General features: G+C 70.3%; 98 protein-coding genes, 4 tRNA genes, 2 pseudogenes and 1 other annotated feature. Of the genes and pseudogenes, 44 read left to right on the forward strand and 60 right to left on the reverse strand.

Annotated elements, in window-relative coordinates; all coding sequences use genetic code 11:
* Nucleotides 1-47: 47 nt before the first annotated feature.
* The 4 genes from M4D54_RS01155 to gatC all read right to left on the reverse strand — a co-directional run bounded on the left by M4D54_RS01155 (nt 48) and on the right by gatC (nt 5,564).
* Nucleotides 48-1,823: a sodium:alanine symporter family protein gene (locus M4D54_RS01155; RefSeq protein ID WP_193864829.1), complete on the reverse strand. Its 1,776-nt coding sequence runs from the start codon at nt 1,821-1,823 to the stop codon at nt 48-50.
* Nucleotides 1,824-2,246: 423 nt separating this feature from the next.
* The gene (gatB, locus tag M4D54_RS01160) at nt 2,247-3,752 is read right to left on the reverse strand and encodes an Asp-tRNA(Asn)/Glu-tRNA(Gln) amidotransferase subunit GatB (RefSeq protein WP_193864828.1); all 1,506 of its coding nucleotides are present in this window, start codon (nt 3,750-3,752) and stop codon (nt 2,247-2,249) included.
* Nucleotides 3,752-5,260 (reverse strand): Asp-tRNA(Asn)/Glu-tRNA(Gln) amidotransferase subunit GatA, encoded by a 1,509-nt coding sequence (gene gatA, locus M4D54_RS01165; RefSeq protein WP_193864827.1) that lies wholly within the window; start codon nt 5,258-5,260, stop codon nt 3,752-3,754. The genes gatB and gatA overlap by 1 nt, the downstream gene beginning before the upstream one ends.
* Before the next feature lie 7 nt (nt 5,261-5,267).
* A complete protein-coding gene (gatC, locus tag M4D54_RS01170) occupies nt 5,268-5,564 on the reverse strand; it encodes an Asp-tRNA(Asn)/Glu-tRNA(Gln) amidotransferase subunit GatC (protein WP_193864826.1) in 297 nt (98 codons plus the stop codon).
* A gap of 255 nt (nt 5,565-5,819) precedes the next feature.
* Between gatC and M4D54_RS01175 the strand changes: the two genes are divergently transcribed.
* Nucleotides 5,820-6,032: a hypothetical protein gene (locus M4D54_RS01175; RefSeq protein ID WP_193864825.1), complete on the forward strand. Its 213-nt coding sequence runs from the start codon at nt 5,820-5,822 to the stop codon at nt 6,030-6,032.
* A gap of 144 nt (nt 6,033-6,176) precedes the next feature.
* Nucleotides 6,177-8,390: an ATP-dependent DNA helicase RecQ gene (locus M4D54_RS01180; protein ID WP_259889753.1), complete on the forward strand. Its 2,214-nt coding sequence runs from the start codon at nt 6,177-6,179 to the stop codon at nt 8,388-8,390.
* A gap of 32 nt (nt 8,391-8,422) precedes the next feature.
* Here the strand turns inward: M4D54_RS01180 and ligA are convergent, their stop codons facing one another.
* Together ligA and M4D54_RS01190 are read right to left on the reverse strand one after the other, a co-directional pair.
* Nucleotides 8,423-10,861: an NAD-dependent DNA ligase LigA gene (ligA, locus tag M4D54_RS01185; RefSeq protein ID WP_396121459.1), complete on the reverse strand. Its 2,439-nt coding sequence runs from the start codon at nt 10,859-10,861 to the stop codon at nt 8,423-8,425.
* Nucleotides 10,862-10,883: 22 nt separating this feature from the next.
* Complete coding sequence (locus M4D54_RS01190; RefSeq protein WP_193864823.1) at nt 10,884-11,774, reverse strand: LysR family transcriptional regulator; 891 nt, start codon at nt 11,772-11,774, stop codon at nt 10,884-10,886.
* Nucleotides 11,775-11,845: 71 nt separating this feature from the next.
* Here M4D54_RS01190 and M4D54_RS01195 point away from each other — a divergent pair, with 71 nt between their 5' ends.
* Nucleotides 11,846-12,973, forward strand: a complete 1,128-nt coding sequence (locus tag M4D54_RS01195) for a YeiH family protein (protein WP_228018495.1) — start codon at nt 11,846-11,848, stop codon at nt 12,971-12,973.
* A 13-nt stretch (nt 12,974-12,986) separates the two neighbouring features.
* Here M4D54_RS01195 and M4D54_RS01200 read toward each other — a convergent pair whose 3' ends face one another.
* The 9 genes from M4D54_RS01200 to M4D54_RS01240 form a co-directional block, all read right to left on the reverse strand.
* Nucleotides 12,987-14,111: a hypothetical protein gene (locus M4D54_RS01200; RefSeq protein WP_193864822.1), complete on the reverse strand. Its 1,125-nt coding sequence runs from the start codon at nt 14,109-14,111 to the stop codon at nt 12,987-12,989.
* The gene (mnmA, locus tag M4D54_RS01205; RefSeq protein WP_193864821.1) at nt 14,108-15,196 is read right to left on the reverse strand and encodes a tRNA 2-thiouridine(34) synthase MnmA; all 1,089 of its coding nucleotides are present in this window, start codon (nt 15,194-15,196) and stop codon (nt 14,108-14,110) included. The genes M4D54_RS01200 and mnmA overlap by 4 nt, the downstream gene beginning before the upstream one ends.
* A 142-nt stretch (nt 15,197-15,338) precedes the next feature.
* A complete protein-coding gene (locus M4D54_RS01210) occupies nt 15,339-16,541 on the reverse strand; it encodes a cysteine desulfurase family protein (RefSeq protein WP_193864820.1) in 1,203 nt (400 codons plus the stop codon).
* Nucleotides 16,538-17,497: a hypothetical protein gene (locus M4D54_RS01215; protein ID WP_193864819.1), complete on the reverse strand. Its 960-nt coding sequence runs from the start codon at nt 17,495-17,497 to the stop codon at nt 16,538-16,540. Before M4D54_RS01215 ends, M4D54_RS01210 begins: the two co-directional genes overlap by 4 nt.
* Nucleotides 17,494-18,492 carry a VWA domain-containing protein gene (locus M4D54_RS01220; protein WP_193864818.1) on the reverse strand — a complete coding sequence of 333 codons (999 nt, stop codon included), beginning with the start codon at nt 18,490-18,492 and terminating at the stop codon, nt 17,494-17,496. Before M4D54_RS01220 ends, M4D54_RS01215 begins: the two co-directional genes overlap by 4 nt.
* Nucleotides 18,489-19,511, reverse strand: a complete 1,023-nt coding sequence (locus tag M4D54_RS01225; RefSeq protein ID WP_193864817.1) for a vWA domain-containing protein — start codon at nt 19,509-19,511, stop codon at nt 18,489-18,491. The genes M4D54_RS01220 and M4D54_RS01225 overlap by 4 nt, the downstream gene beginning before the upstream one ends.
* Entirely contained in the window at nt 19,502-19,990 is a 489-nt protein-coding gene (locus M4D54_RS01230) for a hypothetical protein (protein ID WP_193864816.1), read from the reverse strand. The genes M4D54_RS01225 and M4D54_RS01230 overlap by 10 nt, the downstream gene beginning before the upstream one ends.
* Nucleotides 19,977-20,873, reverse strand: coding sequence for a DUF58 domain-containing protein (locus tag M4D54_RS01235; protein ID WP_193864815.1), 897 nt, complete (start codon nt 20,871-20,873; stop codon nt 19,977-19,979). The genes M4D54_RS01230 and M4D54_RS01235 overlap by 14 nt, the downstream gene beginning before the upstream one ends.
* Before the next feature lie 20 nt (nt 20,874-20,893).
* Entirely contained in the window at nt 20,894-22,003 is a 1,110-nt protein-coding gene (locus M4D54_RS01240; protein ID WP_396121460.1) for an AAA family ATPase, read from the reverse strand.
* 180 nt (nt 22,004-22,183) lie between these two features.
* On the opposite strand from M4D54_RS01240, the gene glgX reads away from it, so the two are divergent.
* The 3 genes from glgX to glgB all read left to right on the forward strand — a co-directional run bounded on the left by glgX (nt 22,184) and on the right by glgB (nt 28,900).
* A complete protein-coding gene (gene glgX / locus M4D54_RS01245) occupies nt 22,184-24,409 on the forward strand; it encodes a glycogen debranching protein GlgX (RefSeq protein WP_259889761.1) in 2,226 nt (741 codons plus the stop codon).
* A gap of 197 nt (nt 24,410-24,606) precedes the next feature.
* On the forward strand, nt 24,607-26,589 hold the full coding sequence (locus M4D54_RS01250) for an alpha-1,4-glucan--maltose-1-phosphate maltosyltransferase (RefSeq protein WP_396121462.1): 1,983 nt from the start codon (nt 24,607-24,609) through the stop codon (nt 26,587-26,589).
* The gene (glgB, locus tag M4D54_RS01255) at nt 26,582-28,900 is read left to right on the forward strand and encodes a 1,4-alpha-glucan branching protein GlgB (protein ID WP_259889765.1); all 2,319 of its coding nucleotides are present in this window, start codon (nt 26,582-26,584) and stop codon (nt 28,898-28,900) included. Before M4D54_RS01250 ends, glgB begins: the two co-directional genes overlap by 8 nt.
* Before the next feature lie 99 nt (nt 28,901-28,999).
* On the opposite strand, the gene M4D54_RS01260 is transcribed toward glgB, so the two are convergent.
* From M4D54_RS01260 to M4D54_RS01270, 3 genes are read right to left on the reverse strand one after another with little or no spacing between them, the layout of a single operon-like run.
* On the reverse strand, nt 29,000-29,911 hold the full coding sequence (locus M4D54_RS01260) for a co-chaperone YbbN (protein ID WP_193864812.1): 912 nt from the start codon (nt 29,909-29,911) through the stop codon (nt 29,000-29,002).
* A 52-nt stretch (nt 29,912-29,963) separates the two neighbouring features.
* Nucleotides 29,964-31,088 (reverse strand): hypothetical protein, encoded by a 1,125-nt coding sequence (locus M4D54_RS01265; RefSeq protein WP_228018491.1) that lies wholly within the window; start codon nt 31,086-31,088, stop codon nt 29,964-29,966.
* Nucleotides 31,088-31,921, reverse strand: coding sequence for a hypothetical protein (locus M4D54_RS01270; protein ID WP_259889769.1), 834 nt, complete (start codon nt 31,919-31,921; stop codon nt 31,088-31,090). The genes M4D54_RS01265 and M4D54_RS01270 overlap by 1 nt, the downstream gene beginning before the upstream one ends.
* Nucleotides 31,922-32,055: 134 nt before the next feature.
* Between M4D54_RS01270 and nucS the strand changes: the two genes are divergently transcribed.
* Nucleotides 32,056-32,763 carry an endonuclease NucS gene (gene nucS / locus M4D54_RS01275; protein ID WP_193864810.1) on the forward strand — a complete coding sequence of 236 codons (708 nt, stop codon included), beginning with the start codon at nt 32,056-32,058 and terminating at the stop codon, nt 32,761-32,763.
* Between the two features lie 38 nt (nt 32,764-32,801).
* Nucleotides 32,802-34,058: an N-acetylglucosamine-6-phosphate deacetylase gene (locus M4D54_RS01280; RefSeq protein ID WP_259889771.1), complete on the forward strand. Its 1,257-nt coding sequence runs from the start codon at nt 32,802-32,804 to the stop codon at nt 34,056-34,058.
* 8 nt (nt 34,059-34,066) lie between these two features.
* On the opposite strand, the gene M4D54_RS01285 is transcribed toward M4D54_RS01280, so the two are convergent.
* The 22 genes from M4D54_RS01285 to lysA all read right to left on the reverse strand — a co-directional run bounded on the left by M4D54_RS01285 (nt 34,067) and on the right by lysA (nt 55,387).
* Nucleotides 34,067-34,507, reverse strand: coding sequence for a DUF2550 domain-containing protein (locus M4D54_RS01285; protein WP_193864808.1), 441 nt, complete (start codon nt 34,505-34,507; stop codon nt 34,067-34,069).
* A 16-nt stretch (nt 34,508-34,523) separates the two neighbouring features.
* Nucleotides 34,524-34,799, reverse strand: a complete 276-nt coding sequence (locus M4D54_RS01290; RefSeq protein WP_193864807.1) for a F0F1 ATP synthase subunit epsilon — start codon at nt 34,797-34,799, stop codon at nt 34,524-34,526.
* Nucleotides 34,796-36,265 (reverse strand): F0F1 ATP synthase subunit beta, encoded by a 1,470-nt coding sequence (gene atpD, locus M4D54_RS01295; RefSeq protein ID WP_259889775.1) that lies wholly within the window; start codon nt 36,263-36,265, stop codon nt 34,796-34,798. Before atpD ends, M4D54_RS01290 begins: the two co-directional genes overlap by 4 nt.
* A 67-nt stretch (nt 36,266-36,332) precedes the next feature.
* Complete coding sequence (locus tag M4D54_RS01300; RefSeq protein WP_193864805.1) at nt 36,333-37,247, reverse strand: F0F1 ATP synthase subunit gamma; 915 nt, start codon at nt 37,245-37,247, stop codon at nt 36,333-36,335.
* A 71-nt stretch (nt 37,248-37,318) separates the two neighbouring features.
* Nucleotides 37,319-38,950: a F0F1 ATP synthase subunit alpha gene (gene atpA, locus M4D54_RS01305; protein ID WP_193864804.1), complete on the reverse strand. Its 1,632-nt coding sequence runs from the start codon at nt 38,948-38,950 to the stop codon at nt 37,319-37,321.
* Nucleotides 38,951-39,042: 92 nt separating this feature from the next.
* The gene (locus M4D54_RS01310) at nt 39,043-39,858 is read right to left on the reverse strand and encodes a F0F1 ATP synthase subunit delta (protein ID WP_193864803.1); all 816 of its coding nucleotides are present in this window, start codon (nt 39,856-39,858) and stop codon (nt 39,043-39,045) included.
* A 9-nt stretch (nt 39,859-39,867) separates the two neighbouring features.
* The gene (locus M4D54_RS01315) at nt 39,868-40,413 is read right to left on the reverse strand and encodes a F0F1 ATP synthase subunit B (RefSeq protein ID WP_193864802.1); all 546 of its coding nucleotides are present in this window, start codon (nt 40,411-40,413) and stop codon (nt 39,868-39,870) included.
* 10 nt (nt 40,414-40,423) lie between these two features.
* Nucleotides 40,424-40,660, reverse strand: a complete 237-nt coding sequence (atpE, locus tag M4D54_RS01320) for an ATP synthase F0 subunit C (RefSeq protein ID WP_193864801.1) — start codon at nt 40,658-40,660, stop codon at nt 40,424-40,426.
* A gap of 83 nt (nt 40,661-40,743) precedes the next feature.
* A complete protein-coding gene (atpB, locus tag M4D54_RS01325) occupies nt 40,744-41,559 on the reverse strand; it encodes a F0F1 ATP synthase subunit A (protein WP_311199656.1) in 816 nt (271 codons plus the stop codon).
* A 184-nt stretch (nt 41,560-41,743) separates the two neighbouring features.
* Nucleotides 41,744-42,208 carry a hypothetical protein gene (locus tag M4D54_RS01330; RefSeq protein ID WP_193864800.1) on the reverse strand — a complete coding sequence of 155 codons (465 nt, stop codon included), beginning with the start codon at nt 42,206-42,208 and terminating at the stop codon, nt 41,744-41,746.
* The gene (locus M4D54_RS01335) at nt 42,192-43,316 is read right to left on the reverse strand and encodes an MraY family glycosyltransferase (RefSeq protein ID WP_193864799.1); all 1,125 of its coding nucleotides are present in this window, start codon (nt 43,314-43,316) and stop codon (nt 42,192-42,194) included. Before M4D54_RS01335 ends, M4D54_RS01330 begins: the two co-directional genes overlap by 17 nt.
* The gene (locus M4D54_RS01340; RefSeq protein ID WP_193864798.1) at nt 43,313-44,293 is read right to left on the reverse strand and encodes an L-threonylcarbamoyladenylate synthase; all 981 of its coding nucleotides are present in this window, start codon (nt 44,291-44,293) and stop codon (nt 43,313-43,315) included. Before M4D54_RS01340 ends, M4D54_RS01335 begins: the two co-directional genes overlap by 4 nt.
* A 12-nt stretch (nt 44,294-44,305) precedes the next feature.
* Nucleotides 44,306-45,271, reverse strand: coding sequence for a peptide chain release factor N(5)-glutamine methyltransferase (prmC, locus tag M4D54_RS01345; protein WP_193864797.1), 966 nt, complete (start codon nt 45,269-45,271; stop codon nt 44,306-44,308).
* Nucleotides 45,268-46,386, reverse strand: coding sequence for a peptide chain release factor 1 (gene prfA, locus M4D54_RS01350; RefSeq protein WP_193864796.1), 1,119 nt, complete (start codon nt 46,384-46,386; stop codon nt 45,268-45,270). Before prfA ends, prmC begins: the two co-directional genes overlap by 4 nt.
* Nucleotides 46,387-46,483: 97 nt before the next feature.
* Nucleotides 46,484-46,696, reverse strand: a complete 213-nt coding sequence (gene rpmE, locus M4D54_RS01355) for a 50S ribosomal protein L31 (protein WP_193864795.1) — start codon at nt 46,694-46,696, stop codon at nt 46,484-46,486.
* Between the two features lie 142 nt (nt 46,697-46,838).
* Complete coding sequence (locus M4D54_RS01360; protein WP_228018487.1) at nt 46,839-47,879, reverse strand: LacI family DNA-binding transcriptional regulator; 1,041 nt, start codon at nt 47,877-47,879, stop codon at nt 46,839-46,841.
* The gene (locus M4D54_RS01365; protein WP_193864794.1) at nt 47,849-48,004 is read right to left on the reverse strand and encodes a hypothetical protein; all 156 of its coding nucleotides are present in this window, start codon (nt 48,002-48,004) and stop codon (nt 47,849-47,851) included. Before M4D54_RS01365 ends, M4D54_RS01360 begins: the two co-directional genes overlap by 31 nt.
* Nucleotides 48,005-48,156: 152 nt before the next feature.
* Nucleotides 48,157-50,190 (reverse strand): transcription termination factor Rho, encoded by a 2,034-nt coding sequence (gene rho, locus M4D54_RS01370; protein ID WP_193864793.1) that lies wholly within the window; start codon nt 50,188-50,190, stop codon nt 48,157-48,159.
* Nucleotides 50,191-50,502: 312 nt separating this feature from the next.
* Nucleotides 50,503-51,420 carry a homoserine kinase gene (thrB, locus tag M4D54_RS01375; RefSeq protein ID WP_193864792.1) on the reverse strand — a complete coding sequence of 306 codons (918 nt, stop codon included), beginning with the start codon at nt 51,418-51,420 and terminating at the stop codon, nt 50,503-50,505.
* Nucleotides 51,417-52,475: a threonine synthase gene (gene thrC / locus M4D54_RS01380; RefSeq protein ID WP_193864791.1), complete on the reverse strand. Its 1,059-nt coding sequence runs from the start codon at nt 52,473-52,475 to the stop codon at nt 51,417-51,419. Before thrC ends, thrB begins: the two co-directional genes overlap by 4 nt.
* Nucleotides 52,476-52,479: 4 nt before the next feature.
* A complete protein-coding gene (locus tag M4D54_RS01385; protein WP_259889786.1) occupies nt 52,480-53,844 on the reverse strand; it encodes a homoserine dehydrogenase in 1,365 nt (454 codons plus the stop codon).
* A gap of 127 nt (nt 53,845-53,971) precedes the next feature.
* On the reverse strand, nt 53,972-55,387 hold the full coding sequence (gene lysA / locus M4D54_RS01390) for a diaminopimelate decarboxylase (RefSeq protein ID WP_193864789.1): 1,416 nt from the start codon (nt 55,385-55,387) through the stop codon (nt 53,972-53,974).
* 203 nt (nt 55,388-55,590) lie between these two features.
* Here lysA and M4D54_RS01395 point away from each other — a divergent pair, with 203 nt between their 5' ends.
* Nucleotides 55,591-57,867 (forward strand): bifunctional alpha,alpha-trehalose-phosphate synthase (UDP-forming)/trehalose-phosphatase, encoded by a 2,277-nt coding sequence (locus M4D54_RS01395; protein ID WP_193864788.1) that lies wholly within the window; start codon nt 55,591-55,593, stop codon nt 57,865-57,867.
* A 194-nt stretch (nt 57,868-58,061) separates the two neighbouring features.
* Here the strand turns inward: M4D54_RS01395 and M4D54_RS01400 are convergent.
* From M4D54_RS01400 to M4D54_RS01410, 3 genes are all read right to left on the reverse strand, one after another.
* A tRNA-Arg gene (locus M4D54_RS01400) sits at nt 58,062-58,134 on the reverse strand.
* Nucleotides 58,135-58,269: 135 nt separating this feature from the next.
* Nucleotides 58,270-59,322, reverse strand: coding sequence for a tRNA (adenosine(37)-N6)-threonylcarbamoyltransferase complex transferase subunit TsaD (gene tsaD / locus M4D54_RS01405; protein WP_193864787.1), 1,053 nt, complete (start codon nt 59,320-59,322; stop codon nt 58,270-58,272).
* Complete coding sequence (locus tag M4D54_RS01410) at nt 59,319-60,119, reverse strand: M23 family metallopeptidase (RefSeq protein ID WP_259889798.1); 801 nt, start codon at nt 60,117-60,119, stop codon at nt 59,319-59,321. The genes tsaD and M4D54_RS01410 overlap by 4 nt, the downstream gene beginning before the upstream one ends.
* A gap of 379 nt (nt 60,120-60,498) precedes the next feature.
* On the opposite strand from M4D54_RS01410, the gene M4D54_RS01415 reads away from it, so the two are divergent.
* From M4D54_RS01415 to M4D54_RS13845, 5 genes are all read left to right on the forward strand, one after another.
* On the forward strand, nt 60,499-61,275 hold the full coding sequence (locus tag M4D54_RS01415; RefSeq protein ID WP_193864785.1) for a response regulator transcription factor: 777 nt from the start codon (nt 60,499-60,501) through the stop codon (nt 61,273-61,275).
* Complete coding sequence (locus M4D54_RS01420; protein ID WP_259889800.1) at nt 61,272-62,396, forward strand: cell wall metabolism sensor histidine kinase WalK; 1,125 nt, start codon at nt 61,272-61,274, stop codon at nt 62,394-62,396. Before M4D54_RS01415 ends, M4D54_RS01420 begins: the two co-directional genes overlap by 4 nt.
* A gap of 139 nt (nt 62,397-62,535) precedes the next feature.
* Nucleotides 62,536-66,453, forward strand: a complete 3,918-nt coding sequence (locus M4D54_RS01425; protein ID WP_259889802.1) for a multifunctional oxoglutarate decarboxylase/oxoglutarate dehydrogenase thiamine pyrophosphate-binding subunit/dihydrolipoyllysine-residue succinyltransferase subunit — start codon at nt 62,536-62,538, stop codon at nt 66,451-66,453.
* 49 nt (nt 66,454-66,502) lie between these two features.
* Nucleotides 66,503-67,147 (forward strand): GDSL-type esterase/lipase family protein, encoded by a 645-nt coding sequence (locus M4D54_RS01430; RefSeq protein ID WP_193864783.1) that lies wholly within the window; start codon nt 66,503-66,505, stop codon nt 67,145-67,147.
* A 105-nt stretch (nt 67,148-67,252) separates the two neighbouring features.
* Nucleotides 67,253-67,327, forward strand: a complete 75-nt coding sequence (locus M4D54_RS13845) for a 50S ribosomal protein bL37 (RefSeq protein ID WP_369832988.1) — start codon at nt 67,253-67,255, stop codon at nt 67,325-67,327.
* Nucleotides 67,328-67,406: 79 nt separating this feature from the next.
* Here the strand turns inward: M4D54_RS13845 and M4D54_RS01435 are convergent, their stop codons facing one another.
* The gene (locus M4D54_RS01435; RefSeq protein ID WP_193864782.1) at nt 67,407-67,754 is read right to left on the reverse strand and encodes an anti-sigma factor; all 348 of its coding nucleotides are present in this window, start codon (nt 67,752-67,754) and stop codon (nt 67,407-67,409) included.
* Nucleotides 67,751-68,404 (reverse strand): sigma-70 family RNA polymerase sigma factor, encoded by a 654-nt coding sequence (locus M4D54_RS01440; protein ID WP_193864781.1) that lies wholly within the window; start codon nt 68,402-68,404, stop codon nt 67,751-67,753. The genes M4D54_RS01435 and M4D54_RS01440 overlap by 4 nt, the downstream gene beginning before the upstream one ends.
* A gap of 313 nt (nt 68,405-68,717) precedes the next feature.
* On the opposite strand from M4D54_RS01440, the gene M4D54_RS01445 reads away from it, so the two are divergent.
* From M4D54_RS01445 to M4D54_RS01470, 6 genes are all read left to right on the forward strand, one after another.
* Nucleotides 68,718-69,284 (forward strand): hypothetical protein, encoded by a 567-nt coding sequence (locus M4D54_RS01445; protein WP_193864780.1) that lies wholly within the window; start codon nt 68,718-68,720, stop codon nt 69,282-69,284.
* A 4-nt stretch (nt 69,285-69,288) separates the two neighbouring features.
* The gene (gene aroA / locus M4D54_RS01450; protein WP_193864779.1) at nt 69,289-70,617 is read left to right on the forward strand and encodes a 3-phosphoshikimate 1-carboxyvinyltransferase; all 1,329 of its coding nucleotides are present in this window, start codon (nt 69,289-69,291) and stop codon (nt 70,615-70,617) included.
* Complete coding sequence (gene rsgA, locus M4D54_RS01455) at nt 70,611-71,657, forward strand: ribosome small subunit-dependent GTPase A (protein ID WP_193864913.1); 1,047 nt, start codon at nt 70,611-70,613, stop codon at nt 71,655-71,657. Before aroA ends, rsgA begins: the two co-directional genes overlap by 7 nt.
* Nucleotides 71,658-71,757: 100 nt before the next feature.
* A complete protein-coding gene (gene hisN / locus M4D54_RS01460; protein WP_193864778.1) occupies nt 71,758-72,558 on the forward strand; it encodes a histidinol-phosphatase in 801 nt (266 codons plus the stop codon).
* Nucleotides 72,559-72,653: 95 nt separating this feature from the next.
* Entirely contained in the window at nt 72,654-73,874 is a 1,221-nt protein-coding gene (locus M4D54_RS01465) for a pyrophosphate--fructose-6-phosphate 1-phosphotransferase (protein WP_193864777.1), read from the forward strand.
* A gap of 46 nt (nt 73,875-73,920) precedes the next feature.
* A complete protein-coding gene (locus M4D54_RS01470; RefSeq protein WP_193864776.1) occupies nt 73,921-74,763 on the forward strand; it encodes a C2 family cysteine protease in 843 nt (280 codons plus the stop codon).
* A 27-nt stretch (nt 74,764-74,790) separates the two neighbouring features.
* Here M4D54_RS01470 and M4D54_RS01475 read toward each other — a convergent pair whose 3' ends face one another.
* The 3 genes from M4D54_RS01475 to M4D54_RS01485 all read right to left on the reverse strand — a co-directional run bounded on the left by M4D54_RS01475 (nt 74,791) and on the right by M4D54_RS01485 (nt 78,840).
* The gene (locus M4D54_RS01475) at nt 74,791-75,444 is read right to left on the reverse strand and encodes an SGNH/GDSL hydrolase family protein (RefSeq protein ID WP_193864775.1); all 654 of its coding nucleotides are present in this window, start codon (nt 75,442-75,444) and stop codon (nt 74,791-74,793) included.
* A 104-nt stretch (nt 75,445-75,548) separates the two neighbouring features.
* Nucleotides 75,549-75,622 (reverse strand) — tRNA-Met (locus M4D54_RS01480).
* 110 nt (nt 75,623-75,732) lie between these two features.
* Entirely contained in the window at nt 75,733-78,840 is a 3,108-nt protein-coding gene (locus M4D54_RS01485; protein WP_193864774.1) for a UPF0182 family protein, read from the reverse strand.
* Nucleotides 78,841-78,975: 135 nt separating this feature from the next.
* Between M4D54_RS01485 and M4D54_RS01490 the strand changes: the two genes are divergently transcribed.
* Nucleotides 78,976-79,542 (forward strand): PPA1309 family protein, encoded by a 567-nt coding sequence (locus M4D54_RS01490; RefSeq protein WP_193864773.1) that lies wholly within the window; start codon nt 78,976-78,978, stop codon nt 79,540-79,542.
* Between the two features lie 73 nt (nt 79,543-79,615).
* Here the strand turns inward: M4D54_RS01490 and M4D54_RS01495 are convergent, their stop codons facing one another.
* Complete coding sequence (locus M4D54_RS01495; RefSeq protein ID WP_228018485.1) at nt 79,616-80,128, reverse strand: single-stranded DNA-binding protein; 513 nt, start codon at nt 80,126-80,128, stop codon at nt 79,616-79,618.
* A 216-nt stretch (nt 80,129-80,344) separates the two neighbouring features.
* On the reverse strand, nt 80,345-80,974 hold the full coding sequence (locus M4D54_RS01500) for a superoxide dismutase (protein ID WP_259788930.1): 630 nt from the start codon (nt 80,972-80,974) through the stop codon (nt 80,345-80,347).
* Nucleotides 80,975-81,197: 223 nt separating this feature from the next.
* On the opposite strand from M4D54_RS01500, the gene M4D54_RS01505 reads away from it, so the two are divergent.
* The 3 genes from M4D54_RS01505 (at nt 81,198) to M4D54_RS01515 (ending at nt 86,999) form a co-directional block, all read left to right on the forward strand.
* Nucleotides 81,198-85,925 (forward strand): DEAD/DEAH box helicase, encoded by a 4,728-nt coding sequence (locus M4D54_RS01505; RefSeq protein WP_396121461.1) that lies wholly within the window; start codon nt 81,198-81,200, stop codon nt 85,923-85,925.
* 54 nt (nt 85,926-85,979) lie between these two features.
* Entirely contained in the window at nt 85,980-86,879 is a 900-nt protein-coding gene (locus M4D54_RS01510) for a DNA-formamidopyrimidine glycosylase family protein (protein WP_193864770.1), read from the forward strand.
* A gap of 47 nt (nt 86,880-86,926) precedes the next feature.
* Nucleotides 86,927-86,999: transfer RNA gene (locus tag M4D54_RS01515), tRNA-Arg, on the forward strand.
* Between the two features lie 727 nt (nt 87,000-87,726).
* Here M4D54_RS01515 and M4D54_RS01520 read toward each other — a convergent pair.
* A complete protein-coding gene (locus M4D54_RS01520) occupies nt 87,727-88,254 on the reverse strand; it encodes a thioesterase family protein (RefSeq protein ID WP_193864769.1) in 528 nt (175 codons plus the stop codon).
* A gap of 67 nt (nt 88,255-88,321) precedes the next feature.
* Between M4D54_RS01520 and orn the strand changes: the two genes are divergently transcribed.
* Nucleotides 88,322-90,328, forward strand: a complete 2,007-nt coding sequence (gene orn, locus M4D54_RS01525) for an oligoribonuclease (RefSeq protein WP_193864768.1) — start codon at nt 88,322-88,324, stop codon at nt 90,326-90,328.
* A 61-nt stretch (nt 90,329-90,389) separates the two neighbouring features.
* Here orn and M4D54_RS01530 read toward each other — a convergent pair whose 3' ends face one another.
* A complete protein-coding gene (locus M4D54_RS01530) occupies nt 90,390-90,734 on the reverse strand; it encodes a thiamine-binding protein (protein ID WP_193864767.1) in 345 nt (114 codons plus the stop codon).
* A gap of 236 nt (nt 90,735-90,970) precedes the next feature.
* Here M4D54_RS01530 and M4D54_RS01535 point away from each other — a divergent pair, with 236 nt between their 5' ends.
* The 12 genes from M4D54_RS01535 to M4D54_RS01590 all read left to right on the forward strand — a co-directional run bounded on the left by M4D54_RS01535 (nt 90,971) and on the right by M4D54_RS01590 (nt 100,517).
* The gene (locus M4D54_RS01535; protein ID WP_193864766.1) at nt 90,971-91,222 is read left to right on the forward strand and encodes a hypothetical protein; all 252 of its coding nucleotides are present in this window, start codon (nt 90,971-90,973) and stop codon (nt 91,220-91,222) included.
* 155 nt (nt 91,223-91,377) lie between these two features.
* Nucleotides 91,378-91,453 (forward strand) — tRNA-His (locus M4D54_RS01540).
* A gap of 159 nt (nt 91,454-91,612) precedes the next feature.
* Nucleotides 91,613-92,314, forward strand: a complete 702-nt coding sequence (locus tag M4D54_RS01545) for a TVP38/TMEM64 family protein (RefSeq protein ID WP_193864765.1) — start codon at nt 91,613-91,615, stop codon at nt 92,312-92,314.
* A gap of 308 nt (nt 92,315-92,622) precedes the next feature.
* Nucleotides 92,623-93,411 (forward strand): NAD(P)-dependent oxidoreductase, encoded by a 789-nt coding sequence (locus tag M4D54_RS01550; protein WP_193864764.1) that lies wholly within the window; start codon nt 92,623-92,625, stop codon nt 93,409-93,411.
* Nucleotides 93,408-94,094 (forward strand): Pr6Pr family membrane protein, encoded by a 687-nt coding sequence (locus tag M4D54_RS01555; RefSeq protein WP_259889824.1) that lies wholly within the window; start codon nt 93,408-93,410, stop codon nt 94,092-94,094. The genes M4D54_RS01550 and M4D54_RS01555 overlap by 4 nt, the downstream gene beginning before the upstream one ends.
* A 10-nt stretch (nt 94,095-94,104) precedes the next feature.
* Nucleotides 94,105-95,289: a cytochrome P450 gene (locus M4D54_RS01560; RefSeq protein WP_193864911.1), complete on the forward strand. Its 1,185-nt coding sequence runs from the start codon at nt 94,105-94,107 to the stop codon at nt 95,287-95,289.
* Between the two features lie 228 nt (nt 95,290-95,517).
* Complete coding sequence (locus M4D54_RS01565) at nt 95,518-96,417, forward strand: SDR family oxidoreductase (protein ID WP_228018481.1); 900 nt, start codon at nt 95,518-95,520, stop codon at nt 96,415-96,417.
* Between the two features lie 255 nt (nt 96,418-96,672).
* Nucleotides 96,673-97,011, forward strand: coding sequence for a metalloregulator ArsR/SmtB family transcription factor (locus tag M4D54_RS01570; RefSeq protein WP_259889826.1), 339 nt, complete (start codon nt 96,673-96,675; stop codon nt 97,009-97,011).
* 220 nt (nt 97,012-97,231) lie between these two features.
* Entirely contained in the window at nt 97,232-97,642 is a 411-nt protein-coding gene (locus M4D54_RS01575) for an ABC transporter substrate-binding protein (RefSeq protein ID WP_259889828.1), read from the forward strand.
* Nucleotides 97,642-98,661, forward strand: coding sequence for a cation transporter (locus M4D54_RS01580; protein WP_193864762.1), 1,020 nt, complete (start codon nt 97,642-97,644; stop codon nt 98,659-98,661). Before M4D54_RS01575 ends, M4D54_RS01580 begins: the two co-directional genes overlap by 1 nt.
* 89 nt (nt 98,662-98,750) lie before the next feature.
* Entirely contained in the window at nt 98,751-99,935 is a 1,185-nt protein-coding gene (locus tag M4D54_RS01585; protein WP_193864761.1) for a zinc-dependent alcohol dehydrogenase, read from the forward strand.
* A 6-nt stretch (nt 99,936-99,941) separates the two neighbouring features.
* Nucleotides 99,942-100,517, forward strand: coding sequence for a cysteine hydrolase family protein (locus M4D54_RS01590; protein WP_193864760.1), 576 nt, complete (start codon nt 99,942-99,944; stop codon nt 100,515-100,517).
* 162 nt (nt 100,518-100,679) lie between these two features.
* Here the strand turns inward: M4D54_RS01590 and M4D54_RS01595 are convergent, their stop codons facing one another.
* The 3 genes from M4D54_RS01595 to M4D54_RS01605 all read right to left on the reverse strand — a co-directional run bounded on the left by M4D54_RS01595 (nt 100,680) and on the right by M4D54_RS01605 (nt 103,595).
* A complete protein-coding gene (locus tag M4D54_RS01595) occupies nt 100,680-101,636 on the reverse strand; it encodes an NYN domain-containing protein (protein WP_193864759.1) in 957 nt (318 codons plus the stop codon).
* A 14-nt stretch (nt 101,637-101,650) separates the two neighbouring features.
* Nucleotides 101,651-102,289 (reverse strand): biotin transporter BioY, encoded by a 639-nt coding sequence (locus M4D54_RS01600; protein WP_193864758.1) that lies wholly within the window; start codon nt 102,287-102,289, stop codon nt 101,651-101,653.
* An 83-nt stretch (nt 102,290-102,372) separates the two neighbouring features.
* A protein-coding gene (locus M4D54_RS01605; protein WP_259889832.1) for an IS3 family transposase occupies nt 102,373-103,595 on the reverse strand; the annotation gives its coding sequence in 2 pieces (ribosomal slippage) (nt 102,373-103,316 and nt 103,316-103,595; 1,224 coding nt in all).
* Nucleotides 103,224-103,326 (reverse strand) — a sequence feature (AL1L pseudoknot). Its footprint overlaps the gene before it by 103 nt.
* Nucleotides 103,596-104,527: 932 nt before the next feature.
* Between M4D54_RS01605 and M4D54_RS01610 the strand changes: the two genes are divergently transcribed.
* Nucleotides 104,528-105,085, forward strand: coding sequence for an NlpC/P60 family protein (locus tag M4D54_RS01610; protein WP_311199655.1), 558 nt, complete (start codon nt 104,528-104,530; stop codon nt 105,083-105,085).
* Nucleotides 105,086-105,161: 76 nt separating this feature from the next.
* Here M4D54_RS01610 and M4D54_RS01615 read toward each other — a convergent pair whose 3' ends face one another.
* Nucleotides 105,162-105,572 carry a four-helix bundle copper-binding protein gene (locus tag M4D54_RS01615; RefSeq protein WP_193864755.1) on the reverse strand — a complete coding sequence of 137 codons (411 nt, stop codon included), beginning with the start codon at nt 105,570-105,572 and terminating at the stop codon, nt 105,162-105,164.
* 221 nt (nt 105,573-105,793) lie between these two features.
* Between M4D54_RS01615 and M4D54_RS01620 the strand changes: the two genes are divergently transcribed.
* The 4 genes from M4D54_RS01620 (at nt 105,794) to M4D54_RS01635 (ending at nt 108,454) form a co-directional block, all read left to right on the forward strand.
* Nucleotides 105,794-106,378 (forward strand): YdhK family protein, encoded by a 585-nt coding sequence (locus M4D54_RS01620; RefSeq protein ID WP_126988720.1) that lies wholly within the window; start codon nt 105,794-105,796, stop codon nt 106,376-106,378.
* Nucleotides 106,379-106,554: 176 nt separating this feature from the next.
* On the forward strand, nt 106,555-107,031 hold the full coding sequence (locus M4D54_RS01625; RefSeq protein WP_259889844.1) for a CueP family metal-binding protein: 477 nt from the start codon (nt 106,555-106,557) through the stop codon (nt 107,029-107,031).
* Between the two features lie 59 nt (nt 107,032-107,090).
* Nucleotides 107,091-107,687: a TlpA disulfide reductase family protein gene (locus tag M4D54_RS01630; protein ID WP_259792588.1), complete on the forward strand. Its 597-nt coding sequence runs from the start codon at nt 107,091-107,093 to the stop codon at nt 107,685-107,687.
* Nucleotides 107,687-108,454: a cytochrome c biogenesis CcdA family protein gene (locus M4D54_RS01635; protein ID WP_259889846.1), complete on the forward strand. Its 768-nt coding sequence runs from the start codon at nt 107,687-107,689 to the stop codon at nt 108,452-108,454. Before M4D54_RS01630 ends, M4D54_RS01635 begins: the two co-directional genes overlap by 1 nt.
* Before the next feature lie 18 nt (nt 108,455-108,472).
* Here the strand turns inward: M4D54_RS01635 and M4D54_RS01640 are convergent, their stop codons facing one another.
* The 4 genes from M4D54_RS01640 to M4D54_RS01655 form a co-directional block, all read right to left on the reverse strand.
* Nucleotides 108,473-109,549: a cell wall metabolism sensor histidine kinase WalK gene (locus tag M4D54_RS01640; RefSeq protein WP_193864753.1), complete on the reverse strand. Its 1,077-nt coding sequence runs from the start codon at nt 109,547-109,549 to the stop codon at nt 108,473-108,475.
* Between the two features lie 67 nt (nt 109,550-109,616).
* Nucleotides 109,617-110,330: a response regulator transcription factor gene (locus tag M4D54_RS01645; protein WP_259889855.1), complete on the reverse strand. Its 714-nt coding sequence runs from the start codon at nt 110,328-110,330 to the stop codon at nt 109,617-109,619.
* Complete coding sequence (locus M4D54_RS01650) at nt 110,320-112,737, reverse strand: heavy metal translocating P-type ATPase (protein WP_259889858.1); 2,418 nt, start codon at nt 112,735-112,737, stop codon at nt 110,320-110,322. The genes M4D54_RS01645 and M4D54_RS01650 overlap by 11 nt, the downstream gene beginning before the upstream one ends.
* Nucleotides 112,738-112,787: 50 nt before the next feature.
* Entirely contained in the window at nt 112,788-113,111 is a 324-nt protein-coding gene (locus M4D54_RS01655) for a cation transporter (protein WP_017824292.1), read from the reverse strand.
* Nucleotides 113,112-113,538: 427 nt separating this feature from the next.
* Here M4D54_RS01655 and M4D54_RS01660 point away from each other — a divergent pair.
* Together M4D54_RS01660 and M4D54_RS01665 are read left to right on the forward strand one after the other, a co-directional pair.
* Nucleotides 113,539-114,480, forward strand: a pseudogene (locus tag M4D54_RS01660) (IS481 family transposase); the annotation flags it as partial.
* Nucleotides 114,481-114,776: 296 nt separating this feature from the next.
* Nucleotides 114,777-114,970, forward strand: a pseudogene (locus tag M4D54_RS01665) (IS110 family transposase); the annotation flags it as partial.

Here is a 114,970-nt window from a genome sequence, read left to right on the forward strand (position 1 = left end):
ATGCGGTCAGGACGGGCCGGACCTGCACAAAGATCCGGACTCTGGGCTCAGGCGTCCCGCGAGGGGGTGCCGTCGATGTCCTGGGGTGCACCGGGGATGCGGTCCCCGGCCGTGGCCGTCGCCGTGGCAGCGCCACCGGCGACATGCGAACCGCCCTCCTCCGCGCCGACCGGGAACTGGCCGGTCTCCGGGATCGGCTCGGCCGGCGCCCCCATCGGGGAGGTCAGGTCCTCGCCGTGATGATCGGCGCGCACCGGGAACTCCGGATCGTCGGAGAGGGTGCGGCGCACCTCGGTGATGCGCTGCTGCTCCTCGCGTTCGGCGAGCTCGGCCTGGGCGACCTGCTCCTCGGTGGGCTCGTGGTCGCGCATGCCCACCTGCAGGTCCTCGTCCACCTCGCCCAGGGCGCCGGTGGTGACACGGTACTTGTGGCGCAGGATCTCCAGGCGCAGCACCTTGGACAGGAAGTAGATGCCCAGCAGGTTGGGGATCGCCATCAGGAAGAACATGGCATCGGAGAACGCGATCACCGAGTCCAGGGAGATGGCGGCACCGACCACGACGGCAACGACCCAGACCACGCGGAAGACGGTCTGCACGGACTTCTTGGAGCCGAACAGGTACATGGCGTTCAGCTCACCGTAGTAGGCGTAGGCCAGCACGGTGGAGAAGCCGAACAGGGCCACCGCCACCAGCAGCAGCATCGGGAACCACGGGGCCACGGTGCCGAAGGCCTGCGCGGTCAGCTGCACGCCGTCCGCACCACCGGTGGTGTACACGCCGGTCACCACGATCGCGATCGCGGTGAGCATGCAGACCACCACGGAGTCGATCAGCGGCTCCCACATGGCGGTGAAGCCCTCGGTGGCGGGCTCCTTGGTCTTGGAGGCGCTGTGCGCCATGGCGGCCGAGCCCACGCCGGCGGCGTTGGAGAACAGGGCACGCTGGATGCCGATGACGGCCACGCCGATGACGCCGCCGGTGACGCCCTCGGCCGTGAACGCGCCGGTGATGATCAAACCGATGGCCTGCGGGACGGCGCTGAGGTTCGAGACCACGATCAGCAGCACGCACAGCACATAGACCACGGCCATCGCGGGGGTCAGGGCGGAGGTCCAGCGGGCGATGGACTTCACGCCGCCCAGGACCACCACGGCCACCATGATTGCCATGACCAGGCCGATCAGCCACTGGTTGGACTGCAGGAACTCGCTGCCGGTGCCGGAGGAGATGATGGCGGCGACCTGGTTGGCCTGGAAGAGGTTGCCGGCGCCGAACACGCCCACCAGTGCGAAGATCGCGTACATGGTGGCGAGGACCCCGCCCAGCTTGCGCTTCCCGATGGAGGCCAGGCCGTCGCGCAGGAAGTACATGGGACCGCCCTCGGTGGTGCCGTCGGCGTTCACCTTGCGGAACATGACGCCCAGGGTGGCCTCGGCCATCTTCACGCTCATGCCGAAGATGCCGAAGATCGCGATCCACAGGGCCGCGCCGGGGCCGCCGGCCACGATGGCCACGGCCACGCCGGCGATGTTGCCCAGGCCCACGGTTCCGGAGAGCTCGGTGGCCAGGGCCTGGAAGCTGGAGACCTCACCGGGGTCCGTCTTGGCGGTGTACTTGCCGCGGATCACCTGGATGGAGTGCTTCAGACCGGTGATGGGCTGGAAACGCAGCCACACGGTGAGGAACACCGCGGCGGCCATCAGCCACACCACGATGATGGGGATGCCCCCGGCGACCGGTATCGCGTAGAACACGATGGCGCTCAGCGCCTCGGCGAAAGGCCCGAAGATCCTCTCGATCAGGGCATCGATTCCGTTCATGGGCAGGCTGCTCCTCTGGCGGGTTCTCCGCCGCTTGGTCTCGTCTGCACGCCGGGTTCGGGATCGCTCCCCGACCCGCTGCGGCCGGGCCCGGCTCGGGCTCGGCCCGGGCCGTCGGCACGGGGCCGAGGACGCGCCGCAGCGACCGCCGACCCACTGATCGACGGCTGCTGCGTTCTGGGCTCCTTCACTGTAGGGAGGCCCTGTGTCCGCTGGGCAACCGCTGTGCGGGGACCCTCGCGCTCCCGTCCTACCAGGTCAGATACTGTTCCCGGTCGTTTCGCCCCGTCCCTGCTGTGATGTGGTCGTGACCCCTTCTTCACAGGTCGTTCACAATGGGGGTGACCGAGGGCACACGAACGGCCCGGCCCCCGAGGGGACCGGGCCGTTCACGAGGGCCGATCCGGCCCGCGCCTGGTCACATCAGCTCAAGCCGAGGCGCTCCATGATGATCTCCCGCACGCGGCCGGCATCGGCCTGGCCGCGGGTGGCCTTCATGATGGGGCCGATCAGGGCGCCGATGGCCTGCACCTTGCCGCCCTTGATCTTCTCGACCACGTCGGGGTTCTCGGCGATGGCCTGGTCCACCGCGCCGGTGAGGACCGAGTCGTCCGAGACCACGGCCAGGCCCTCCTGCTCGACGATCGCGGCGGGATCGCCCTTGCCCTCGAGCACCTTGCCGAGGACCTGCTTGGCGATCTTGTCGTTGATCTTCCTGCCGTCCACCAGGCCCTGCAGCTCGGCGATCTGGGCCGGGGTGACGGCCAGCTGCTCGAGCTCGGTCTCGTGCTCCTTGGCGGTGCGGGCCAGCTCGCCCATCCACCACTTGCGGGCGGCCTGGGGGCTGGCACCGGCCGCCACGGTGGACTCGATGAGGTCCAGCGCACCGGCGTTGATGACGTCGCGCATCTCCAGATCGGAGTAGCCCCACTCCCCCAGCAGCCGGCGGCGGCGGGCAGCGGGCAGCTCAGGGAGGGCAGCGCGGAGCTCCTCGACCCATGCGCGGCTGGGGGCCACGGGGACCAGGTCCGGCTCGGGGAAGTAGCGGTAGTCCTCCGCATCGGACTTCACCCGCCCGGAGGAGGTCTCGCCGGTGTCCTCGTGGAAGTGGCGGGTCTCCTGGACCACGGTGCCGCCGGCGTCGAGGATCCCCGCCTGGCGGGAGATCTCGAAGCGCACGGAGCGCTCGATCGAGCGGAAGGAGTTGACGTTCTTGGTCTCGGTGCGGGTGCCCAGCGGCGACTCGGGAGAAGGCCGCAGCGAGACGTTGACGTCGGCGCGCACGTTGCCGCGCTCCATGCGGGCCTCGGAGACCTGCAGGGTGCGGAAGATGTCCCGCAGGGTGCGCACGTACGCGGCGGCGACCTCGGGGGCGCGCTCGCCCACGCCCTCGATGGGACGGGTGACGATCTCCACCAGCGGCACGCCCGCGCGGTTGTAGTCCACCAGGGAGCGGGTGGCGCCCTGGATGCGCCCGGTGGCGCCGCCGAGGTGGGTGTTCTTCCCGGCGTCCTCTTCCATGTGGGCGCGCTCGATCTCCACCCGCACCGTCTCGCCGTCCTCCAGCTCCACGTCGATCCAGCCGTCGAAGGCGATCGGCTCGTCGTACTGGGAGGTCTGGAAGTTCTTGGTGAGGTCCGGGTAGAAGTACTGCTTGCGAGCGAAGCGGCAGTGCTCGGCGATCTGGCAGTTCAGGGCCAGACCGATCTTGATCGCGTACTCGATGGCCTTCCCGTTGACCACCGGCAGTGTGCCGGGCAGGCCCAGGGAGACCGGGGTGATCGCGGTGTTGGGATCGGCGGCGAACACGTTGGGGGCGCCATCGAACATCTTGGTGTCGGTGCCCAGCTCGACGTGCACCTCGATGCCGAGCACGGGGTCGTAGCGGTCCACCGCCTCGTCGTAGTCCACCAGGGGATCGGTACGCATCAGTTCACTCCTCCAGCGAGCTCGGGGGCCTTGTCCAGCAGCGGGCCACCCCAGGCGTCCTCGAGCAGGGCCTCGAGGGCCCCGCCCACGCGGTACAGGCGCTCGTCGGCCCGCGCGGGTGCCAGAAACTGAATGCCCGCGGGCAGGCCGTCCTCGGCCAGGCCGCTGGGCACGGAGATGCCCGGGGTGCCGGCGAGGTTGGCGGGGATGGTGGCGATGTCGTTGAGGTACATGGCCATCGGGTCGTCGAGCTTCTCGCCCAGGTGGAAGGCGACCGTGGGTGCCGTGGGCGAGGCCAGCACGTCGACCTTCTCGAAGGCGGCGGAGAAGTCGCGCTGCACCAGGGTGCGCACCTTCTGGGCGCTGCCGTAGTAGGCGTCGTAGTAGCCGGCCGAGAGCGCGTAGGTGCCCAGCAGGATGCGGCGCTTGACCTCGGCGCCGAAGCCGGCACCGCGGGTGGCTGCCATGACCTGCTCGGCGGTGGCGCCGCCCTCGGGGACGACCCGCAGGCCGAAGCGCATGCCGTCGAACTTGGCGAGGTTCGAGGATGCCTCAGACGGCATGATCAGGTAGTACGCGCCGAGCGCGTAGCGGAAGTTGGGGCAGGAGACCCGCACGATCTCGGCGCCGGCCTGCTCCAGCTGCTCCAGGGACTCCTGGAATCGGGCCCGCACCTCGGCAGCGAAGCCCTCGCCCTTGAGCTCCTCGATCACGCCGATGCGCAGCCCCTTCACGTCCCGCCTGCGGGCGGCCTCGACGTAGGAGCCGACCGGGTCCGGCAGGGACGTCGAGTCGCGCACGTCGTGGCCGGCGATCAGCTCGTGCAGCAGCGCGGAGTCCTCGACGGTGCGGGTGACCGGCCCTGCCTGGTCCAGGGAGCTGGCCATGGCGATCAGGCCGTAGCGGGAGACGGAGCCGTAGGTGGGCTTCACACCGACAGTGCCGGTGACGGCGCCGGGCTGGCGGATCGAGCCGCCGGTGTCGGTGCCGATCGCCAGCGGCGCCTCGTAGGCCGCGACCGCGGCGGAGCTGCCACCGCCGGAGCCGCCGGGGATGCGCTCGCGGTCCCAGGGGTTGCGGGTGGGGCCGTAGGCGCTGGTCTCGGTGGAGGAGCCCATGGCGAACTCGTCCATGTTGGTCTTGCCCAGGATGGGCAGGCCGGCCTCGCGCAGGCGCTCGACCAGGGTGGCGTCGTACGGCGGCACCCAGCCCTCGAGGATCTTCGAACCTGCGGTGGTGGGCATCCCCTTGGTGACCACGACGTCCTTGACGGCGATCGGCACGCCGGCCAGGGGGTGCAGCTGCTCACCGGCGGTGCGACGGGAGTCGACGTCCCGCGCGGTGGCCAGGGCGTCCTCCTGGTTCAGGTGCAGGAAGGCGTTCAGCTCGCCGTCCACGGCCTCGATGCGGTCGAGGTGGGCACGGGTGAGCTCCTCGGCGGAGACCTCCCCGGCCTGCAGAGCGGCGGCCTGGGCGGCGGCGCTGCGGCGGATGATGTCGTTGCTCATGTGGTCCTCACTCCTCGCCCAGGATCTGCGGGACGGCGAAGCGTCCGTCCTCGGCCTCGGGAGCACCGGCGAGCGCCTGCTCCTGGGTGAGGGTCTCGGTGACGACGTCCTCGCGGAACACGTTCGTCATGGCGATGGGATGGGAGGTTGCGGGGACGTCGGCCGTGGCGACCTCGGACACGGAGGCGACAGCGTCCATGATGGCGTCGAACTCGCCGGGAAGGCGGTCGATCTCCTCATCGGTGAGCTGGATCCGTGCGAGGTCGGCGAGGCGTGCGACGTCGTCTCGTCCGATAGAAGGCATGAGGACAGTCTAGGTCGCGGGTCGATGGGAGCCGAATGCCCGGTTCGTCCACCATCCCGTGCAGGGGGCGGCTGACGGAGCCGCCCCGGAATCAGGGGGATGCCGTGAGAATGCAGTCGTCGTCCGGGACCAGCATGGCCCTGTACGTCGCAGCGCTCACGCTGGATCGGGCCCGAGGTCGCTGACCCGGCCCCGAGCACCGGTAGTCTCGTCCTCATCGTCCTGCGAGACAGAGCAAGGAAAGAGGACCGCGCCATGTCCGTCGACCCGAACATCGACTACTCCTCCCACGACCCCGAGGACAACGAGGAGCTCTCGGACGACCCGCGCATCCGTGAGGCCCAGGAGTACGAAGCGAAGATGCGCCGCGCACTGGCGACCAAGGAGGATCCCCTGCGGGACTCCGAGACCACCTCCGAGCGCCTGAAGCGCCTGGACCGCGAGGAACGGGAGAAGGGCAAGGCCTGAGCCTGCCACCGGTTCATCGATCCGCGGGGCCGGGTGGTGGCATCAGCATCAGCGGCGGGCAGAGGAGCCCGGTCCCCACGCCGGCGTCGTCCACAACATTGAAGACGGATTCGTACTGTCACAGCGCCTTGCCACACTGGGGGCATGCAGACAACCCCCGCATCGCCCGGCAGCCCGCTCCATGAGGAGGCGCTGCTGGCGCTGCGCGCACTCACCGGCCGTGGGGACGCCCAGTTCCACGATGGCCAGTTCGAGGCCATCGCCGCTCTGGTGGAGCAGCAGCGGCGGGTGCTCGTGGTGCAGCGAACGGGCTGGGGCAAGTCCGCCGTGTACTTCCTGGCAGCGCTGCTGCAACGCAGGCGGGGCACCGGCCCGGCGCTGATCATCTCTCCGCTGATCGCACTGATGCGCGACCAGGTGGCTGCAGCGCGACGCGCGGGGGTGCGGGCCGCCGCGATCAGCTCGGCCAATCCCACCGAGTGGGGGGACATCGAGCAGGGCCTCGCGGCCGATTCCCTGGACGTGCTGCTGGTCTCTCCGGAGCGCCTGGTCAATCCCCGGTTCCGCGAGCAGCAGCTGCCGCACCTGGTGGAGCACTGCGGCCTGCTGGTGATCGACGAGGCGCACTGCATCTCGGACTGGGGCCACGACTTCCGCCCCGACTACCGCCGCCTGCGGGATCTGGTGGCCGAGCTGGACCCGGCAGTGCCGGTGCTCGCCACCACCGCCACCGCCAACTCCCGCGTGGTGGCCGATGTCGAGGAGCAGCTCGGCGTCACCGCCGCCGACGGCTCCCCGGTGCTGACCCTGCGCGGCCCCCTCACCCGGGACTCGCTGCGGCTGGGGTGCCTGACGCTGCCGGATGACCGCGCACGGCTGGAGTACCTGGTGGAGCACCTGGATGCATTGCCCGGATCCGGGATCATCTACACGCTCACCGTCTCCGCAGCGGAGGACCTCGCCGATCTGCTGGACCGCCCGGGCCGCCGCGTACGGGCGTACACCGGCCGCACCGATGCCGAGGAGCGCGCCGCACTGGAGCAGGCGCTCAAGGACAACCAGGTCAAGGCCCTCGCGGCCACCAGTGCCCTGGGCATGGGCTTCGACAAGCCGGATCTGGGCTTCGTGGTGCACCTGGGGGCGCCCAGCTCCCCGGTGGCGTACTACCAGCAGGTGGGCCGTGCGGGCCGCGCCACCGACACGGCCGACGTCCTGCTCCTGCCCGGGCGTGAGGACCGCGCCATCTGGGAGTACTTCGCCACCGCCTCGATGCCCTCCCAGGAGGCGGCCGACGCCGTGCTCGCCGAGCTGGGCCGTTCGGAGGGCCCGCTGTCCACCCCCGCTCTGGAGGCCCGTGTGGATGTGAAGCGCGGCGCGCTGGAGCTGCTGCTGAAGGTGCTGGCCGTGGAGGGCGCGGTGGAGAACGTCAAGGGCGGCTGGGTGTCCACCGGCCGGCCATGGACGTATGACGCTCCCCGCTACCAGAACGTGGCCCGCGCGCGCCGAGCCGAGCAGCAGGCGATGCTGGACTACGAGCGCCTCGAGCTCGGCGATGCCACTGGCTGCCGGATGGTGTTCTTGGCCAGCCAGCTGGACGACACCACCGCGCGGGCCTGCGGCCGCTGTGACGTGTGCGCGGGCCCCTGGTACCCGGGCCCCGGTGCTGCATCTGCGTCCGCCGGTTCCGATGCCGCCTCCCAGCAGGCCGTCTCCCGCCTGCTGGACCGGGTGGGCGTACCGGTGGATGCGCGCAAGCAATGGCCCCAGGGGCTGGACCGCCTGGATGTGCGCTCCGAATCCGGCTCGCCGCCGCGGGGGAACATCCCCGCCGGTGAGCGCGTCGAGGAGGGCCGGGTGCTGGCACGCATGTCCGACCTGGGCTGGGCCGTGCCCCTGCGGGACCTGCTGGGCGTGGACCAGGGCGGGCATCCCCTCGATGCCGAGATCTCCCCGCGCATCGCACAGCGGGTGATCGAGGTGCTGGCGGGCTGGGACTGGGAGCAGCGCCCGGTCGGCGTGGTCGCGGTGCCCTCGCTCAGCCGGCCCCGGCTCGTGCGCTCCCTGGCCGGCGGCATCGCCCGGGTGGGCCGCTTGCAGGACCTGGGGGACCTGGGCCTCTCCCCCGCCGCGGCGCCCCTGCACGGGGCACGCAACAGCGCCTTCCGGGTGGCGGCACTGTGGGACCGCTTCACCATCACCCCGACGCTCGCGGAGTCGATCCGGACACTGGACGGTGCGCCGATCCTGCTGGTGGACGACGAGATCGACACCCGTTGGACCATGACCATCGCGGGCCGCCTGCTGCGCCGCGCCGGCTCCGGGCCGGTGCTGCCGCTGGCACTGGCCCAGCGGGCCTGACCCGAGCCGAGTCGGTCAGTCGGCCTCCGCGCTCACGACTCCTCCGCGCTCTTGCCCTCGGGCTCATCCCCCACGCCTGCGGGTCCCTCGGTCAGCAGCGCGACGAAACCGGCCTCGTCGAGGATCCGCAGGCCCAGCTCCTCGGCCTTGGCGGCCTTGGAGCCGGCGTTCTCACCGACCACGACGTAGTGGGTCTTCTTCGACACCGAACCGGAGGCCTTGCCGCCGCGGGAGATGATCGCCTCCTTGGCGCCGTCGCGGGTGAAGCCCTCCAAGCCGCCGGTGACCACCACGGTGAGGCCCTCGAGGGTCTTCACGAAGCCCTCCTCGACCTCGTCGGCCATGCGAACACCGCTGGCCTCCCAGGCGCGCACCAGGGCGTCGTGCCAGTCCACAGCGAACCACTCGGTGACCGCTTCGGCGATGATCGGGCCCACCCCGTCGGTGCCGGCCAGCTCCTCGACGCTCGCCGCGCGGATCGCGTCCATCGAGCCGTAGGCGGTGGCCAGGGAGCGGGCGGCGGTGGGCCCCACGTGCCGGATGGACAGGGCCACCAGCACCCGCCACAGCGGCTGGTCCTTGGCCTTCTCCAGCTCCTCGATCAGCTTCACGGTGTTCGCGGCGGGGCGCTCCTGGCCCACCTGCCGCCACTGCGCATCGCGCTTGTAGTAGCGCCACGCGGGGCGGGACCAGAACGCGGGGGTGATGCGCCAGTCACCCGTCGGCTCACCGTCGCGCCGCTCGGGCTGCCACACCACCACCTCGTGGAGATCCTCCGCGGTGAGGTCGAAGAGGTTCTCCCCGGTGCGCACCACGGGCTGCTGGGGGGCGGGCAGGGCGGGATCGTCCTCGCGGGTGATGCGCAGCTGAGGTACCCCGTCGGTGCCGCCCGTGACCTGGCCGCCCTGGATCACCGCGAAGGACTCCGACGCCAGCGCCTCCGCGGTGCGGATCGGCACGTGCACGGCATGGCCGGCACGCAGGGCGGCGAGGGCCTGCTCGCGGCGCTTGTCCGGGTCGGTCAGCGCGATCGCGGACTCCTCACCGAGGGACTCGATGTCGAAGGCCCCGCGGGAGGCGGCGTGCTCGATACGCCCGGTGACCTGGGCGGGGCAGTCCTTCGCATTGGGACAGCGCCAGTCCTTGTCGCCCTCCTTCTCCGGCTTGATCGCCGTGCCGCAGGAGGGGCAGTGGGAGGGCATCACGAAGGGCTTCTCGGAGCCGTCGCGCAGCGCCTCCACGGGGCCCAGGATCTCGGGGATCACGTCCCCCGCCTTGCGCAGCACGATGGTGTCGCCGATCAGCACGCCCTTGCGCTCCACCTCGAACTGGTTGTGCAGGGTGGCCATCTCCACCGTGGAGCCGGCCACCTTCACCGGCTCCATCACGCCGTAGGGCGTCACCCGCCCGGTACGGCCCACGTTGACCTGGATGTCCAGGAGCTTCGTGGTGACCTCCTCGGGCGGGTACTTGAAGGCGATCGCCCAGCGAGGTGCTCGGGAGGTGGAGCCCAGGGCGCGCTGCTGCGCGAAGGAGTCGATCTTGATCACGATGCCGTCGATCTCGTGCTCGACGTCGTGCCGCTTCTCGCCCCGCTCGGTGATGAACTCCCGCACCTGCTCCAGGCCCTTCAGCACACGTGTGTGGGGGGAGGTGGGCAGCCCCCAGGAGGCCAGCAGCTCGTACACCTCGGACTGCGAACCGACGCTGACCCCTTCATGGGTGCCGATCCCGTGCACGTACATGGCGAGCGCCCGCGAGGCGGTCACGGAGGAGTCCTTCTGCCGCAGGGACCCCGCTGCGGTGTTGCGGGGATTGGCGAACTCGGCCAGCCCCGACTCGCGGCGCTGCTCGTTGAGCTCCTCGAACGCGGCGGTGGGGTAGAACACTTCTCCGCGCACCTCCAGCAGCGCGGGCGGGTCCTCGGTGTGCAGGCGGTGGGGCACCGACTCGATGGTGCGCACATTGGCGGTGACGTCCTCCCCCACGCGGCCGTCACCCCGGGTCACGCCCCGCACCAGCGCGCCGTTCTCGTACACCAGGGAGATGGCGAGGCCGTCGATCTTCAGCTCGGTCAGGTAGCGCACCTCGGAGGCACCGGCACCCAGGCCTTCCGCGGCCCGGGCGGCCCAGGCATCGATCTCCTCGAGCTCGAAGGCGTTGTCCAGGCTCATCATCCGCTCGATGTGGGCGACAGGGGCGAAACCTACCGCGACTGCGCCGCCGACGGTCTGCGTGGGCGAATCAGCGGCCGCCAGCTGCGGGTTCGCCTCCTCGAGGGTGCGCAGCTCCCGTTCGAGCTGGTCGTACTCGGCGTCCGAGAGCGTCGGGGCGTCGTGCTCGTAGTACTCCACGCGCGCCTGCTCGATCCTCGCGGTGAGCTCGGCGATGCGCTCCTGCGCCGGCCGGGCGTCGCTGTGCTCGGCGGGGGCGTCGGTCTGATCTTTCGGCGTTCTGCTCACGGGGCACATTCTGTCAGGCCCCACCGACGCCTCACCCCTGCTGATCGATCAGTGCGTGCAGAGCACCGTCGAGCCTCGCGGGCCAGGGGCCGTCCCACACCACTCTCAGGGATCTGCGCAGGTCCAGCCCGTGCACCGGGACGCGCACCAGTCGGCCCTCGCGGATATCGGCGGCGACCACCAGCTCGCTCAGCAGCGCGCAACCGGCACCACCCGCCGCCGCCGTGCGCACGGCCGCGTTGGAGTGCAGGACGAGAGCGGGCTCGGCGGTGGGGAGCGGCGCAAGAGCACGGGCAAGCACCTCACGGGTGCCGGACCCCTCCTCCCGCACGATCAGCGGGGTGTCGGCCAGCGCACGGGCCGCGATGCCGGTGCCGTGCGCCCACGGGTGGGTGGGGGCGACCACCGCTACCAGCCGGTCGTGCCCGATCACGCGACTGTGGAGCCCGACGGGGTCCTCGGCCCCTTCCACGAAGCCAAGATCGGCCCGCCCGCGTCGGACGGCGGCGAGCACGCCGGCGGTGTTCTCCACCTCGAAGGAGGCGGGCACCCCGGGCAGGTCCGCCGCGAGGGCTGCCAGGAATGTGGGCATCAGGTGCTCGGCGATGGTCTGGGAGGCCACGATGCGCACCCGCCCGCTGCCGGCCGCGGCCCGTACCTGGTCCACGAGGCCGTCGGCCGCATCGAGCACTCGGCGGGCGTGCTCGACGGCGACCCGGCCGGCCGGTGTGGGCTCGGTGCCGCGGGTGCCCCGATCGAACAGTCTCACCCCCAGGAGCCGCTCGAGGCGGGAGAGCTGCCGGGAGGCATTGGGCTGGGCGATGTCCAGGGCCGCCGCGGCCGCGGAGAGGCTGCCTCGCTCTGCGATGGTGACGAGCAGCTCGAGGGAGCCGATGTCCGAGCGTGCACGCGACCTCTCCATATCACTGATGATATGGGGTGGGCCGATCGCGGGGGTTCCGCCGCAGCGCGGGCAGGCGGAGGCTGATCTCCATGCCGCGAACTGCTGTGCCCACCACGTCCACCCCTGCAGACCGCCCCGGCCCCACCCTCATGACGGACAGCGGGTCCGGAGGTTCGGTGCAGCACCGTGCGCGCGGCGTGCTGCCCGGGCTCCTGCTGAGCCTGAAGGTCGGCGCGGCCACGGTGGCGCTGAGCCGCATGGTCCCGGCCGCCTCCCCCGCACTGGTCGCGATCCTGCTGGGTGCGGCGCTGGCGAACTCCCCTCTGGTACACCCCGCGCTCCAGCCCGGCCTGGACGTCGCGGCCCGTACCGTGCTGCGCGCAGGCATCGTGCTGCTGGGACTGCAGCTGGCACTCGGCGACGTGCTGGCGCTGGGGCCGGTGGTGATCGCTGCGATCGTGACGGTGGTGGCGGTCGGCGTGGGCAGCGGGCTGCTGATCGGTCGCCTGCTGCGCCTCCCCGCGGACCTGACCGCGCTGATCAGCTGCGGCTTCTCGATCTGCGGGGCCGCGGCCGTGGCCGGTATCAGCGGTGTGCTCGCCGGGGCCCACCGGGATCGCGACCCGGAACGTGCGGCCCAGCACGAGACACGCACGGCCACGGCGGTGGCGCTGGTGGTGGTGTTCGGAACCCTGATGATCCCCCTGATGCCCGTGCTCGCCCACCTGCTGGAACTGCCGCAGGAGACCGCGGGGATCTGGACGGGGCTGTCCGTGCTGGAGGTGGCCCAGGTGGTCGCCGCCGGCAGCCTGATCGGGGATCCGGCGCTGAGCGCCGCGGTGGTGGTGAAGCTGGGCAGGGTGCTGATGCTGGCCCCGGTGGCGGCGGTGGTCACGCTGAGCCTGCGCCGCGCCGCGGCCGAGTCCGTGGAGGGCGATGACGGCGGCGGCGCTGCTGGCGTGCCACTGATCCCGGGCTTCATCCTGGGGTTCCTGGTGGCAGTGGCGGTGCGCTCCACGGGGATCCTGCCCGAGCCGGTGCTGGGCCTCGCGCAGCCGGCCCAGGCGCTGCTGCTGGCCGCGGCGATGTTCGCGCTCGGAACGGGGGTGCGGATCTCCCTGCTGCGCGGAGTGGGCGGCCGGCCCGTCGTCCTGGCAGCACTGGTGCTGGTGGTGGTCACGGGCACCGGGCTGGCAGGCGCGCTGCTCGCGGCCTGACGGCGTCGGGCTATCAGCTCTCCACGCGCTCGGCCCACGCGGGGGCCGCCCGCAGGAGCGCCTCGATCGTCGACTCGTCCAGCAGGGACGAGCGATCGGGCTGCTCGGACGGGTCCGGTCGCGAACCGCGCACGGCGTGTGAGGCCCCGGTGTGCGCGATCAGGGTGAACCCGGCCGCATCCCGCGGGCCGTACCCCAGCTTCTGCCAGGTCTCCAGCACACGGTCCAGCACGGCGCTCATGCCGCCGGTACGGGGGTCGACGGCCAGCTCGAGCCGGCAGCCCGCGTCATGGGCCGCGGCCAGCTCCTCCCACAGCTCGCGCCCGTCGGCCGATTCGAGCGCGGGCAGGCGGGCCGGTGAGACAGCGAGACGCCGCACCCCGATCTCGCGGGCCGTGCGCAGCACGGTGACATGCGTGCCGAGGCCCAGGGTGATCGCCTCGAGGTCCAGCTCGCAGGCGGAGGCGAGGCCCGCGATCAGGCACCGCCACAGGGTGCCCACCTGCGGCCCGTGCACGGCCGGGTAGCGTCGCCTGCCCGAAGGGGTGGGGATACGGCCCGCGACCACGGCGTCCACGGCGTCCTCCCGCAGCAGCAGGTGGGGACGCGCCCCGGGGACGCGCTCGCGGAGCGCGGCCACATGCTCGCCGATCCCCTCGGCCAGCAGCATCGGCAGGTCCCTCACCGCGCCTCGGTCGGCCAGGGTGCGCTCGCCCGAGGGAAGATAGGTGGCGGCCGCCAGTGTGGCCGGCCCCATCGTGGTGACGGTGAGCGGTCCCTGGTAGCCCAGCAGTGCGATCCGGGCGGCATCGAGGGTGCGGTCGCGCAGGTCCTGCGCGCGCTGCCAGGCGCGACCGATGCCCGGCCCCAGGCGCCAGCCGTAGCTGGTGAGGTCGCCGCTGGTGCCGGTCAGCAGGGCCAAGGAGGCGGGCAGCAGGTGGTCGATGTCGTCGACGCCGAGGGCCGAGGGCAGGTAGAGCCTGGTGGCGATCTGGTCCTCGGGGTCGTCCCCGAGCAGGGACCGCAGCCGCAGCAGAGCGGCCAGCACGGGGTCCTCCAGCTCGCCGACGGTCCCCTGGGCCGTATCGAGGGGGGCCCGGAAGGTGCCGTCGCCGGTGACGGTGACCAGGGGGTTCATGCGCGGCGCTCCAGGGTTGCGGCGGCCAGCACACGGTCACCGTCGTACAGCACAAGGGTCTGCCCGGGGGCCACGCCCCGCACAGGTGAGTCCAGGCGCACCCGCAGCTGACGGTCGGCGCCGTCGGGGGCATGCTCGATCGTCCCGGGCACGGCCTCGCCGTGGGCCCTGATCTGGGCGTGGACGGGCCTGCCGGCCTCGAGCGGCTCGAAGCCGATCACGTCGGCGGCGATCAGCTCACGGGTGCTGAGCAGCTCGGCGGCACCGACGACCACCTGGCGGCGGCCGGGGTCGATGTCCACCACGTAGCGGGGTCGACCATCGGCCGCGGGGTGCTGGATCCCCAGCCCCTTGCGCTGGCCGATGGTGTAGCCGTGGGTGCCGCTGTGCTCCCCCAGCACGGCACCCTCGGTGTCCACCACCTCACCGGGCACCTCCCCCAGGCTGCGCTCGAGGAATCCGCGGGTGTCGCCATCGGCGATGAAGCAGATGTCGTAGCTGTCGGGCTTGGTGGAGACCCCGAGGCCGCGGGTGCGGGCCTCCTCACGCACGGCCTGCTTGTCCTCGAACTCGCCCAGGGGGAACAGGGAGCGCTCCAGGGCCTCGGGCCCCATCACCGCGAGCACGTAGCTCTGGTCCTTGGCACTGTTGCGCGAGCGGTGCAGGGACCGCGCACCATCCGGGCCGTTGCGGCCGATGGTCGCGTAGTGGCCGGTGCACACCGCATCGAACCCCAGCAAGGTGGCCCGTTCCAGCAGGGACGCGAACTTGATGCGCTCATTGCAGCGCACGCACGGGTTGGGAGTGCGCCCGGCGGCGTACTCGGACAGGAAGTCCTCGACCACCAGGTCGTGGAAGTCGTCGGAGAGATCCCACACGTAGTACGGGATGCCGATGCGGTCGGCGGCGCGACGGGCGTCGGAGGCGTCCTCCACGGTGCAGCAGCCCCGTGACCCGGTGCGGCGCTGGTCGCGGTTCTTGGACAGCGCCATGTGCACGCCCACGACCTCGTGCCCGGCCTCGACGGCGCGAGCGGCAGCCACAGCGGAGTCCACCCCGCCGCTCATCGCCGCCAGTACCTTCACGCCACTGGTCCCCTCTGATCATGCGTGCCGTCCGGGCCCCCGGGGGCTGCGCCCGCCCGGATCGAACCCGATGTCGGTGCTCGAGTCTACGGACCCCCGCGGCCGGCGGGCGGCACACAGGACGTGAGATGCGTCCTCTCCCTCAGCCGAACAGGGAGCCCACGGCCCGTGCCCTCGTCAGTGCTTCGGGCAGAGCCCGCAGCAGCATGTCGACCTCGCGCTCGGTGCTGTTCCAGCCCAGGGACAGGCGCAGTGCACCCCGGGCATCCGCATCGCTGATGCCCATCGCCGCCAGCACCGGGCTGGCCTGGGTGACCCCCGCCGAGCAGGCGGATCCGGCCGAGCAGTCCACGCCGCGCTCGTCCAACAGGAACAGCAGGGAGTCGGGGTCGGCGCCCGGGAACACCACGTGGACGATGTGCCCGGCCTGGGGCGCGGACTCCTCCAGCGTGAGGCGGGCGGTGGGGTCCACGGCACGGATCCCCTCCCGCAGCCGTGAGGCGAGCGCGCGGCAGTGCGCGTTCTCCTGCTCGCGCTGCCCCATCAGCTCCCCCAGGGCCGCCGCGAAGGAGGCGGCATGGGCGGCGTCCAGGGTGCCCGAGCGCACACCGCGCTGCTGGCCGCCCCCGGTGCTGGTCACCGCCATCGGCACCTCGGGCTTCGCGACCAGGGCGCCCACTCCCACCGGTGCACCGATCTTGTGCCCCGACAGTGACATCAGGTCGACGTCCTCCCACGAAGGCAAGGGCACGTGCCCGATGCCCTGGACGGCATCGGTGTGCACCAGCGTGCCGCGCTCATGGGCGAGCGCGGCGAGGGCCGCGATGTCCTGCACGGCACCGGTCTCGTTGTTCGCCAGGGCCGCGCTGGCCACGCTCACCGTGCCGTCGGCGAGGGCCTCGGCCACTGCCTCGGGCACCAGGCGCCCGTTCCCGTCCACCGGCAGCAGCCTCAGGTCGGTGTCCTCCAGGGAGCGCGCGGTCGCCAGCACCGCCGGGTGGTCGGTCGCGGCGACAGCCACGGCCCGGCGCTTTCCCTCGGCTGCCCGTGCGCCCAGCGCCACCGCGCGGATGGCGAGGTTGTCGGCCTCCGTGCCGCCGGAGGTGAGGATCAGCCAGCTGCGGGGCACGCCCAGCAGTCCGGCGATGCGCTCCAGGGACTCATCGAGCACCGCACGCGCGCGGCGCCCCGAGGTGTGCACCGAGGAAGGGTTCCCTCGCACCAGCGAGGCTTCGAGGTAGGCCTCCCGCGCCGCGGGACGCAGTACCGTGGTCGCCGCATGGTCGAGGTAGGCGCGGTCGTCGAGCCTCGCGCGATCACCCTGCTGGGCCTCGCCCGGTCTCACCACGGCTTGGTCTCCTCCTGGTCGCCACCGGTGTCGTCCTCGCCCTCGCCGCCCTGGGCGTCGCGGTTGCGCTCCTCCAGCTCGTCCTGCTTCTTCTGCTCCTCGCTGCCGCCGTCGGTGGGGGCCTCCTCCTCGGGGCCGTCCCCCTCGGGGTCCTCGCGCTTGGGGTCGCCAACCGGGGGCGGGGAGTCCCCGCCGGGCTGGTCGCCTTGCCCGCCCTGCTCGGTGCCGCGGTCGTCGGGGTCGTTGCCGGCCTCCTCATCGGCCTCGCGGCGCTTCTCGCGGATGCGCTCGCCGTTCTCCTCGGTGGTCTCGGAGTCCTCGTTGCCGGAGCCTCCCTGGCCCTCGCCCTCGCCACCGCCGCCCTGCCCCTCGCCTTCGCCACCGCCGCCTCCGCCGCCGCACACGGCCATCAGCTCCTCGGCCTCGTACAGCCGGTCGGCGCGCTGGGCGGGGTCCTCGATCTGCTCGGCCTGGCGCTCGATCGCGATGGCGAGGTTGTTGATGATCTTGCACTGGGCGTGCAGCGGCTGGTTGAGGTCCTTGCCGTTGTTCCACTTCTCCAGGGCCTGGCGCAGCTCCTCCTCGGCGGCGGCGTTCTCGCCCTGCTGCAGCAGGTCCGTGCCGCGGGTCAGGTGCGGGAGGTACGGCTCGAACCAGTTGGCCACCCACACCGGCTGCAGGCGCTCGATCGCCGTGGGGTAGGCACCGTCCTCGTAGGCCGACTGATGCCATGCCTGGGTGATCGGCATCGACACGAACTTCACCATCAGCAGTCCCAGCGCCAGGATCGGCAGGGCCAGGATCGCGAACACGATGGCCCGGGTGCGCCGCAGGCGCGTGACGTCCAGGCCGAAGTTCTCCGGGCGCCCCTTGGGGCGGGAGGCCCGCTCCAGCGGGGCATCCCCCTGCTCTGCATGCTGCTCGGCGCGCGGGGCATCGGTCGAGGTGCTCATCGCTGGGCTCCTGAGATGTCGTAGCGGTCCAGCCGTCGCGGCAGCCGGTAGGTCATCTCCCCCAGCTCCCAGATGAACAGGGCCGCCAGGGGGATCGCGGCGATCCAGTACCAGTCCTCGAAGCTGGCGACGCTGCGCGAGGACTCCATCGGCACCGGCCGCAGGGTGATCCCCTCCATGGTGCCCTCGATGGGTGCCTCCGGATCGGTGCGGTGCAGGTAGGGCACACCCAGGTCCGCGGCGATCTTCTCCAGCTGGGCCTGGTCGATCGAGGAGATGCCCTGGCCGCCGTCGCCATCGGGGATGTACTCCCCGTCGTTCTCCCCGCCACGCGCCTTCATCGGCCCGCCCTCGGCCGTGCCGTAGCCGAGCACCGCTCCGCCGTCGACCATGGGGTTGGCCTGCCCGAAGGACTCCGACTCCCGCTCATCGGTGTTCTCCCCGTCGGAGAGGAAGTACACCAGGATGTGCGAGTCAGGGTCCTGCTGCCGGGTCTCCGAGAGGGCCGTGAGCAGGGAGTTCAGTGGACGATCGACATTGGAGCCCTGGGAGTAGGCGGTGGGCTCGGTGGTGAGGGTGTCGATCCACGCCCGCGCCGCGCCGGCGTCGGTGGTCAGCGGCAGCTGCTCGGTGGCGGTGGAGTCGAAGGCGATGATCCCGTAGCGGGCCCCTTCGGTCATGCCCATGATGCGGTCCATGTCGGCCTTGACGCCCTCCATGCGGGGCCGGCCCTCCGCATAGTCCTCGGCGTTCATCGAGCCGGTGCGGTCCACCACGAAGAACACGTTGGCGTTCATGCGCTGGGTCTGCTCGCCCTCCAGGGGGGTGACCGGTCGCAGCGCCACCACCAGCAGCAGCATCACCATCAGGGCGCGGCGCAGCCACGCCACCCGCTGGCGGGGCCGCAGCACCAGCAGTGTCACGCACGCGATCAGCAGCAGACCGAACAGCGGGATCGAGGCCCACAGCGGCATCAGCGGCTCGAGGCGGATCATCGGGCCCTCCATCCGATGGCGATGACCCCGATCAGGGACAGGAACGTCAGCACGAAGCCCAGCCCCGGATGGTCGGTGCGCACCACCGTGGGAGTGGCCCCCATGGCAGCGGCCTGGGTGCGCTGGATGTCCTGGATGATCGAGGGGATCGCGTCCGGGTCCGTGGACTGGTACAGCACGCCGTCGTTGTCCTCGGTGGCCGTCCTCAGCTCCGCGAGGCACTCCTCACCGCACTCGTAGGCACCGGGGTAGAAGGTGTACAGGGTGATGTCACGGCGTGCGACCGAGTCGGCGGCCTCCTCGAGCGTGAAGATCGGGGAGCCGTTGACCTCGTTGTCGGTGGCGAAGATGATCGAGCGGGAGCGGTCCTCCTCGGCCCGGTCGAAGAGCATCCCGCAGGAGGCCAGGCCGTCCGGGACGATCGAGGCCTCATCGGCGATGCCCCGCGTGCCCTCCACGAAGTCGACGTACTTGCGCACCTTCTCGTCGTCGTAGTCGCGGGTGCCCAGTCGGTACCCGAACTCGTCGAAGTCGATCGCCTCCGCACCTTCGGTGAGCTCGCGGTGGATCAGGTCGTAGTCGTTGGTCAGCGGGAACACCGTGCGGCTGGTGGAGTTGAAGATCGACAGTGCGACCCGCTCTCCTTCGAAGCCGTCCACCATCTCGGCGAAGGTCTGCAGGATCTCGGTGTCGTACTCGTACATCGATCCGGACACGTCCAGGCACAGCACGATGTCGCGGGAGGCGAAGTCAGGGGTCTCGATCCGCTCACTGGCGATCCGCCCGGAGAGCAGGGATGCGGCGACCACGCCGATCACCGCGATCGCGACCTGGAGCACCCGCACCACGCGGGCGGTGCGCTGGGCGCGCACGAAGCTCGGGATGTGGTCCATGTACGAGGAGTTCGCCACCAGCACGGGCGACTTCCGCATCGCCCGACGGTTCCAGAAGGTGATCGCCCAGACGGCCAGGGCGGCCAGCAGCAGCAGGGCGGTGACCCACCAGAAGATCATGACCATCGCCGGATCACCTCCCGTGCGCGACGCACGGAGTCGTGCAGCTGGGCGTCCGAGGCCGGAGCGAAGTCCGGCTCGTACAGCGCTGCGATCAGCTCACCCACCGGTCGGGTGCGCGGCTCCGCCAGCAGGGTGGAGACGTCCTGGCTGGTCACGTCGTGCCCGGTGGTGCGGCGTACGAACCGCCGCATCACACCGGTGAGCTCGAGGTGCCCGGCCCGTGCCTCCAGCTGCCCGGCCTCGTGACGGTCGGCGATGTCGTTGACCGAGCGCAGGAACTCGGCCTTGAGGTTCTCCACGTCGCTGGGCCGGCGGCGATAGGCGGCACGCTTCTCGACCCCCCGGGTGATCCGCAGCGTGCCCCACACCAGTGCCGTGATGGTCAGGGCGCACAGGATCGCGAGGATCGCCCAGGCCACCGAGTACTGGGGCGGGTCGATGATCTCCGGCGGGGCGGCGAGGATCCGTTCAGGCACGGGCATGGCGGAACTCCCTCGACCTCAGCATCGTCACCATGTCGTCGATCACGGTGGTCTCCCCCGTGGACAGCACGTGGGACAGGTGCAGCCGATCCAGCATTTCGTCGATGCCCTGCCGACGTGCCTGGCGGTACGCCTGGACGTCCTGCGCCACCCGCTTGGAGGTGCGGGCTATGGAGGCGATCTCCCGGGGGGAGTCCACATCCACCACGTCGAAGTCGAGGGAGGCGGGCTGCAGGGGGTCGGCATCGGCGATGCGCACCACCATCACGTCGTGGCGGGTGGTCAGGCGGCGCAGCAGCGAGAAGTCCTCGACGTCGGGCCCGGCCTCGTCAGTGATGATCGTCATCAGGGTGGAGCGGCTGGTGACGCGGAAGGCCCGCTCGAGCAGCCAGGCCGTGTCCTTCGGGGGCGAGGCGGTGGTGGTGGCCTGTTGGATGGTCCGCAGCAGCAGCTCGAGGTGGCCGTCGCTGGAGCGGGCCGGAAGCTGGATAGGGTGGGAGTCGTCCCCGGCGACCAGGCCCACCAGGTCCCCGCTCTTCTGGGCCAGGTAGCAGATCATCCCGGCGGCCATCACCATCGTGTCGCGCTTGGAGCTGCCGTCGGCGGCGGTCGCGGCCATCGCCGAGGAGGTGTCGGCCACGATCGAGAGGTGCCGCACCCGCTCCTCGTTGAACTGACGGATCAGCGGCTCGCCCGAGCGCGCCGTGGCCTTCCAGTCGATGTCGGAGATCTTGTCGCCGGGCTGGTAGTACTTCAGGTCGTCGAAGTCCTCGCCGCTGCCCTTGAACAGGGACCGGCCGCGGCCCTGGATCAGGCCGCGCGCCCGGTTCGAGGTGTGCAGGTCCACCCGGGCCTTGACCCGGGTGAGCAGCGAGGTCGCCATCGGTGCGCTCCGCGCCCGCGTCAGGGCATCGGCACGGCGTGGAACACCGCGTCGATGATCTGCTCGGGCTTGATCCCGCTGGCCAGGGCGTCGAAGGTGAGCACCAGGCGGTGTCGCAGCACGCCGTAGCGCATGGCGCGGACGTCGTCCGGGGTGACGTAGTCCCGCCCGTGCAGGAGGGCATGGGCCTGCCCCACCCGCATCAGGGCGAGGGAGCCTCGGGGACTGGCGCCCACCCGCACCGACTGGGTGAGGTTGGGCACCGGTCGGGGCCCGGAACCGCGGGTGGTGAAGACCACGTCGATGATGTACCGCTTGACCGCGGGGTCCACGTAGACGGTGTCCACCATCTCCTGGAGGAAGCGGATGTCCTCGAGGCTCACCGCCTTCACCGCCTTGCGGGGCCCCGTGAGACTGCCCGCGGTGGAGCGGTCCAGGATCTCGTGCTCCTCGGCGGGGCGCGGGTAGGTGAGCACCTCCTTCATCAGGAAGCGGTCCATCTGGGCCTCGGGCAGCACGTAGGTGCCCTCCTCCTCGATGGGGTTCTGGGTGGCCAGCACCATGAACGGCTCGGGCAGCCTGTGGATCTCGCCGCCGATGGAGGTCTGGCGCTCCTGCATCGCCTCGAGCATCGCCGACTGGGTCTTGGCCGAGGAGCGGTTGATCTCGTCCAGCAGCACCACGTTGGCGTGCACCGGCCCCAGCTGGGTGGTGAACGTGCCGGAGCCGTAGTTGAAGATCTGCGTGCCGATGATGTCGTTCGGCATGAGGTCCGGGGTGCACTGGATACGGGAGAAGGAGCCGGTGATCGCCGAGGCCAGCGCGCTGGCGGCCGTGGTCTTGGCCAGACCGGGCACGGACTCCAGCAGCACGTGGCCACCGGCGGCGAGCGAGGTGAGCAGGCTCAGCCGCAGGTTCTCCTGCCCCACCACGCGGGACTGGAACACCTCGGTGATGGTGCGCACGATGTCGGCGGAGCGCTCCATGTCGGCCGGGGCGATCGAGGCGGCCGACGGTGCGAAGGAGCCGGCACCGCGCTGGGGCCCGCCGCTGTGGCCCCGACCGGGCTGATCGGAGGGCGCGCCAGGCGCACCGGGGCGGGCGGGCTGCTGGTTCGGTGGCTGGCTCATCTGCTGCGGCTCCCCCGTCGGCGGACTGTTCGGTGAACGGTGCCCGTTCCTCCCCCGAGGACGGTCGGCGTCCGGCACCGGGACGGAGCACGGGGCACCGAGGCGATACTAGCCGCTGTCGCACCACGGGGCGGGCAGGATGCGGTCTGTACCTGGCGACGACGATGAAACAATGCCGAGGTGCATGCCGATCGTTTCGACCGCCCCACCCCGCCGGTGGCTCCCACCGCCCCCGGTCTCAGCGTGGACGAGCTCGGTCGTGGGACCTTCGCGGTGGCCGCACCTCGGGCCGGCCACGTGGACCTCTGCATCCAGAGCGGGAGCACCGAGGTGCGCCGACGCCTGCGCCACTACGACGGCGGTCTGCGCTGGGACCACGTCACGGGGATGACGCCCGGCACCCGCTACGGCCTGCGGGTGCACGGGCCGTGGAACCCCGAGGCCGGGCTCTACGGGAACCCTCGCAAGCTGCTGGTGGATCCCTACGCCCGCGGCATCTCCCACACCTCTCCCCTGCTGAGCTCCTTCTTCGCCCATGAGGTCGACGCGATGCTCGACCCGGTGGGCGAGCAGCTGGTCCCCAGCGGCCAGGACGACGCGGAGACGGCGGTGTGGTCGGTGGTCACCAGCGACCGCTTCGACTGGCAGGGCGATCTGCGCCCCCTGGTGGACTGGGACGAGACCGTGCTGTACGAGCTGCACGTCAAGGGCTTCACCCGGCTGCATCCGGACGTCCCGGCCGAGCAGCGCGGCACCTACGCCGGGCTGGGCCATCCCGCCGTGACCGGCTACCTGCGGGACCTGGGTGTGACCACCGTCGAACTGCTGCCGATCCACGCGGCGATGGACGAGCCGCACCTGACCCGGTTGGGCCTGACCAACTACTGGGGCTACTCGAGCCTGTCGTTCCTGGCGCCGGAGCCGGGCCTGGCCACGGCGGCCGCCCAGCGTGCGGGCGCCCAGGCCGTGCTGGACGAGGTCAAGACCTTGGTGCGCAGCCTCCACGCGGCAGGCCTGGAGGTGGTGCTGGACGTGGTGTACAACCACACCGCCGAGGGCGGGGCGGGCGGGCCGTCCCTGTCCCTGCGGGGGCTGGACAACCGCGAGTACTACTGGATGGACCACGGATCCTTCCTGGACGTCACCGGGACCGGCGGCACCCTCGACCCGCGCTCGGTGCACGTGATGGACCTGATCCTCAGCTCCCTGCGGTACTGGGTGGAGGAGGTCCACGTCGACGGGTTCCGCTTCGACCTGGCCGCCACCCTGGGCCGCGACGAGCGCGGCTTCCGTCCCGACCACCCGTTGTTGCGCGCCATCGCCACCGATCCCGTGCTGCGACGGGTCAAGCTGATCGCCGAGCCGTGGGACGTGGGCACCGGCGGCTGGCAGACCGGCAGCTTCCCCGCCCCGTTCGCGGAGTGGAACGACTCCTTCCGGGACGACATCCGTGCCTTCTGGCTCTCCGACCGTGCGGTGCGACGGCGCCACGGCACCGATGCCGTGGGCGGGGTGCGCGATCTGGCCACCCGCCTGACCGCCTCCAGCGACCTGTTCACAGCGCGCGATCCCGAGAACCTCCCGGTCGGCCGCTCCCTGCGCTCCCCGTGGGCCTCGGTCAACTTCGTCACCGCCCACGACGGTTTCACCCTCCACGACCTCACCACCTACGAGGTCAAGCGCAACGAGGCCAACGGCGAGGACAACCGCGACGGCACCGATGACAACCGCTCCTGGAACCACGGATTCGAAGGGGAGCCAGAGGGCCACGACGACGAGGCCGGCGCCCTGCGGGCGGCCCGCCGGCGCACGGCCCGCGGGATGCTGGCCACCCTGCTGCTGGCCTCGGGCACCCCGATGCTCACCGCGGGCGACGAGTTCGGCCGCAGCCAGCGCGGCAACAACAACGCCTACTGCCAGGACAACGAGATCTCGTGGGTCCACTGGGACCTGCGCCCGGAGGACCGCGCCCTGCGGGACTCGGTCAAGGCACTGCTGCGGCTGCGTGCCGAGCACCCGCAGCTGCGCAGCCCCCACTTCCTGCGCCCGGCCGATCCCCACGCCCTGGATGCGGGGCAGGTGGCCTGGTTCGGGGCCGACGGCATCGGCATGGAGCACGCCGACTGGATGGACCCCTCCCAGCACCTGCTGGCGATGCTCCGCCCCGGGGTCCCGGGCCCGGGCGGCACCGAGCACCTGCTGATCGTGATCTCCACCGAGGCCCAGCGGGTGGAGCTCACGCTGCCGTCGGCGCCCTGGCCCGAGGGCCCCACGCGCGTGCTGTTCGACAGCGCGCTGGAGGACCAGGGGGACCTGCCCACCGGGCCGGTCCAGGGCGGGCGCGTGCCGATCGGTCCCGGAAGCGTGATCGTGCTCGGGATCACCCCGGTCGAGCGGCTATCGTGAGAACCGCCAGGACGACCTCACCGCAGGCAGGAGCAGACATGCCCGAGCCCATCGCCCCCGGACGCCGGCCCGTCCCCTCCCGGACGCCGCAGCAGCGCGCCACGCCATCCCGGCCCGAGACTTCCCGACCCGAGACTTCCCGGCCCGAGACCACCCGGCCCGCGGGACTCGACGCCGGCATCGGCCGCATCCCGATCATGGATGTCTCCCCGGTCGTGGACGGCGGGCGCTTCCCCGCCTCCTGCGTCGAGGGCGAGACGGTCCCCGTCCGCGTCAACGCCTTCCGCGAGGGGCACGACGCGATGGGTGTGCAGGTGGTGCTCACCGCTCCTGACGGCAGCGAGCAGGTGCGCCGCCTGGAGAGCGTGAACCCGGGCCTGGACCTGTGGGAGACCACCGTGCGGCCGGGGTCCACCGGCCACTGGTCCTTCCGCGTGGAGGCCTTCTCCTCCCCCTACGACACCTGGGTGCACACCGCCGAGGTGAAGATCCCCGCCGGTATCGACACCGCGCTGGTGGCTGCGGAGGGCGTCCAGGTGCTGGAGCGCGCCCTGGCGGAGATCACCGAGGGCACCCGCCCCGAGGCCGACGGCCCCCGCCTGCGAGCCGCGATCGGCAGCCTGCGCGACACCTCGCTGTCACCCTCCGGCCGTGTGAGTCCGGCCCTGGCGGCGGATCTGCGCGGCGTCATGCATGAGCGACCGCTGCGGGAGGGAGTCACCGTCGCGGGCCCGTACCCGCTGGTCGTGCACCGGAAGCTGGCCCTGTTCGGCTCCTGGTACGAGTGCTTCCCCCGCTCCGAGGGTGCCCGTTTCGACCCCGAGCAGGGCGGGTGGGTCTCCGGCACGCTGGCCACGGCCGCGGAGTCCCTGGACCGCATCGCCGACATGGGCTTCGACGTGGCCTACCTGACCCCGATCCATCCGATCGGCACCACCTTCCGCAAGGGCCGCAACAACACGCTGGACCCGCGCGAGGGCGATCCCGGCTCGCCCTATGCGATCGGCTCCCCCGACGGCGGGCACGACGCGATCCATCCCGACCTGGGCACCATGGAGGACTTCGATGCCTTCGTGGCCCGCGCCAAGGAGCTCGGGCTCGAGGTGGCGATGGACATCGCCCTGCAGTGCTCCCCGGACCACCCGTGGGTCACCGAGCACCCCGAGTGGTTCGTGATCCGTCCCGACGGGACCATCGCCTACGCCGAGAACCCCCCGAAGAAGTACCAGGACATCTACCCGCTGAGCTTCGAGGCCGACTACGAGGGCCTGTACACCGCGATCCGGGACATGCTCGAGCTGTGGGTGGAGCACGGGGTGACCCTGTTCCGGGTGGACAACCCGCACACCAAGCCCGTGCGCTTCTGGCAGGAGCTGCTCGAGGAGTTCGACCGCACCCACCCCGAGGTGATCTTCCTGGCCGAGGCCTTCACCCGGCCCACCATGATGCACACCCTCGGCAAGGTCGGCTTCCACCAGTCCTACACCTACTTCACCTGGCGCCACTCCCCCGTCGAGCTGAGGGAGTACCTCGAGGAGCTCGCCGCCTCGGCGCACTACATGCGCCCGAGCTTCTGGCCCACCACCCACGACATCCTCACCCCGTTCATGACCGGGGGCGGACACCGCGCCTTCGTGCTGCGGGCGATCCTGGCGGCCACCCTGGTGCCCACCTGGGGCATCTACTCCGGCTACGAACTGGTGGAGGACGTGCCGCGGCCCGGCGCCCAGGAGCAGATCGACAACGAGAAGTACGAGTACAAGCCGCGCGACTACGCCGGGGCCCTGGCTCGGGGCGAGAGCCTCGAACCGCTGCTGCGGGACCTGAACCGGATCCGCCGCGAGCACCCCGCCCTGCAGTCCCTCACCTCCATCCGCTTCCACACTGCGGACGACCCGCAGGTGCTGGTGTTCTCCAAGCACCTGGAGGCGGAGGAGACCGGCACCGGCACGGCGGACACCGTGCTGGTGGTCTCGCTGACCGAGCACGACCGCGACGCATGGACCACCCTCCACCTGGATCCTGCGGCGCTGGGCGTCGGTGAGGAGTTCGAGGTCGAGGATCTGCTCACCGGTGAGCGCTTCACCTGGAACCGCGACCCGTATGTGATCCTGAGCGCCGCCGACCGGCCCGCCCATGTCCTGCGCGTGATCCATCCCGAGGAGGAACGAGATGCCTGAGACCCCCGACCCCACCACCCCGAGGGACCCGCAGCGTCCCTCCGCACCCGCGGGCCCGGTTCAGTCCGCCCCCCAGGCGCACTCCGCACCCCAGGCACCGTCGGTCGACGAGCCCGTCGGCTCCCTCAGCGGTCCCCGGGTGATGCCGCTCGGCGAGCACGAACTGGGCTCGGCCGCCACCGGAAGCTACCACGACCCCCACTCGGTGCTGGGCGCCCACCAGTACGAGGGAGGCGTCACCGTGCGCACCCTCAAGCCCTTCGCCCATGCCGTTGAGGTGCTCACGGCCGACGGCGCCGCGCACCCGATGCAGCACGAGTACGACGGGGTGTGGGTGGCCGCGATCAACCTCGCCGCCCTGACCTCCTACCAGCTGCGCGTCGTGTGGGAGGAGGGCGCGGACCCGGTCGTCCTCGAGGAGCCGTACCGCTTCTGGCCCACCCTGGGCGAGCTGGACCTCCATCTGATCCGTGAGGGCCGCCACGAGGAGCTGTGGCGCGCCCTGGGCGCCCACGTGCGCACGGTGGAGGACGTCGAGGGCACCAGCTTCGCGGTGTGGGCCCCGAGCGCCCGCGCCGTGCAGGTGGTGGGCTCCTTCAACGGCTGGGAGGGGCGCAGCCACTCCCTGCGCTCCCTCGGCGGCTCCGGCGTGTGGGAGCTGTTCGTCCCCGGCATCGGAGACGGCGAGGTGTACAAGTTCCGCATCCTGGGCTCCGACGGCGTGTGGCGCGACAAGGCCGATCCGATGGCCCGTCTGGCCGAAGTGCCCCCGGCCACCGGCTCCGTCGTCACCACCAGCGACTACGAATGGAAGGACGACGCCTGGCTGGCCGCCCGCGCCGAGAGCGACGCGGTCGCCTCGCGGATGTCGATCTACGAGGTGCACCTGGCCAGCTGGCGCCCGGGGCTCGGCTACCGGGAGCTGGCCACCGAGCTGGTGGACTACGTGACCGACATGGGCTTCACCCACGTGGAGTTCATGCCGCTGGCGGAGCACCCCTTCGGCGGCTCCTGGGGCTACCAGGTCACCGGCTACTACGCACCCACCTCGCGCCTGGGCTCGCCGGATGAGCTGCGGCACCTCATCGACACCCTTCACGCCGCCGGCATCGGCGTGATCATGGACTGGGTGCCCGCGCACTTCCCGAAGGACGAATGGGCACTGGCGCGATTCGACGGCGGCCCGCTGTACGAGCACGCCGATCCGCGCAAGGGTGAGCACCCCGACTGGGGCACCTACATCTTCGACCTGGGCCGCAAGGAGGTGCGCAACTTCCTGGTCGCCAACGCCTGCTACTGGCTGGAGGAGTTCCACGTGGACGGCCTGCGGGTCGACGCGGTGGCCTCCATGCTGTACCTGGACTACTCCCGCAAGGAGGGCGAGTGGATCCCCAACCGCCACGGCGGGAGGGAGAACCTCGAGGCGATCGACTTCCTGCAGGAGGCCAACGCCACCGCCTACAAGCGCGCGCCCGGCATCGTGATGATCGCCGAGGAGTCCACCTCCTTCCCCGGCGTCACCCGTCCCACGGACGTGGGCGGGCTGGGCTTCGGCTTCAAGTGGAACATGGGTTGGATGCACGACTCCCTGGTGTATCTGGGCGAGGACCCGATCAACCGCCAGTACCACCACGGCGAGCTCACCTTCTCGATGGTCTACCAGTACTCCGAGAACTTCGTGCTACCCATCAGCCATGACGAGGTGGTCCACGGCAAGGGCTCCCTGCTGCGCAAGGCCCCCGGGGACGACTGGCAGCAGGCGGCCTCGCTGCGCACCTTCCTGGCCTACCAGTGGACCCATCCGGGCAAGCAGCTGCTGTTCATGGGCTCCGAGTTCGGCCAGGGCACCGAATGGTCCGAGCAGGCGGGCCTGCCCTGGTGGCTGCTGGAGTACCCGCTGCACCGCGGTGCCCAGCAGCTGGTCAAGGACCTCAACGCCCTCCAGGTGGAGTTCGATGCCCTGCACCAGCTGGACCAGGACCCGCAGGGATTCGAGTGGCTGATCGGGGACGACGCCGGCCACAACACGCTCTGCTTCGTTCGCCGCAACCGCGCCGGGGACCCGGTGGTGGTGGTGCTGAACTTCTCCACCGAGCCGTGGCACGACTACCGCGTGCCGATGCCGGAGGGCGGGGCCTGGCTCGAGGTGCTCAACTCCGATGCCCCCGTCTACGGCGGCAGCGGCGTGGGCAACCTCGGCAAGGTGCACGTCGAGCAGGTGCCGATGCACGGCCGGGAGCATTCGGTGCGGCTCACCGTTCCGCCGCTGGGTGCGGTGGTGCTGGCACCGGAGCGCCTGCGCCGCGGCTGAGGGCGCATTCACGGAACCGAGCGCAACGGCCCGGATCCCCTCGCGGGGTCCGGGCCGTTGCCTGTGCTGCGCAGTCCGCCGCGCGGCGGTAAAGGCGCGTCAGTACAGCAGGTTCGCCAGGCGCTTGCGGGCGGCGGCCACGCGAGGATCGCCCGAGCCGGCGATCTCGAACAGCTCCAGCAGGCGGGCGCGCACCGCGTCCTTGGTCTCCTGATCGGCGCCGCGCAGCAGGTCCAGCAGGCGCCCGAACGCGTCGTCGACGTGACCGCCCAGCATGTCGACATCGGCGGCCAGCAGCTGCGCCTGGAGGTCCCGCGGGGAGTTCGCGGCGTCCGTGCGCACGCTCTCGAGGTCCACGCCCTGGGTGCGCCGCATCAGCTGCACGGTGGCCAGCCCGGCCTTCGCCTCCGCATCGGCCGGGGCCTGGTCGAGCTGCTTCTCGAAGGCGGTGACGGCCGCATCGAAGTTCCCGGCCTCGATGGCCTCGTAGGCCTCGGCCACCAGGGGCGGCAGCGGCTCCTCGGCGGGCATCTGCGCGGCGTCCTGCCCCTCGGCCTCGGGCAGCTCCATCCCCTGCTGACGGGCCACGTCGAGGATCTGGGTGAGCAGCGGCTCGATCTCGCTCAGGGGGAGCACGGCCTCGGCGATCGGCTGCACCTGCCCCATCAGCAGCAGCATCAGGGTGGGCAGCTGCTGCACGCGCAGTGCTGCGGCGACCCGCTGCTGGGTGTCGGCGTCCACCGTGGCCAGGCGCAGGGCACCGCCCTTGGCGTCCACCGCGCGGCGCATCGCGTCCAGGTACGCCTGGCCTTCCGGCACGCGGGAGCTGGTCACCAGCAGCAGGGTGGGGATGCGCTGGGAGTCTGCCACCAGCTGCTCGAGGCCCTGCTCGGTGACCGCCACCTCATGGGTACCGGGCGCCGAGCTACCCGCGGCGCCACCGCTGCCGGCGGCCGCCCCGGTGGGCTTCTTGAGGGAGGCGAGGTCGATGATGCCGTAGGGATCGGTCACGTGTGTGCTCCTTGAACGGTCGGTGATGGCACCAGTCTAGAGAGAAGCGGGCTCAGCTCCCGCTCGCACCGAGCGCGGACTGGGTGCCTCCGATGGGCTGGATCTGGGTGCCCGCATCCGCCGGCGGGATGTACATCGCCACCGTGGTGCCGTACTGACGCACGTAGGTGTCGGTGAACTCCTTCTTCCCGATCAGCTTGGTGTACTTGTTGTCCTCGGCGTAGCTCATGGTGGCGCCGTCCTTCACGTTCACCTTGCGGGTGGACATCAGGGTTCCCATCACGATGGCGCCGCCGTCGTCGGTGCGCAGGCCGGCGAACTCTCCGTCCTTGACCGTGTACACCTCCTTGATGGTGGCGGCCTCGTCCCACTCCACGCCGGCGTTGAGCTCGGCACGCTCGGCCTGGATGCGCTCATGGGTGGCGGTCTGGAAGGGGTTGGGGGCCAGCAGGTCGTCGGGATCGGCGCCGTCGCCGTCGCTGAGCACCTTGGCGTACAGCGCGAGGGCCTCGGCCGGGGTCCTCAGCAGCCCCGACTCGTCCGCGGCCACGGGCTCTGCGCCCACTCGCTGGTCGGGGACCATCGGCATGTCGACGCCCACGGCCTGCTGTGCCCATCCCCAGGTGGTGTACGGGGACCGGGCGTCGTTCTGCTGCAGCACCATGAAGTAGGGCACGCCCTCGTCGACCGAGTCGGCGACCAGCGCGATCGCCACCCGCGGGAATGCCTCGCCCACAGAGGTCATGGGGACGATCAGCTCCTTGCCGGGGTGCTTGAGATCCGCGGCCCACTCCTCGGCCTTGGCGATCATGCCGTAGGCCGCGGTGCGGAACTCCGCCGCGGAGCCGGTCACGCGCGGCGCCAGCAGTGCCGCATCACGGGCCTCGTCGGCCGCTGCCACAGCGTCATGGATCTCGGCCACGAAGGTCTCGAACTGCCCCTCCCCCGTCACCGGGGTGGGCTCGGCCAGGGTGGGGCCCGTGGGCGGAGCCGCAGGGGGCTCCGGCTCGGATGCGCAGGCGGCCAGCACGGCACCGGCCACCAGGGTGCCGGTACCGAGCAGCAGGCCTCGGCGGCCCAGCGGCGATGGCGTCGCCTCGGGAGCGGGGGACACGGGCGGCTCGGCAGCGTGCATGGGGCAGTCCTTGCTCGGTGAGTGGTCAGCGGTCGGGGTCATCAGCGCACCTCCGCCGGGTGCGAGCCGCCCTCGTCGGTCCCGTTGGTGCCGTCGTCCCCCGGGGCGGCCTGCGGGTCGATGCGCTCGGTCTGCGGCTCGGTGCGCTCCGCCCTCGGGAACCGGCGCGGGTCCGCACCGGCGGCAGCAGCGGGTGCCACCGCGGCCGCGGGCTCGTCGGCCTCCTCGACCGGCTCGTCCTCGTCCTCACGGCGACGGGTGCCGGCGGAGACCACCAGCAGGACCAGTCCGATCACGGCGAGGGTCGCACCGCCCGCGTACGCGTAGGGGACCCACTCGTTCTTGGCCTCCACCGGCCAGGTGATCGAGATGGACTCCGCGCCGGGGGCGGTGCCGTCGGTCACCACCAGGATCGCGCGGTACATCTGCTCGTTGGGCGCGTGCTCCTGTGCGGCGAACTCGGCCACGTCGAGGGTCACCGGGCTGGGGGAGGTGTCCACGGTGCGCCACAGGTCGGACTCGGTGGGGGCGGGCAGCTCGGCCGGCCCCTCGGGGTTCACCTCTTCGGTGGTGATGGTCTGCCAGTCGGACAGGCCCGTCACCCGCGTGTAGCGGGAGTCGCCCAGCCAGGCCTCGATGTCGCCGTTCGGAGCGGTGATCAGGGAGACATCGGAGGCGCCGGTGATGGCGACCTCGCCCTCCCGCCCTCCGACGTACAGCACACCGGGGTCGATCAGCACAGCGGGACCGGGATCGCTCAGCTCGACGGTGGCGGTGCGCTCCGTGGCGGGAGCCCAGACGGTCTCCCCCAGCCTGCCGAGCACCAGTCCCGCCACACCGAGCAGCACCAGCAGGACGGCAAGGACGCGTTGCACGATGGTTCTTCTCCTTGGGAGCGTGCCGGGTTCCTTCCCCGACGGCGGACCTTCCCACGATACGATCGGCCCCCGCCACCGAACAGGGGGACGTGAGCAGGTGCACCCGCCCACGGATGCCGTACTCTGGCCGGGTGCGTCTCGTGGTTGCCCGTTGCTCTGTCGACTACACCGGTCGGCTCACCGCTCATCTGCCCCTGGCACCGCGACTGCTGATCCTCAAGGCCGACGGCAGCGTCCTGGTCCACTCCGACGGCGGCAGCTACAAGCCGCTGAACTGGATGACCCCGCCGTGCACCCTCACCACCACCCGCCGCAGCGACGACGAGATCGCCGATGATCCCGAGGGCGAGTGGATCGAGCAGTGGGACGTGGTGCACGACAAGAGCGGCGATCGGCTGCGGGTGCGCCTGCACGAGGTCTTCGAGGACTCCAGTCATGAGCTGGGCGTGGACCCGGGGCTGCGCAAGGACGGCGTCGAGGCGCACCTGCAGGCCCTGCTGGCCGAGAACATCGACACCCTGGGCGCCGGCTGGACCCTGGTGCGACGCGAGTACGCGACCGCCATCGGGCCGGTGGACATCCTCGCTCGCGATCCGGAGGGACAGACGGTGGCCATCGAGATCAAGCGGCGCGGCGAGATCGACGGCGTCGAGCAGCTGACCCGCTACCTCGACCTGCTCAACCGCGATCCCCTGCTCGCGCCCGTGCGCGGCGTGTTCGCGGCGCAGGCGATCAAGCCCCAGGCGAAGGTCCTGGCCGGCGACCGCGACATCGACTGCGTGACCCTCGACTACGACGCCCTGCGGGGCATCGACGACGTGGAGTCCCGCCTGTTCTGACCCCCTCACAACCCCCGCAGCACCGTCACAGGAGAGCCATGGCCCCCGCTGAGCCCACCGACGCCGACCACTCCGTGCCCGAGCTCGGCCCGGAGGGCGCCTCCCTGCAGGCGGAGCTGGCACTGCACGGCACCGCCGTCCTGGAACGGGGCGTGGTCCCGGGAGCACTGGTGCTGCTGGGCGACGGCGAGATCCTCTGGTCGGGACCTGCGGTCCAGGCGCCGCAGTACAACGCCCAGCGCACCGTCCGGCACGACGGGCTGATCCTTCCGGGTCTGGTGGACATCCACTGCCACGGTGGCGGTGGGGCGTCCTTCCCTGACGCCTCCGGGCCCGAGCAGATGATGGACGCCGTGCGTGAGCACCGCCGCCACGGCACCACCTCCCTGGTCGCCTCCTTGGTCACCGCCTCCCCCGACACGCTGCGGCAGCGGGTGGCGGACCTGGCGCAGCTCGCGGCCGACGGGGAGATCGCGGCCATCCACCTGGAGGGTCCGTTCATCTCCGAGGCCCGCAAGGGCGCCCAGAACCCCGAGCACATCACCGGCGGCGACGCCGAGCTGGTGCGCGAGCTGGCGGCCATCGCCGGTGGTTCTCTGGCCACCATGACCGTCGCGCCCGAGGCGGAGGACGCGGGTGCGGTGATCACGGCGCTGGCGGAGTCCGGGGCGATCCCGTCGCTCGGCCACACCGACTGCACCAGCGCCGAGATGACCCAAGGCGTCGAGCGCTCGCTGCAGGCCCTGCAGCGCGCACGCGGCCGCTCCGCGCTGCCCACCGCCACTCACCTGTTCAACGGCATGCGCCCCATCCACCACCGTGACCCCGGCCCCGCGCTGGCCTGCCTGGACGCCGCCGCGCGCGGACAGATGGTGGTCGAGCTGGTGGCTGACGGCGTGCACCTGGACCACCGCACCGTCGCGCACGTGTTCGCGGTGGCCGCGGAGGACCACGTGATGCTGGTGACCGACGCGATGGCCGCCGCCGGCATGGCGGATGGTCAGTACAGCTTGGGCGCGCAGGACGTCACGGTGGCTGGCGGTGTCGCCACCCTCACCCACGGCGGCTCCGTCGCGGGCGGAACCGCTCACCTGCTGGACGTGCTGCGCCACACGGTGCTGGGCTCGGGAGTGGACCTGGTGCGGGCCGTCCGTGCCGCCACCGCGGTCCCCGCCCGGGTGCTCGGGCTGCAGGAGCGCATCGGGTCCCTCACCTCGGGGTGCCGTGCGGATGTGCTGCTGGTGGACGCGCAGTTCCACCCGGTGACGGTGCTGCGCGCCGGCGAGGAGATCTGAGCCGCGGCTCAGTCCGCGTCCCCGATGACCATCCCGGTCGGTGCCGCTTCCAGCCAGGAGTTCAGAGCCGCCCCGGCAGAGAGGTCCACAATCGCCTGGAGCTCCTGCCCGCTGCGCAGGTGGAACACCACCAGGCAGGCGTCCTCGTCACCATCGACCTGCGCCGGCAGGCGCCTACGGGTCATTTCCGCGATGTCCGCCCGGCGGATCACCGCCGAGGGCGACAGCCGCATCGAGAAGGCCCGGAACCACCGCACCCGATCCGTGCCGAAGCGCATCAGGCCGCGCTGCCAGCTCTCGGGTCCCGTCAGTCCGCGCCTGCGCAGCGTGCAGTCGAAGGCTCCGCGCTGACGGGAGACGAACAGCTGCCGCCCGATCACGGCCGCCGCCAGCACGACGAAGAGCACCCCGATCCCCACCAGGAGGACCGGGATGCTCAGCTCGGGCATGGATGAGCGGTGCGGGTCAGCGCCCGGAGCCGCCGACGCGCACCGCCTCGTCCACGGCGATGGTGACCACGTCGCTGTCGACGGAGACGAAGCCGCCGACCACGTCGCGCTCGGTGACCTCACCGCTCTCGGCGATGATGCGCACCAGACCGCGGTCCAATACCGCCAGCGTGGGCTGCATCTGCGGCAGGATGCCCATCGAGCCGTCGGCGGCGGGCACCACCACCTGGGCGGCGCGACCGGACCACACGGTGCGGTCGGCCGTCACGAAGGTGACCTCGAGGGTGCTCACTGACCGAGCTCCTTCTGGATCCGGTGGTGGGCCTCCATCACCATGTCGATGCCGCCCACGTTGAAGAACGCCTGCTCGGGGATGTGGTCGAACTCGCCGTCGCAGATCCCCTTGAAGCCCTCGATGGTGTCGCGCAGCGGCACGTCGGAGCCGTCCACACCGGTGAACTGCTTGGCGATGTGGGTGTTCTGGGACAGGAACTGCTGGATGCGGCGGGCCCGCGAGACGGTGACCTTGTCCTCCTCGGACAGCTCGTCCACGCCCAGCATCGCGATGATGTCCTGCAGCTCCTTGTTGCGCTGGAGGACCTGCTTGACGCGCACCGCGGTGTCGTAGTGGTCCTGGCCGATGTACCGGGGGTCTAGGATCCGCGAGGTCGAGGACAGCGGGTCGATGGCCGGGTACAGGCCGCGCGAGGCGATCTCACGGGAGAGCTCGGTGGTGGCGTCGAGGTGGGCGAACGTGGTGGCCGGGGCCGGGTCGGTGTAGTCGTCGGCCGGCACGTAGATCGCCTGCATCGAGGTGATGGAGTGGCCGCGGGTGGAGGTGATCCGCTCCTGCAGCACGCCCATCTCGTCAGCCAGGTTGGGCTGGTAGCCCACCGCGGAGGGCATGCGGCCCAGCAGGGTGGAGACCTCGGAGCCCGCCTGGGTGAAGCGGAAGATGTTGTCGATGAACAGCAGCACGTCCTGGCTCTGCACGTCGCGGAAGTACTCCGCCATGGTCAGGGCCGAGAGCGCCACGCGCAGGCGGGTGCCCGGCGGCTCGTCCATCTGGCCGAAGACCAGGGCGGTCTTCTCGATCACGCCGGACTCAGTCATCTCCTCGATGAGGTCCCAGCCCTCGCGGGTGCGCTCACCCACGCCGGCGAACACGGAGACGCCGTCGTGGTTGTTGGCCACGCGGTAGATCATCTCCTGGATCAGCACCGTCTTGCCCACACCGGCGCCGCCGAACAGGCCGATCTTGCCGCCCTGCACGTACGGGGTGAGCAAGTCGATCGACTTGATGCCGGTCTCGAACATCTGGGTCTTGGACTCGAGGTCGTCGAAGTTCGGGGCCTTGCGGTGGATCGGCCAGCGCTCCTCCACCTGGAAGGTGGCGGCGTCCCTGTTCAAGGGCGCGCCGGTCACGTCGAACACGGTGCCCAGGGTCACGTCGCCCACGGGCACGGAGATCGGGGCGCCGGTGTCGTTCACGGACTGGCCGCGCACCAGGCCGTCGGTGGGCTTGAGCGCGATCGCGCGCACCATGCCGTCACCCAGGTGCTGCGCGGTCTCGAGCCACAGGGTGCGCGCGTCCTCGCCCTCACCGCTGAAGCCGATCTCGGTGTTCAGCGCGCTGTAGAGGTCGGGGATCTGACCCGGGGGGAACTCGATGTCGACGACGGCACCGGTGACGCGGGCGACGCGGCCGGTGCCACCGGGCGTGGTGGTCTCGGTGGTGGCGGGGGCGGTGGTGGTCATGTCCGTACTCTCCGTGGGTATGGCGGGCGAGAGCGCTCGCGGCGGGATCTCGGGTGGTCCGTGGTTCTCAGCGTTCGCTGCGTCCGGAGCCCGACAATGCGTCGGCACCGCCGACGATCTCGGTGATCTCCTGGGTGATCTCCGCCTGACGGGCGGAGTTCGCCAGTCGGGTGAACTTGTTGATCTGGGTCTCGGCGTTGTCCGTGGCGGTCTTCATGGCTCGCTGGCGGGAGGCGTGCTCGGAGGCCATCGACTGCAGCAGGATGTTGATGATCCGCGCCTCGACGTAGCGCGGGATCAGCTGCTCCATCACGGTGTCCGGATCCGGCGTGAAGGCGTACAGCGGGTAGCTGGGCCGCACCTGGCCCGGATCCGCGTCGACCACGCCCATGGGCACCAGGCGCACGGACTTGGTGCGCTGCTGGAAGCGGCTCTCGAACTGCGTGCCTACCACGTACAGCTCGTCGATGTGCTGCTCGAGGTCCTCGCTCAGGAGGTCCTCGGTGACGACCTTGGCGATCTCGCGGCCCAGTTCCGGCAGCTCGGCCTCCTTGTAGGGCGTCCAGGAGCGGTGCGGCTCGCGGTTGCGGAAGCGGTAGTAGCTGTCGCCCTTGCGCCCCACCACGTACATCACCGGGGTCTTGCCCTGGTCGCGCAGCAGGTTGGCGAGCTGCTCGGCTCCGCGGATGGCATTGGGCGAGTAGGCCCCGGCCATGCCGCGGTCCGAGGTGATCAGCAGGATCCCCACGCGGCCATTGACATCGCGCTTGGACTGCAGGAACGGGTGGTCGATCTCATCGGAGTTCGTGGCGACCGATCCGATGGCCGTGGTGATCGCCTCGGCGTACGGGGTGGTGGCCCGCACACGGGCATGGGCCTTGGAGATGCGCGCTGCCGCGATCATCTCCTGGGCCTTGAAGATCTTCTTCATGCCCTGCGCGGACCTGATCCGCTGCTTGTAGACCCTCTGCTGGGCTCCCATGTCTCTCCTCGTGCGCCCTGGATGCATCCGTGGCCCGTGCGCCGCCCGCCGGCGCGGGCGGCGGCGACGGATCAACCGCGGACGATGTTCTCCTGCTCGATGTCCTCAGCGGACATGCGCCTGCTCTCGTCGGCCCGCTGGACACGGTCCTGCTCGTCCTTGCCGACGAGGTAGTCGCGCTTGACGTCCTCGAGGATGCGGGTGAGCTCCTCCTCCGTGTCCTTCTCGAACTTGGAGGTCTCCCGGATGCTCGAGAGCACTGAGCCGTTGTGCCGCAGGTGCTCCAACAGCTGCGCCTCGAACTCGCGGACGTCCTCCACCTCGATGTCGTCGAACTTGCCGGTGGTGCCGGCCCAGATCGAGACGACCTGCTCCTCGACGGGGAACGGCGAGTACTGCGCCTGCTTGAGCAGCTCCATCAGACGCGCACCGCGGCCCAGCTGCTGCTTGGACGCGGCGTCCAGATCCGAGGCGAACATGGCGAAGGACTCCAGGTCCCGGTACTGCGCCAGGGAGATCTTCAGCGTGCCCGAGACGGACTTCATCGCCTTGATCTGGGCCGAGCCACCCACGCGGGAGACCGAGATGCCCACGTCGACCGCGGGGCGCTGGTTCGCGTTGAACAGGTCCGACTGCAGGAAGCACTGGCCGTCGGTGATGGAGATGACGTTGGTGGGGATGTACGCCGAGACGTCGTTGGCCTTGGTCTCGATGATCGGCAGGCCGGTCATCGAGCCGCCGCCCATCTCGTCGGAGAGCTTCGCGCAGCGCTCCAGCAAACGGGAGTGCAGGTAGAAGACGTCACCGGGGTACGCCTCACGGCCCGGGGGCCGACGCAGCAGCAGGGACACGGCGCGGTAGGCCTCGGCCTGCTTGGAGAGGTCGTCGAAGACGATCAGGACGTGCTTGCCCTCGTACATCCAGTGCTGACCGATGGCCGAGCCGGTGTAGGGGGCCAGGTACTTGAAGCCGGCCGGGTCCGATGCCGGGGCCGCCACGATGGTGGTGTACTCCAGTGCACCGTTCTCCTCGAGCGCGGCGCGCACCGAGGCGATGGTGGAGCCCTTCTGGCCGACCGCCACGTAGATGCAGCGCACCTGCTTGGCCGGGTCGCCGGACTCCCAATTGGCCTTCTGGTTCAGGATGGTGTCGATCGCGATGGCGGTCTTGCCGGTCTGACGATCGCCGATGATCAGCTGACGCTGGCCGCGGCCGATCGGGGTCATCGCGTCGATGGCCTTCAGGCCCGTCTGCATGGGCTCCTTGACGGCCTTGCGCTGCATCACCGTGGGTGCCTGCAGCTCGAGCGCGCGGCGGCCCACGGAGTCGATCGCGCCCAGACCGTCGATGGGGTTGCCGACCGGGTCGACCACGCGACCCAGGTAGCCCTCGCCGACGGGCACGGAGAGCACCTCACCGGTGCGACGGACCTCCTGGCCCTCCTCGATGCCGGTGAACTCGCCCAGCACCACCACGCCGACCTCGCGCAGATCGAGGTTCAGGGCCAGGCCCTGGGTGCCGTCCTCGAAGACCACGAGCTCGTTGGCCATGACGTCGGGCAGGCCCTCGACGCGGGCGATGCCGTCGGCGGCCTCGGTGACGCGGCCGATCTCCTCGCGCTCGGTGGCGCCGGTCTGGTAGGTGGACACCGCGGTGTCCAGTGCGTTCCGGATCTCCTCCGGGCTGATCGTGAGCTCGGCCATCGCTGTGCTTCGCTTCCTCTCGGTCTCCCCGTGTGCGGGGAATGTGCTGGTGATGCTGCGACGCCTGGGCGTCTGAGCGGGGTCGGGGCTGGTCAGGACACCAGCTGTCGCTTGGCGCGGGCGAGCCGTGCCAGGACGGTGGCGTCGTAGAGGTCGTCTCCGACCTGGATCCGCAGGCCGCCCACGACCTCAGGGTCGACCTGGACGTTCATGTGGATGTCACGGCCGTAGATGCCGGTGAGGATCGCGCCGAGCCGGGCCTTCTGGGCCTCGCTCAGCTCGATCGCACTGGTGACGCTGGCGAAGCTGCGCCGACGCCGGTCGGAGGCGAAGCGTGCGAACTCCGAGATCCGCCGGGCGGGCTTGACGTCGCTGCGGCGGGTCACGGCCCGGGTCACCAGCTGGAGGGTGATCTGATGCACCCGGCCCTGCAGGACGGCCTGGACGATGCGGGCGCGCTGCTCGGGGCGCTCGCGGGCGTCGTCCAGAGCTGCGTGCAGCTCGCCGTTGCGGTCGATCATCCGCGACACCTGGAACATCTCGTCCTCCACCGCGCCCAGGACGTCCTCCCGCTCGGCCTGGCCGAGCAGGACGGACACGCCTGCCAGCTCGAGCGCATCGAGGATGTCCTCCTGCTCGGACCAGCGTCGGCGCACGACCTCGTGGGTGACCTCGAGGGCCTGCGGGCTGACCTTGTCGGCGAACAGGGAGCTGACCGCGGACTCCTTGACCTCGGCCGGGCGGCCAGCGTCGGAGAGCAGCCTGACGAGCTGGTTGCTGGAGTCGATGGCATCGGCCACCGAGAACAGCTGCTCGGCACCGGACTCCAACGAATCCGTCGGGACCGCCTGGGCGGAATCGACGTGTCGGAGCACCTCACCGAGGGAGGTGGAGGACGTTCCTCGCATCACTGGTCCTTATCGGGTGGCGGCCTGGGACGACTCCAGGTCGTCCAGGAAGCGGTCGATCACGCGGCGGGAGCGCTCGTCGTCGGTGAGGGACTCGCCGACGATCTTCGAGGCGAGATCGCTGGCGAGCGTCCCGACCTCGCCGCGCAGCTCGTGCGAGGCGGCGATCCGCTCCGCGGTGAGCTGCTGGCGTCCCGAGGCGAGCACGCGCTCGTTCTCGGCCTCGGCGCGGGCCTTGGCCTCCTCGACGATGCGCTGCCCGTCCTGGCGTGCCTTCTCGCGGATGGCAGCGGCCTCCTGGCGGGCGGCGGCGAGCTCGGACTCCTGGTCGGCCTTGAGCTGGTCGGCCTGCTCCTGGACCTCTTCGGCCCGGCGGATGCCGCCCTCGATCTTCTCGGCGCGCTCATCGAGCACCGCATTGAGGCGGGGCAGGACGAAGCGCATGAAGACCACGGCGAAGATCGCGATGAAGATCGCCGACCAGATGATCTCCGGCACGTACGGGATGAACAGACGCCAGCCCGGGGTGGGGGAATCTCCTGCGCTGAGGATCATGGGGTGATCCTCAGATGAACGCGAGGACGAAGCCGAAGACGATCGCCAGCAGGGCCAGGAACTCGACGAAGCCGGCGCCGATCAGCATGGTGGTCTGCAGCTGCGAGCGCATCTCGGGCTGGCGGGCCTGCGCCTCGGCGGTCTTGCCGACGAGGATGCCCAGGCCGATGCCGGGGCCGAGGGCTGCGAGACCGAAGCCGACGGAGGCGATGTTGCCCTCGATGGCGGACAGGAGCATCGGATCCACGGGGGTTTCCTTTCGTTGGGCCGTCCGGGCGGACGGCAGATCAGGGGTTCCAGCGCGCTGGAAGGTTGGGGGGGGTACTGCGGTCAGTGCTCGTCGGTGACAGCCATCTGGATGTACACCGCCGAGAGGATGGTGAAGATGAAGGCCTGCAGGGCGGCGACGAAGATCTTGAAGGCGAAGACGCCCAGGCTGAGGGCACCGGCGAAAGGTGCTGCCGCGGTGAGCCAGCTCAGGGAGACCACCAGGCCGTGGGTGAGGCCGATGAGCACCACGATGATCATGTGACCGCCCACCATGTTGGCCAGCAGACGGATGGTGAGCGAGGCCCAGCGGACCACGAACACCTGGATCAGCTCGATCGGGACCAGCAGGAGGTACACCACGCCCGGCACACCAGGGGGCATGGTGGCGTGCTTGAGGTAGCCGCCCACGCCGTGCGCCTTGATGCCCGAGGCGACGTAGATCACGAAGGTGGCCAGGGCCAGCAGCAGCGGGATGCCGATGACGGCGGTGCCGGACATGTTCAGCCCCGGCACCATGAACCCCAGGTTCAGCGCCAGGATCAGCACGAACACGGTGACCAGCCAGGGGCCGAAGCGCCGACCGTCCTTCTCGCCGAGCACATTGACCACGATGTTCTTGTGCACAAACTCGACCAGCAGCTCGACGATGCTCTGGACGCGGCCGGGCACCAGCTTGGAGCGGGAGGCCACCACGCACATGAAGATCAGCACGGCGGCCAGGATGATCAGCCGCACCAGCTGGATGCGGTTGAACTCGAAGGGGGTGCCCGCGAACAGGATGGGGTCGGGGAAGAACTCCTCCAGCGAGGGGATGTGGAGGATGGAGTCACCCTCCGCGAGGAGAGGGGGCGCAACGTCGGCGGTGTTCAGCTCGATCTCCCGTGGTCGTGCAGCCCGCCTCTGCGGCGGACCTGATGTTCACTTCGTGCAGCCCGGCTCCGCTGGATGCGCTGCTGGGGGGTGGCGTCGGTGCCGTTCGGTTCACCTGCCCGGAAGCCTCCGCGCTGTCCGGTCAAGCCCGTGATCAGCGGTGGGACGCCTCTGGGAGCATAACAGAGCATCACTGCTCCTCGGCACGGACGTCGGTCCTTTGGGACGAGGTCACATCGAGGGGCTGGCGCACCTTGAGCAGAAGGATCATCTCGGCGGCGATCGCGCACAGCGCTCCCACCAGCAGTGCGATCCCGACCCAGGCGATGGAGACCTGTGCGGTGTCCCGCAGCAGGATCAGCACCACGATCACGATCACCATCTTCGCGCCCCAGGATGCGAGAACCGTCACGGCCATGGCGATCGCCCCCAGCTTCGGGGCGAGATAGGCCGTGACGACAGTGGGCACCACGACCACCAGCGTCAGCGCCGTGCCCACCAGGGCCCCCAGCACGGCGGGGGTGTCGAAGGCGACGGCGGCCACCGCGATCACCACGGCGTCGAGCGCGACGCCGACGGCCAGGGCGACCAGGGTTGCGCGCAGCATGCCGCGGTCACCGCGGGTGCGTACGGGCTGCTCAGGTGACGTGGACATCGTTCTCCTTCCGCCGGCGCGCACGGCGCCAGTCGAGGGGGTCGAAGGTGAGGACCACGGCGATCAGCACGCCCACGGCCCAGAACAGGAGGACGGACTGCGCATCCAGCACCAGCGGCAGCAGCATGCCGATGGAGATCACCACGGTCCACGTGTACATGATCAGCACGGCCGTGGTCTTGGAGTGCCCCAGGCTCAGCAGGCGGTGGTGCAGGTGCGCCTTGTCGGCATGGAACGGGGAGCGGCCCGAGCCGATGCGCCGCACCACGGCCAGCGCGAAGTCCAGGAAGGGAACCACCATCACCGCGATCGGCAGCAGGATCGGCAGGAACTGCCCGAACAGGTCGGCCCCGGTCAGTCGGGCGGGGTCCACCTGGCCGGTGACGGTGATCGTGCTCGCGGCCAGCAGCAGGCCCAGCAGCATCGAGCCGGAGTCCCCCATGAATATTCGTGCCCGCGCCATGTTGTGAGGCAGGAAGCCCAGGCACGCTCCGATCATGGTGGCCGTGATCAGGGCCGCGAGGGAGGAGTAGTCGGTGGTGGAGGCACTGCGCGTGAGCAGGTAGGCGTAGAGGAAGAACGCGGTGCCGCCGATCGCCATCACGCCCGCGGCGAGCCCGTCCAGGCCGTCCACGAAGTTCACGGCGTTCATGCTCACCACCACCACCAGCACGGTGAGGATCAGCGAGGTGCGTCCGGACAGCAGCGTGACCCCGCCGATCGGCAGCGAGACCAGCTGCACGCCCTGCCAGGCCAGCAGCAGCGCGGCGAGCACCTGCCCGGCGAGCTTGGTCACCCAGTCCAGATCCCACTTGTCGTCGGCTGCGCCGAGCAGGCACACCATGCCCGCGGCGGCCAGGATCCCCCAGGGCTGGGCGGAGTCCGCGTACAGCCCCTGCAGGAACGGGACGCGGCTGGCCAGCACCAGCGCGGCGGTGACGCCCGCGAACATGGCCAGGCCTCCCAGTCGTGGGGTCACGGCGTCATGGACGTCGCGCGCCCTCACCGCCGTCATCGCTCCTACCCGGCGGGCGAGCAGTCGTGCCGCCGGTGTGGTCAGGAAGGAGACGGCCGCGGCGACCAGGAGCAGGAAGAGGTAGATCCTCACCCGGGCGCGCTCTCCGTCCGCTCGCCGTCGGCGGTGTCCTCACCGGCGGAGGTATCCAGCGGGGTCTCGTTCCCGGCTGCGGACTCCGTCGCGGGCTGCTCGCCCGAGGAGATGTCCTCGATGTCGGGCTCGGAGGGGAGCGCGATCGCATCGGCCGCAGCTGCCGGGTCGGTCGTCCCGGCCGTGGGGACGGCCGGGTCGGAATCGTCCTGATCGGGCTGGGTGCGGATGTCGGTGTCGCTGTCGTCGGAGGAGTTCTCCACCGGGCCGGTCGCCCCCCCGGCGTCACTGTCGTCGACGTCCGCAGTGGCGTCGTCCTGGGCTGGCTCCGGCTCGGGGGCGGTGAAGATGTCGCCCAGGACCTCCACGATCTGCTCCCGGGACAGCGCGCCCTCGCGCACGATCTCGGGCGGCTCGACCGTGGTGTCGATGATGGTGGAGCTGGTGCCGATGCGCGCGGTGCCGCCGTCGAGGTACACCTCGACCGAGTCCCCGAGCTGGGTGGCGGCATCCAGCACGCTGAGGGCGGCGGGGCGGCCGTGCCGGTTGGCGCTGGAGACCGCGAGCGGTCCGGTGCGGCGCAGCAGCTCCAGCGCGACCTCGTCATCCGGCATGCGCAGGGCCACGGTGCCGCGGGTCTCGCCGAGGTCCCAGGTCAGGGAGGGCTGGGCGGTGAGGATCAGGGTGAGCGGGCCGGGCCAGAACTCCTCGGCCAAGCGCTCGGCGTACTCGGGGACGTCCACCGCCAGCGCCAGCAGCACCGACGGATCGCCCACCAGCACCGGGGGCGGGGTGTCGCGGCCGCGGCCCTTGGCCTCCAGCAGTGCGTCGACGGCGTCGGCGGAGAACGCATCGGCTCCGATGCCGTACACCGTGTCGGTGGGCAGGACGATCAAGCGGCCTTCGCGCACGGCGTCGACGGCGGTCTGCAGGGCGTCCTCGCGGGACTCGGGGTTCTGGGTGTCGTGCACGCTCACCGGGTCAGTCTCTCACTTCCGTGGTCCATCGGGCTCTGGCTGCGCCGCATCGCCCCCGGGCCGCGTCGCATCGACCGCCCGGCGCGCGACCAGGAACCGGTCGCGGCCGGTGAGGTCAGGCAGGGTGGCCACGTCCTCGAACCCGCCGATGCGTTCGGCGGCGGCGCGGGTGGCGGCTCCTTGGACGTCGGCGTGCTCCATGATCAGCAGTCCGCCGGGCCGCAGCAGCCTGTGGGCCCAGCTGATCACGGTGCGCGGCAGATTCAGGCCGTCCGCCCCTCCCCCGTACAGGGCGCGGGCGGGGTCGTACCGCTGCACCTCGATCTCCTGGGGAACGGCATCCGGCGGCACGTACGGAGGGTTGGAGACGACCGCATCCAGCTGCGGCGCATGGGCGAGGGAGCCGGGTGAGGTCAGGTCGGCGCGGCGCACCTCGATGCGCTCCTGCCAGGCGGCCGTGTTGCGCCGGGTGAGGGCCACGGCCTGCTGGTCGATGTCGACGGCGAGCACGCGCACTTCGGGCAGCTCGTCCAGCAGGGCAGCGGCCAGGGCCCCGCTGCCGGTGCACAGGTCCGCCATCTGCTGAAGGGGGCCGTGGTGGTGCTGCTGCAGCAGGTCCAGCACGAGCTCGGTCTCCGGGCGGGGGATGAACACCCCGGGCTCCGTGTTCAGGCGCAGGCGGCGGAAGGCTGCATGCCCTTCGATCAGCTGCAGCGGCTCACGGGCCTCGCGGCGCGCCACCAGGGCGTCCAGTCGGGGCTCGAAGTCGTCCGGGAGCGAGTCCAGCAGCACCAGGGGGCCATCGCTGCCCGTTGCCAGGGCGAGCAGGGCACGGGCGTCGGCGCTGGGCGAGGGGACGCCGGCTGCGCCCAGGCGGGCGGTGGTGCTCGCCAGGGCCTCGCGCAGCCGCGCGCGGGTGTCGGCGCTCGCGCGGGTGTCGGCGCTCGCGCGGGCGGTCTCGGCCGGCTCCGTGCTCACTGCGGCGTGCCCTGCTGGGCCTCGGCCAGGCGGGCCTCCCGCTCGGCGGCGCGGGCGGAGCCGATCAGCTCCTCGAGATCGCCGGAGAGCACCTGCTGGAGATTGCCGGCCTTGTACCCGGTGCGGTGATCGGCCACGCGCGACTCGGGGAAGTTGTAGGTGCGGATCCGCTCGGAGCGGTCCACGGTGCGCACCTGGGAACGGCGCGCGGAGGCGGCCTGGGCGTCCTGGGCGTCGCGGTGCTGGTCCAGCAGGCGCGTGCGCAGGATCCTCATCGCCTGCTCCCGGTTCTGCAGCTGGCTCTTCTCGTCCTGGCAGGAGACCACGATGCCGCTGGGTAGGTGGGTGATGCGCACGGCCGAATCGGTGGTGTTGACGCTCTGGCCTCCCGGCCCGGAGGAGCGGAACACGTCGATGCGCAGGTTGGCGGGGGCCAGCGCCTCGGCGAGCAGCTCGCTCTCGTCGGTCTCGTCCGCCTCCGGCAGCACCAGCACGCCCACGGCCGAGGTATGGATCCGCCCGGCGGACTCGGTGATGGGGACCCGCTGCACGCGGTGCACACCGGCTTCGTGCTTGAGATGAGCGTAGACACCGTCGGCGGGGGTCGTGGCGCCGCGTGAGGCGATCGAGACGGTGACGTCCCGCAGCCCGCCCAGCTCGGAGGGGGCGGAGCTGAGCACCTCGACACGCCAGCCGCGGTGCTCGGCGAAGGAGCGGTACATGCGCAGCATCTCCGCGGCGAAAAGGGCCGATTCCTCTCCCCCGGCACCCGCCTTGATCTCCAGGATCACGTCCCGCGCATCGTCGGGGTCGCGGGGCGCCAGCAGGTCCTCGAGATGCTCGCGCTCGGCGGCCAGGCGTGCGGCGATCTGCTCGGCCTCGGCCGCGAGCTCCGGATCCTCCGCGCCCAGCTCTCGGGCGGCGGCGAGGTCGTCCTCGCAGGCGCCGACGACGGCGGCCGCGCGCAGCACCGCTTCGACCTCCGCCCAGCGGCGGGCGACGCGGCGGGCCCGGGAGGCGTCATCGTGCAGGGTGGGATCGGCCATCTGGTCCTGCAGCTGCGCGTGCTCAGCGCGCAGCGGCGCGAGCCTGTCCGCTCCCGGGTCGGTGCTCAACTCTGCTCCCCCGTGACGTCCGACGGACACGGGTGCCCGTCACATACGACGACGCCGACGCGCACCGTGGGGAGCGCGCCGGCGTCTGCGAGAGGTCTCAGGCCTTCTTCTTGCCGTAGCGGGCCTGGAAGCGGGCGACGCGGCCGCCGGTGTCCAGGATCTTCTGCTTGCCGGTGTAGAACGGGTGGCACGCGGAGCAGACCTCGGTGTTGATCTTGCCGTCGGTCTTGGTGCTGCGGGTGGTGAACGTGTTGCCGCAGGTGCAGGTGACCTGGGTGGTGACGTACTCGGGGTGGATCTCGGCCTTCATCGCTTCTCTCCTTCTCGGGTCGCTGGGTCGGCGCCCGGCGGGCGCCGTGAACCAGAACCGACGCACCAGTGTGCCACGTCGAACGGGCATCCGACAGGTCACCGGGGTGCGGCGTTCGCCATATCGGGCACCGGCGGCGCGGTCATGCGGAGTCGCGCACCCGCAGGTGGAACGGCACCGTGCGGTGGGCCTGTTCACCGCGCAGCGGCACGCGGCCCTCGAGCATCCCGGCCACCAGGTCCACGGTCTGCTCGGCGATCTCGCCGATGTCGATCGCGAGGGTGGTCAGCTCCGGGGTGACGAGGGAGGACATCTCCAGGCCGTCCACGCCGACCAGCCGCACCCCGTCGGGCACCTGCACGCCCATCCCGCGCAGCGTGCGCAGCAGTCGCACGGCCAGTTCGTCGTTGAAGGCGATGAGCGCGTCGGCACCGTCGGCCAGGGCCGCTTCGAGCACCTCACGGTGCCCGTCCGTGGCGTGGACCGCGCGCACGGGGGTCGTGCCGTCGGTGCGGATCGCATCCAATGCCCGCACCAGGTCGTGCGCACGACTGCTGCGCTCCCGCGCACCGGCGGGCGCTGTGGCTGCGCGGGCGATGTCGAGATCGAGCACCAGTGGGCGGCGTGCCCCGACGGACTGCAGATGCACGGCCAGATCCTCCATCGCCTGCCGGGAGCCGAACTGCACCACGCCCGCAGTGGCCGACTGCTCCGCGGTGCCGTCCAGATGGACCACGGGCATGCCGATCGCACCGCGGATCCCCTCGGTGCGCACGCCGTAGCCGACGATCGCATCGACCCGTCGGGACAGCTCCGCAGCGGCGGCCTCCGGTTCGGGGGCGTTGTCCGTCTCCGCCAGCACCACGTTCCAGCCGTGGCGGGCGCTGCGGCGGACCACGGCGGCACCGAGCTCGGCGAAGAAGGAGTTGGACAGGTCCTTGATGAGCACCCCGAGGGTGGCGGGGCCCTGCTCTACCAGGCCGCGCCCGAAGCGCGAGGGGCGGTAGTTCAGCTCCTGTGCGGCGCGCAGCACCCGTTCCCGCGTGGCAGCGCTGATGCCGGGCATGTCGTTGACCGCGCGCGTGACTGTCTGCCGGGAGACCCCGGCCCGCTGGGCCACGTCGATGATGGTGGACCGGCGCACCGTCCCGCTCATCGCTGCTGCACCCGCAGGTCGAGCCATGCGATGTCACCGTCGGTGAGCTGCACCTCCAGGCCCTGGGAGTGCGGGAGCTGGCCAGCGAAGCGCAGGGCGATGGCTCCCGGACCGAGGACGGCCCATCGGGTGCGAGGGACGATGCTGCTCATGGGGACGGCCTTTCGTGAACGTTCCCGGACCCCGGCAGGCTACCGGCGCGCCCGGCCAGGAGCAATCACGGCACGCACGAAGCCGCCGGCACCGCCCCTGCGGGGCGACACCGGCGGCAGGCACTGCACGAGGACGCCGCAGCGCCCGCAGCTCAGTCTCCGGAGCGGGAGCCCACGCTCGGGGTGTTCTTCTGCACCGCCATCAGGAACTCGGAGTTGGACTGGGTCTTCTTCACGCGCTCCAGGAGCAGCTCGAGCGCCTGCTGCTGCTCGAGGGAGCCCAGCACCCGACGCAGCTTCCACATGATGGCCAGCTCCTCCTTGCCCATCAGCTCCTCCTCGCGGCGGGTGCTGGAGGCGTTGACGTCCACGGCCGGGAAGATCCGCTTGTCGGCGAGGTTGCGCGAGAGGCGCAGTTCCATGTTGCCGGTGCCCTTGAACTCCTCGAAGATCACCTCGTCCATCTTGGAGCCGGTCTCCACCAGCGCCGAGGCGAGAATGGTCAGCGAGCCGCCGTTCTCGATGTTGCGGGCGGCACCGAAGAACCTCTTGGGCGGGTACAGCGCGGAGGCGTCCACACCGCCGGAGAGGATGCGGCCCGAGGCAGGGGCGGCCAGGTTGTAGGCGCGGCCCAGACGGGTGATGGAATCCAGCAGCACCACCACGTCGCGGCCCATCTCCACCAGGCGCTTGGCGCGCTCGATGGCCAGCTCCGCCACGATGGTGTGATCCGAGGCGGGGCGGTCGAAGGTCGAGGCGATGACCTCTCCCTTGACCGTGCGCTGCATGTCGGTGACCTCCTCGGGACGCTCGTCCACGAGCACCACCATCAGGTGCACCTCAGGGTTGTTGGTGGTGATGGCGTTGGCGATCTGCTGCATGATGATCGTCTTGCCGGCCTTGGGCGGGGAGACGATGAGACCGCGCTGGCCCTTGCCGATCGGCGAGACCAGGTCGATCACGCGCGGCGAAATGATGTGGGAGGCCGTCTCCAGGCGCAGCCGCTCGTCCGGGTACAGCGGGGTGAGCTTGCCGAAGTCCACCCGAGCACGGGCCCGCTCCGGGGTCATACCGTTGATGGTGTCCACCTGGACCAGGGCGGCGTACTTACCCTGGTTCTGGTTCCCACGGCCGCGACGGTTGCGGCCACCGCCACCACCGTGGTGCTGCTGCTCGACGTGCTGCTCCTCGCCCTCGCGCGGGGCCTTGACCTGTCCGGTGAGCGCATCGCCCTTGCGCAGGCCGTACTTGCGCACCTGGTTCATGCTCACGTACACGTCGCTGGGACCGGGAAGGTACCCGGTGGTGCGCACGTAGGCGTTGTTGTCGCGGATGTCGAGGATGCCGGCGACGGTGACGAGCTCGTCGCCCTCGCGCACATCGTGGTCGTCCTGGGAGCGGCCCTGCTGGCCTCCCTGCTGGTTCGAGCCGCCGTCGTCCTGGCCGCGGCCGCGGCGCTTGCGGTCACGGGAGCGGTTGCGGCTGCGCGAACGGCCGCGGCGGTCGTCGTTGTCATCCCGGTTTTCCTGGGAGCGGCTGTCCTGGGCGCCGTTGTCCTCCCCGGAGCGATCGGGCAGCTCGATGTCCTCGATGCGGCGGGGCCGCTGCTGACCACGGCCATCGCGCTCGCTGCGGTCCTCGCGGTTCTCGCGGTCGCCGCGGTTCTCGCGATCGCCGCGGTGCTCGCGATTACCGCGGTCCGGTCGCTGCCGATCACCGTCCTCGCGCTGGGGGCCGTCCCCCTGCTGCCGGCGGTCCTCGCGGCGATCGCCGCGGGCGTTCCTCTCGCGGGTGGGCAGCTCGATCTCAAGTGCGGGATCCGCCGCGCGCTGGGGAGCGGCCTGCTCCCGAGCGGCCTGCTCCCGCGAGGGCTGGTCCTGGGCGGGCCCGTCCTGCGAACGCCGATCCTGCGAAGGCCGGTCCTGCGCGGACCCGCCGCTGCTGCTTTGCTGCGCATCACCGTCGCCGCGCTGCTGCGCATCACCGCCGCTGTGCTGCTGTGCATCGCCGGTGGAAGGCTGCCGGCCGGAGCCGGGGGCGCCGCCGCTGCGGATGGCCTCGATCAGCTCGCCCTTGCGCAGGCGGCGGACGTTCTTGATGCCGAGCGAGGAGGCGATGGCCTGCAGCTCGGGGAGTTTCTTCGCGGCGAGATCTGCGCTGCCGGTGGAGGGGGTGGTGTCGTTCACCCGGGTTCCTTCCTGTCGAACCGGGCTGGCCGGTCCAGGTGCTGGGTCAGGTGCTCACGGTCGCCCGCGGTGATGAGTCGTCACGGGCTGCGTGGCTCGTCCGAGCAGGGCGGGGTGCGGGGAGGCACCGGCATTGCGCCTGCCGGGATGCTTCGGGATGCGTCGCGCCGGGTGGCCGAGCCCGCTCGCCACCGCGGTGCGGAGGAGTGGGTCGCCCGGAACCGATGGCGGGGGGTCGTCGCCTGAGGGGCACCGGCGGTCATGCCGCACACGGTGGCTCCCACACGGAGTCGACACCGCCTGGACGCGGGCTCAACCTACCACAGCACGGCTGGGGTGTCGGCGCAGGGGCACCTGAGCCAGTCGCCACGCCGAGGGATCGTCGACGATGCGGCGCACCAGCCCCGCCACCCGCGCGCGGTCACCGGCCAGCACCAGCACGGCCGGGCCCGCCCCGGAGATCACCGCGGGCACTCCCTCCTGGCGCAGCACCCGCATCAGCTCCACGCTCTGGGACATGCCGGGGGCCCTGTGCTCCTGGTGGAGGCGGTCCTCCGTGGCCTCCAGCAGCAGGTCGCTGTCCCCCGTGGAAAGAGCATGGGTGAGCAACGCGGTGCGGGAGGCGTTGTGCACGGCATCGCCGTACGGCACCGTCTCGGGCAGCAGAGAGCGCGCCACGTGGGTGGACAGGGTGGCGCGCGGCAGCAGCACCAGGGGCCGCAGCACGTCCTCGGCGACGGTCAGGGCGACGGCGCGGGCGTGACCGCCTCGCATCCACGAGAGCACGACGCCCCCCATCAGTGCGGGGGCCGCATTGTCCGGATGCCCCTCGAACTCGCAGGCCAGCTGCAGCACGGTCCGGTCGTCCAGCGCCTCCGGCTCGCCCACCAGTGCCCGGGCCAGCAGCAGGCCCGCCACCGTCGCGGCAGCGCTGGAGCCCATTCCCCGACCGTGGGGGATGCGGTTGGTGCAGTGCAGGCGCACCCCCACCTGCGGGGCGCCCGCCTCGTCGAGGCCCCGACGCAGGGCCCGCACCACCAGGTGCTCCTCCCCGGTGGGGACGGAGCCGGCTCCCTCCCCTCGGGCGGTGATCTCCACTCCGCCGGTGGTGGCCTCCAGCTCGAGGTCATCGCACAGGTCGACCGCCAGGCCCAGAGCATCGAAGCCGGGCCCCAGATTCGCGCTGGTGGCGGGGACCCTGACGGAGGCGCGCGTGTGCTGGATCCTCACAGGCCGATGGCCTCCACCACCGCCGCCAGATCCACGGGAAGCACCGTGGGCGTCAGGTCCCGGCGCGACAGCGCCGCCTCCACGTCCTTGAGCCCGTTGCCGGTGACGGTCACCGCGATCGTGGCCCCGGCGGGGACCAGTCCTCGCTCGGCCTGCTGCAGCAGACCCGCCACGCTCGCCGCGGAGGCGGGCTCGACGAAGATCCCGACGTCCTCGGCCAGGCGCTGCTGGGCATCGAGGATCTGCTCGTCGGTGACGGCGTCGATCAGCCCGCCGGAGTCGTCGCGGGCGGCCACGGCGAGGTTCCACGAGGCCGGGGCGCCGATGCGGATGGCGGTGGCCACGGTCTCCGGTGCGGTGATCGGGTGCCCGGCCACGAAGGGAGCGGCGCCGGCGGCCTGGAAGCCCCACATGGCCGGGGTGGCCTCGGTGATGCCGGCCTCGTGGTACTCACGGTAGCCCATCCAGTAGGCGGAGATGTTGCCGGCGTTGCCCACGGGGAGCACGTGGACGTCCGGTGCGCGGCCCAGGGCGTCGCACACCTCGAAGGCGGCGGTCTTCTGCCCCTGCAGGCGGAAGGGATTGACGGAGTTGACCAGCTCCACGGGGTGCTCGGCGTGCAGCTTGCGCGCGATCTCCAGGCAGTCGTCGAAGTTGCCGTCCACCTGCACCAGCTGAGCTCCGTGCACGACGGCCTGGGCCAGCTTCCCGGCGGCGATCTTGCCCTGCGGCAGCAGCACCACGCAGGTCATGCCGGCGCGCGCCGCATAGGCGGCCGCCGAGGCGCTGGTGTTGCCGGTGGAAGCGCACACCACGGTGGTGGCTCCGTCGTTGAGGGCGCGGGTCATCGCCGAGACCATCCCGCGGTCCTTGAACGAGCCGGTGGGGTTCTGGCCCTCGACCTTGATGTGCACCTCGGCGCCGACGGCCTCGGAGATCGCGGGCGCGGGCACCAGGGGGGTGCCGCCCTCGCCGAGGGTCAGCAGGGTGTCCTGCGCGGTGAACGGGAGGTGGTCGCGGTACTCGGCGAGGACGCCCTGCCACTGGTGTGCCATCGGGTCATTCTCCCTCGATGCGCAGCACGGAATCGACCCCCAGCACGGTGGAGGTGGAGGAGAACACGTCCAGCACGGCGGTCATCGACGATTCCAGGGCACGGTGGGTGGTGATGCCGATGTGGGCGCTGCCCTGTCCGCTCGCCGAGCCGTCCTCGTCCTCCTCGATCAGCTGCTGGTGGATGGTGGAGATGGAGATCCCGTGGCTGGACAGGGTCCCGGCGATCTCGGCCAGCACGCCGGGACGGTCCTGCACCCGCAGGGAGACGTAGAAGGCGCTGCGCAGCTGCTCCAACGGGATCTGCTCCAGGGCGGCGTAGTGCGACTCGCGCAGGCCCGCTCCCCCGCGCAGCCGCTGGCGGGCCGCGGAGACCACGTCGCCCAGCACGGCCGAGGCGGTGGGTGCGCCGCCGGCGCCCTGCCCGTAGAACATCAGGGATCCGGCCGCGTCGGCCTCGATGAACACGGCGTTGAACGCCTCGGAGACCGAGGCCAGGGGGTGCTCGGAGGAGATCAGCGCCGGGTACACGCGCGCGGAGATCCTCTCCCCGTCCTGCCCGGGGACGCGCTCCACGATCGACAGCAGCTTGATGGTGCGTCCCATGCGCTCCGCGGCGGCGATGTCCTGGGAGGACACGGAGGTGATGCCCTCGCAGTGCACATCGGCCAGGCTCACCCGGGAGTGGAAGGCCAGGGAGGCGAGGATGGCGGCTTTCGCGGCGGCGTCGTGGCCCTCCACGTCGGCCGTGGGATCGGCCTCCGCATAGCCGAGCTGCTGGGCGGTGGCCAGGGCGTCGTCGAAGCTCGCACCGGTGCGGGCCATCGCGTCCAGCACGTAGTTGGTGGTGCCGTTGACGATGCCCATCACCCGGTCGATGCGGTCACCGGCGAGGGACTCGCGCACGGGGCGCACCAGCGGGATGGCCCCGGCCACGGCGGCCTCGAAGGACAGGTCCACGCCGTGACGGTCGGCCGCCTCGTAGAGGGTGGCGCCGTCCTGGGCCAGCAGCGCCTTGTTGGCGGTGACCACGGCGGCGCCGTGCTCCATCGCCTGCAGGATCAGGGAGCGGGCCGGCTCGATCCCGCCCATCAGCTCGATCACCAGGTCCGCCTCCCGCACCAGGGCGGAGGGGTCATCGGTCAGCAGCGATGGATCGACGTGGGAGCCGCGGTCGCGCGCCATGTCGCGCACCGCGACCCCGATCACCTCGAGCCGACCGCCGATGCGGTGCGCGAGGTCGTCACCCTGCTCGGTGATCAGGCGCAGCACCTCGGTGCCGACGGTCCCGGCACCCAGCACCGCCACCTTCAGGGTGGGCAGGTCCTGGGCGGAGTTCTCGGGAGCGGGTGCAGGCTGGGTGTTCGTCATGGTGCGGCGGTCCTTCCATGCGGTCCGTCGGTGGGTTCCGGGCGGCATCGGCACTGTATCGGAGCACCGAGCGCCCCTGTGTCGTCGTATGAACGTATGGGTCAAAGAGTGCGGTGCAGCAGAGGCCTCAGCCGACGTCCAGGGCCATCAGGTCGTCCTCGGTCTCGCGCCGCAGGAGCGTGCGGATCTCGCCGTCGCGCACGGCGACCACTGCCGGCCGGGGCACGTGGTTGTAGTTGGAGGACAGCGAGTAGCAGTACGCGCCGGTGACCGGGACGGAGATCAGGTCGCCGCGACGCAGGTCCGCAGGCAGGTACTCGTCCTTGACCACGATGTCGCCGCTCTCGCAGTGCTTGCCGACCACGCGCGCCACGGTGGGCTCGGCGTCGGAGACACGGCCGGCCAGCAGCGCCGAGTAGTCCGCGTCGTACAGGGCGGTGCGCACGTTGTCGCTCATGCCGCCGTCCACCGAGACGTACACGCGATGGTGGGGGCCGCCCAGGTGCACGTCCTTGATGGTGCCGACCGTGTAGAGGGTCTGGGTGGAGGGCCCGGCGATGGCCCGTCCCGGCTCGAAGGCCAGGTGGGGCACTTCCAGTCCCAGGTCCCGGCATTCCATGGCCACGATCTGCGCGATCCCCTGCGCGAGCGCCTCCGGGGAGGACGGCGTGTGCTGGGTGTTGTACATGACGCCGAAGCCGCCGCCCAGGTCCAGGGAGTCGATGGTGTGCCCGAAGCGCTCTCGCACCTCCGCCACCAGGCGCAGCACCCGGCGGGCGGCGATCTCGAAGCCGCTCACGTCGAAGATCTGGGAGCCGATGTGGGAGTGCAGGCCCACCAGGTCCAGGGTGGCCGGCCGCTCGAGGACTCTGCGCACCGCCTCCAGGGCATCGCCCGTGGGCAGGGAGATCCCGAACTTCTGGTCCTCGTGGGCGGTGGCGATGAACTCGTGGGTGTGGGCCTCCACCCCGGTGGTGACGCGCAGCATCACCGGGGCCACCACGCCCAGCTGCTCGGCGATCTGCGAGACGCGCTCGATCTCCTCCAGGGAGTCGACCACCAGTCGGGCGATCCCGGCCTCGAGGCCGCGGCGGATCTCCGCATCGGACTTGCTGTTGCCGTGCATGGCGATGCGGTCGGCAGGGAATCCTGCCCGCAGCGCGACGGCGAGCTCGCCCCCGGTGCACACGTCCATCCCCAGGCCCTCCTGGTCCACCCAGCGGGCCACCTCGGTGCACAGGAACGCCTTGCCCGCGTAGAACACGTGCGCACCGCGATAGGGCTCGAAGGCGGCGGCGAAGGCGTCCCGGAAGCGTGCGGCGCGGGCGCGGAAGTCCAGCTCGTCCACCACCAGCACGGCGGTGCCCACCTCCTCGGCGATGCGGTGCACGCTCACCCCGCCCACCTCGAGGGCACCGTCGGCTCCCCGCACGGTGGTGCGCGACCACAGCCCGTCGAGCAGTGCGTTGACGTCGGCGGGATAGGGCAGCCAGGTGGGCGCGGCATCGTTGCCGTGGAGGGCTCCGGCCTCGTGGGCGCGCATGGCGGCTCCTTCGGGTGGGGAGACTGCAGGACAGGGCCCGGCAACAGGGCTGTGACGGGCCGAGGAGAACCCTAGACCGCTGCGCGGTCCGCGTGCTCGACCGTCCGTTCCGCGATCAGCAGGTCAGCGAGCCCACTTGATAGCGTGGCGCCGTCGAGCCGTACAGCGCTCCGGCCCATCCCCTGCGCCCACGAGGAGTAGCCGTGCCCACCACCGAGCCCCAGTCCGGATCCGGCCATGAACTGGTCGTCGTCGCGAACCGCCTGCCCGTGGACGCCCGCACCCTGCCCGACGGCGCCACGGAGTGGGTGACCAGCCCGGGCGGCCTGGTGACCGCGATGGAATCGGTGATGCGCACCGTGGACTCCGGTGCCTGGGTGGGGTGGGCCGGCAGCCCGGGCGAGGCCCCCGAGCCCTTCGAGGCCGACGGCATGCACCTGTACCCCGTGGCACTCGAGCAGGAGGACGTGGAGAAGTACTACGAGGGCTTCTCGAATGCGACCCTGTGGCCGCTCTACCACGACGTGATCGTGGATCCCGTGTTCCACCGCACCTGGTGGGACTCCTACGTCTCCACCAACCGCCGCTTCGCCCAGGCCGCCGCACCGGTGACGTCCCGCCGAGGGGTGGTGTGGGTGCACGACTACCAGCTGCAGCTGGTGCCGGAGATGATCCGCGCCGCCCGCCCCGATGTGCGCATCGGCTTCTTCAACCACATCCCCTTCCCCCCGGTGGAGCTGTTCTCCCAGCTGCCCAAGCGCAACCAGATCCTGCGCGGCCTGCTGGGCTCGGACGTGGTGGGCTTCCAGCGCGAGAGCGACTCGCTGAACTTCCTGGCCTCGGTGCGCAAGCTGCTGGGGTACCACGTGGAGGGGCACGTGATCACCGTGCCCGGCATCGGCTCGGCCCCGGCCCGGGAGGTGGTCGCCAAGACCTTCCCCATCTCGATCGACTCGGCGGCCGTCTCCGCACTGACGGAGGACCAGGACGTCATCGAGCGCACCGCGCAGCTGCGCCGGGACCTGGGGAACCCGAAGAAGATCGTGCTGGGCGTGGACCGCCTGGACTACACCAAGGGCATCCGGCACCGCCTGAAGGCCTGGCAGGAGCTGCTCAACGACGGCTCCGTGGACCCTCACGAGACCGTGATGATCCAGGTGGCCACACCGTCGCGTGAGCGGGTGGAGGCCTACCGCCAGCTGCGCGACGAGGTCGAGCTCACCGTGGGTCGCATCAACGGCGACTTCGCGCCGATCGGCCGGCCCGCCGTCTCCTACCAGCACCGCTCCTTCGACCGTCGCGACATGACCGCCCTGTTCATGGCCGCGGACGTGGTGCTGGTGACGGCGCTGCGGGACGGCATGAACCTGGTGGCCAAGGAGTACGTGGCCTCCCGCCCGGACCTGCGCGGCGTCCTGGTGCTGAGCGAGTTCGCCGGTGCGGCCGACGAGCTGCGTGCGGCCGTGCTGGTCAACCCCCACGACATCGACGAGCTCAAGGCCGCGACCCTGCGCGCCCTGGCGATGCCCGAGGAGGACCAGGAGGAGGCGATGCGCTCCCTGCGGCGCCAGGTGATGGACAACGACGTGCAGGCCTGGGCCCATTCCTTCCTCGACGAGCTCGAGCAGTCCGGCAAGCCGCAGGACGACGCCCCGGCCGTGATCCGGCTCAGCGGCGACGATCCCACCGATCCCGCCGAGCTCGACGAAGCCCTGGCGCAGTTCGCCCGGATCCCTCGGATCCTGGTGGCCTCGGACTTCGACGGGGTGATCGCACCGATCGTGGCCGACCGCGACGCGGTCCAGCCCGACCAGGCGGCGCTGGGGGCACTGCGCGACCTTTCCGAGCTGCCGGGCACCTCGGTGGCGCTGGTGTCGGGCCGTGCCCTGGGGGATCTGGACCACCACACCCGCATGCCCAGCACCGTGGTGCTGGTGGGGAGCCACGGCGCCGAGGTGGGTGCACTGCCCCCGTGGATGCACGCCGAGGTGCTGGACAACACCGCGCTGGCCATGACGCCGGAGAAGGAGCAGCTGCTGGCCTCGGTGACCCGCACCCTGCGGCGCATCGCCGCAGAGAACCCGGGGTCGGAGGTGGAGACGAAGCCGGCCGCGGCCGTGCTGCACACCCGCAACGCCCGCGGGCGCGGCTCCATCAACGCCACCGAGGCTGCTCTGGCCTATGCCCGCACCCTGCCGGACGTGGTGGTCACCCCGGGCAAGGAGGTGGTGGAGTTCTCGGTCATCCACACCTCCAAGGGCGTGGCGATGGATGCGCTGGCCCGCGCCAGCGCCGCCGATGCCTGGCTGTACGTGGGCGACGACGTCACCGACGAGTCGGTGTTCGCCCAGCTGGGCGACTCGGACCTGGCGATCAAGGTGGGCGGCGGGGAGACCGCCGCCTCCTTGCGCATCGATGATCCCCAGGCGGCCTCCGCACTCTTCGCCCGCTTGCTGGAGCTGCGCCGCGAGCAGGGCTGAGCCCGGGCCTGCAGGAGCCCGGGTTCCTGCCCCGGCGACGGGGCGGGGCCCAGCGCTCTTCGTGCGCGGCGATCTCTGCGAGCGTCGGTGCGCAGGAGCCCTCGGGTCGTGCCGCATCGCACCCAGTGTGAACCCACGCAGAAAAACCGAGTCGCGACATCGTCTCTCAACGATGTCGCGACTCGTAGCACGAGTGCCCGCGACAGGATTCGAACCTACGACCTTCTGCTCCGGAGGCAGACGCTCTATCCACTGAGCTACGCGGGCCCGGTCACGAACGGATCACGACCGACCACGGCAGTCTAGCAATGGGTGTGCCCCGGATGCCGTCTCCTGCGTGGGTGTGCTGCGCAGGTGAGGCGGAGGTCACGCAATGGGCGAGGGGCGGTGGGAGGACGGTGCTCAGGCCGGCAGCGGAAGCTGTGCCCCGTGCAGCACGGCGGAGGGATCCGCTGCGATGCCGAGGCCGCTGGGGTCGGCATCAGCGCGCACCAGAAGGTCACCGACCGCGGCGATCATCGCCCCATTGTCGGTGCACAGCCGCGGAGGCGGGATCCTCAGCTCGATGCCCTCGGCCTCGCACCGCTCGGCCGCGACGGCCCGCAGTCGCGCGTTGGCGGCGACCCCGCCGACGATCACCAGGGTGTCCAGACCGTGGTCCTTGACGGCCCGGACCGCCTTGGCGACCAGCACGTCCACCACGGCCTGCTCGAAGGAGGCGGCGATGTCCGCCACCGGCACCGGGTCTCCTGCGCGCTCGATGGTCTCAACGGTACGGGCCACCGCTGTCTTCAGCCCGGAGAAGGAGAAGGTGTAGGCCGGATCGCCGCTGCGCATCATCGCCCGCGGGAAGCGGAATGCGGCAGGATCCCCGTCGACGGCGGCCCGGGAGATCACCGGTCCGCCCGGATAGCCCAGTCCCAGCAGGCGCGCCACCTTGTCGAAGGCCTCCCCGGCGGCGTCGTCGAGGGTGTCGCCGAGGTGCTCGATCGGGTCCCGCACGAGGTCGCCGATGGCGAGGATGGAGGTGTGGCCGCCCGAGACGATCAGCACGATGCTGCGCTCCGGCAGCGGGCCGTGCTCGAGGGTGTCGGCGGCGGCGTGGCCGGCCAGGTGGTGCACCCCGAACAGCGGCACATCGAGGGCCCAGGCCACCGACTTGGCGGCCGCCAGGCCCACGTGCACAGCCGTGGCCAGTCCCGGCCCGGAGGTGGCGGCCACGTGGGTGATGTCGCCCAGCTCCACCCCTGCATCGTGCAGGGCGATCTGCAGGATGGGCACCGCGGCGTCGAGGTGCGCGCGGGCGGCGATCTCGGGGACCACTCCCCCGAACTCTGCGTGCTGGGAGGCGCTCGAGGCGAGGCCCTGGCCCAGCAGGGTGCCCTCGGAGACGATGCCGAACCCGGTCTCGTCGCAGGAGGACTCGACACCGAGGACGACGGGAGTGCGGGTCACCGCAGCAGCGACATCGGGTTGGAGTAGGTGCCGGCCTCGTCCATCTTGGCGAAGTGGAGGTGGCAGCCGGTGGAGCGACCGGTGGAGCCCACGTAGCCGATGACCTCGCCGGCCTCGACGGTGGCACCCACGGAGGTGCCGTAGCTCTGCAGGTGGTAGTAGCCGGTGATGACGCCGTTGCCGTGGTCCACCTTCACGCGCTTGCCGGAGGCGCCGTTGTACTCGACTGCGATGACGGTGCCGGACTGCGCGGAATGGACGGGGGTGCCGCAACTGGCACCGAAGTCGACGCCATCGTGCATCTTGCTGTATCCGAGCACGGGATGGGTGCGGTAGCCGTAGCCTGAGGTGATGGGGCCGCCCACGGGGCGTACGTAGCCGCCGGAGCTCTGGGGCAGGGCCTGGCCGGACTCGTCGACCGCGGCGGGCTCAGGCTCCGGCTCGGGCACGGTGACCTTGATGCCGGTGACCGCTTCGTTCTCCGCCAGGGTGGCCTCGTCCTCGACAGGGGCGGCCGGGTCGTCCGCGGAAGCGGTACTGCCCTCGGCGGGCGAGGTGCGCTCCTGAGCGCGGGTGGCGGTGGTCTCCTCGGTACGCACCTCGGCACCCTCGGCCGCGGGCAACGACGCCTCGGCGACGGGGAGGGCGACGGGCTGGACCGGTTCGACGGGCGCCTCGACGACGGGGGAAGCAGCGGGCTGATCGGCCGGGGCCGCCTCGGTGACGTCCGCGGCCGTTGCGGCCAGCGGGGCGGCGATGGTGGCGGTGGCGAGGGCGCCCAGGACGCCGGACTTCACGACACCGGCGCGGACAGCGGAATCGCGGTGCGTTCCACCGCCGGAGCGTGCGCACACCAGTGCTCGGCCATGGGCGCGATGGTTCGCCACTGCTTGCTACCTGCTTCCGGGATCGACGTCGGGTCCTGTCTGTCCGAGCGCGACGCTGGACATGGGAAGGACGCGTCGCCGAACAACCTCGTCAAGGCTACGGCCGGGCAGTCAGGACGTACGAGCAGGTCAACGCTCCCATTGCCAAATCTTTGCCCCGGGGGCCCGCGATGGGGGAACTCTTGACGTACCCCCTTGTCGGTTTGACAGGAACGCGGTTGTTCGTTCCGTGGTCGCGGGTGGCACGTCACATCCGACCGCCGTCCGGGACGCTCGCTACAGTGTCGCCATGTCGACGCCTGAGACCAGTCGCAGCAGCGCTCCCCCCGTACGAGTCGTGGTGATCGAGGACGAACCGACCATCACGCAGGCCATAGCGGATCGCCTCACCGCCGAGGGCTGGGACGTGAGCACGGCCCCGGACGGCCCCACGGGCGTGCGGACCGTCGCCGAGGTACGTCCGGACGTGGTCGTGCTGGACGTGATGCTGCCGGGTTACGACGGCCTGGAGGTGTGCCGCCGGATCCAGGCCGACGAACCCGTCCCGGTGCTGATGCTGACCGCCCGTGACGACGAGACCGACATGCTGGTGGGTCTCGGCGTGGGTGCCGACGACTACATGACCAAGCCCTTCTCCATGCGGGAGCTGGTGGCACGGCTCAAGGCGCTGCTGCGTCGGGTGCGGCGGGCCGCGGAACCGGATGCTGCCAGGGAGACCCAGACGATGCTCGAGCTGGACGACCTGGTGATCGACCGGGCCGGTCGGCGCGTCACCCGCGGCGGTGAACCCGCGCACCTGACGCCCACGGAGTTCGACCTGCTGCTGTGCCTGGCCTCGACCCCGGGCACCGTGCTCACTCGCGAGCAGCTGCTGGCCGACGTGTGGGACTGGGTGGACGCCACCGGCACCCGCACCGTGGACTCCCATGTCAAGGCGCTGCGTCGCAAGCTGGGGTCGGATCTGGTGCGCACCGTCCACGGCGTGGGGTACGCGCTCGAGTTGCCCGGTCCCGACAGCGAGGCCCCTGAGGCCGCCGAGGCGGATCGGGCGGCCGATCGGGCATGACCCCGAGGCGCGTGCCCGAGCGGCTCGACGTCCGCCCGCTGGACCGCTTCCGCTCCTTCAAGGTCAAGCTGGGCGTGCTGGTGGTGGCCGTGGTGAGTGTCTCCGCCCTGCTGACCTGGGTGAGCCTGAGTGCGGGCCTGGAGCCGATCCTGGCGATCCCGCTGGTGGTGCTGCTCGCGCTGGTGTTCACGCAGCTGCTGGCCCGTGGCATGACCTCGCCGCTGCGCGAGATGACACGGGCGGCACGCGCCATGGCCACCGGCGACTACACCCAGCGCGTCCGCGCCAGCAGTCGTGACGAGGTGGGGCAGCTGGCCGCGGCCTTCTCCACCATGGCCTCGGAGCTGGAGCAGACCGACCGGATGCGACGGGACCTGGTGGCCAACGTGTCCCACGAGCTGCGCACCCCCGTGGCCGGCCTGAGGGCCCAGCTCGAGAACATCGTCGACGGGGTCACCGAGCCCGATCCCGCCGCGCTGTCGGTCGCCCTCGCCGAGACCGAGCGCCTCTCCCAGCTGGTGGACCACCTGCTGGACCTCTCGCGCATCGATGCCGGTGCCACCGCGCTGCTGCACGAGCAGATCGAGCTGACGCCGTTCCTGCACGAGGTGGTGGACAGCGCTGCTCTCGCGCCCGGTGCTCAGGACGTGCGCTGGGTGATCGAGGTGGAGCCGGCCGGACTCACCGTCCATGCCGACGCCGCACGGCTCCACCAGACCATCGCGAACCTGCTGGACAACGCCACCCGGCATTCGCCACCGGGCGGTCGCATCCGCGTCAGTGCGGCTCGCGACGAGGCGGGCAGCGGTGTGCGGATCGACGTGCACGACGAGGGCCCGGGCATTGCACGGGAGGACCGCGACCGCGTGTTCGAGCGGTTCCAGCGCGGGGGCGCATCCGATACCTCCGGGGGCACCGGACTGGGCCTGGCGATCGCCCGCTGGGCGGTGGGGCTCCACGGCGGGCGCATCGAGGTGATCGACGATCCGCGGGACGAGCTGGCGGTGCACGGGCGCTCCTCCCTGATCCGCGTCACCCTGCCCGATGCAGGTGCTCCTGCGACTCCGGTCACCACCGCGCCAGGCCCTGCACCCACACCCCCGGCGGACCTGGGATACTGACGGTGCGACATCACCGATCCGCCGCCGCCGTGCGCCGAGGTCGTTCGCGCAGCAGCGGCTGGTTCCCCCAGGGGGCACCGCCTCCGTTACGCTGGTCGCATCCACATCACTCGAACGTGAGAAGGCTGGCGATCCCCCAGTGTCACAGCAGACACAGAGCACGGACACCCCGGAGTTCGGTCCCAACCAGTGGCTCGTGGACGCGCTCCGCGAGCAGTGGCAGCAGGACCCCACGAGCGTGGACCGGAGCTGGGCGGAGTACTTCGCCTCCCACCCTGCCGCCGGGAGCGCGGCCACCGAACCGCCGCAGCCTGCTGACGACGCCGGCGCAGGCACAGCCGAGCAGCCCACCGACCGCTCGGACGGGAGCACATCCGACGGTGCCGACCCCGACGACGGCGGCCGGACCACCGCCTCGCAGAAGAACCTCGACGTCCCCTCCCCCTCCTCGACCCCCGCGAAGGAATCCGAGCCCGTGAACGACGCCGCGAAGGCCGACGAGAAGAAGACCGACGAGACGAAGGCGGCCCCGAAGGCTGACGTGAAGAGGGCCCCGGAGAAGAAGTCCCCAGAGAAGAAGGCCGAGCAGAAGTCCGAGGACACGAGCTCCTCTCCTGCCGGCACCAGGATCTCCAGCACCTCGGACCGCCCCGCCAAGATCCCCACCACCACCACGCAGATCCCCGCTGTGGAGCTGCGCGAGCCCGAGCCCGTCAAGCTGCGCGGCCCGGCGGCGGCAGTGGTGCGCAACATGGACGAGTCCCTCACCGTGCCCACCGCCACCTCGGTGCGCGACGTGCCGGTGAAGCTGCTGTTCGACAACCGGATCGTCATCAACAACCACCTCAAGCGCAACCGCCAGGGCAAGGTGTCCTTCACCCACCTCATCGGCTGGGCGATGATCGAGGCGATCACCGAGATCCAGGACATGAACAACGGGTTCGACGTCGTCGACGGAAAGCCCGTAATGCTGAAGCGCGAGGACATCAACTTCGGCCTGGCGATCGACATGCCGCGCCCCGACGGCTCCCGTGGCCTGGTGGTGCCCAACATCAAGGCGGCCCAGCGCTTCGACTTCCTGGGCTTCTGGCGCGCCTACGAGGACGTCGTGAAGAAGGCCCGCGCGGGCAAGCTCACGATGGACGACTTCTCGGGCACCACGGTCTCGCTGACCAACCCCGGTGGCATCGGCACCGTCCACTCCATCCCCCGCCTGATGAAGGGTCAGGGCGTGATCGTGGGTGTGGGTGCGATGGACTACCCCGCCCAGTTCCAGGGCGCCAGCGCCAGCACCCTGGCCGACCTCGCGGTCTCCAAGGTGATGACGCTGACCTCCACCTACGACCACCGCATCATCCAGGGCGCTGCCTCCGGTGAGTTCCTCAAGGTGATGGCCGACAAGCTGCTGGGCAAGGATGCCTTCTACGACCGCGTGTTCGCGGCGCTGCGCATCCCCTACCAGCCGATCCGCTGGGTCGAGGACAACCCGTTCCGCTACTCGGAGTCCGAGCGCCTGGCCCCGGTGATGGACCTGATCCACTCCTACCGGGTGCGCGGCCATCTGATGGCCGACACCGACCCGCTCCAGTACCGCGTGCGCCACCACCCCGATCTGGACGTGGAGACCTACGGACTGACCCTGTGGGACCTGGACCGCACTTTCCCCACCCGCGGGCTGGGCGGCAAGGACTCGATGACCCTGCGCGAGATCCTCGCGGTGCTGCGGGACTCCTACTGCCGCTCGATCGGCGTGGAGTACATGCACATCACCGATCCCGAGGAGCGCAACTGGCTGCAGCGGGAGATCGAGACCCCGCGCCGCCCCTTCGACAAGGAGGAGCACACCCACATCATGGACCGCCTCAACGCCGCCGAGGCGTTCGAGACGTTCCTGCAGACCAAGTTCGTGGGCCAGAAGCGGTTCTCGCTCGAGGGCGGCGAGTCCGTGATCCCCATGCTGGACTCGATCCTGCACGACTCCAGCCACGACAACGTCGAGGAGGTGTGCATCGGGATGGCCCACCGCGGCCGTCTCAACGTGCTCTCCAACCTCGCCGGGAAGAGCTACTCGCAGATCTTCCAGGAGTTCGAGGGCAACGTCGGCACCAATCTCGGTTCGGGCGACGTCAAGTACCACCTGGGCACCGAGGGCACCTTCACCGCACGGGACGGGGCCACGACCAAGGTGTACCTGGCGGCGAACCCCTCGCACCTGGAGGCCGTCAACCCCGTGCTCGAGGGCATCGTGCGCGCCAAGCAGGACCGCCTGGAGCGCGGCAACGACTTCCCGGTGCTGCCGATCCTGATCCATGGCGATGCGGCCTTCGCCGGGCAGGGCGTGGTCACCGAGACCCTCAACCTCTCAGAGCTGCGCGGCTACCGCACCGGCGGCACCATCCACGTGATCATCAACAACCAGATCGGCTTCACCACGTTGCCGGACTCCTCGCGCTCCTCCTACTACTCCACGGATGTTGCCAAGTCCACGCAGCTGCCGATCTTCCACGTCAACGGGGACGACCCGGAGGCGTGCGTGCGCGTCGCCGAGATCGCCTTCCGCTACCGCCAGAAGTTCCACCGCGATGTGGTCATCGACATGGTGTGCTACCGCCGCCGCGGCCACAACGAGGGCGATGACCCCTCGATGACCCAGCCGCAGATGTACGCGCTGATCAAGAACCAGCCCACCGTGCGCAAGCTGTACACGGAGGCGCTGATCGAGCGCGGCGACCTCACCGAGGACGAGACCCAGGGCGTGATGCGCAACTTCCAGGAGCACCTGGACCAGGCCTTCGCCGCGATCCGGCCGAGCAAGGTCGATGACTCCGATGACAGCGTGCGGGGGCTGGACCTGCCCGAGTCCCAGCAGGAGGAACCGGCCGGCGCCCCCAGCGACGAGGACGAGATCTCCACCGCCGTGGACGCCTCGGTGCTGGAACGGATCGGCGAGGCCCACACGGGCTACCCCGAGTCCTTCACCGTGCACCCGAAGCTGGCGCCCCTGGCCTCCAAGCGCCAGCAGATGTCCATCGATGGCGACATCGACTGGGCGTACGGCGAGCTGCTGGCCTTCGGCTCCCTGCTGCTGGAGGGGCGCCGAGTGCGCCTGGCGGGGCAGGACTCCCGCCGCGGCACCTTCGTGCAGCGCCACAGCGTGTTCATCGACCACGAGAACGGCGACACCTGGACCCCGCTGTCCCACCTCGGTGAGGGCCAGGCGCGGTTCAACGTGTACGACTCCTCCCTCTCGGAGTTCGCCGCCCTGGGCTTCGAGTACGGCTACTCGGTGGAGAGCCCGGACTCCCTGGTGCTGTGGGAGGCGCAGTTCGGCGACTTCGTCAACGGCGCCCAGACGATCATCGACGAGTTCATCTCCGCCTCCGAGCAGAAGTGGGGCCAGAACTCCGGGGTGGTGCTGCTGCTCCCCCACGGCTACGAGGGGCAGGGACCGGACCACTCCTCCGCCCGCATCGAGCGCTTCCTGCAGCTGTGCGCGGAGGACAACATGCGTGTGGCGATGCCGTCCACGCCGGCCAGCTACTTCCACCTGCTGCGCCGCCAGGCCAAGGCGACCCCGCGCAAGCCGCTGATCGTGTTCACCCCGAAGTCGATGCTGCGCAACAAGGCCGCCACCAGCCAGGTGGAGGACTTCACCAGTGGCTCCTTCGAGCCTGTGCTGCCGGACACCACGGTCGATCCCGCGAAGGTGAAGCGCGTGCTGCTCACCTCGGGCAAGGTCTACTGGGACCTGGTCGCCAAGCGGAAGAAGGAAGGGCGCGAGGACACCGCCATCGTGCGGGTGGAGCAGCTGTACCCGCTGCCGGCCGAGCAGCTCTCCTCCGTGCTGGAGGCGTACCCCGACGCCGAGCTCACCTGGGTCCAGGAGGAGCCGCGCAACCAGGGCGCCTGGTTCTACATGGCGATGAACTTCGCCGTGACCGTGGGCCGTACGCTGCGCGTGGTGGCGCGTCCCGCCTCGGCCTCGCCCGCCGCCGGATCCTCCAGCGTCCACAAGGCCGAGCAGGAGGACCTCCTGCGCCGTGCCTTCGAGCGCTGAGCGGTCCGTCGCTACAGTGGAGACTTCGTCCCCGCCCCAGGAGGTACAGGTGCCAGCAGCGTCCACCCCGTCCGATGCCGGTCAGGAGCCCCGCATCCGCATCATCGCCCTCGGCGACGAGCTCCTCGCCGGTGCGGGTGATGCCCGCGCCCTGGGCTGGCTCGGCCGAGCGGTGGCCAACGAGCAGGGTGCCGACAGCCGCATCGACCTGTTCACCTCCGCCCTGCCTCAGGAGACCTCGGCGCAGCTGGCCGAGCGCTGGGATGCGGAGGTGGCGCGCCGCCTCGACGAGCGGGGCCGAGCCGAGGGCAGCATCGACCACCGGGTGGTGCTGGGGATGGGGCGCGCGGACATCACCACAGGAATCTCCCTGGCGCGCTCGCGCCTGAACCTCGCCAAGGTGCTGGACGGGCTGGAGCGGCAGCGGCTCTCGGCCTTCGTAGTGGGCCCGCCGCCCAGCCGCGATTCCGAGCTGACCGCGAGCGTGCGCGATCTCTCCGGTGCCTACGAGGACGTCTGTTCCCGCCGGCGCATCCCGTACGTGGACACGCTGAACGCCCTGGACGGTCACGAGCAGTGGACCGCGGACATCGCTCGTTCCCCGGGTGATCATCCCGGTCAGACGGGCTACGGGCTGATGGCGTGGCTGGTGCTGCACGGCGGCTTCGGCAGCTGGCTGGGCACCTCGGCGTGATCGATCCGACCTCCATCACTGCCTGCTCGGGCCGTTGCGAGGCGCAGCGACCCCGGTGACTGTGGCACAATTGCGGGGTTGTCCGGCCGAAGGAAGGAGAGCGCGATGAGCAAGCGCGGACGCAAGCGCAAGGCCCGCCGCAAGAACGGCGCCAATCACGGCAAGCGCCCCAACAGCTGACGCCACCGAGCACGACGGCGTAGTGAAGGCCTCTTCCCCACCTGGGAAGAGGCCTTCTTCATGCCCGGACCGGTCGCGGTCAGGACGGCGGCAGAACGGTGGAGCTGGTGGAGGTGATGCGCACGCTGGAGGTGCCGTCGGTCCCGGTGCGCGAGACGGTCACGCTGCGGTACTGCACACTGATCCGCTCCCGCAGGGAGCTGGGGGCGCGGTCCGCACAGCTGCGGCGCACCAGGTTCTTCACCCGGCGCAGCCGTTCGAGCTCCTCGGCGCACTCGGGGCAGTCCTGGGCGTGGAGGAGCATGCGCTCCACCATCTCGACGGGCAACTCGCCGTCGATCGCTCCCTCCAGCCCGAAGCGCAGGTCGCGTCCGTCCTCGCCGCTGCTGACGCCGGGCTGCTCGCGCCGGCTCTGATCGCGGTTCATCGCTCCTCCTCCGGCTGCTCGTCCCCGCGCAGGTACCCGCTGCGGCGCGCGTAGTCCGAGAGCAGCTCGCGCAGCTGCCGCCGACCGCGGTGCAGCCGGGACATCACCGTGCCGATCGGGGTGTCCATGATCTCGGCGATCTCCTTGTACGCGAAGCCCTCGACATCGGCCAGGTAGACGGCCAGGCGGTAGTCCTCGCGCAGCTCCGCCAGCGCGTCCTTGACCGCGGAGTCCGGCAGGTGGTCCAGCGCCTCCGCCTCAGCCGATCGCAGGCCGCTGCTGGTGTGGGACTCGACCTCGGCCAGCTGCCAGTCCTCGACGGTGTCCGTCCAGGACTCCTTGGGGCGGCGCTGCTTCTGCCGGTAGGTGGAGATGTAGGTGTTGGTCATGATGCGGTACAGCCACGCACGCATGTTGGTGCCCGGGGTGAACCGCTCGCGGGCGCGGAAGGCCTTCATGAAGGTCTCCTGCACCAGGTCCTCGGCGTCCGCGGGCTTGCGAGTCATCCGCAGTGCGCCGCCGTAGAGAGAGTCGAGATGGGAGAGGGCCTCGGCCTCGAAGTCGAAGTCCTCGGCGGCAACGGGGGCGGCGAGATCCGCCTGCGGGGCGGAGTCCTCCCGCGACAGGTCGGTCGGCTCGGTCTGTGTCATCAGGTCCCAACCTACGCCAGGTGGCTCCAGCACAGCGACGCCCATGCTCGCTCCTCTCGATGCTCGTCCGGCATGTCGGTGCGGATCCGGTTCGGGCCCGCACCGGATGAACGCGGCAGGTGCTCCGGTTGTTCCCATCGGCCGCCGGCGCTGCCGCCGCGGCTGCTGGGGACTGCTCCGCCACGGCCGAAGAGGATGCTGCACCTGGCAGTGGGGCCAGTCACGGTAGGCTGGGCGCCATGCCGGGCACCTCGGGTGGGCACCACCGCCCAGGCCCGGCACCACCAACCATCGTCGAGAACGTGAGGACACCATGGCCCTGGTCCGCCGCATCGCCCGCCCCCTGCTCGCTGCTCCCTTCATCCTCGAGGGGGTGCGCACGGCCTCGCAGCCCGAGCGTGAGATCGACGTCTACCCCCAGGCCTTCGAGGCCGTCGACTCCGCCCTGGCGAAGACCTCCACCCCGGACTTCCTGGACGCCCGCACCATCATCCGTGCCTCCGGTGCCATCGCCGCCGGCGCCGGCATCATGTACGCCACGAACCGCCGCCCCCGCCTGGCTGCTGCCACCCTGCTGCTGACCACCTCGGTGGGCTGGGCCGGCCGCAAGCGCATCTGGGAGCTCAGCGGCGAGGAGCGGATGCAGGAGATCCAGTCCATCCTCACCGACGCCGGCCTGCTGGGCGGCGTGCTGCTGGCCGTGGTCGACCACGACGGCCGTCCCTCGCTGGGCTACCAGGTGAACAAGTTCGTCGAGCGCAGCAAGAAGAACGCCGCGGCCAAGCAGCGCGAGATGGAGAAGAAGGCCGACGCAGTCGGCAAGCGGGCCAAGAAGCGCGTGGACGCCACGCAGAAGAAGCTGGCCTCCGCGCGGGGCTGACGGCGTGACGTCCGAGGTCCTGTGGACGGCTCCTGTCGCACAGGGGCCGGTCGACGCACTGGTACGGGTCCCCGGGTCGAAGTCGCTGACCGCACGCTGGATGCTGCTGGGCGCCATCGCCGATGAGCCCACGCGGCTGCGCAGAGCGCTAGTCTCCCGCGACACACGCCTGATGCGCGATGCGCTGGAGCGCCTGGGGGCCGTGCTCTCGGTGCAGGACGGGGAACTGCAGGTCACCCCGATCCCCCCTCCGTCGGAGGCTCCCGCCGAGCCGATCGAGATCCACGCCGGGCTGGCCGGCACCGTGATGCGCTTCGTGCCGCTGCTGGCCGCCCTGCACCACGGTGACGTGCGCTTCACCGGGGACGACGCCGCCCTGCAGCGGCCCATGTCACCGGTGATCGCCGTGCTGCGCGCGCAGGGCGTGGAGGTCACCGAGCACGGCGAGGCCGGACGCCTGCCGTTCACGGTGCACGGGAAGGGGCACCTGGCCGGCGGCCGCATCGAGGTGGACGCCTCGGAATCCAGCCAGTTCGTCTCCAATGCCCTGCTGGTGGCCGCCCGGGGGGACCAGGACCTCGAGCTGGTGCACCGGGGCGCCTCGCTGCCGTCGCTGCCCCACATCGACATGACCATGGAGACCCTCAGGGCCGTCGGCGTGCAGGTCAGCCACGAGGTCGACGAGGACGGCCTGCACCTGTGGCGAGTGGCCCGGGGAACGATCGCCCCCGGCAGCATCGTGGTCGAACCGGATCTCTCCAACGCCGGCCCGTTCCTGGCCGCCGCCATGGTCACCGAGGGCACCATCGCGATCGCGGACTGGCCCGAGCGCACCACCCAGCCCGGGGACGCCTACCGCGGCCTGCTCGAGCAGATGGGCGCAGAGGTGTGGCGCGAGGACGACTCGCTGTGCGTGAGCGGCACCGGCACCATCATGGGCATCGACGCGGACCTCTCCCGCACCGGCGAGATCGCACCCACCATCGCGGCGCTCGCCGCACTCGCGGAATCCCCGAGCCGTCTGCGCGGAATCGGGCACCTGCGCGGTCACGAGACCGACCGGCTGCGGGCACTGGCCACGGAGCTGACCCGGCTGGGTGCCCGCACCGTGGAGCTCGAGGACGGCCTGGAGATCAACCCCAGTCCCTTGCGCGGGACGGTGTTCGAGACCTACGAGGACCACCGCATGGCCACGGCCGCCGCCATCATCGGACTGCGGGTGCCGGACGTCCGGGTGGTGAACGTGGAGACCACCCAGAAGACCCTGCCCGACTTCGTGGGCATGTGGCTGTCGATGCTGCACACCGATGCTCCCGCGGGGGGCACCTGGTGAGGCGCTCCTACCGCGACCTCGACGAGTCCGACGTCAGGGTGCGACCCAACCGTCGGGGCAGCCGCCCCCGCACCAAGGACCGCCCCGCGCACGAGGACGCGATCCCGGCGCGCGTGGTCGCCGTGGACCGTGGCCGCTGGCGCACCGTGGTGGGCGCCGGCACCGACCAGGAGCGCACCGTCACGGCGATGCGGGCCCGCGAGCTGGGCCGCTCCCCCGTCGTCCCCGGGGACGTGGTGGCGCTGGTGGGTGACACCAGCGGCACGGACGGCGCCCTGGCCCGGATCGTGCGGATAGAGGAGCGCTCCTCCTTCCTGCGCCGCAGCGCCGACGACGACGACTCCTCCGAGCGCCCGCTGGTCGCCAACGTCGACACGATGGTGATCGTCACGGCCCTCGCCGATCCCAAACCCCGCGGGGGCATGGTGGACCGTTGCCTGGTGGCCGCCTGCGTGGCCGGCATCGACGCCCTGCTGGTGCTGACCAAGGCCGATCTGCGCGACCCGGAGGACTTCCTGCACACCTACGCGCCGCTGGGGGTCGAGCACCTGGTGACCCACCAGGATCAGGACGGGCGGATCGTGGGATTGGAGCAGCTGCGCGAGCGGCTCACCGGTCACGTCAGCGTGCTCATCGGGCACTCCGGCGTCGGCAAGTCGACCCTGCTGAACGCCCTGGTGCCCGGCACCGAGCGCGCCACCGGGGTGGTCAATGCGGTGACCGGGCGCGGCAGGCACACCTCCTCCTCCGCGCTGGCGATGCAGCTGCCGGACTCCGCGGGCTGGGTGATCGACACCCCAGGAGTGCGGTCCTTCGGCCTGGGCCACGTGGCCCCCGAGGAGCTGCTGGACGCCTTCGCGGACCTCGCCGAGCTGGCCGAGCAGTGCCCGCGGGGCTGCACCCACCTCGAGGACGCCCCCGACTGCGCCCTGGACGAGCTGGTGGAGCAGGGAGAGGCCGGCACAGCGGGGCCGGCCCGCCTGGCCTCCTACCGCCGCCTGGCTGCGGCCCTGCGCCGCAACGACCCCTGGGACGTCTGAGCCGAAAGGCAGGCAGGAGATGACGGGGCCCGGGGAGGTCCGGGCTCGGGCCGCCGCGTCGCTCCCGGTCAGCGGCACCGGGTGCCCCTAGTCTTTACCCATGTCCAGCCGCTATGCCGATGATCTCCGTCTGGCCCATGTGCTCGCCGATGCCGTGGACCAGCTCACCATGTCCCGCTTCAAGGCACAGGACCTGGAGGTCACCACCAAACCGGATCTCACCGAGGTCACCGACGCCGACCGCGCCGCCGAGCAGCTGGTGCGCTCCCAGCTCTCCCGCTCCCGCTCCCGCGACCAGGTGATCGGTGAGGAGTTCGGCTCCACCGGCTCCTCACCCCGGCAGTGGGTGATCGATCCGATCGACGGCACCCGCAACTTCGTGCGCGGGGTGCCGGTATGGGCCACCCTGATCGGCCTGATCGAGGACGGCCAGCCGGTGATCGGTCTGGTCTCCGCGCCCTCGCTCTCCCGCCGCTGGTGGGCCGGCGCGGGTGCGGGCGCCTGGACGGGCACCCGCATCAGCTCCGCCTCGCAGCTGCAGGTCTCCCAGGTGGACGACATCGAGGACGCCTCGCTGTCCTACTCCTCCCTGCACGGCTGGGCCGATGCGGAGCGGCTCCCCCAGATGCTGAACCTCATGCAGCGGTTCTGGCGCACCCGCGCCTACGGCGACTTCTGGTCGTACATGCTGGTGGCCGAGGGTGCGGTGGACGTGGCCTGCGAACCGGAGCTGAACCTGCACGACATGGTGGCGCTGGCACCGATCGTCACCGAGGCCGGAGGTCGCTTCACCTCGATCGACGGCGAGGACGGCCCCTTCGGCGGCAGCGCCGTGGCCAGCAACGGGATCCTCCACGACGAGGTGCTCGAGGCGATCGCCGCACGCACCGAGCGCGATTGATCCCTCCCGCAGGGATTCACCTGAACAGGGTCCCCCACCCGGATCGGTAGACTCTGGACGTCGTTGACCCGAACCGTGAAGGGACCTGATCATCCATGACCGTCAAGCGCGTCGCTCTGCTCACCGCCGGTGGCTACGCCCCCTGCCTCTCCTCCGCTGTCGGAGGTCTCATCGAGCGGTACAACGAGCTGGTGCCCGACGTCGAGATCATCGCCTACAAGCACGGCTACTGGGGCCTGCTGTCCGGCGAGAAGATCGTGGTGGACGACGAGGTGCGTGCCAAGGCCGGCCTGCTGCACAACTACGGCGGCTCACCCATCGGCAACTCCCGCGTGAAGCTCACCAACACCGCCGACCTCGTCGAGCGCGGCCTGATCAAGGAGGGCGAGAACGCCCTGGAGGTCGCCGCGAACAGGCTCAAGCAGGACGGCGTCGACGTCCTGCACACCATCGGTGGTGACGACACCAACACCACCGCTGCGGACCTGGCGAAGTACCTGCACGAGAACGACTACGACCTGCATGTGGTGGGCCTGCCCAAGACGATCGACAACGACATCGTGCCGATCCGTCAGTCCCTGGGCGCGAAGACCGCCGCAGAGCAGACCAGCGTGTTCGCCCAGAACATCATCGCCGAGCACGGCTCGAACCCGCGCATGCTGATCATCCACGAGATCATGGGCCGCGCCTGCGGGTACCTCACCGCACAGGCCGCCGAGTACTACCAGCAGTGGCACGCCCAGCAGGAGTGGCTGCCCGCGATCGGCCACAAGGCCGAGCGCTGGGACGTGCACGCCGTGTTCCTGCCGGAGATGAAGCTGGACATCGACGCCGAGGCCGAGCGCCTGAAGAAGGTCATGGACGAGACCGGCTGCGTGAACATCTTCCTGTCCGAGGGCGCGGGCATCCCCGAGATCATCGCCGAGATGCAGAGCCGCGGCGAGGAGCCGGAGAAGGATCCCTTCGGCCACGTCAAGATCGACAAGATCAACCCCGGCCAGTGGTTCGCGGGGCAGTTCGCGGAGAAGCTGGGAGCGGAGAAGGTCATGGTGCAGAAGTCCGGCTACTTCTCGCGCTCCGCGAAGGCCAACGCCGAGGACCTGCGCCTGATCAAGTCGATGACCGACCTCGCCGTGCAGGTCTCCCTCGAGGGCGGCTCCGGCGTGATCGGCCACGACGAGGAGCAGGGGAACGTGCTGCGCGCCATCGAGTTCGACCGCATCGCCGGCCACAAGTCCTTCGACATCTCCCAGCAGTGGTTCACGGACGTGATGGACCGCATCGGCCAGAAGGTCGCCCCGGCCGAGAAGGACTGACCGAGCACCGGCCGATACCGCACGCCCGACGAGCCCCGCACACCCGATGAGCACCCCCGTCCCCGAGGCGACCGCTCACGGGCAGCGCGGGGCTCGCGTGCGCCTGCGCACCTGGCGACGGTCCCTGACCGCTTTGGCCGGCCTCCTGGGTCGCATCAGGGTGACCTCGTCCTCGTCGGCCTCGCCGGGTTCAGAGACGACATCCTCGCAGGGCCTGGCCCCGGGTCCGCATGCCGTACGATTCGCGCAGGACCGTGGGCCCTGGCGGCCATCGGCTCGGCCCCGCCAGGGACGCCTGGGCGACTGCTGGGTGATGGCGGGGATGCTCGCGGTGCACGAGACGGCTCCGGAGCGTCTGCGGGCGCTGATGACCCGGGAGCAGGACGGATCGGTGACCGTACGGCTGCCAGGAGCCGGGCATCCCGTGCGGGTGGATCGGATGATGCCGGTAGACGCAGCAGGCGTGTTCGTCTACGGCCGGCAGGACGGCGGAGGCCCCGGCTGGGCAGGGGTGCTGGAGAAGGCCATCGCCGTGCAGGTGGCGGGCGGCTACCGATTCCTTCAGCGGGGCTTCGGGCGCTTCGGCCTGGAGCTGCTGCTGGGCGAGAGGGGACGCATGCTGCTGGCGATGCCCACCGCCGGTCAGATCGAGGCCTGGAGGGCCGAGCACCGTGCGATCCTCGCCTCCACCCATCCGCTGAGCCGCCGGGTGCGCACTGCCCACGGCCCTCTGCCGCCGAACCACGTGTTCGCGGTGATCGGAGCGGAACCGGTCAGTGGTCACATACTGCTGCGGAATCCGGTGAACCCGGGGCGGGTGCTGCGGGTGGATGCACGCACGTTCCGGCGGGGGTTCATCTCGGTGGATGTCACCGGGCCGCTGCGCTGACCGGGCAGCCGGGAGCAGCCGGTCCCGTCAGTCCCGGGCGTCGTCGAGCCGTGCGAATTCGGCCAGCCAGGCGTCGGCGATGAGGCGGTGACCGGCGATCGTGGGGTGCACGCCGTCCTCGGCGATGCTGGCGGGTGTGTGCCCCACCGACCAGGCCCGCTCCATCACCTGCTCCAGGTCCACCACTGCGTGCCGGAACTCGTGGGCCAGATCGCGGATGACTGCCACCTTCTGGTCGAGATCGGCATGGAAGCCGGCCTTCTCCTGGTCGATGTCGGTGACGAAGGGGACCACCATCAGCACGGGCACAGCGGGCCGGGTGGCCGAGAGCTGGTCCAGCATGTACCGGTAGTCGCGCTCGAACTCCTCCGCGGTGACGGTCTCACCCCGGGTGAAGCCGTGCCAGGTGTCGTTGACTCCGATGTAGACGGTGATGACGTCGGTCTCGAGCTCCAGGCAGTCCCGATCGAAGCGACGCACCAGCTCCTGAGCCCGGTCGCCGGAGATGCCGCGGTTGATGACGCGGGCGGTGGGCTCGTGAGCGGCGAGGTGCTCGGCGATGAGGCGCACATAGCCGTAGCCGAGACCCTGTGGGTCCTCGGCGCGGCTGCAGTCCGTGATGGAGTCGCCGAGGAACAGGAAGGATCGCTGAGCGCGGGCAGCGGGTGCGGTGGCCGTCATGGGGCAATCCTGCCAGACGGCCGAGGAATCGGGCGAGCACGACTGGCCTGGAGGAATAGCGAAGGCCCTGATCAACATTCCTGCTGATCAGGGCCTTCATCTCGTAGCGGGGATAGGATTTGAACCTATGACCTCCGGGTTATGAGCCCGGCGAGCTACCGAACTGCTCCACCCCGCGGCGACGTCCTCCACTGTAGGGGGTGCGGCGTCGGCCCGTCCAGGCGGGAGGGCATGAACGTGGGACAGCCCACGTTCACGCCCCGTTCACCGCCGGGGTGGACCCGGCATTCAGCCGCCACTGCCCTCGAGCTCCTGGTTCGCCTGGATGGCGCGATCGAGTGCGTCGGCGACGCGGTCCTGGGCCTCGCCGTACTTGGCCCAGTCACCAGCCTCCAGGGCGGCCTCGGAGTCCTTGACCGCCTGGTCCATGTCGGCCAGGGCCTGGTCCAGTCGCTCCTGGGGAGTGCCCTCGCCAGGTGCAGCCGGCGCCGGGCTGTCAGTCTCCTCCCCCTGCGGCGCGTCGGTCGGGGCGTCGGTGGGCTCCTCCGCCGGAGCATCGTCCGGGGTCTCCACCGCACCCTCCCCAGTCTCGGTGTCGGCCGTGCCCTTGGCACCGTCCGGATCGGTGACCGCGGCATCACCGGCGTCGGCGCCCGAGTCGCCGCCGAACACCAGGTCCAGCGCCTCGTTCAGCGTGGGAGCGAACCCGATCTTCTCGCCGAAGGAGACCAGCACCATCTGCAGCAGCGGGTACTGGGTGCCGCCACCGGAGGCGGAGGACTGCAGGAACACCGGCTGCACGTACAGCAGGCCGCCGCCCACCGGGAGCGTGAGCAGGTTGCCGTTGATGACCTCGGAGTTGCCGGACTTCAGCAGGTTCAGCGCCTGGGACACATTCGGCTCGGCGTTGAAGGTGGCCTGCACCTGACCGGGTCCGTTGACCGGGTTGGTGGCCGGCAGCACCAGCAGCGTCATGTCACCGAAGGTCTCCGCTGGGTTGCCCTCCAGGCTGCCCGTCTCGGAGTCCACGGCCAGGAACCCGGTGAGCACGTTCTGCCCCTGGGCCGGGATGTAGCTGGAGGACAGCGTGAAGCGCGGATCATCCATCCCGGGCACCTGCATGGTGAGGTACATGGGCGGCTGCGGCGCCTGCTGACCGGCGGATCCATCCGGGTTCTGGGGGGCCGGCTGGGTGGGATCCGGGGGGATCTGCCAGAAGTCCTGCTGACCGAAGAAGTCATCCGCATCGGTGACGTGGTACGTGGCCAGCAGTTCGCGCTGCGCCTTGAAGTAGTCCGCGGGGTAGCGCAGGTGGCTCATCAGCTCGCCGCTGATCTCCGTGGCGGGCTGCAGGGCCTCGGGGAACACCTCGCCCCACGCCTTGAGGATCGGATCCTCCGTGTCCCACGCGTACAGCTTCACAGATCCGTCGAAGGCGGAGACGGTGGCCTTGACGCCGTTGCGCATGTAGTTGGCCTGCCGCACCCGATTGCCCGCAGTCTCCCCCGGTGTGGTCTGGGAGTCGTTGATGGCGTCGTCCAGATTGACGCTGCGGGAGTACGGGTAGTGGGTGGTGGTGGTGTAGCCGTCGACCACCCACACCAGCTCACCGTCGACGACCGCCGGGTACATCTGCGAGTCCAGCGACAGGAACGGTGCCACCTCCCGCACCCGCTGCTGCGGGTCGCGGTCGTAGAGGATCTGCGACTCGGGGTTGACGTAGTCGGAGATGACGATGTTGGGGTCGCGGAACTTGATGGCGTACAGGAGGCGGTTGAAGAAGGTGCCCACCGACGGGCCGCCATCACCCTGGTAGGTGTTGTTCACCTGGGTGCCGCCGTCCTCTTCCCCGGTTCCGAGCTGGTAGTCGAACTCCTCGGGTTCGGTACCCTCGGGGGCGCCGACGATGGAGTAGTCCGGGGAGTGGCGGCCGAAGTACACCCGCTCCTCGTACTCTCCCAGGGACCCGTCGCCGGGGACGCCGGACTGCAGGAAGCTGGGCTCACCGTCGGCGTTGCGGCGGTTGCCGTAGGCGGCGGCGGTGCCGTAGCCATGGGTGTAGATGATGTGCTGGTCCACCCAGGAGCGGCTGTCCAGCTCGAACTGGTCCGGGCGCAGCTCGCGCACGCCGATCACGGTGTCCTGCAGGGCGCCGTCGATCTCGTAGCGGTCCACGCTGAGCACCTCGTCGAAGCCCCAGTAGCGACGGTTGGCCTCGCGCTGCTCGAAGGTCTTGGAGACGATGTTGGGGTCCATCAGGCGGATCTGCGCGGTGGTCTCGGCGTCTTCGCGCAGGGCTCCCGGAGCGGCATCGGTGCTGGCTGCGTAGGAGACCTCGCGAACGCCGTCGATGGCGAACGCGGCACGGGTGGCGTCGATGCTGCGCTGGATGTAGGGCTGCTCGAGGGCACGCTCATTGGGGTTGACCTGGAACTGCTGGATCGCCCAGGGGTAGAGGTTGCCCACCACCAGGGTGGACAGCACCATCAGGCCGGCGCCGATGGCGGGGATCCGCCAGTCCGCGCGCACGATCCACACGATGAACAGGAACGCGACGATGATCGCGGCGATCGCCAGGATGGTCTGCGCGGGCAGGATCGCATTGACGTCGGTGTACGAGGCACCGTCGAAGCGGCCGTGCGGGGTCACCAGCAGGTCATAACGGTGGAACCAGTGGCCGAGCCCCAGCAGCAGCACGTAGACGGTGGCCAGCACGCCGAGGTGGCGGCGGGCCGCCTTGGTGACCTCGAGACCGCTCTCCTGCCCCCAGGCGACACCCCCGTACAGGAAGTGCCCCACCACCGCACCGACGATGGCGACCAGGCAGACGAACTGGCCGAAGGCGATGATCAGGTCGATCAGGGGCAGGGTGAACACGTAGAAGGAGATGTCGTTGCCGAACACCGGATCGGTCTCGCCGAAGGGCTGGGGGTGCAGGAACAGCTGGACGTCCTGCCAGCGGCGCGAGGCGGCGAGCCCGCCGAAGGCACCGATGACCAGGGGGCCGACGATGGTCAGGCCGCGGCGGAGCGGGTCCACGGCGGAGCGGAACTGCTCCAGGGCCTCCTGCTCCCGGGTGACCGGCGGGTACACGGGGCGCTTGGTGTAGGCGATGCGAAGGCTCAGGTACAGCGGCACCGCGAACAGCACGAAGCCGATCACGAACAGGATCGCCTCGGTGATCCACCGGGTGAACAGCACGTCGGAGCGCCCCAGCTGGTCGAACCACAGATAGGTGGTCCACACCTCGGAGGCGATGATCAGCGCCACCAGCAGGGCACCCAGCACGATCGCCGTGATGCTCAGCGGGTTCAGCTTCGGCCGGGAGCCGCCTTCTCGAGCAGCCGGACGCGGACGCGGGGAAGGGGTGTCACCGAAGGGGACGGAGAAGCTCACAGATGACCTCGTGTTGATCTCGGGCCCGCGGCCGCGACAGGCGCGGTGGGGGTCCGGGTACAGTGTGGTGCCCCCGCTGACGGCGGTGGCCCGTCCATTCTCTCAGGCGAACCTGTAAGGGAACCTCTCGATCTGATGACGAATCCGAGCCCTGACCCCCTTGATGCGCCCACGGCTGCCCTCGCCGCGGCAGTGCTGGAGATCGCCCGGCATGTCGAAGGCGAGCCGCTCGCCGCACCGCGCTGGTTCGCGCTGGCCAACGGTGCCCAGCTCCTCACGCAGCAGCCGGGGCTCGCGGCTCTGCTGGGAGAGGAGTCGGCGGCAGTGATGGCCGGCGACGAACTGCAGCTGATCTCCATCGAGCTCGACGAGACTGCTGATGCGGACAGTGCCGACCCGCTTCGCGCCCTGGCCCACGTCGAGTGGCCGGTGATGGCCGCCGGCGGAGTACTCGCCTGCGACCTCGCTCCCGAGCAGTGGTCCGTGCGCGAGGACGACGGCCCCAGCGCAGCCACCCCCGGGGCGGTGAGTGATCATGGGGCCGGCAGTACGGGACCACTGCGCATCGTGGTCGGCGCGCTCGAGGACGGCACCACGTGGTCGGCCCTGCAGCGTGACGGGGACCAGCAGTACACCCTGGGGGCCGCACTCCTCCCTGATCTGACCGCTGCACTGCTGGAGAGCCTGCAGCCCGCCTCCTGAACGGAGCGGACGTGCTGCGACTCCCGAGCGCCGGTGCACCGGCAGCCCGGGAGCTGCGCAGCCGGGCCCGCACTCAGTGCGAGGCCACCAGCGAGTCGTCAGCGGCCGTGTCCTGGTCGACCAGGCCCTCGGCACCGCCGTAGCCCAGCCCCTCCGATCCCCCCGCGGGGGCATCGTCCTTGATCTCGCCGGTGTCGTGATCGACGTCCGGGATGTCCGCCACTCGGGGCGGCTTGGTGAACTCGGCGGTCCCGAAGGTGAGGTCGTGGCCGATGGTCTCGGCGGTCAGCGTGAGCGAGTGGTACGTCCTACCGTCGTCCCCGGTCCACTCGGAGGTGCCCAGGCGGCCCGTGGCCACCAGCGGCTGCCCCTTCTTCACCGAGGCGATCACGTTGCGGGCCAGCTGGCGCCGTGCGTAGACGTTGACGAACTCGGTCTTGCGGTCGCTGTAGTCGTTGATGCTCGAATCGAAGTAGCGGGAGTTCACCGCGATGCGCACCATGGCGCTGATGTCGCCGTTGGGGAACTGCTTCTCACGGGGGTTGTCGGTGGCGTTGCCCACGACGGTGCTGCGGATCTCTTTCATGGTGGTGTCCTTCCTCGGTGCGGGGGCCGTCCCCGTCGTCGACTCCGTGCCGACCACCTCAGCGTGGCGAGCGCAGCGACGGGGGACCACCGGGTCACGGGGATTGGGGACGAACGGACTCTGGGGAGGAACTTCGTCGCCCACGACGACGGCCGGCCCCGCAGAGGGGACCGGCCGTCGGTCGTGGATCGGTGCGCGGCCGGGGCCGCGACGCGATCAGGCCTGGGGGACCACCAGGCCCGAGGCGTTGGTGCGGGCGTTCTCGAAGCGCGCCTGGACGTCAGCCCAGTTCACAATGTTCCAGATCGCCTCGACGTAGTCCGCCTTCACGTTCTGGTAGTCGAGGTAGAAGGCGTGCTCCCACATGTCCAGCTGGAACAGCGGGATCGTGGCCACCGGGACACCGTTCTGCTGGTCGTAGAACTGCTCGATGACCAGGTTGCCGCCGGCCGGCTCGTACGCCAGGACCGCCCAGCCGGAGCCCTGGATGCCCAGAGCAGCGGCGGTGAAGTGCTTGCGGAAGGCGTCGAAGGAGCCGAAGTACTCGTCGATTGCGGAAGCGAGCTCACCGGTGGGCTTGTCGCCGCCCTCCGGGGAGAGGTTCTTCCAGAAGATCGAGTGGTTGGTGTGGCCGCCCAGGTTGAAGGCGAGATCCTTCGAGAGCTGGTTGACGTTGCCGAACTCGCCGGACTCACGCGCCGCGGCCAGCTTCTCCAGGGCGGTGTTGGCGCCCTTGACGTAGGTGGCGTGATGCTTGGAGTGGTGAAGCTCCATGATCTGGCCGGAGATGGAAGGGGCCAGGGCCCCGTAGTCGTAGTCGAGATCCGGAAGCGTGTACTCCGCCATGTCGTCCATCCTCTCTGTTGGTCGTTCCGAACCCGAGGGGGTCCGGTGCCCTTCCATCCTGCCACGATCGTTCGAGGTGTGGTGAGGGGCCGCTGCACCCTCCGATCACGCGTTCAGGTGGAGAGGTCCAGATCGTCCCAGTCCCGGTGCGGGATCGGGGGCTGCCGCACCGCCCGATCCAGGGCCCACCGCGATCCGATCCGGTGTCCGATCCTGGTTCCGCATGCTGCCCCCCGCTCGCCGTCGTGCTGCGAGTGTCCCACCCACGGTCCACAATGGGGCGGTGGCACGACAGGACCGGGACGGCACCGCAGCAACGGGTACGGCGACCAGTGCGCTGGACCTGTTCAGCGCGCCCACTGCCCACTGGTTCCGCGAGGCGTTCGGCGCGCCCACGCCGGCGCAGGAGGGGGCCTGGCGCTCGGTGGCCGCGGGGCAGGACACCCTGGTGGTGGCGCCCACCGGGTCCGGGAAGACCCTCGCCGCGTTCCTCACTGCGATCGACCGGCTGGCCTTCGGACCTGAGGAGGACGCCCAGGAGCCGTCGGGCACCAGCGTCCTGTACGTCTCCCCGCTGAAGGCCCTCGGGGTGGACGTGGAGCGCAACCTCACCTCTCCCCTGGTGGGAACGATGCGGGCAGCGCAGCTGCTGGGCCATGCGCACCGATCGATCGAGGTGGGGGTGCGCACCGGGGACACCCCGCCCGCCGAGCGCAGGCGCCTGATCGCACATCCGCCGGACGTTCTGATCACCACCCCGGAATCGCTGTTCCTGATGCTGTCCTCCGCCGCCCGCGAGCAGCTGCGCTCGGTGCGCACGGTGATCGTGGACGAGGTGCACGCCGTGGCCGGCACCAAGCGCGGCGTGCACCTGGCCCTGTCGCTGGCGCGCCTGGATGCGCTCGCCGCGCACGCGATCCAGCGCATCGGCCTGTCGGCCACGGTGGAGCCGGCCGACGAGGTGGCGGCCTTCCTGGCCGGGAACGGTCGCGCGCAGGAGATGAGCGTGGTGCGGCCGCCCTCCCGGAAGGAGTGGGACCTGTCGGTGCGGCTGCCGGTGCCGGATCTCTCGGCGATCGAGCCCCCGGCCGACGCCGCCGATGAGGACGACGTGGCCGGCACGATCTGGCCGCACGTGGAACGCGCGGTGCTGGACGAGGTGCTCGCCCACCGCTCCACCATCGTGTTCACCAACTCCCGCCGCCAGGCCGAACGGCTCACCAGCAAGCTGAACCTGCTGCACCGCAGGCGCGCAGGCGCAGATGTCGACGACGTGGCCCGCGCCCATCACGGCTCCATGTCCAAGGAGCACCGCAAGCAGATCGAGGAGCAGCTGAAGGCCGGTGCCTTGCGCTGCGTGGTGGCCACCAGTTCCCTCGAGCTGGGGATCGACATGGGCGCGGTGGATCTGGTGATCCAGGTGGAGACCCCGTTCTCGGTGTCCTCCACCCTGCAGCGCATCGGCCGGGCCGGGCACGACGTGGGCGCCGTCTCCCACGGCATCGTCCACCCCCTGCACGCAGCGGACGTGGTGCGTGCCGCGGTCACCGTCGGCGAAGCGGTCGCGGGCAGGATCGAGCCGCTCACAGTGCCGCGCAACGCCCTGGACGTGCTCGCCCAGCACACCGTCTCCGCCGCTGTCGAGAACGACCTGGACGTCGAGGAGTGGTTCGAGCTGGTGCGCACCGCTCATCCGTACGCCGCTCTGCCTCGCTCCGCGTTCGACCAGACCATCGACCTGCTGGCTGGCCGCTACCCCTCCACCGCGTTCAGCGAGCTGCGCGCCCGCCTGGTTTACGACCACGAGCAGGGCACCCTCAGCGCGCGGCCAGGCGCGCAGCGCCTGGTGGTCACCAGTGGCGGCACCATTCCTGACCGCGGCCTGTTCCCGGTGTACATCGTGGCCGGGGACGACGACTCCCAGGCCCGGAGGGTGGGCGAGCTGGATGAGGAGATGGTGTACGAGTCGCGGCGCGGGGACGTGATCACCCTGGGCACCTCGTCCTGGCGGATCGAGGAGATCACCCACGACCGGGTGAGCGTCTCCCCCGCCTTCGGGCTGTCCGGGCGGATCCCCTTCTGGCACGGCGACGGGGTGGGCAGGGCCCCCTCACTGGGGCGGGCGATCGCGGGTTTCCAGTCCGAGATCTCTCGGCTCGAGGAGCCGGCGGCCCGCGAGCGCCTCGCTTCGCTGGGCCTGGACGAGAACGCCTCCGGCACCGTGATCGAGCATCTGGCCGAGCAGCGGGAGGCGACGGGGTCCGTGCCCGGCCCCCAGCACCTGGTGGTCGAGAGGTTCCTGGACGAGCTCGGCGACTGGCGCGTCGTGCTGCACAGCGCGCTCGGGCAGCGGATCAACGCGCCCTGGGCCCTGGCCGTCGGGGCCCGCGTCGAGGAGCGGTACGGCCTGGAGGGCCAGGTGATGGCGGCCGATGACGGGATCGTGCTGCGCATCCCCCACGGGGAGGAGCCGCCGGGGGCGGATCTGTTCGTGTTCACGCCTGAGGAGATCGACGAGGAGGTGCGGCGTCTGGTGGGCAGCTCAGCGCTGTTCGCCTCACGCTTCCGGGAGTGCGCAGCCCGCGCCCTGCTGCTGCCCCGGCGGGATCCCCGCTCCCGGGCACCGCTGTGGCAGCAGCGCCAGCGCGCCGCGCATCTGCTGGATGTGGCTCGGCCCCACCCGCAGTTCCCGATCATGCTGGAGGCGGCACGGGAGTGCTTGCAGGACGTGTACGACCTGCCTTCCCTGGTGGAGCTGATGGGGCAGGTGGCCTCTCGCCGCGTACAGGTGCAGGAGGTGGAGACCACCGCCCCCTCCCCCTTTGCGCGTTCCCTGCTGTTCGGGTACCTGGCCCAGTTCATCTACGACACCGACGCCCCGCTGGCGGAGCGCCGCACGGTGGCTCTGACGCTGGACCAGTCGCTGCTGGCGGAGCTGCTGGGCACCGTGAGCCTGCGCGAGCTGCTGGATGCGGGCGTGATTGACGAGGTCACCCGGCGCCTGCAGGGCCTCACGGAGGAGCGCGCGCTGCGGGGCGCGGAGGATCTCGCCGATGCTCTGCGACGCCTGGGTCCGCTCACCGCTGAGGAGATCGCCCAGCGCGGCGCGGACGGCGTGGACACCGGTGCTGCGATCGCCCAGCTGGTGGAATCCCGGCGGGCGATCGAGGTGCGCATCGCGGGGACTGCTCGCTTCGCCGCTGCGGAGGATGCCGGCCTGCTGCGCGATGCTCTCGGTGCGGCTCTCCCGGCCGGCGTGGCCGAGGTGCACCTGGCTCCGGTCGATCATCCGGTCGAGGAGCTGGTCTCGCGCTGGGCCCGGTCCCGGGGCCCCTTCGATGTGGGCGCCGTGGTCCAGGCATGGGGACTGGCTCCCGGAGTGGCCCGCTCCGCTCTGGAGGCCCTGACCGCAAAGCGGGTGCTGAACCAGGGGGAGTTCACCCCGGGTCGCGAGGGCACGGAATGGGTGGACGCGGACGTGCTGCGACGCATCCGTCGGGCCAGTCTCGCCGCCTCACGCCGGCAGATCGAACCGGTGGGGCCGGAGGCGTACGGCCGGTTCCTGGCCGACTGGCAGCACTTGGCGCAGCGGCGGGATGCCGGCCGGCGGGACCGTGCCGCGTGGTCCGGCGCGGACGGAGTGCTGTCGGTGATCGATCAGCTCACCGGGGTGTCGCTGCCGCTGTCCACCTGGGAGGCCCAGGTGCTGCCCGCCCGGCTGCCGGATTACGCAGCCTCCACGCTCGATGGCCTGTTCGCGGCCGGGGAGCTCACCTGGACAGGGCACGGCCGTCTGGGTGCCGACGACGGCTGGATCCGTCTGCACCTGACCGACGCCCTGCCGCTCGGCGTGGACGCGCAGGAGGTGGAGCACGCCGCGTCAGCGCTGGAGGAGGGCTCGGTGGCCGCCCGGGTGCTGGACCTGCTGCGCTCCTCCCCCGGTGCGCTGCGACACGGGGAGATCCTGCGGGCCCTCGCCGATGACGGTGACGCCGTGGGCCCGGCCGATCTGACGGCGGCGCTGTGGGACCTGGCGTTCGCCACTCTCCTCACCAACGACTCCTTCGCCGTGCTGCGCACCCACGCCCTCGGCCCGGCCCCCCGCTCCGGTGCGCGCCGCGGCGGCCGTTCGCGTCCCGCCTCCCGTCGGGGAGCGGCACGGCTGTCGGCCGCCATGATGCGCACCGGCGCCACCACGCCAGCTGAGCTGGAGGTGGCAGCGGGGCCAACGGCCACGGGCCGCTGGTCAGCAGTGCGCGTGCAGCCGGTGGACGCCTCCGCGCGAGCGGCGGCGATCGCCACCCTGCTGATGGACCGGCACGGGGTCGTCACCCGCGGAGCGATGGACGTGGAGGCGATACCGGGATCGTTCGCAGCCGTGTACCGAGTGCTGTCCTCCCTGGAGGAGAACGGCTCCTGCCGGCGCGGCTACTTCATCGACGGGCTGGGCGCCTCGCAGTTCGCCCCCACCGAAGCGGTGGACCTGCTTCGCGACCGTGACCGCGAGCAGGAGGCACGTTCCCACGGGAACGCGACGGGCACGCAGTCCGGCTCGTCGTTCGCGGTGCTGGCCGCGACCGATCCCGCGAACCCGTACGGTGCGGCTCTGCCGTGGCCCGTGCTGCCGGTGGAGCCACCGGAGGGCGTGACCGCGCGCCCGGCTCGTCGGGCCGGTGCGATCGTGGTGCTGCGCGACGGCGAGGTGGCCGCCTTCGTGGACAAGGGCGGCAAGCACCTGCTGTGGTGGGCGGGGCAAGAAGCGAGTTCCGAGGTCGCAGTGCAGCTGGTGCGCTCGGTCGCGGAGGATGCGGTGCTGCCGGCGCTGGCGATCGAGCGGATCAGCGGGCGTCCGATCACTGCAGAGCAGAACGCGCCCGTGGTGGATGCGCTGGTGGCGGCCGGCTGCTACCGCTCCCCGCGGTCGGTACGGGTGCGGGCCGGGGGTCGCTGATGAGAACGGTCCCGGCACTGCGACGGTTCCGCGGGCGGCGCGGGGAGGTCGAGCATGCCTGAGGGCGATACCGTGCATCGGCAGTGCCGGGTGCTGCACGAGGCCCTGGCCGGCGCCGTGCTCACCGTCGCGGATCTGCGTGTTCCCGGTGCGGCTACGGCGAACCTGGTCGGCTGGTCGGTGAGCGAGGTGGTGCCTCGGGGCAAGCACCTCCTGATCCGGCTGCTGCCACCCGAGGGCAGTATCGGCGATCCTGCACGCCCGCCGCTCACCTTGCACAACCATCTGATGATGGACGGGATCTGGCACGTGGACGGCAGGGCCCTGCGCTCCGGTGACACCTCGGCAGGACCGCGTCCCCCGCACACCCTGAGGATCCGCCTGCAGGCGCGGCACCCGGACGGCCGCACCGTGGTGGCGAGCGGCTACGACGTGAAGCAGGTGCGGCTGGTGCGCACGGCCGACGAGCACGAGCTGGTGGGCCATCTGGGTCCGGACCTGCTGGATCCGCGCTGGGGCGACCAGCACCGGGAACGGGCCGTGGCGAACCTGATAGCACAGGAGGATCGGGAGCTGGGCCTGGCACTGCTGGACCAGCGGGTGATGGCGGGGCTGGGCAACATCTACCGCTCCGAGCTGTGCTTCCTGCAGCGCGTCCACCCCACCGTGCCCGTCAGCAGCTGGCTGGCTGCGGGCGGGGAAGCCGGGGCGCTGGTGGATCTTTCCCGCCGACTGCTGGTGGTCAACAAGGACCGCGCAGTGAGGGTGACCACGGGCGGAATGATGGGCCGCGACGGTGACCTGTGGGTGTACGGGCGGGCCGGGAAGCCGTGCCGTCGCTGCGGAACCCGCATCCGCCGCGGCGAGATGGCCGATCCCAGCATCGAGGGCAGCACCGCCCGAGTGATCCACACCTGTCCCCGGTGCCAGGGTGAGCCTCCCGACGGCCGGTAGGATCGTGGCGCCGGTTCCACCCGGCACGTCGGCCCAGTCCGACGCCAGCCTCCATAGCTCAATGGATAGAGCAACGGCCTTCTAATCCGTGGGTTGCAGGTTCGAGTCCTGCTGGGGGCGCTCTGAGCCATACGAGGGGGGACCGGCATCACTACGCCCAGCGAGTCAGGACATTCACAGGCTCGAATCCATTGGTACCGCCACCCCTGGGTAGCGCTCGCGCTGACAGTGATTGGGGTCTGCCTGCTTGTCACTGCCCTGGCACTTCGCCTTCACGGTGATTCTGACGTCGACGCGGTCGCCTGCGAACTGCGCTCGTGGGCGATGTTCAGTGGGTTGTTCGCCTTCCTACTGGCGGGAGCGACCCTGGAGGAAAAGGCGCAGGAAGTCCTCGTCGCCAGAAGGCTGATGCTTCGGATCTTCCCCGCCGCTGATCAGACCCCTCCCCCTGTGACCCCGGCAGCCAGACGATGGTCGCCGATCGCCCGATGGTCTGGGCTCATCGTCTTCTTGATCGCGATGCTCTGGTCCATGGTCACGCTGGTCATGGAAGTAGCGGGGTACCTCGTTGGTCTGCTCTGACCGTTTACTGCTGCACCGAGAGGCCCTCTGACGCGGACATCTCCGTATCGGACACTCGGTCACGCAAACAGACAGTAGAAGCCGAGATGCAGCGCCGGTGGCACGTGCAGCGTGCCGGAGCGCGCACGGATGGTTGCGAAGACGACACCCATCGCAAGGATCCCCAGGGCCGGGAGCCAAGGGCGGCGCGGGTGCGGTAGCGCGACCACCGCCAGGATCTCCAGGGCCGCGCCGAGTCGGCGCCGTGCGGACTCGGCATCGTGCCTCACCGGTTGCGGGCGTGCCGCGCGGATTCCTGCGTCCAGTCCTGCACCCACGCTGGCACCTCTCGGTCAGCGGGCACGCCGCCCACCGCCTCGATCAGCTCGGCGCTGGTGACGGAACCGCCGGTCTTCTTCAGGAAGCGGGCGCGCACGACCGCATCGGCGATCAGCACCTCGCCGCGGTGGAAGCTCTGCTCCATGTACACCCAGGCCTCGTCGATGCCCATCACCCGGGTGCGCACCTCGAACTTCTCCCACAGCCGCAGGGACTTGCGGTAGGTGATGCCCTGACCGGCGACCACCGGGTACCAGCCCCGCTCCTGGGTGACCTTCCAGAAGCCCGAGCGGAGCATCAGGTCCATCCGCCCCAGGTCCAGGATCGACAGGTAGCGCCCGTTGTTCATGTGCATCAGCACGTCCAGGTCCAGCGGGTTCACCCGGAACGGGGTGCGGGCCGTGTCCCAGATGGACAGGCGGCGTCGGAACCTCACGCGCACCATCAGCACCAGCAGGCGGAAGAACAGGTTCACGTCGGCTCCTTCACCACGTCGGGGACCCGGGTGAGCCTACTGGAGGGTCACCCCGTAGTCTCTTCCCGTGAGCTCTTCTCCTACGCGCAGCAATCAGGACCGCATCATCTGGGTCGACTGCGAGATGACCGGCCTCGACAAGCAGCGAGATGCGCTGGTCGAGATCGCCGTCCTCGTGACCGACGCCGATCTGAACATCCTCGGGGACGGCGTCGACGTCGTGATCAAGCCTCCGGCGGAGGCGCTCACACAGATGGACCCCTTCGTGCGCACCATGCACACCACCTCGGGGCTGCTGGAGGAGCTCGACGGCGGGATGACCCTGGCCCAGGCGGAGCAGGCGTGTCTGGACTACGTGCGTCGGCACTGCCCGGAGCCGGGCAAGGCGCCCCTGGCCGGCAACAGCGTGGGCACCGACCGCGTGTTCCTGGACCGCGACGTGCCGAAGTTCGCCGGGCATCTCTCCTACCGCACCATCGACGTGTCCAGCCTCAAGGAGCTGGCCAAGCGCTGGTTCCCCCGCGTGTACTACAACATGCCCCGCAAGAACGGCGGCCATCGTGCACTGGCGGACATCCGCGAGTCGATCCAGGAGCTGAAGTACTACCGGCAGGTGCTGCTGGTGGCCGAGCCCGGCCCCACTACCGCCGAGGTGCAGGCCGCGGCGAAGTCCTTCGAACTGCCTGCCGTTGGCGCCCCCGCAGCTGCCACCACAGGGGACGCCGCAACCACCGAGAACGCTACGACCGCTGAGGACACCACCGTGACCATCGACTCCCCCGCAACCGAAGGCCCTGCCGGATCCACCGCGGAGGGTGCCACCGGCGCGCGCACTCCGTGGCTGGACGTGCCCGCGCACCGCACGTGGCTCGAGGGCGAGGGCGACGACCTGCTGGTGTTCGCGACCGACTCAGCACGTGAGGACGGCGGCTTCGCCTGGCTGGACGAGAACGGCGAGGCGGATCTCACCCGCCCCTCCGAGCTGTGGATCACCTGCCGCATGACCCACTGCTTCGCGCTCGGCCACATGATGGGCCGCCCCGAGTTCGGACGGTTCGCCGACCACGGCGTGGCCTCGCTACGCGGCGTGTTCCGCGACGCCGAGCACGGCGGCTGGTTCGCCTCCGTGGCCGACGGTCGGCCCGTGGACGACTCGAAGCAGGCCTACGCCCACGCCTTCGTGGTGCTCGCGGCGGCCTCCGCCACCGCGGCAGGCCGGCCCGGCGCCCGGGGCCTGCTGGACGCGGCGCTCGAGGTGCTGGATCAGAAGTTCTTCGACCACTCCGCCGGGATGAGTGTGGACACCTTCGACCGCACTTTCACCGAGTGCGAGGCCTACCGCGGCATCAACGCCAACATGCACACCGTCGAGGCGCTGCTGTCCGCGGCCGACGTCACCGGCGAGCGCCGCTGGCTGGACCGGGCCGTGGGCATCATGACCCGCGCGATCGACGAGTTCGCCCGCGGCAACGACTGGGCGCTTCCCGAGCACTTCGACGTGGACTGGAACCCGCTGCTGGACTACAACCGCGAGGAGCCCAACCACCCGTTCCGTCCCTACGGCGCCACCGTGGGCCACTGGATCGAGTGGGCTCGCCTGGTGCTGCACGCCCGCGCCGCCCTGCTGGCGGCCGACGGCTCCGCCCCGGAGTGGATGCTGGAGGCGGCCACGGCACTGATGGAGAAGTCCGCCGACAGCTTCGGCACGGACGGTGCGCCCGGGTTCGTGTACACCGTGGATTGGGACGGCACCCCAATGGCGCGCGAGCGTATGCACTGGGTGGCGGCCGAGGCCGTGGGTGCTGCAGCGGTGATGTACCGGGTGACCGGGGAGCGGGTGTGGGCCGAGCGCTACGAGCAGTGGTGGGAGTACATCTCCACCTACCTGCTCGATGCGGACGGGGGCTCCTGGTTCCACGAGCTCGATGCGGACAACGAGCCGCAGGGCGTGACCTGGCCGGGCAAGCCGGACGTGTACCACGCCTTCCAGGCCACGATCATCCCGCGCCTGCCCGTAACGCCCACGATGGCCGCTGCGCTGCGCGAGGGGATGCTGGACTCCAGCAGGGCCTGATCCCGGCGCGGATCAGTTGCGGCCCAGTGCCCGCTCCATCCGCTCGATCTTCCCGTCGAGCTCACCGGTGCGGGCCCAGTGCCCGCTCCATCCGCTCGATCTTCCCGTCGAGCTCACCGGTGCGGCCGGGCCGGATGTCGGCCTTCAGCACCAGGGACACGCGGGAGCCGTAGCGCCCTGCCGCGTCGGTGGCGCGGCGCACGACGTCCATCACCTCGTCCCACTCGCCCTCGATCTCGGTGAACATCGAGCTGGTGCGATGGGGCAGCCCCGAGTCCCGCACGATCCGCACGGCGGCAGCGACCGCGTCGTGCACACTGGCGCTGTCGGATCCCTCCTGCAGGGCCCGACGCAGGGTCGGGTCGGAGGGCTCACCGGTGGGCTGGACGGAGAAAGCGACGATCATGCGTCCCACTCTGCGCCGCGGCAGGTCCTCTGGCAACCCTCCCACCGCTGAGTGCCGGCGGATCAGTCCTGGCGGTCGTCGGGCCGCGACCGTCACCCGGCCGCGATGGGCAGCCGGCACATCCCGCGGATCGAGGACGCTCCGACGATCGTCGGAGGCATCCAGTCCCTTGGACGGGTCAGGTCGCGACCCCGGAGGGGTGGGTCAGTGCCGCAGCTGCTCCTAGCGTGGAGGCCATGAACATGGCACCCCTGCACGACGACTCCGACGGCCGGCCCGATCGGTCTGGACACGGTCCCGCCTCGCTGCTGTCCAACCCGTATGCGCTGATCGCTGCGGTGTTCGGCATGGTGGGCGTGGGCATGATGATCGGTGGCAACAACGCAGGCCTGCCGTTCCTGGTGACCGCCCTCAGTTTCCTGGTGATCAGCTTCGACGGGAGCGCCGAGGAGACTGATCCCCATCACCGGCCCGACACCCGCTCCTGATCGGCTCTCACCGCGTGGGCTGCGGCTCCGAACCCCTTGGTCAGCATCGTCCCGTCGATGCAACGCGTCTCACACGAACAGGTGGCCCACCAGGCCTGATCCAGACCCGCAGAGACGGTATGCTTGTCTCTCGTTGCGGTCGATGACTGCACATGGTGGTCGTAGCTCAGTTGGTAGAGCTCCTGGTTGTGGTCCAGGCGGTCGCGGGTTCAAATCCCGTCGATCACCCCAGAGAACGCCCTGGTGACAGGGCGTTTATCTTTTGCTCGGCGAGGTCCCCGGCATCGTGGCGGGCCGATGACCGCCTCGATCCGGCAGTGGCCTGCTGTCATCCGCTGTCCCTCACATGGGCATGGCGCAGCGCTCCGGAGCGCCGACTATCCTTGCGCGGTGTCCCACCCCCCTGACTCCTCGCGCACCGACGACGGCTTCCCCGTCATCCGGACCATCGGCCTGGTGATCGTCGCACTGGTGATGATCTGGCTGGCACTGACCGTGCGCCTGCCGGGCATGGACGCTCTGCGCGACCGGATCGACGACTTCGGCTTCTGGAGCTGGGCCGTGTTCATCCTGGTCTACGCGGGGGTGGCCCTCACCCCAATCCCGGTGACCGTCATGGCACTGGCCGGAGGCCTGCTGTTCGGGGTGACGATCGGCAGCGTGCTCTCGGTGATCGGAGCGATGCTGGGAAGCCTCGCCGGCTATGCGATCGCACGCGGTTTGGGCAGGGAGACCGTACTGCAGCTGCTGGGATCCCGCCGCAAGACCCTCGAGGAGCGGCTGGAGGACGCCGGCTTCGAGGCCGTGTTCACGCTGCGCGTGCTGCCGGGCATGCCGTACTGGCCGATCAACTACGCGGCCGGGGCCCTGGGCGTGCCGTTCCAGGTGTTCGCGGTCGCCTCCCTGGTCGCGTCGATCCCGGGCCAGGTGTCCCTGGTGGCGATCGGCGCGTTCCTGGGCCAGCCCACCGTCGCGATGGGGGCGGTGGTCGCCATCGCCTGGGTCGTGGTGATCGTGATGACGATCTGGGCGTGGCGATCGTGGAAGGGCACAGCGAGGCTCCCTCTGCCCGGGTCGTCCGACGGGGACTGAGACCGAAGCACGATCGGGCCGACGCCGCGGCCGTCTGGTAGGACTGAGCTTCCGCGGCCGTCCGACAGGACCGAGCTCCCGCGGCCAGCTGCTGCGGCACAACTGTTGCGGCACGGCTGCCGCGGCACGGCTGCTACGGCACTGCTGCCGCGTGCACGACCGCCCGGTCGTTGCCGGGCGTTCGTGCGCAGTAGAGCACCGCTGCCCCGCGCCTGCGCACCACGTCCGCCCTGCAGTCCCGGCCCCGACCGAACAGATGTGTGGGGACCGACGGGCCCCGCGGTGCCGCCGCCACCCATAATGGGGCCATGAACACGTCGACGAAGAAGCGAGTCCTCATCACCGGCGCCACCGGCGGGATCGGTTTGCACCTGTCCGAGGTGCTGGCCGGTGACTACGACATCGTCCAGCACGGTCGCACCCCCAAGAACGAGGAGCAGGAGAAAGTGCTCCAACGCGCGGACCTCGGCAACTACGACGAGGTGCTGGGCCTGATGGACGGCGTGGACACCGTGGTGCACATGGCCGGCTCCGCCTCCCCCGAATCGGACTGGGACTCCGTGCTGGAGGCCAACATCATCGGCCTGCGCAATGTGCTCGAGGCCGCGCGGGAGTCCGGCGTGAGGCGAGTCGTCTTCGCCTCCTCCAACCACGCGATGGGCATGTACGACCGGCATGAGCAGTGGCCGGTGTACCCCGATCAGCTCCCCCGCGGCGACTCCCTCTACGGGGTCTCCAAGATCTTCGGCGAGGCCCTGGGGCGCTTCTACCACGACGAGCACGGGCTGGACTTCATCGCGCTGCGCATCGGGTGGATGAGCGAGGACCCGTTCAGCGCGGACGAGGACATCCTGCACGCCATGTGGCTGAGCCCCGGCGATTGCGAGCAGGTGGTGCGCCGGGCGATCGAGGCCGAGGTGACCTTCGGTCTGTACTACGCGATCTCCGACAACCCCAACCGCCGCTGGTCCATGACCAACACGACCCTGGAGCTGGGGTACCGCCCCCAGGACTCCTGGACCGACCACGCGCCCGGCCCCGAGGACGTGGTGGAGGGCGGCGAGGACGTGCGGGACGACTGGCCCAAGGATTCATGAGCACGACCGCGGCCGCGACACGGCTGGTGGTCGCGCTGGCGGTCCTGACCGCACTGGTGTCCAACGCGGTCACCGCCTGGCAGGACGGCCTGCTCGCGCAGAACCTCTCCTACTTCACCAACCAGTCCAACCTCGCCTTCGTGCTGCTGGTGGCCACCGGGCTGCTGCTGCGGGGGCGCAGGCCGCCGTGGTTCGAGGACGCCCGCGGGGCAGTGGCGTTCTACCTGGTGATGACCGGGATCATCTACGCACTGCTGGTCGCGCCACTGGAGGAGCTCACCCGCTGGGACATCGGCTGGACCGGCATCGTGCTGCACCGCCTGGCGCCGGTGGCGGCACTGCTGGACTGGATGTTGACCCCGCGCACGCACCGCCCGCGCGCGGTGCGGATCCTGTGGTGGCTGCTGTACCCGGTGCTGTTCCTGGTGTTCACCTGGGTGCGGGGCGGGATCACGGGCTGGTACCCGTACGAGTTCCTTGATCCCACGGCCTCCTCCTGGACGCAGGTGCTGCTGACCACCGCGGTGGTGCTGGTCGCGTTCGTCTCCATCGCCGCCGTGATGCACCTGCTCGGCGGCCGCCTGCGCAGGCCCCTCCCGCCCCCGCCCGGACAGCCGGATGCGGCGATCCCAGCGGCGGTCCCACCGGACACATCGCCTCCGCAGCAGATGCAGCGCCCCTAGGCTTGAGCGCATGAGCATCCCCCTCTACGACCCCACCGGCGTCGAGCCCCGCTCGGCCACCGACGAACAGCGCGCCGAGGGCCCCCTGGCCCGCACCCCCGACGGCCACTGGATGGTGCTGGGGCATGCGGAGGCCGTCGAGGTGGCGCGCGATCACGAGGCGTTCTCCTCGGCCGTCTCCCGCTTCCTGCAGGTCCCCAACGGCCTGGACGGTGCCGAGCACACCGCGGTGCGCGTGGCCACCGATCCATTCTTCGGTCCCGAGGAGATGGCCGCCTTCGAACCAGCGCTGCGTCGGATCGCCCACGACCTGGTGGGCGAGCTGATCGCCGACGTGGGCCCCGCCGGCACCGAGATCGATGCCGTCTCCGCGATCGGAGCCGTGTTCGCCGTACGTGCGCAGACCGCCTGGCTGGGATGGCCTGCCCAGCTCGAGGGCGAGCTGCTGCAGTGGATGATGGACAACCGCGAGGCCACCCGTTCGGGCGAACTGGCCCGCACCGCCGAGGTGGCACAGCGCTTCGACGCCATCATCGACTCGGTGCTCGCGCCGCGACGGGAGCTCGGCGATGACGCACCCGAGGATGTCACCACCCGGTTGATGCGTCAGCGGGTCACCGTCTCCTCCGAGGACGGCGAGCCGGCCGGCGAGCGCCCACTGCGGGACGAGGAGATCGTCTCGATCCTGCGCAACTGGACCGGAGGCGACCTGGGCTCGATCGCGCTGTGCGCCGGGGTGTTGCTGTCCGCTCTGACCACCATGCCGCCGGTCGCAGAGCGACTGCGGGTGGGCAGCTACGCGGAGGCCTGCGCGATCGTGGACGAGCTGCTGCGGATCGACGACCCGTTCGTGCAGAACCGCCGCAGGGCCACCTGCCCGGTCACCCTCGCGGGCAACCGGATCGAGGAGGGCGAGAGGCTGATCATCCACTGGACCTCCGCCAACCGCGACGAGAGGGTGTTCGCGGATCCGGACCGCTTCGACCCCGAGGGCAATGCGCCGCACAACCTGGTGTGGGGCATCGGCAAGCACGTGTGCCCGGGCCGCCCCCTGGCCACGCTGGAGCTGGTGGTGCTGCTGCAGGAACTGCTGGCCGCAGCCGACGTCACGCCGGCCGAGACCGTGGGCCTCAGGTCCTTGGCGCCCACCGGCGGGTGGAGCCATGTCCCCGTGGTGCTGAGCCCCCGCGGCTGAGCGCCCGCTTCTGAGCCCCCGCTGCTGAGGACACCGGCGGTGAGCCCGCTGTGGGCGCACACGCACCCGGCGGGCCCGCTCCCTGCGGGCCTGCTCCCGACACATCCTGCTGCCCGTCGAACGGCCCGTCCGCGCCCTCCTTGCGACCTGTCGGTCGGCTCCCCTCTTCCGGGCCGGTGGCTCGTACGCCTACGGTGAAGGCATCCTGCCACCGTCGAAAGGACCGGCATGACCGCCAAGGACCAGCTCGTCTTCTGCAACCCCGTCACCCGATTCCCCGAGATCACCCCACCGAAGCAGGACCAGCCCGAGCCCGGCCTGGATGCCGAGCTCGAGCCGCAGAGCGACCGCGGCGAGGACTCCTACCGCGGCACTGGCCGCCTCGAGGGCCGCAAGGCCCTGATCACGGGTGCGGACTCCGGCATCGGCGCGGCCGTGGCCATCGCCTTCGCTCGCGAGGGTGCGGACGTGGCCCTGTCCTACCTGCCCGCCGAGGAGGAGGACGCCCAGCACGTCAAGAAGGTCATCGAGGAGACCGGCCGCAAGGCCGTCCTGCTGCCCGGTGACCTGAGCAAGAAGGACTTCTGCACCCAGGTGGTGGAGGACGCCGTGCGTGAGCTGGGCGGCCTGGACGCCCTGGTGAACAACGCCGGCAAGCAGATCGCCCTGGAGGACCTGGCGGAGCTGGACGACGAGCAGTGGACCACCACCTACGAGGTCAACATCCACGCCATCTTCCGTATCACCAAGGCCGCCCTGAAGCACCTGCCGGCGGGCTCCACGATCGTGAACTCCACCTCGATCCAGGCGTACGAGCCCTCCCCCACCCTGGTCCACTACGCCTCCACCAAGGCCGCGATCAACAACTTCACCAAGGGGCTGGCCCAGCAGCTCGCCCCCAAGGGCATCCGTGTCAACGCCGTGGCACCGGGACCGATCTGGACGCCGCTGCAGGTCAGCGACGGCCAACCCAAGGAGGCCCTTCCCGAGTTCGGCAAGAGCACACCCCTGGGCCGCGCCGGCCAGCCCACCGAGCTGGCCCCGGCCTATGTGTTCCTGACCTCCTCGGAATCCAGCTACGTGTTGGGCGAGACCCTCAACGTCAACGGCGGCATGCCCTCCCCGTGACCGGAGCCGCCGCACTGGATCTCCGCCCGGCGCGCCGTGCCTGACGCCCGCCCCTCCTCTCATGGATGGGGCGGGCGTTCGCTGTGACAGCTCGGCCGCGCCATCCGATTTGTCATGCTTGGCGATGTGCGGGACGGGAATGCCCTTTCCAGCCCGGAACTGTCGCCGGCGCCTCACAGGCGTCCCTCCGTTCGTCACCGACCCTGCCGGAGAGGATAGGGAGCAGGGACGGCCCTGCAGCAGCACTGAGAAGACTTGCACTTCCTCCAGATCCGCCGTACAGCTGCGCTGCGCGAGGGTGAGATGCCCGTGGGGGCGCTCGGCGAGGCCGTCGGCAAGCCCGTGCCCGCGGTGTCCCAGCACCTGGCGAAGCTGCGGATGACGGCGATGGTGGAGTGCCATCAGGAGGGCAACCGCGTGTTCTACCGGTTGACCAACGACCATGCCGCACGGCTCGTGACCGACGCGATGCACCAGGCGGAGCACGCCGCGTCCCCGAACCCGCCGCGTCCCCGAACCCGCCGCGTCCCCGAACCCGCCGCGTCCCCGAACCCGCCGCATCACCGGACCGGAGGGTCGGGACCGCGGGGCTGACCTTGGACCCCCGCGGAGTAGGGTGGCCGGCATGTCCTCGTGGCCATCGGTCGCATCAGCGACAGCGCCGTTCTCCCCCGCCAGTCACCTTCCGACTCGTGAGCCGGCCATGCACCCCGGGCCTCTTGTCGGGCCCCGACGCGCACGGCTTCGCCGCACCGTCGCCGCGGCAGCAGCACTGATCGTGATGCTCCTGGTCACCACTGGGTGCCTGGGCTCGATGCCCCGGGATTCCCAGGGCACCCTGGACCGTGCGACCGGTGGCGTGCTGCGGGTGGGCGTCAGCGAGCATCCCCCTTTCACCGTCGTCGGGGAGAACGGAGATGTCAGCGGGGAGGAGGTCGATCTTATTCAGCAGTACGCCGCCGGCATCGACGCCCGGATCGAGTGGACCGCGGGACCGGAGAGTGTGCTGTCCGAGGCGATGAAAAACGGTGACCTCGACGTGGTGATCGGCGGGTTCACCGCCGATGCCCCCTGGACCAGCACCATCGCCTTCACCCGCCCCTACACCACCCTGGAGCGGCCCGACGGTTCGACCGCGAAGGTGGTGATGGGCGTTCGGCCCGGGGAGAACGCCCTGATGGTCGACCTGGAGCTGTTCCTGGCCCGAGCGGCGGGCGAGATCTGATGGCACAGCACACGGACCCGGGCGGAACAGGCGCGCACGGCGCAGCCCAGGGGCACCATGCGATGGGCGAGCAGCAGCGCGAGACCCTGCGCCGTGCGATCCGCCTGGAATGGATCACGATCGCGTGGGTGAGCGCCACCGTGGTGCTGGTGGGGCTGGTGGCCGGCCAGTCCCAGGCCATGCGCGCCGCCTGGGCGGAGGATGCCCTGTCCCTGCTGCCGCCGGTCGCCTTCCTGGTCGCCACCCGGTTCATCCGCCGCCCCTCGAGCCGATCGCACCCATACGGCCACCATCGGGCGATCGGCGTGGCGCACCTGGTGGCGGCTCTGGCCCTGCTGGGCATGGGCAGCTATCTCGCGATCAGTTCCGCGATGGGTCTGATCCGGGTGGAGCGGCCTCCGGTGGGGCTGATGGTGATCTTCGGACAGCCGATCTGGACGGGGTGGCTGATGATCGCGGTCATGGTGGTCACCAGCCCCGGGCCCGTGGTGCTGGGGCGTCTGAAGAAGAGGCTCGCCGAGGACCTGCACGACAAGGTGCTCAGCGCCGACGGCGACATGGGCAGCGCCGACTGGCGCACCGCGATCGCCACCGTGGTGGGCGTGCTGGGGATCGGCATCGGCTGGTGGTGGGCCGACGCCGTGGCTGCGATCATCGTGTCGGTCTCGATCATCAAGGACGGCGTGCACAACCTGTGGTCCGCCATCGCGGGGCTCACCGACACCGAGGCCCGCACGGTCGATGGCTCCGAGCCGCACCCGCTGACCCTGGAGGTGGAGCAGCGGGCGCTCGCAGAGCCCTGGGTCGCCGATGCGTCGGCTCGCGTGAGGGACCTGGGCCACGTGTTGCACGTCGAGCTGTTCGTGGCGCCGCACGCGGGTATTGCTCCGCAGCTGGAGCAGCTGGAGGCGCTGCACCGCCGGGTGTGCGAGCTGGACTGGAAGGTGGACGACGTGGTGGTGGTGCCCTGCAGAGAACTGCCGTCCTCCCAGACCTTTCGGTCGACGCTCAGGGACTGAGCATCCCCCCTCGTTAAGGTGGAGGGCACGCTCGGGCAGCCGGATCCGGAATCGGATCGGCACCCGCACACCAAAACGGAGGCCGGATCATGAAGGCAGTCACCTGGCAGGGAACTCGGAAGGTCAGTGTCGAGGAGGTGCCGGATCCCGGCATCCAGCAGCCCACCGATGCGGTGATCGAGGTGACCTCCACCGCCATCTGCGGCTCTGATCTGCACCTGTACGAGGTGCTGGGTCCCTTCATGAGCGAGGGAGACGTGATCGGCCACGAACCCATGGGGATCGTGGTGGAGACCGGATCCGAGGTCACCCACGTGCGGGCCGGCGACCGGGTGGTGGTCCCCTTCACCATCTCCTGCGGGCACTGCGCGATGTGCACCGCGGGCCTGCAGTCCCAGTGCGAGACCACCCAGGTCACCGAGTACGGCTCCGGGGCGGCCCTGCTGGGCTACTCCAAGCTGTACGGGCAGGTGCCCGGTGGGCAGGCCCAGTTCCTGCGCGTCCCCCACGCGGACTACGGGCTGGTGAAGGTGGGCACCGAGCTGCCCGACGAGCGCTACCTGTTCCTCAGCGACATCCTTCCCACCGCCTGGCAGGCCGTGAAGTACGCCGACGTCCCCGCTGGCGGCACCCTCGCGGTGCTGGGCCTGGGGCCGGTGGGCCAGTTCTGCGCGCGCATCGGCCTGCACCTGGGCTCACGAGTGGTCGCCATCGATCCCGTGCCCGAGCGCCGCGAGATGGCCTCCCGCCATGGGGTGGAGGTGTTCGACATGGGCAAGGACGGCATCGAGGCCATCCGGGAGTCCACGTCCGGTCGGGGGCCCGACGCCGTGGTCGATGCGGTGGGGATGGAGGCGCACGGCAGCCCCGTGGCCGGCCTCGCCCATCGCGCCACCGCGCTGCTTCCGGACGCGGTGGCGCGGCCGATGATGCAGCACGCCGGACTGGATCGCCTGCAGGCTCTGCACACCGCCATCGAGCTGGTGCGCCGCGGGGGCACGGTGTCCCTCAGCGGCGTGTACGGGGGCGCGGCCAGCCCCATGCCATTGCTGACCATGTTCGACAAGCAGCTGCAGCTGCGGATGGGCCAGTGCAACGTGCGCTCCTGGACCGACGAGCTCCTGCACCTGGTGGAGGATTCGGCCGATCCGCTGGGAACCGGCGATCTGGTCACCCACCGGCTGCCGCTGTCGCAGGCACCGGCGGCCTACGAGATGTTCCAGAAGAAGCAGGACGGCTGCATCAAGGTGGTTCTGGAGCCGAAGAAGGGCTGATTCCTGGTGACCGCATCCCCCACCGAGCACCGGGACGCACTGCTGCTGGTGGACCTGCAGGAATCGTTCTTCGAGACCCCGGAGCTGAAGGAGCGCCGGGCCGTGGTGGCCGAGGCCGCCAACCGGCTGCGCCAGGCCGCGGATGGGGCAGGCGTGCCCGTGTTCGTCATCACCACCGTGCACAGCCGGGACCGCTCCACTTGGACCCTGTCCATGCTGGAGGACGAGCAGGGCTACCTGTTCTCAGGCGACCCGGGCACGGAGGTGATCCACGAGCTGGACACCGAGCGCACCACGCGGCTGGAGAAGACGCGAGACAGCGCTTGGTTCGGCACGGATCTGCTGCTGCGAGTGCACAATCTCGGCGTGGACCGGGTGGTGATCGCGGGGGTGTCCACCCACGCGTGCATCGCCCAGACCGCCCGGGACGCCTACGCCAACAACATCCGGGCCGCGATCGTGCCCGACGCGATCGGCGATGAGCGACCCGACCACCGCGAAATGGTGCTGGACCAGCTGGTGGAGGACCGCCAGGCCGAGCTGGTCCCGCTGGAGGAGGTCATCGGCACCTGGAAGGAGTGACGCCGTCCGCTGAGCGCCGTCGGGGGCAGGTCACGACTGCTCTCACGGGCATCGGGCCGGCCTGTTTCCTATGGTCGAAGAATGAGCGGGCCAGCAGATCCAGGAGGCCAACCCCCAGCGCGCAGCTGCACATGTACCCGCAGGCCGGGCACATGTTCGCAGTCACTCGGTGGAGCGGACCAGCCGTTCGTGTCCGGTCTCCTCCAGCTGGGCGATGTCGGAGTTCGCCTTCAGGAAGTCGCTGAAGGACTTGTAGCCCAGGGCCTTCTCGCTGAAGGAGGGATCCATGCGGCGCATGTGGGTCTTCACCGCGGAGCTGTGCAGCCAGTCCCCGTCCCCGCGATCGCCCAGCTGGAGGGCCCGCTGCAGCAGACGGGAGGCCGTCTCCTGCGGATCCTCCGCGGTCTCCTCCGGGTCCACCACGGCTCCGCTGGGCTCATCGACCGGATCGGTGTGCTCGTCGCTGGTGCCCGAGGAGTTCTTGGTGCTCCTGCCCTTGCCCTTCCCGGAGCCGCGGCCGCCGCGCGAGCGGCTGCTGTCAGCACTGTCGGGCCGGGTGACACCGGGCAGCTGGTCGTAGGCCTCGAACTCGTCGCAGGCGGCGGCCAGGGACTTGGCGGTGGAGCCGGTGACGCCCATCCCGATCACGTACCGGCCCAGGCGGCGGCAGCGCTGCGCGAGGGGCACGTAGTCGGAATCGCCGCCCACGATCACCACGTGGGTGAGGTCGGGGATGCGGAACATGTCCTCCACGGTGTCCACCGCGAGGCGGATGTCGGCACCGTTCTTGGCGTACGCCGCGGCAGGGAACAGCTGCACCAGGTCCACCGCACGCGCCACCAGCTGGGTGCGGTAGTCGGCGTTCAGCGGCGAGGACCAGTCCGCATAGGCGCGGGTGAGCATCAGGGAGCCGAACGAGGCGGCGTAGTCGATGATCGCGCCCACGTCCACCGTGGCCGCGGCCAGTTTCTCCGCGATCTCGGGATCGGTGATGTCCTGCGCGATCCGCTGGCGGTCACGGCTGTAAGCGTTGCGCCCGTGCACCCGGTCGTACCAGGACATGACGATGTTGTCGAAGTCGAGGTAGACGGCGACGCGGGGATCTGAGGTCTCTGCCATCCCCCCAGTCTGCCTCAGCGGCGCGAGTCCAGGGCACGCACCCCACGCCAGGCGGCAGGGATCACCAGTGCGGCGATCGCGGCCTTGACCAGTCCCCCGGCGATGAACGGGGTGACACCGACCGCGAGGATCCCGGCGAGGTCGTAGCCGGCGCCCATCACGACGTTGAGGACGTAGGCCATGTAGGGAACCCCCACCAGGAACGGGACGATGCTGGCGGCGACGAAGCCGATCATCGCCAGCCAGGGGCGGCGGTCCCAGGCCCGCTCGGCGAACCAGCCCGCGATGAACGCGGCGGGGATGAACCCGAGGATGAAGCCGAAGCTGGGCGTGGCCACCGCAGCAATGGTGCCGGTGAACCCGGCGAACACCGGCAGCCCGGCGAGTCCCGCACCCATGTAGGTCGTCAGTGCCGCGGCGCCCCGGCGTGCTCCGAGCGCGGCCCCGACGACGAGAACCCCGAGGGTCTGCCCCGTGATCGGCACGATCGGCAGCGGGATCGTGACCTGCGCGAGCAGCGCGACCAGCACCGCGCCGGCGAGCACGAGCGCCAGGTCGGTGAGCACGGTGGCGCGGGGCAGGATCGCGTCGGCCAGCACCGGGCGGCGGGCAGGCAGCGGAACAGCATGGGCGGCAGGGCTAGAGGCGGTCATCTCGCTCCTCGGGGACGGGGGTCTTTTGAGAGCCACACAGTAGTGCACCGCAAGCGTGAAGCGTCCTGGGTTTCGTTCCGTGGTTAGACGGTCGCGGGCGCGGTCGTCGTGGGGTGAGTGTAGGACGCTTCGACGCTCGCTGGGGTGCGGTAGTCGAGAGCTTCGTGGAGCCGGGCCGTGTTCCACCAGTGGACCCATCCCATCGTGGCAAGCTCGACCTCGCTGACCGACTCCCAGATCCGCTTGGAGTAGATCAGCTCCGCCTTGTAGAGGCCATTCACCGTCTCTGCCAGAGCATTATCGTAGCTATCGCCGACGGTGCCGACAGACGCTTTCACACCTGCGGCGAGAAGAGCGTCTGAGTAGGCGAGAGAGACGTATTGACTGCCCCGATCGGAGTGGTGAATCAATCCGCTCACATTCCGGCTCACCCCGGTGGCGAGGAGCGCGTGTTCCAGTGCGAGCAATGGCAGCTGCTCCGTGTGGAGGGTGGGTGCGACCGCCCAACCGACGATTCTCCGACTGAAGACATCGGTGATGAACGCGACGTAGCAGAATCCGGTGAGTATCCGGACATAGGTAATATCGGCAACCCAGAGCTGCTGCGGCCGGTCCGCAACGAACCTCCGTTCCACGAGGTCGGGACGCTGATCGTCTCCGGCTTCGGGGTGGGTGGTGACGGGCTTGCGGCCTCGGCGAACGCCCTGGAGGCCTGCGATCTTCATCAGCCTCGCGACCTGGTCTCGGCCGACGTCCCATCCCGCGTGCTGCATGGCGTGCCACATCTTCCGGACCCCGTAGACGCTGTAGTTTTCCTGGTGAATCCGCTGCACCTCCTCTATGAGGATCTCGTCCCGAACGCTGCGCGCGGAAGCATTCCTGTTCTTGGAGGCGCGGTATCCGCGGGAGGTGATGAACCCACATTCTGTCGCACCGAGGATGCGGCAGATGGCCTCGACCCCGAACTGATCGCGATGCATGTCGATGAACGCGATCATTTCGTCGTGGGGCGGTCGAGTTCCGCTGCGAAAAACGCCGAGGCGGCTTTCAGGATCTCGTTCGCGCGTCTCGCCTCGGCGAGTTCTCGCCGGAGCCGGCGGTTCTCCTCCTCGAGCGGCTCTCCCGGGCCGGCTGGTTCGGTGGGGCCGTAGCGGTTGCACCAGATCCGCAGCGTCTCCTCGCCGACACCGAGCTGCGGGGCGACCGCACGGATCGATGCTGCACGGGGACCACCCTCGCGGGCCTGACGGTCGTAGACCATACGCACGGCACGGTCACGCAGCTCTGGACTGAACTTCTTGGGCATGCTCCGATTCTCCTTGCTGAGACTCGGAACGGAACCCAGGGCGCTTCACCCCAACGAAGCAACTGCCATGAGCCGAATCATGGCATGCGGTCGACCCTCGACGCACTCGCCCTTACCCGCCGCGGCCGCCGGCCGCCGGAGCATGATCTGAAACACCGCCGTGGCGCTCGCGATTCTCATCGCGCTGCTTCCTCGCGTGCTCTTCGATGTCTGGACCTAGTCGGCCCGGTCCTCGCCGCCGAAGTCGCCGAAGTCGCCGAGGGCAGCGCACCGCTCCCTACAGGGGTGAGGGCCAGCACGAGACGCCCGTGCCGGTGATCTCCGCAGCCCGCCAGGAGGAAAGCTACGCCTTGGCGCGCTGACGTCGGGATCGCCGACCCGTGAGGCGTCGTGCTCCACCTAAGCCACAGTCTGCCCAACGAAGGCAAAGGCGATCCCTACCCCCCGGGGGTATGCACGGCTGTGGAGTCAAGGATCGGCTAAATCCTTCGGTGGACCCTCCCATCGTTGTTCTGTGGGGCTGGTCAGGGCCGTAGGTTGATCTCGCCGCCCACGACATGAGCCGTCGCCTCGTTGCTCGCTCCGCTGTCGCTGTGGCACTGACGAAGTCATCGACTCCCTCCCGTCTCGAGGAGGGGAACTTAAGGAGCAGAACCATGTCCCAGAACAACACCCATCGGGCCGTCGGCCGAGCAGTCACGCCCGTAGGGATCGCTGGTCGGGCTCTGCGGGGCACGGGCGGTGCCGCTGTGCTCGGCACGGTCGTCCTCGGATCCGCGCTGCTCGCGGGCCCCGCACAGGCCGCCCCTGCCGCGTTGCCCGCTGCACCTGCCGTTACTGCACAGGCTGCCGCGCCGGCGACGCCGGCCCCTGCACATGCGACGTCTGCGTTGGGGGCCGAGAAGCTGCGGTGGGGTTCCCATGGTTCTGCCGTGGAGCAGCTCCAGACGGCACTGAACGAGCACGGTGCCTCACTGTCCGTGGACGGCAAGTTCGGTCGGCTCACCCATGGGGCCGTGAAGGACTTCCAGCGCTCGCACGACCTGAAGATCGACGGGGTCGTGGGCCCGCAGACCCGCGGTGCACTGAACGGCGGGGGCGCTTCGATCTCTACCGGCGGAACGTCTGCTCCGGCTCCGGCGCACTCTGCGACGAATTCTCAGCAGACGATCGTCGACGCCGCGCGCAGCCAGGTCGGGGTCTCGTACTCGTGGGGGACCTCCAAGCCGGGTGTCAGCTTCGACTGCTCGGGGCTGACCTCGTACGCGTACGCGCAGGCCGGCATCGACCTGCCCCGCACCTCGTCGCAGCAGGTCGCGGCCGGCACCACGATCTCGAAGTCCGAGGCCCAGCCCGGCGACCTCGTGGTGTGGCCCGGCCACCTCGGGATCTACGCGGGCGGCAACACGGTGATCGACGCCGGCAACAGCAAGGGCTCCGTCAGCGAGCGCACCATCTGGGGTTCGCCGACCTTCGTCACCTTCCGCTGACCGCAGGTCGCAACGCCCGCGCAGAGGGAGCCTCGACCAACGGTCGGGGCTCCCTCTACGTGCAGAGGCAGCGGTGTCAGCTGATCGAGGCCAACAGCTCTGCACAGGCCTGCTCGCAGCGTCGGCAGGCGTCGGCGCAGACCTTGCAGTGCTCGTGCATGCCGGCGTGCTTCTCGCACTCCTCGGCGCAGGAGCGGCACGCCGCCTGACATGCCTCGAGCAGTGCACGGTTGAGGGCGACGTTATTGCCCGTCTGACGGGACAGGACCCGGCCGGTCGTCTCGCAGACGTCGGCGCAGTCCTGGTTCAGGCGGATGCACTGGGTCAGCTCCGCCACCATGTCTTCGGCCAGGCAGGCGTCCGCGCAGGCGGTGCAGGTCTGGGCGCACTCGAAGCAGGCCTCGATGCATTCGGCGAGCTTCTGCTGGTCGATGGTGCCGAGGTCCTTCGGGTAGGTCTGAAGCATTGATGCGACGTGATGGGTCATGATCCTGCTCCTTCTCGTTCCGGACGGACCGGCGGATGCCGGCCCGTCCTGACGACCCTAGCCATCGCCCCCCGAAGGACGGAAGCGGATAGACCACTCGTTTGGAGGCAATGCGGAATGACTGGCCAACGTTGTGCTCAAGAAGTCAAGATCTGACCTTGAGGAGACCTTGATCTAGGGGTCATAGGCTGGTGCCAAGTGTCCTCTGACTAGGAGAAATCATGCGTTCTCGTCGCTCTCTCGGCCGTCTCGCGGCCGTCGTCGTCACCGGTGCGATTGTGTTTGCCGGCTGCACCGACAGCGGGTCTGAGGAGGGTCAGACGCCGGGCGAGTCAGAAGCGTCGGAGGCGTCCGATGGAGGCAGCCACGGCGGCATGGAGCACCCGATGGATGGCGGCCCTGCGCCCGAAGGTATGGCGTCTGCGGAGGATCCCGAGTTCCCGGTCGGCACGGAGGTGACGCTCACGGCGGACCACATGGAGGGCATGGAGGGGGCGACGGCGACGATCTCGGGCGCCTTCGACACCACGACCTACTCGGTCAGCTTCACGCCGACCGATGGCGGTGAGCCGGTCACTGACCACAAGTGGGTCGTTCACGAGGAGCTCGAGAACCCGGGCGAGGCACCGCTGGCAGAGGGCACCGAAGTGGTCATCACCGCCGATCACATGACCGGGATGGAGGGTGCTGAGGCCACCATCGACAGTGCCACCGAGGAGACCGTGTACATGGTCGATTACGAAGCCGACGGGATGATGATGACGAACCACAAGTGGGTCGTCGAGAGCGAGATCGAGCCTGCGTGATGACCTCCCCGTCGAGCCCTCGAGGTGCGCTCGCCTCCTCCGGGGGTAGGCCCCGTCGTCGCACCGGCCGGTTGCCGCGCCGATCGCTCGTGCTCGGTGCCGGCCTGTTCCCGCTCGTGGTCGCCGGTTGCGGGGCCGGCGGGTCCGAGCCCGCATCCATCACGGGTGATCAGGAGTTGCTTCAGGAACATGGCTTCGCCGACGCGGACGCGCACGAGATCATCGACCGGCTCGAGGCGCTCCCGGTGGCTGAGCGACCGCAGGATCTGATCGCCAGCGTCACCGCGACGTCTCTGCAGCTCCAAGACGATGCAGGGCGCGAGGCCGAGCTGCCCCTTCCCGAGGACCAGTTCTACTTGTCGGTGGCCCCGTTCGTCGAGACCACCCACGAGTGCGCCTTCCACAGCCTGACCACGTGCCGCGGAGAACTGCGCAGCCGCGAGCTCACCGTGAGCGTGGTCGACAGCAGCTCGGGCGAGGTCCTTGAGGAGGGCACTCGCACCACGCACGACAACGGGTTCGTCGGTTTCTGGTTGCCGCGCGGGATCACCGCCGAGCTCACGTGCGCCCTCGAGGACGTCACAGGGACCGCGTCCATCTCGACCCAGGCGGAGGATGATCTGACCTGTCTGACCAGTCTCCAGCTGACGTGAGCAGGCGAAGCACCCGGTCCGCCTTCTGGCATTCGGTGGTCGGCCCAACTGGGCGGAGCGTGACACCACGCCTGAGTCGTCGGACCACGCTCCGACTGGGCGGGAGCCTGCTCGTCCTCGCGCCCCTTCTTGCGGCGTGCAGCAGTTCTTCGGACGCCGCGAGCGAGGCGAACGCCGGGTACGTCTCCGGCGATGGTGTCGTCGTCGAGATCCCCCCGGAGGGACGCGCCGATCCTCTGGAGATTCGGGGAACCACCTACGACGGCGACGACTTCGACTCCACGGCGCTGCGCGGTGCACCCTTGCTGATCAACGTCTGGTATGCGTCGTGTCCGCCGTGCCGGGTCGAAGCACCGGCGCTGAAGGCCGTGCACTCCGAGTACAGCGCCCTGGGAGTGGAATTCGTGGGCGTGAACACGCGCGACAAGGCCGGGCCAGCCGCCGCGTTCGAGGAGACCTTCGGCATCACCTACCCCTCGATCCCCGACACCGACGGGGCGGTGATCGCGTCCATGGACGGCAGCGTCTCGCCCAACGCCGTCCCCACGACTTTGATCCTCGATGCTGAAGGACGAGTAGCCGCCCGGATCGCGGGCGCAGCCGATCAGAGCACCCTAGAGAGCCTCTTGGATGCCGTGCTAGCGGAGGCCGCCTGATGGGTGAACTGTTCGCCACCACCGTGCTGAGTGGGCCCCTGGCGGTTGCTCTGCTGCTGTCGATGGTGGCCGGTCTGGTCGCGTTCCTCTCGCCGTGCGTGCTGCCGGTGGTCCCCGGCTACCTCGGATACATCACCGGGCTCACCGGAGGAAGCGCCGGGCCGCCCCGCACCGGCGATCCCGGGGAACGGCCATGGCGCCTGGTCACCGGCGCTGTGCTGTTCGTCGCCGGGTTCACTGCGGTATTCCTGGTCATCGGCGGATTCGTCGGTGCACTCGGGTCATTGGTGATCCAGTACACCAGCGCGATCAATCGGATCTCCGGAGTGCTGGTGATCCTCATGGGCCTGGTGTTCGTGGGAATCTTCCCCCGCCTCTCCGGTGAGAAACGGATCCGGAAGCGCCCCGATGCCGGACTCGCCGGCGCCCCGCTGCTCGGGATCACGTTCGGCTTCTCCTGGACCCCGTGCATCGGCCCGACGTTCGCCGCAGTCGCCGCACTCAGCCTCGGGGAGGCATCCGCCAGCCGCGGCGCCCTCCTCGCCTTCGGCTACGCGATCGGGCTCGGGATCCCGTTCATCCTCTTCGCCCTCGTGTTCCGGCGCGCCCTAGGAATCTCCAGAGTGCTGTCCCGGCATCGCCGCACGCTCCAGATCGTCGGCGGGTCCGTCCTGATCACCATCGGGCTGCTGCTGGTCTCCGGGGTGTGGGAGCAGTGGATGGCGCTACTGCAGGTCCAGATCGGCACCTTCACCACGATCGTCTAAGGGTGCTGCTCTCGAGGATCAGCGTTCAACGGTCGCTCGAGGAAGCCGGATGGTGAAGACGGCTCCCCGCCCGGGCCCCTCACTGGCGGCAGCCATGGTCCCGCCGTGCGCATCCACGAGTGCGCGACTGATCGTCAAGCCGATTCCCGAGCCGGAGTTTTCGCGGGTGCGAGCGCTGTCGGCGCGGAAGAAGCGTTCGAACAGCCGCGCCTGGTCACGCGCGGTGAAACCCTCACCGTCGTCGGACACCGCGATCTCCACCACGTCGCCGGTGGTGAGCGCTGAGAGAGTGACGGCGCCCCCGGGCGAGGTGTGCCGCAGGGCATTGCTCAGGAGGTTTCCGAGTACCTGGGCGAGGCGGTCCGGGTCGGCGTGAATGATCGGGGAGCGGCGCATAACGAAATCTCGTCGCAATGCCACACCCGCTGCCTCGAACCTCTCCTCCCATTCCTGGAGTGTTGAGTCCAGCAGGTCGCGGACCGACGTGGGCCGCAGCTCCACCGGGAGCTGTCCCTCTTCGGCACGGGACACCTCGCTGATGTCGTCGGCCAGCCGGGACAGGCGTATGGTCTGACCGGCAAGGATGGGCATGGCCGCCTCCGGCTCGATGACACCATCAGCCATCGCCTCGTGATGTGCCGAGAGAGTAGCAATGGGAGTACGTAGCTCGTGGGCGAGGTCAGAGAGCAGCCGGCGGCGATTCTCTTCGACGGCATCTAGGCGTGCAGCCATGTCGTTGAGCGTGGCGGCCAGAGAGTCCAGCTCGGTTCCCGCACCGAGGGCGGGCACCCGAGTGGAGTAGTGGCCTCGGGAGAGTTCGTCCACGGCCAGGGTGAGGCGGTGGAGTGTCTGCCGGAGTCGTCGCGCCAGTCTCCAGGTGACCAGGCCTGCCGCTAGGAGGGAGACCACCAGTCCGGCCCCCAGGGCGAGGGCGAGGGCGTCACGGTAGGCGCGCTCGATATGCAGAATCTCAGCGCTGCCCACCGGAAGAGCAGTCTGGAGCAGGTGATAGTGGAAGACGGCGGGTCCGATCATCACCGTCAGAGCGGTGATGCTGACGGCGCCAGCACACAGCACGATGAGCTGGCCGATCATCAAACGTGAGGCGAGGCTCGTGCCGGGGCGGATCGTTCTGGCCGATGAGCGGGGATCAGTCACGCCCTCACCCCTTCCCCATCCGGTACCCGATACCGCGGACCGTGGTGACATACCGTGCCGAACCCGCTGTCTCGTCCAGTTTTCGTCGCAGGTTGGCAATATGCACATCGACGAGATGGTCATCTCCGATCCAGGTATCACCCCAGACGGCTTCCATCAGCTGGTGGCGGCTGAAGACCTGGCCCGGCCGACGGGCCAGGGTCATAAGCAGTCCCCTTTCGGTGGGGGTCAGCGGGACTGGTTGGCCAGCGAGCCGCACCTCCTGGGCGGCCGTATCGAGCTCAAGCTCTCCGAATGCGCGCACGGTGCCCGAAGGAGCGGTCCCGGGCTCGCCGCGGGGCCGCCGCAGCACGGCCTGGACCCGGGCGACAAGTTCACGCACGCTGAACGGTTTGGTGAGGTAGTCATCCGCACCCACCGACAGGCCCACCAGGCGATCAACCTCCTCTGATCGCGCCGTCGTGATCAGCACGTAGCAGTCGGAGAAGGCGCGGATCCTCCGCATCACCTCCAAGCCATCGAGGCCAGGCAGGCCGAGATCGAGGATGATCACGTCCGGTGACAAGGCGCGGGCTACCTCCACCGCCTCCGGACCGCTTCGCGCGCTCCCCGTGGCGTAGCCGGCCTTCACGAGGTATGCCTGCACGACGTCCGAGAGCGCGACTTCGTCTTCGACAACGAGAACCGTCGCTGCAGCTCGAGCCGATTCACTCCTCATGGGCTCCAGTCTGATCTCCGTTCCTGGGCGCCGTGGAGGTCCTGCTCGAGTCCGACCGGGAGCTGGCCGAGCCCGCGCGGCTCGAAGACTGGGTCGTCGACACCGAGGTCGAGCTCTCGCGGCCGGCCAGGCGCGCCGCGCTCTTGGCAGGGGTCAGATCCAGTCGGCGCAGCATCTGCGCATTCAAAGCCACAACGACAGTGGACAACGACATCAGGATGGCGCCGACCGACATGGGCAGTACAAATCCGATCGGCGCCAGGACACCGGCGGCCAGCGGAACGGCGGCGATGTTGTACCCGGCAGCCCACCACAGGTTCTGCTTCATCTTGCGGTAACTGGCACGGGAGAGCTGGATCACCGAGAGTACCGAGCGGGGATCGTCGGAGGCCAGGATCACGCCGGCGGAGGCGATCGCGACGTCGGTGCCGGCACCGATCGCGATGCCGACGTCGGCCTGCGCGAGGGCGGGGGCATCGTTGACGCCGTCGCCGACCATCGCCACGGCTCGTCCGTCGCGCTGGAGCTCGAGGACCTTCTCGCTCTTGTGCTCCGGGCGCACCTGGGCGAAGACCTGGTCGATACCGAGCTCGCCGGCCACGGCGCGGGCAACGGGCTGCGCATCGCCCGTGATCATGACGACGCGGATTCCCAGCTCATGCAGGGCGTCGACGGCCTCACGGGATTCCTGACGGACCTCATCGGCCAAGCCGATCCCACCTGCGATCTGCCCATCGACCAAGACGTGGAGGACGATCGCTCCGTCGGCCGACCACGACCCGGTCGCCGGCAGCGGCTGGTGACCGTGCTCGGCCAGCAGGTTGGGTCCGCCGACCTGGACGGTGCGCCCGTCCACGGTCGCGCTGACGCCGACCGCGGTGGTGGACTGGAACTCGGTGGCGCGCGGCACGTCGAGCCGGCGGTCGTCGGCGGCGGCGGCGATCGCCCGGGCGAGCGGGTGCTCGCTGTCGGCTTCGGCCGCGGCGGCCAGCGCGAGCAGCTCGTCCTCGCCCAGGGTGCCGACGGTGGTGACGTGGTTCAGGGCGGGCTCGCCCTTGGTCAGCGTGCCCGTCTTGTCGAACAGGACGGTGTCGATGGTGCGCATCCGCTCCAGGGCGGCACGCTCCTTGACCAGGACGCCGCCCTTCGCGGCCCGCTCGGTCGAGATGGACACCACCAGCGGGATCGCCAGACCCAGCGCGTGAGGGCAGGCGATGACCAGAACGGTGATCGCGCGGACCAGTGCACTCTCGGGCACCCCGACGACTGTCCACACGATCGCGGTGACGATCGCCGCGATCAGCGCGTACCAGAACAGCCAGCCGGCGGCTCTGTCCGCGAGCAGCTGGGCCCGGGTCGTGGAGGATTGGGCGTTGGCGACCAGGCGCTGGATACCCGACAGGGCGGTGTCCTCACCGATCGCGGTGACGCGCACGCGCAGCGCGTTGTCCGTGGCCACCGTGCCGGCGACGACCTGATCACCGATCTCGCGACGCACGGGGCTGGACTCGCCGGTGATCATCGACTCGTCGACGTCGGCGCCACCATCGATGACTTCCCCGTCGGCCGGGACCCGGCCACCGGGTCGCACGATCACGACGTCTCCGAGCTGCAGCTCGGCCGGGGAAACCGCGACGATGTCCTCGCCCTCGATCTTCTCGGCCTGGTCGGGCAGGAGCGCGGCCAGGGAATCCAGCGCGGAGGAGGTCTGCGCGAGGGAGCGCATCTCGAGCCAGTGGCCCAGCAGCATGATCACGATCAGGAGGGCGAGCTCCCACCAGAAATCGAGCTCGTGGGAGAGCAGTCCGAGGCTGGCGCCGAGCGAGGAAACGAAGGCGACCGTGATCGCCATCCCGATCAGGAGCATCATGCCGGGCTTGCGGTCCCGGATCTCCTCGATCGCTCCGGTCAGGAACGGTCGACCGCCCCACAGGTACATGACCGTGCCCAGGACCGGCGAGACCCACGGCACCCAGGCCGCGTCCGGCAGCGCATAGCCGAGCAGGTCAGCGAACATCCCGTTCAGCAGTACCGTCGGGATAGCAAGGACGAGCATGATCCAGAACAGCCGACGGAACATCCCCACGTGATCACCATGACCCGCATGGCCCCCGTGACCCGACATGTCGTGCCCCGCGTGCGGGTCGTGGTGCTCGTGGCCCGCCATGTCGTGCTCACCGTGCCCGGTCATGTCATGGCCGGTGTGCGTGGCGGTCGGCAGGGCATGCCCCTCGTGCGCCATCTGCTCGGCATCGTAGCTGCCATGACGGTCCCCGCCCGGCGGAGCGTCCGCCGGGCCGTGTGGGCCCGTGCCGCGGTGATGCCAGTGCTGGGCCATGTCGTGCCCGGCGTGGTCGGGTTCGGGGGTAACCGGGTGGTCGTGGCGGTGGTGGTGGGGGGTGCTCATGGTGTCCCTTCCGCAAGGCCCCGGACGGGGCTGGGTGTTGCCGGGGTGGGTCAGGCGTCGGCCACGGTGTAGCCGGCCTCCGCGACGGCGGCGCGGACGGCGGCCGGTGCGGCAGCTCCGGCCACGGTCACGGTGGAGATCCCACCGGGCGCCAGGTCGATCCGTACTTCCTCCACGCCCTCGAGAACGGTGATTGCCGTGGTCACGCTGTCGGCGCAGTGACCACAGGTCATGCCCCGCACCGGATACGTCGTGGTCTCGGCCGCGGACGTCGCAGTCGCCTCAGCAGCGGCGCGGTCCTCCACCGGGGCGGTGGCGCAGCAGGAACAACCGGTGGAAGCCATCGGCAGGGGTCGAAGTGTCTCGGGGCTCATGAGGTACTCCTCGCATCAGAGGGTGCAGCAGCGGCGGAAACTGTCGTTGCTCCCCTCAGTTTTATACCCCCCGGGGGTATTTGGCAAGTGATTCACTGCGGGAGCATGGGGTCGACCGGTCGACCGGTCGCTCGGTGCCGGCTGCGCGGCTCTCGTCGGACACGCTCTCGTCCGCGATCGAAGAACGGCCGAGCCTGCCCGTCCTGCTGCTCGCAGTTGCGTGCGGCGCCGCCATTAGCAGGAACCCCCGAAATCACGCCCGCGGCCCGGGCAGCCGCTTTTGAGCTATTAAGGTCCCGGCCCCAACGGGCGCTAGCTGTTGCGGGTCGTGACGTTGTAGTCACCGTGCGGGGATGAAGGAACGGGTCCCTGACCGGCACGATGGGTGGTGCTGAAGCCATTCATCTGCTGGGAGGAGACCCGTTCCATGACCCACCGTAATGCCCCGCTGACCGTCCTTGGAAGACAGCGAGCTGTCACCGAGGTGCTCGAGCGCGGACGCCCGATCGCTCACGTCGCGGCCGAGTTCCACATCGCTCGGGCCACTTTGTCGAAGTGGGTAGCCCGCTACCGTGACCGCGGCAGCGCCGGCCTCGTGGACCACTCCAGTGCTCCGGCCAACCGCCCCTCCCGGCTGCCTGCGTGGGTGGTGGAGTTGATCGAGCACTGGCGACGGACCAATAAGTGGTCCGCGCACAGAATCGCCCGGGAGCTCGCCGATGGCCGGGGTTTCCGGTGCTGCGTGCGCACGGTGACGCGCTGGCTGGACCGCCTGGGCCTGAACCAGATCCGCGACATCACTCCCGACGGGGCGGACCTCCGCAAGCCCGGAAAGATCATCGCCCGCTACCCGGGTCACATGGTCCACATGGACGTGAAGAAGGTCGGGAAGATCCCCGAGGGCGGCGGCTGGTGGGCCCATGGCCGCGGCAGCGAGAAGGCCCTGGCCAGCAAGCGTGCCCACAAGCAGAAGGTCGGCTACACCTACCTCCACTCCATGCAGGACGGGTTCTCCCGCCTGGCCTATACCGAGGCCCTGGAGGACGAGAAAGCCGCGACGACCATCGGGTTCTTCCACCGCGCCCGAGTGTTCTTCGCAGCTCACGGCATCACCCGGATCACGCGCCTGGTCACGGACAACGGCGCGAACTACACCGGGAAGGCGTTCAACCGTTCGACCAGCGCGTTCATCGGCCGGCACCAGCGCACCCGGGCCTACACGCCCCGGCACAACGGGAAGATCGAGCGCTACCAGCGGCTGATGAGCGACGAGTGCCTCTACGCCCGCCGCTACGAATCGGAGAACCAGCGCCGCGAAGCGATCAGAGTCTGGAACCACCACTACAACTACTGTGAGTCTTTGAGCGGCTGGTCTGGAACTGGCTGGCAGGGTGAGCGTCGTGCTGCTTCCGCGCCGAGGCCGTGGCTCTTACAACTATTCGCCCCCATCGGGTGCGTTTCGATGGACATGTCCGGCTCCGGCGTGGGGTGGCCGGCGCTCGCCCGGCCCACTCCGATGGCTTGATCAGAAGACTGTCCGCCCTCGTCCTCTCGGCGAGGTCGTGACTCATCACAGTATTGCCCCGAAGTGACTTCCATCCAGGCTTGCGCCGGCCCGTAGCGGCCACGTCATCAGTCCTGACCTGGAAGGAAATACGAACCGCCATGGCCATCGTCGCGCATACTCGCCCGTTCGTCATCGGAGTGGATACCCATGCCCGCAACCACAGTTTCGCGGTCCTGACTGCAGCCACCGGCGAGCAAATCGCTGCCAAGCAGTTCCCGACGACGTCCGCGGGCATGAATCGCGCCGTAGCCTGGGTCTCTCGTCTCATTGGCGGGAACCTGACCGCTCTATG

It is taken from the genome of Brachybacterium sp. p3-SID1565 (genome assembly GCF_025143785.1).
GTDB lineage: Bacteria > Actinomycetota > Actinomycetes > Actinomycetales > Dermabacteraceae > Brachybacterium > Brachybacterium epidermidis.

Coding starts and splice junctions, on each gene's coding strand:
- M4D54_RS01225 (WP_193864817.1), bottom strand. CDS start 19,511: ATGGTCATGATCTTCTGGTGGGTCACCGCCCTGCTGCTGCTGGCCGCC.
- M4D54_RS01550 (WP_193864764.1), top strand. CDS start 92,623: ATGAACACGTCGACGAAGAAGCGAGTCCTCATCACCGGCGCCACCGGC.
- M4D54_RS01575 (WP_259889828.1), top strand. CDS start 97,232: ATGCCCCGGGATTCCCAGGGCACCCTGGACCGTGCGACCGGTGGCGTG.
- M4D54_RS01240 (WP_396121460.1), bottom strand. CDS start 22,003: ATGAGCCAGCCACCGAACCAGCAGCCCGCCCGCCCCGGTGCGCCTGGC.
- glgB (WP_259889765.1), top strand. CDS start 26,582: ATGCCTGAGACCCCCGACCCCACCACCCCGAGGGACCCGCAGCGTCCC.
- M4D54_RS01535 (WP_193864766.1), top strand. CDS start 90,971: ATGAACATGGCACCCCTGCACGACGACTCCGACGGCCGGCCCGATCGG.
- M4D54_RS01530 (WP_193864767.1), bottom strand. CDS start 90,734: ATGATCGTCGCTTTCTCCGTCCAGCCCACCGGTGAGCCCTCCGACCCG.
- lysA (WP_193864789.1), bottom strand. CDS start 55,387: ATGCGCGCCCACGAGGCCGGAGCCCTCCACGGCAACGATGCCGCGCCC.
- rpmE (WP_193864795.1), bottom strand. CDS start 46,696: ATGAAGGCCGAGATCCACCCCGAGTACGTCACCACCCAGGTCACCTGC.
- M4D54_RS01585 (WP_193864761.1), top strand. CDS start 98,751: ATGAAGGCAGTCACCTGGCAGGGAACTCGGAAGGTCAGTGTCGAGGAG.
- M4D54_RS01560 (WP_193864911.1), top strand. CDS start 94,105: ATGAGCATCCCCCTCTACGACCCCACCGGCGTCGAGCCCCGCTCGGCC.
- gatA (WP_193864827.1), bottom strand. CDS start 5,260: ATGAGCAACGACATCATCCGCCGCAGCGCCGCCGCCCAGGCCGCCGCT.
- M4D54_RS01615 (WP_193864755.1), bottom strand. CDS start 105,572: ATGACCCATCACGTCGCATCAATGCTTCAGACCTACCCGAAGGACCTC.
- M4D54_RS01190 (WP_193864823.1), bottom strand. CDS start 11,774: ATGGAGAGGTCGCGTGCACGCTCGGACATCGGCTCCCTCGAGCTGCTC.
- M4D54_RS01415 (WP_193864785.1), top strand. CDS start 60,499: ATGTCGACGCCTGAGACCAGTCGCAGCAGCGCTCCCCCCGTACGAGTC.
- M4D54_RS01330 (WP_193864800.1), bottom strand. CDS start 42,208: ATGTCCACGTCACCTGAGCAGCCCGTACGCACCCGCGGTGACCGCGGC.
- thrC (WP_193864791.1), bottom strand. CDS start 52,475: ATGGCACACCAGTGGCAGGGCGTCCTCGCCGAGTACCGCGACCACCTC.
- M4D54_RS01180 (WP_259889753.1), top strand. CDS start 6,177: ATGCAGACAACCCCCGCATCGCCCGGCAGCCCGCTCCATGAGGAGGCG.
- M4D54_RS01445 (WP_193864780.1), top strand. CDS start 68,718: ATGGCCCTGGTCCGCCGCATCGCCCGCCCCCTGCTCGCTGCTCCCTTC.
- M4D54_RS01200 (WP_193864822.1), bottom strand. CDS start 14,111: ATGAACCCCCTGGTCACCGTCACCGGCGACGGCACCTTCCGGGCCCCC.
- M4D54_RS01440 (WP_193864781.1), bottom strand. CDS start 68,404: ATGACACAGACCGAGCCGACCGACCTGTCGCGGGAGGACTCCGCCCCG.
- M4D54_RS01435 (WP_193864782.1), bottom strand. CDS start 67,754: ATGAACCGCGATCAGAGCCGGCGCGAGCAGCCCGGCGTCAGCAGCGGC.
- M4D54_RS01645 (WP_259889855.1), bottom strand. CDS start 110,330: ATGAGGAGTGAATCGGCTCGAGCTGCAGCGACGGTTCTCGTTGTCGAA.
- M4D54_RS01505 (WP_396121461.1), top strand. CDS start 81,198: ATGCTGCCCCCCGCTCGCCGTCGTGCTGCGAGTGTCCCACCCACGGTC.
- M4D54_RS01315 (WP_193864802.1), bottom strand. CDS start 40,413: ATGATCCTCAGCGCAGGAGATTCCCCCACCCCGGGCTGGCGTCTGTTC.
- M4D54_RS01475 (WP_193864775.1), bottom strand. CDS start 75,444: ATGACGGCCACCGCACCCGCTGCCCGCGCTCAGCGATCCTTCCTGTTC.
- M4D54_RS01300 (WP_193864805.1), bottom strand. CDS start 37,247: ATGGGAGCCCAGCAGAGGGTCTACAAGCAGCGGATCAGGTCCGCGCAG.
- ligA (WP_396121459.1), bottom strand. CDS start 10,861: ATGTGCCCCGTGAGCAGAACGCCGAAAGATCAGACCGACGCCCCCGCC.
- M4D54_RS01265 (WP_228018491.1), bottom strand. CDS start 31,088: ATGACCCCGACCGCTGACCACTCACCGAGCAAGGACTGCCCCATGCAC.
- M4D54_RS01640 (WP_193864753.1), bottom strand. CDS start 109,549: ATGATCGGCCAGCTCATCGTGCTGTGTGCTGGCGCCGTCAGCATCACC.
- M4D54_RS01220 (WP_193864818.1), bottom strand. CDS start 18,492: ATGATCCGCCTCGAGCCGCTGATGCCGCTGTGGGCCTCGATCCCGCTG.
- M4D54_RS01635 (WP_259889846.1), top strand. CDS start 107,687: ATGGGTGAACTGTTCGCCACCACCGTGCTGAGTGGGCCCCTGGCGGTT.
- M4D54_RS01285 (WP_193864808.1), bottom strand. CDS start 34,507: ATGCCCGAGCTGAGCATCCCGGTCCTCCTGGTGGGGATCGGGGTGCTC.
- gatB (WP_193864828.1), bottom strand. CDS start 3,752: ATGCGTACCGATCCCCTGGTGGACTACGACGAGGCGGTGGACCGCTAC.
- M4D54_RS01495 (WP_228018485.1), bottom strand. CDS start 80,128: ATGAAAGAGATCCGCAGCACCGTCGTGGGCAACGCCACCGACAACCCC.
- M4D54_RS01175 (WP_193864825.1), top strand. CDS start 5,820: ATGTCCGTCGACCCGAACATCGACTACTCCTCCCACGACCCCGAGGAC.
- M4D54_RS01620 (WP_126988720.1), top strand. CDS start 105,794: ATGCGTTCTCGTCGCTCTCTCGGCCGTCTCGCGGCCGTCGTCGTCACC.
- atpA (WP_193864804.1), bottom strand. CDS start 38,950: ATGGCCGAGCTCACGATCAGCCCGGAGGAGATCCGGAACGCACTGGAC.
- M4D54_RS01420 (WP_259889800.1), top strand. CDS start 61,272: ATGACCCCGAGGCGCGTGCCCGAGCGGCTCGACGTCCGCCCGCTGGAC.
- M4D54_RS01385 (WP_259889786.1), bottom strand. CDS start 53,844: ATGACGAACACCCAGCCTGCACCCGCTCCCGAGAACTCCGCCCAGGAC.
- gatC (WP_193864826.1), bottom strand. CDS start 5,564: ATGCCTTCTATCGGACGAGACGACGTCGCACGCCTCGCCGACCTCGCA.
- M4D54_RS01365 (WP_193864794.1), bottom strand. CDS start 48,004: ATGAGCAGCATCGTCCCTCGCACCCGATGGGCCGTCCTCGGTCCGGGA.
- M4D54_RS01250 (WP_396121462.1), top strand. CDS start 24,607: ATGGATGTCTCCCCGGTCGTGGACGGCGGGCGCTTCCCCGCCTCCTGC.
- M4D54_RS01565 (WP_228018481.1), top strand. CDS start 95,518: ATGACCGCCAAGGACCAGCTCGTCTTCTGCAACCCCGTCACCCGATTC.
- M4D54_RS01510 (WP_193864770.1), top strand. CDS start 85,980: ATGCCTGAGGGCGATACCGTGCATCGGCAGTGCCGGGTGCTGCACGAG.
- M4D54_RS01655 (WP_017824292.1), bottom strand. CDS start 113,111: ATGAGCCCCGAGACACTTCGACCCCTGCCGATGGCTTCCACCGGTTGT.
- M4D54_RS01595 (WP_193864759.1), bottom strand. CDS start 101,636: ATGGCAGAGACCTCAGATCCCCGCGTCGCCGTCTACCTCGACTTCGAC.
- M4D54_RS01310 (WP_193864803.1), bottom strand. CDS start 39,858: ATGCGAGGAACGTCCTCCACCTCCCTCGGTGAGGTGCTCCGACACGTC.
- hisN (WP_193864778.1), top strand. CDS start 71,758: ATGTCCAGCCGCTATGCCGATGATCTCCGTCTGGCCCATGTGCTCGCC.
- atpD (WP_259889775.1), bottom strand. CDS start 36,265: ATGACCACCACCGCCCCCGCCACCACCGAGACCACCACGCCCGGTGGC.
- M4D54_RS01555 (WP_259889824.1), top strand. CDS start 93,408: ATGAGCACGACCGCGGCCGCGACACGGCTGGTGGTCGCGCTGGCGGTC.
- M4D54_RS01600 (WP_193864758.1), bottom strand. CDS start 102,289: ATGACCGCCTCTAGCCCTGCCGCCCATGCTGTTCCGCTGCCTGCCCGC.
- M4D54_RS01195 (WP_228018495.1), top strand. CDS start 11,846: ATGCCGCGAACTGCTGTGCCCACCACGTCCACCCCTGCAGACCGCCCC.
- M4D54_RS01500 (WP_259788930.1), bottom strand. CDS start 80,974: ATGGCGGAGTACACGCTTCCGGATCTCGACTACGACTACGGGGCCCTG.
- M4D54_RS01490 (WP_193864773.1), top strand. CDS start 78,976: ATGACGAATCCGAGCCCTGACCCCCTTGATGCGCCCACGGCTGCCCTC.
- M4D54_RS01470 (WP_193864776.1), top strand. CDS start 73,921: ATGAGCACCCCCGTCCCCGAGGCGACCGCTCACGGGCAGCGCGGGGCT.
- M4D54_RS01235 (WP_193864815.1), bottom strand. CDS start 20,873: ATGGCGACCTCGCTGCTCACCCGGGTCAAGGCCCGGGTGGACCTGCAC.
- M4D54_RS01360 (WP_228018487.1), bottom strand. CDS start 47,879: ATGGCTCGACCTGCGGGTGCAGCAGCGATGAGCGGGACGGTGCGCCGG.
- M4D54_RS01155 (WP_193864829.1), bottom strand. CDS start 1,823: ATGAACGGAATCGATGCCCTGATCGAGAGGATCTTCGGGCCTTTCGCC.
- M4D54_RS01280 (WP_259889771.1), top strand. CDS start 32,802: ATGGCCCCCGCTGAGCCCACCGACGCCGACCACTCCGTGCCCGAGCTC.
- M4D54_RS01215 (WP_193864819.1), bottom strand. CDS start 17,497: ATGAGCACCTCGACCGATGCCCCGCGCGCCGAGCAGCATGCAGAGCAG.
- M4D54_RS01580 (WP_193864762.1), top strand. CDS start 97,642: ATGGCACAGCACACGGACCCGGGCGGAACAGGCGCGCACGGCGCAGCC.
- M4D54_RS01650 (WP_259889858.1), bottom strand. CDS start 112,737: ATGAGCACCCCCCACCACCACCGCCACGACCACCCGGTTACCCCCGAA.
- M4D54_RS01465 (WP_193864777.1), top strand. CDS start 72,654: ATGACCGTCAAGCGCGTCGCTCTGCTCACCGCCGGTGGCTACGCCCCC.
- M4D54_RS01230 (WP_193864816.1), bottom strand. CDS start 19,990: ATGCCCGTGCCTGAACGGATCCTCGCCGCCCCGCCGGAGATCATCGAC.